Source organism: Streptomyces sp. NPDC030021 (genome assembly GCF_055574035.1).
In genome coordinates this window covers 346,418-438,534 of sequence record NZ_JBVIAH010000002.1, presented here as the reverse complement: position 1 = coordinate 438,534, position 92,117 = coordinate 346,418, and the positions used below count along the sequence as shown (strand labels likewise).

Sequence of the window (92,117 nt, the reverse complement as noted above, 5' to 3'; positions counted from 1 at the left end):
CGGCAGCGGCCTCGGCGGCCGGGGCGGTCACGGCGCGGGTGGCACGACGACGGGCACGCGGAGCCGGAGCGGCCGGAGCCTCCTCCTCGACCACGGCGGCGGGAGCCTCGGCCACGGCGGCCGGAGCCTCGACCACGGCAGCGGCCTCGGCGGCCGGGGCGGTCACGGCGCGGGTGGCACGACGACGGGCACGCGGAGCCGGAGCGGCCGGAGCCTCCTCCTCGACCACGGGCGCGGCCTCAGCCACGGCGGCCGGAGCCTCCGGGGCGGCGACGGCACGGGTGGCGCGGCGGCGGGTCCGCGGAGCGGGAGCGGCGGGCTCCTCGGCGACGGGCGCGACGGCGGCGGCCACGGGCTCGGCGGCCGGGGTCTCGCCGACGACGGCCTCGGCGGCCGGGGCGGCCACGGCGCGGGTCGCGCGGCGGCGGGGACGGGCGGGGGCGGCGGCCGGAGTGGCCTCTTCGGCGGGGGCGGCCGGGGCGGCCTCGGTCACCGGGGCCGTCTCGGCGACGGCGCCACCGGGCGGGCCCGCGGGCCGGGAAGCGGCACGGCGGCGACGGCGCGGCGGCAGGTTGTCGCTGGGGCTGCCGCTGTCGGCGCTACCAGCAGAAGTGGTGTCGTTTTCGTTGTTGAGCATTGCGGGCGGTTCTCCCGTCACGCTCCCGGGCGCCGCGGCTGACTTCCGGTCCGGCACGGCTCCGCGTAATGAGCGCGGAACCGGCCTCCGGGGCGCGTTCGCCACACGGGAGCTGTAGTCCATGGCCGCCGGTTCCGTACGTGTTGTCCGTACGGCCTGGCGGAAGTCTTCAGGTCAGTGCGCGGCCCGACCCAGGTGGCTCCCGAGTACCAGGGCTGCGCGACGACGGCGTTCCTTACGCGGCGGGACCTTCCGGCGCCTTCGCGTCGGCTGCTACGGCGGCCGTGGGTGGGGCGGCCGTGTCAGCCTCGCGGTCGGGCGCGAGCGGGTCGGTCACCGTGCCGGACTCCTCGTCGAAGAGCCCCTGCGCCAGCCTGGTCACCGCTGAGGGGACCGGCGGCGCCAGGTCGGCCACAGCTCGGAGACCGGACAGGACGTCGTCGGGTCGCACGGCAGGTGTCAGATGCCGAACAACCAGCCGCAGTATCGCACAGGCATTGTCCAGCGGCCTATCAGCCGGGGCGGGAAGCGCTTCCAGACTGACGACCGCGCCGCGCGTGTCGAAGGTCCGCATTCCGTTCTTGGTCCTGCGCTGCACCTCCACGTTCTCGGCGGCGAGGAAGGCCGTCACGGCCCGCTCGGCCTCGGCGAGCTCCACGCCGTCCAGGCGCAGCTCCCACACGGAGGCGGTCAGCCGGTCCGCGAGGCCCGAGGTGCGGGCCTCGACGGCGTCGATGATGTCGAGTCCGGTGGGCATCGACTCGTCGAGCAGCTCACGGAGCTTCTCGGGGTCGCGGGGCTCGGCGAGTGCGATCTCCAGGTACTCGGCCTCGCTGCCGGTGCCGGTCGGGGCGGCGTTCGCGTACGAGACGCGCGGGTGCGGGGTGAAGCCGGCCGAGTACGCCATCGGCACCTCGGCGCGGCGCAGGGCCCGCTCGAAGGCACGTTGGAAGTCACGGTGACTGGTGAACCGGAGGCGGCCGCGCTTGGTGTAGCGCAGTCGGATGCGCTGCACCACCGGTGCGGGAGGCGGGCCTTCGGGCTGTCGCTTGCCCAGTGGTTCTTCTCCTTGTGCGGGGCTCCGCGGCTCGCACGTCGCCCTGAGGTCTGTCGACCCGCTCCGGCTCACCCCTGCCGTCGGGGCAGGGAGATCTCGTCTGCGGGTGCCGCGTCGGCGGCTGTCGTACTACCCAGAGTACGCGCCCGTGACCTCGCCGGTTCCACGGGAGGAGTACCGAACAGCGCACGGCGTACGGTGGCCGGCGCCTCGCGGACCGCGGCGCGGCCGGTCCGCCAGACCTCGCGGACGGCGTGCCCGACGGGGGTGAGAACGTGCCGGTACACCTGGGACGCGGGCCACCCGATCAGCACCCAGCCGATCCGTTTGAGTCCGCGCCACAGCGCGGCGGTGATCAGCCCGGCCACGTGCCAGGCCCGTACGAGGACCCGTCCGGCCGGAGCGAGCAGGTACCGGTACAGGCCGATGGCCAGCCAGACGAAGCCGAGCCCGACGGGCCGCAGCAGATACCGGTACACGGCGACCGCCAGCCATACGAGGCCCAGCCCGACGGGCCGCAGCACGTACCGGTGGACCACCGCGGCCAGCCATGCGATCCCGCGGCCGACGGGCGCGAGCACGTACCGCCACAGCCCGACCCACGGCCACACGAACAGCGTCATGCCGAGGGCCCACACGATCCGGCCGACGCCCTTGGCGAGGGGTGCGAGCAGGTAGCGCATGCCGCCCCGGCCCAGCCAGGCGAGCGCCTCGCCGAGCGGACGCAGCACGTAGGCGCCCAGGATCCGCCCGGCCGGCGCGAGCAGGTGGTCGTACGCGCCGCGGCCCAGCCACGCCAGGCCCCGCCCGACCGGGGTGAGCACGTACCGCCAGAGCCCGGCCCACGGCCAGACGAGGACCAGCTTGAGCAGGACGGTCAGCAGCCATCCGAGCCCACGGAGCGCCGGAGCGATGACATGGACGTACAGCGGCCCGAGGACGTGCCGGTGCACGGCCCGGCCCCCGGCGGCCAGCAGTTCCCAAACCACTCGTACGGGCAGTACGACGAGTACGGCGACGATCTTGACGGGGACCCTGATGACGCCCACCAGGCACCCGTCGCCGCCGCCGGCCGGAGGTCGCTTGTCCGTTTCCATGCAGGGAAGGACACACGAGAGGCCCCCACCCGTTGCGGGCGGGGGCCTCTCGTGACCCAAGGGTTACTTCACGACGGACAGCGGCAGCAGCTTCTTGCCGGTGGGTCCGATCTGAATTTCGGTCTGCATCTGAGGACACACGCCACAGTCGAAGCACGGGGTCCAGCGGCAGTCGTCGACCTCGGTCTCGTCGAGGGCGTCCTGCCAGTCCTCCCAGAGCCAGTCCTTGTCGAGACCGGAGTCCAGGTGGTCCCAGGGCAGGACCTCCTCGTAGGTGCGCTCGCGGGTCGTGTACCAGGCCACGTCCACGCCGTAGGCGGGGAGGGTCTTCTCCGCCGCCTCCATCCAGCGGTCGTAGCTGAAGTGCTCGCGCCAGCCGTCGAAGCGGCCGCCCGACTCGTACACGGCGCGGATGACGTCGCCGATGCGGCGGTCACCGCGCGAGAGGAGGCCCTCGACGATGCCCGGCTTGCCGTCGTGGTAGCGGAAGCCGATGGAGCGGCCGTACTTCTTGTCGCCGCGGATCTTGTCGCGGAGCTTGCCCAGGCGGGCGTCCGTCTCCTCGGCCGACAGCTGCGGCGCCCACTGGAAGGGGGTGTGCGGCTTGGGCACGAATCCGCCGATGGACACCGTGCAGCGGATGTCGTTCTGGCCGGAGACCTCGCGCCCCTTGGCGATGACGTTGACCGCCATGTCGCCGATCTGGAGCACGTCCTCGTCGGTCTCGGTGGGCAGGCCGCACATGAAGTACAGCTTCACCTGGCGCCAGCCGTTGCCGTACGCGGTGGAGACGGTCCGGATCAGGTCCTCTTCCGAGACCATCTTGTTGATGACCTTGCGCATGCGCTCGGAGCCGCCCTCGGGGGCGAAGGTCAGTCCGGAGCGGCGACCGTTGCGGGTCAGCTCGTTGGCCAGGTCCACGTTGAACGCGTCCACGCGGGTCGACGGCAGGGACAGACCCACCTTGTCGTCCGTGTAGCGGTCGGCGAGGCCCTTGGCGATGTCGGCGATCTCCGTGTGGTCCGCGGAGGACAGGGAGAGGAGGCCGACCTCCTCGAAGCCGGTGGCCTTCAGGCCCTTCTCCACCATTTCGCCGATGCCGGTGATGCTTCGCTCCCGCACGGGGCGCGTGATCATGCCGGCCTGGCAGAAACGGCAGCCGCGGGTGCAGCCGCGGAAGATCTCCACGGACATGCGCTCGTGGACGGTCTCGGCGAGCGGGACCAGGGGCTGCTTGGGGTAGGGCCACTCGTCGAGGTCCATGACCGTGTGCTTGGACACGCGCCACGGCACGCCGGAGCGGTTGGGCACGACACGGCCGATGCGGCCGTCCGGCAGGTACTCGACGTCGTAGAAGCCGGGGACGTAGACGTTGCCGGTCTTGGCGAGACGGAGGAGGACCTCTTCGCGCCCGCCCGGCCGCCCCTCGGCCTTCCAGGTGCGGATGATCTCGGTCATGTCGAGGACGGCCTGCTCGCCGTCGCCGATGACCGCGCAGTCGATGAACTCCGCGATCGGCTCGGGGTTGAAGGCCGCGTGGCCGCCCGCGAGGACGATCGGGTGGTCGACGGTGCGGTTGCGGGCCTCCAGCGGGATGCCGGCGAGGTCCAGGGCCGTGAGCATGTTGGTGTAGCCCAGCTCCGTGGAGAAGGACAGGCCGAACACGTCGAAGGCGGAGACCGGGCGGTGGCTGTCCACGGTGAACTGCGGCACTTTGTGCTCGCGCATCAGTTCTTCGAGGTCGGGCCACACGCTGTAGGTGCGCTCGGCGAGGACGCCCTCGCGCTCGTTGAGCACCTCGTAAAGGATCATGACGCCCTGGTTGGGCAACCCGACTTCGTACGCGTCCGGGTACATGAGCGCCCAGCGGACGTCACAGCTCTCCCACTCCTTGACCGTGGAGTTGAGTTCACCGCCGACGTACTGGATGGGCTTCTGCACATGCGGAAGCAGGGCCTCAAGCTGAGGGAAGACCGACTCGGTCATCACGCGACTTTCGTGAAGCGGGCAGGGGGCAGCTCTCAAGCGTACCCCGAGGCTCAGCCGCCCCCACCCACATGATCATTCCAATGGGGCCCGCAGCGCGGGGTCGGAGGCCTCGGACCAGATGTCCGGAAGTTCGCGTTCGCGCCGCCCGGCCAGGGCCTCCTCGCGGGCGTAGAGCACGCCCCAGGTGAAGGCGGACTCCCCCGCGCCCGTCGCCTGGGCGGCGAGGCCGCGCAGGGCCTCGCGGGCCACCACGCTGTCCTGGTGGTCGCCGAGCAGGTTCTGCACGGACTTCCCGGCCTTGGCCAGGTGCTTCGCCGGCCTGCCGAGGACGGGCTCGGCCGATTCGGCCGCGTAGCGGAAGCGTTTGGCCGCCTTGCGGGCGTCGTGCAGGGCCAGGTCCCGCTCGTGACCCTCGTCGAGGGAGAGCGCGGTGTCGACCCGGCCGGCGAGGCGCGCGTAGTCGTGGAGGACCGCCTTCGGGAGGACCTCCTCCGGGGGCCGGTCGGCGGCCTTCTTCAGCGGCGGGGCGTCCAGCACGGCGTCGAGGGAGTCCAGCAGGGCCACGTAGCGCGCACTGTCGAGCGCGGCGAGGGCCCGGCGCCTCGATCCGGAGCGGCGGGCGGTGTTCCACACGCGCAGCCTGCTGCGGACCGGGCCGGTCATGAGGGTACGGGGCAGCTCGCCGAGGCGGGTCTGGATCCGCTCCAGCAGGACCTCCTGGTCGCGGTCGACGCCGAGCTCGGCGGCGAGCCAGCGCAGCTCCTCGCCGATCGGGTCGGTGGCCGCCCGGTCGATCACCTTGCGGTACGACTTGAAGGCGCTGCGGATCCGGCGGCTCGCGACCCGCATCTGGTGCACGGAGTCCGGCAGCCCGCGCCGCACGGCGGGGTCCTGGGCGACGAGCGCGTCGCGCTGTTCGCGCAGATACGCGAGCACGTGCGCGCCCGCCGTGCCCTCGGGGCCACCGTTCTCGGGCCGGGCCGGGGGCTCGGCCGCGGTCTCGGCGAGGGCCCGGGCGAGCTTCGAGGGGGCGTCGGAGACCCGGAGTCCGGCCTTGCGGAAGGTCTTCTCCACGGCGTCGAGCAGTTCGGGGTCGACGCCGTCGGCGAGTTCCACCTCGACCTCGGTCCAGGTGGCGGTGGCCTCGCCGCGCTCGGCCAGGACGGCGTCGGTGCTCAGTTCCGCGAGCAGGCCCCCGTCGGCGTCGAGCAGATGGCTGACGCGGCGTGAGGAGACCAGCCTGACCTGCGGCTGGAGCCCGGAGCCGCGGACGCGGGAGCGGACGAGGGCGGCGAGGGTGGGCGGGACCGTGTCGCTGAGCGCGGCCCCGATCTCGTCGCGCACTCCCGGGGAGACGGGCAGTTTGAGGTGCCAGCCCTCGTCCGCGCCGCCCGTTCTGCGCCGCAGGGTGAGACCGTCGGCGGCGAGCCTCTGGTCGGGGGTGTCGTAGTAGACGGCGTCGAGGTCGACGGTGCCCTGGTCGGAGACGGCCGCGATGGCGGCCGTGCCCGTCAGGTCCGGCACTCCGCGCCGGGCAGATTTGGCCTTGGAGAACTCGAATTTCCGCTCGATTTCGCGCTTGGTGTCCGCCATAGACCGAACTTAGTCCTGAACGGATCACGTCGACAGGGTGAACGGCACATCAGGCCGACAATGGCCGTTGCACCTTGATCGACTGCAGTAGTCCGATCGCCACCCACACCGCGAACATCGATGACCCTCCGTACGAGACGAACGGCAGCGGGAGCCCGGCCACGGGCATGATCCCGAGGGTCATCCCGATGTTCTCGAAGGACTGGAAGGCGAACCAGGCGATGATCCCGGCGCACACGATCGTCCCGTACAGCTCGGTGGTCTCCCGGGCGATCATGCAGGACCGCCACAGGATGACGCCGATCAGCACCAGGATCAGCCCGGCCCCGATGAAGCCCAGTTCCTCCCCCGCCACCGTGAAGACGAAGTCGGTCTGCTGCTCGGGCACGAACTGGCCGGTGGTCTGCGAGCCCTTGAACAGCCCGGAGCCGGTCAGGCCGCCGGAGCCGATCGCGATGCGCGCCTGGTTGGTGTTGTAGCCGACGCCCGCCGGGTCGAGCTCGGGGTTGGCGAAGGCCGCGAAGCGGTTGATCTGGTACTCGTCGAGGACGCCGAGCTGCCATATCAGGATGGCGCCGCTGGCGCCGGCGCCGAGCAGGCCCACCACCCAGCGGTTGGAGGCGCCGGAGGCCAGCAGCACGCCGAGCACGATCACGATCATGACCATCACGGAGCCGAGGTCGGGCATCAGCATGACGATGCCCATCGGGGCCGCCGCCAGGCAGAGCGCCTTGACGACCGTGCGGTGGTCCGGGTGGGCGAGATCGCCCGCGTCCACCCGGGTGGCCAGCAGCATCGCCATCACCAGGATGATCGTGATCTTCACGAACTCGGACGGCTGGAGGGAGAATCCGCCGCCGATGACGATCCACGCGTGGGCGCCGTTGATGGTGGCGCCGAGCGGGGTCAGCACGGCGAGGATCAGCACGAGGGAGAGCCCGTAGAGGATCGGCACGGCGCCGCGCAGGGTGCGGTGGCCGAGCCAGACCGTGCCGATCATCAGCACGAGGCCGATGCCGGTGTTCAGGGCGTGCCGGGCCAGGAAGTAGTACGGGTCCCCCTGGTTCAGGGTGGTCCTGTTGCGGGTCGCCGACCACACCAGCAGGGCGCCGATGAAGGAGAGGGCGAGCGCGGAGAGGAGTATCGGCCAGTCGAGCCGGCGCACCACCGAGTCGCGGGCGGTGAGCTTGGCCATCGCCCCGCGCTCGGGCGCGTACCGGGAGACGGAGAACTTGTTGGCGGTCTGCATGTCTTCCCTTAGGGGGTGTCTTGTCGATCAGGGCGGATCAGGGAGCGGTGGCCGGTGCCGTGGATCGCAAGGCGGACGAGAGAGGCGACGCGGAGCGTCGCCGACCGAGGACAACGCGGCGAGGCGCGGTGCCGGCCACCGCGAGCCCGCCCTGATCGGCAAGACACCCCCTAATCCTGGCGTGCCGCGGGCGGTGCGGGCGGTGCGGGCGGCCCTGCGAGCACGGCCGGCTCGAGATCCTCCGGGGACGGCGGCACGTACGGCCGGATCTCCGGGGAAGTGATGGAGCCGTCGGGCCCGATCCGGGGCAGCTTCGCCTCGGGGCCCAGCAGCAGGGCCCGCTTCGGGTCCTGCTTGCCGTCCATGGTCAGACCGTAGATGGCGTTGTAGAGGTTGCGTACGGCGGGGCCCGAGGCTCCGGAGCCGGTGCCGCCCTGGGAGATCGTCATGACGATCGTGAAGTCCTTGGTGTAGGTCGCCAGCCAGGAGGTGGTCTGCTTGCCGTAGACCTGGGCGGTGCCGGTCTTGGCGTGCATCGGGATCTTGTCCATCGGCCAGCCGCCGAACCGCCAGGCGGCGGTGCCGCCGGGCTCGACGACCGAGCGCAGGCCCCCGTCGAGGTCGCTGATGGTCTTGGCGTCGATCGGCAGCCGGCCGTGCGACTGGGGCTTGATCATCTCGATGTGCTTGCCGTCGGGGCTGATCACGGCCTTGCCGACCGTGGGGTTGTAGAGGGTGCCCCCGTTGCTGATGGCGGAGTAGGCGGTGGCCATCTGGATGGGGGTGACGAGGACGTCGCCCTGGCCGATGGCGAAGTTGATGCTGTCGTAGGCCTTCAGCTGGTTGCCTTCGAGGCAGCTCTCGTAGGCGATCTGCTCGACGTAGGTGCCGCCCCGCTTGCCCTGCTTGCACCAGGCGTTCTTGTTGGCCTTCCAGAAATTCTGCTTCCACTTCCGGTCGGGGATGCGTCCGGTGACCTCGTTCGGCAGGTCGATCCCGGTCTCGGAGCCGAGTCCGAACTCCCGGGCGGTCCGGTAGAACCAGTCGTGGGCGTCCTTCTTGGGGCTGAGGCCGCCGTCGCGCTGCCACTCCTTGTGGCCCAGGGCGTAGAAGACGGTGTTGCAGGAGAACTTGAGGGCGTCCCCGAGGGTGATGGGACCGTGCCCCTTGGACTCGAAGTTCGCGAAGCTGCGGCCGCCCAGGCTGTAGGAGCTGCTGCAGTTGTACTTGTCGTCGAACTTGTAGCCGGCCCGCACCGCGGCGCTCGCGGAGACCACCTTGAAGATGGAGCCCGCGGGGGCCATGCCCTGGATGCCCCGGTTGAGCAGCGGGTAGTTGGAGTTCTTGCTGGTGAGCCTGGCGTAGTCCTTGCCGGAGATGCCGCCGACCCAGGTGTTGGGGTCGTAGTCGGGCTGGGAGGCCATGGCGACGATGCGGCCGGTCTTGGCCTCCATGACCACGACGGCACCCGAGTCGGCCTCGTACTTGCGGCCGGTGATGTTGTCGGTCTCGTTGCGGACGACCTTCATCGCGTCCTGGAGCTCGTACTCGGCGACGGCCTGGACCCGGGCGTCGATGCTGGTGACGAGGGTGGATCCGGCCACGCCCGGGTCGGACTTGGTCTGGTCCATGACCCGGCCGAGGTTGTCGACCTCGTACGAGGTGACCTCCGCCTTGCCGCGCAGCTGCCTGTCGTAGGTGCGTTCGATGCCGGAGCGCCCGACCTGGTCGGAACGCAGGTGCGGCGAGTCGGAGTCCTTGGCCTTCTGGATCTCCTCGTCGGTGACCGGCGAGAGGTAGCCGAGCACCTGTGCCGTACGGGCCCCGCCGGGGGCCGGGTAGCGGCGGACCGCGGTCGGCTCGGCGGTGATGCCGGGGAAGTCCTCGGGGCGTTCGCGCAGCTGCAGCGCCTGCTGCGTGGTGGCTTCGAGGGTGACCGGGATCGGCTGGTACGGGGAGCCGTTCCAGCAGGGCGCGGGCGTCTGCGAGTCGCAGAGCCGGACCTTGTCCATGACCTCCCTGGGGGTCATGTCCAGGACGTCGGCGAGGCGGGTCATGACGCCCTTGCCCTTGTCCTTCATCTTCATCAGCGCGGTGCGGCTGGCGGAGACGACGAGGCGGGTCTCGTTGTCGGCGAGCGGGACCCCGCGGGCGTCGAGGATCGAGCCGCGCACGGCGGGCTGGACGACCCGCTGGACGTGGTTGCTCTTCGCCTCGTGGTAGTACTCGTCGCCGTTGCGGATCTGGAGGTACCAGAGCCGCCCGCCGAGGGTGAGCAGCATCGAGAAGACGAGCACCTGGATCATGACGAGCCTGATCTCCACCCGGGAGGTACGTCCGGTCTCCGGAGCGTTGGTCACGACTGGTCCTCCCTCACAGCTTTTTGACGCTCTTCACACCCTTGACCGCCTTGACCCCCTTTATACGGACAGCTTTGTTGGCCCGCGAGCGCGCGGTCTTCAGGCGCAGGCCGCCGCGCTGGCTGCCGATGCGCAGGCCCGTGCCGCCGGCCAGCCAGCCGGCGGAGACGTCGGCGGCCTTGTTGGCGGGGCCGCCGCCGGCCTCGACTGCCATCGGGTCGTTCTCGGCGCGCCGGGCCAGGGCCATGATGAACGGCACGGTGAACGGCGCGAGCAGCAGGTCGTAGAGGGTCGCGGTGAACAGCAGTCCGGTCAGACCCACGTGGCGGGCGGCGGTGTCGCCGACGAGGGCGCCCACACCCGCGTAGAGCAGGGTGGAGCCGATCGCGGCGGCGACGACGGTGAGCATCGGGCCCCAGGCGGAACGGAACCGGCCGCCGTCGGGGCGGGTCAGCCCGCAGACGTAGCCGATGACGCACAGCACGAGCGCGTACCGCCCGGCGGCATGGTCGGCGGGCGGGGCCAGGTCGGCGAGGAGACCGGCGGCGAAGCCGATGAGCGCGCCACTGACGTGCCCGTACACGAGTGCGAGCGAGACGACCGTGAGGAGCAGCAGGTCGGGCACGGCGCCGGGCAGTTGGAGCCGGCCCAGGACGGTGACCTGGATGACGAGGGCGACCACGACGAGGGTGGCCGAGAGCAGGATCCGGTTGAAGCGCATGCGTGGTCTGCTCCTAGTCGTCGGCCGGCTTGGCGGGCACGCCGGCGGACCCGGACGGGGTGACCGTGACGGTGACCGTCGGGGTGGGCTTGGGCGCCTCGGGCTTGGGCGGCAGGACCGCGTCGCGGGGGTCCTCGCGCGGCGGCATCACCACGACGCCGACGATGTCCAGGCGCGAGAAGCCGACGAACGGACGCACCCAGACGGTGCGGGTCAGGTCGCCGCGCGAGGGGTCGACCTTGACCACCTCGCCGATCGGCACACCGGGCACGAAGGGCTTGTTGCCGCGCGAGCCGAAGGTGACGAGCCGGTCGCCGGGGCTGACCTTGGCCTTGCCGTTGAGCATCTGGACGGACAGGGCGCGGTCGCCCTGGCCGGTGGCGAAGCCCAGTTCACCGGTCTTCTCCAGCCGGGTGCCGACGGTGAAGTCGGGGTCGTTGGCGAGGACTACGGTGGCGGTGTCGGGGCCGACGGTGCTGACCCGGCCGACGAGCCCGTCCCCGTTGAGGACGGTCATGTCGCGTTCGATGCCGTCCTTGGTGCCGGCGTCGATGGTGACGGTCCAGGAGAAGCCCTGGGCCGCTCCTATGGCGATGACCTCGGCGCCCTTGATGCCGTACTGTCCGGCGCCGGCCCGCTTGAGCATCTCGTCGAGCTCGTGGATGCGGCTGCGGGTCTGGTCCTCGCTGCCCAGCTTGGCCTTCAGCGCCGCGTTCTCGCGCTCCAGCGTGGCGATGCGGTTGTGGCGCTCGCCGGAGTCCCTTACCGCCCCTATGGCGTTGGCGACCGGATCGACCGCGGTCGCCACACCTTCCTCGACCGGGCCGAAGACCGCTGCGGCGGCCTGCCGGGCACCGTCGACCGGCGACTCCTCGCCTGCCCTGATGTCCACCGTGATCAACGCGAACGCGATGGCGATCAGAAGCACCAGGAGCAGCCGGCTTTCTCGTGTGTCCCTCACGTGCGGCGGCCGTGCCTTCCTCGTCGGATTTCTCTTTTGCCTGTATATCAACGATCCGCCGCACGGGCCCGGTAGCACCCGTACGGCGGATCCTTGTGTTCCGCATGGCCCCTCCGGCAGGGAGGGGCATCTGTCAGCGACGGGGCTGGGCGTCCAGGACCTGCTGGAGGGCCTCGAACTCCTCGACGCACTTGCCGGAGCCGAGCGCGACGGAGTCGAGGGGGTCCTCCGCGATGTGGATCGGCATGCCGGTCTCCCGGCGCAGCCGCTCGTCGAGGCCGCGCAGCAGGGCGCCGCCGCCGGTCAGGACGATGCCGCGGTCCATGATGTCGCCGGAGAGCTCCGGCGGGCACTTGTCGAGCGTGGTCTTGACCGCGTCGACGATGGCGTTGACCGGCTCCTCGATGGCCTTGCGCACCTCGGCGGCCGAGATGACGACCGTCTTGGGCAGGCCGGAGACCAGGTCGCGACCGCGGATCTCGGTGTGCTCGTCCTTGTCGAGGTCGTAGGCCGACCCGATGGTGATCTTGATCTGCTCGGCCGTGCGCTCACCCAGGAGGAGCGAGTACTCCTTCTTGATGTGCTGGATGATCGCGTTGTCGAGCTCGTCGCCGGCCACCCGGATGGACTGTGCCGTGACGATTCCGCCGAGGGAGATGACGGCGACCTCGGTGGTGCCGCCGCCGATGTCCACGACCATGTTGCCGGTGGCCTCGTGGACGGGCAGGCCCGAGCCGATGGCGGCGGCCATGGGCTCTTCGATGATGTGCACCTGGCGGGCGCCGGCCTGCGTGGACGCCTCGATGACGGCGCGTCGCTCCACTCCCGTGATGCCGGAGGGAACGCAGACCACCACGCGCGGGCGAGCCAGGTAGCGGCGCTTGTGGATCTTGAGGATGAAGTACCGGAGCATGCGCTCGGTGATCTCGAAGTCGGCGATCACGCCGTCCTTGAGGGGCCGTACGGCGACGATGTTGCCGGGCGTGCGCCCGATCATCTTCTTCGCCTCCGAGCCGACCGCCAGGATGCCACCGGTGTTCGTGTTGATGGCGACCACGGACGGCTCGTTCAGGACGATCCCCCGGCCCCTCACGTACACCAGCGTGTTGGCGGTCCCGAGGTCGATCGCCATGTCACGGCCGATGAACGACATTTTGTTCCCCTTGTTCCCCATGAGGAGCGTCTGGCCTTCCAGTTGATAGCGGCTGCTGTCAGGTCGGCGAGGTGGGTGTGTGGGTGGAGGCCCCATCGTAGTGCCGCAAGTACGAAGACCGCGCGACGGGACTCCGGCAATCCCGCCGGAATGGATACCCGCCCCCTCAGTGGTGACGACGTGTCCTGCCCAGGCGTTCCCGCTTCTGCCCGGAAATACCGGAGGGCGACCGAAATTACTTCGGTCGCCCCAGGTCATGAGCGCTATTCGGCTGATGTTCCGTCAGGAAAGCGTGCTCAGAGCGCCGGGAAGAACAGCTTCAGCTCACGCTCGGCGGACTCCTCGGAGTCCGAGGCGTGGATCAGGTTCTCACGCGTGATCGTGCCGAAATCACCCCGAATGGAGCCCGGCGCTGCGGCGATCGGGTCAGTGGGGCCGGCCAGCTGGCGGACACCCTCGATCACCCGCTCACCTTCGACCACCAGGGCGACGATCGGGCCGCTCGCCATGAAGCCCATGAGGGGCTCGTAGAACGGCTTGCCCTTGTGCTCGCCGTAGTGCGCCTCCAGGGTCTCCTGGTCCAGCGTACGCAGCTCCAGTGCGGGGATGGTCCAGCCGGCCTTCCGCTCGATGCGGCCGATGATCTCGCCGACCAGACCACGACGGACGGCGTCGGGCTTGAGCAGGACGAGGGTGCGCTGGGTCATGTTGCGGCTCCTTGCGGCAAACGGGTGCGGTAGGGCGAATCTACAGGGCCGATCCGGTGACCCGTCACGCAGCGTCAGGCGCCGCGGGCGCCCCCTGCGCCTCCTGGGCGGCCGCCCAGCGCGCCTTGATCGTGTCGATCTTGCGTCCGTAGTGCACGGAGCACCACCACAGTCCGGCGAACACCGCGCCAAGGAAGAACATCGTCGGCACGACGAACCCGCTGAGGACCAGGCCGATCTGCAGGGCCCAGCCCAGCTGCACGGCCCCGGGACGCGCCAGCATCCCGCACAGCAGCACCGACAGCAGCATGGTGACCCCGCACACCGTCCAGACCGCGGCCTGGGTCAGATCGGGGTCCTTCATCGCCACCAGCCCCGCGAAGCCGATCACGAAGAACTCGCCGATCAGCGTGCTCGCACACAGCGTGCGCATCCCTCAGCCCCTCTTCAGCAGCAGGCGGGCCTCGCCCACCGTGATCACGGAACCAGTCACCAGGACCCCGGCCCCACCGTATTCGGCCTCTTCCTCCGCCAGGGTGATCGCCGCCTCCAGGGCGTCGTCCAGCCGCGGCTCCACCTGCACCCGGTCCGCGCCGAAGACCTCGACCGCGACGGCCGCCAGCTCGTCCGCGCCCAGCGCCCGGTGGCTGGAGTTCTCCGTCACCACCACCTCCGCGAAGATCGGCTCGAAGGCCTCCAGCACCCCGCGGACGTCCTTGCCCTCGCTCGCGGCCATGACCCCGATCAGCCGGCTGAAGCCGAAGGACTCGGTGACCGCCTCCGCGGTGGCCACCGCGCCCGCCGGGTTGTGCGCCGCGTCCAGGACCACCGTCGGGCTGCGCCGCACGACCTCCATGCGGCCCGGCGAGGACACCGAGGCGAAGGCCTTGCGCACGGTGTCCACGTCCAGGACCCGGGCGTGCTCCTGGCCGATCCCGAAGAAGGCCTCGACGGCGGCCAGCGCCACCGCCGCGTTGTGCGCCATGTGCGCGCCGTACAGCGGCAGGAAGATGCCGTCGTACTCGCCGCCCACACCGCGCAGCGTCAGCTGCTGGCCGCCGACCGCGACCTCGCGCGAGACGACGCCGAACTCCATGCCCTCGCGGGCCACCGTGGCGTCCACCTCGACGGCCTTCTTCAGCAGCACCTGCGCCGCGTCCACCGGCTGCTGGGCCAGGATCACGGTCGCGTCCTGCTTGACGATGCCGCCCTTCTCCACGGCGATCTCACCGGGCGTGGAGCCGAGCCGGTCGGTGTGGTCCAGGCTGATCGGGGTGACCACGGCGACGGACGCGTCGATGACGTTGGTCGCGTCCCAGCTGCCGCCCATGCCGACCTCGACCACGGCCACGTCCACCGGGGCGTCCGCGAAGGCCGCGTAGGCCATTCCGGTGAGCACCTCGAAGAAGGACAGCCGGTACTCCTCGGAGGCGTCGACCATCTCCACGTACGGCTTGATGTCGTGGTACGTCTCGACGAACCGCTCGGCGGTGATCGGCGCCCCGTCGAGGCTGATCCGCTCGGTGATCGACTGCACGTGCGGGCTGGTGTAGCGCCCGGTGCGCAGCTCGAAGGCGTTCAGCAGGGCCTCGATCATGCGGGCCGTGCTCGTCTTGCCGTTGGTGCCGGTGACGTGGATGGACGGGTACGCGCGCTGCGGCTCGCCCAGCACGTCCATCAGCGCCGCGATCCGCGACACCGAGGGCTCCAGCTTGGTCTCGCCCCAGCGGGTGGCGAGCTCCTGCTCCACCCCCAGCAGCGCCTTGGCGACCTCCGGGTCGACGGGCCTGGCGGGTACCGGGTCGCCCTGCGGCGATCCGGCCTGGGCGCGCAGGGTGCGGCTACCGGCCTCGATCACCGCCAGGTCGGGGTCGCGGTCGGACTCTTCCGCCACGATCTGGTCGAACTCGTCGAAGGTACCGGCGAGGTCGTCGTTGTCGTCGCGGTCGTGGCTCTCGGGCTGCTGGTCACTCACAGGGCCAGTCTACGGACGGGGACCCGGGGGACTTTCGGCCCGGCCGTTTCGGGACCTCCGGCGGCCGGAGCGACCGGATCGTTATGCAAGCCTTGCGGCGGGAGATAGGGGAATAAATGCCGCAGGCCAGCAGCAACAAGACAGCATCCAGTCGCGACATAGGGATCGACCTGGGCACCGCCAACACCCTCGTCTACGCACGGGGGCACGGAATCGTCCTCAATGAGCCGTCCGTGGTCGCCGTGAAGGCGGGCACCACCACCGCCCTGGCCGTCGGTACGGACGCCAAGGAGACCATCGGCCGCACCCCCGGCTCCATCACCGCGATCCGCCCGCTCAGAGGCGGCGTGATCTGCGACTACGAGGCCGCGGAGGAGATGATCCGGCACTTCGTCCGCAAGGCCGTACCGGGCCGGCGGCCCCGCACCCGGATGGTGATCTGCGTCCCCTCCGGCGTCACCCCGGTCGAGCGGCGGGCGATCGTCCAGGCGTCCACCCGGGCCGGAGCCAAGGTCGTACACCTGATCGAGGAGCCGATGGCCGCGGCCATCGGCGCCGGGCTGCCCGTGGCCGAACCCCGCGGCTCCATGGTCGTGGACATCGGCGGCGGCACCTCCGAGGTCGCCGTCATCTCCCTGGGCGGCATCGTCACGTCCAGGTCGCTGCGCGTCGGCGGGGACCGGCTCGACGCGGCCGTCATGGACCACGTACGCAAGGAACACGGACTGCTCATCGGGGAGCGCACCGCCGAGGACGTCAAGCTCGGCATCGGATCGGCCTGGCCGGTCCCGGACCGGCCGGAGCTGGAGACGCGCACCTTCACCGTGCGCGGCCGCGAGAAGGTCGGCGGCATGCCGAAGACGCTCGTGCTGAGCGCCAAGGGCGTGCGGGCCGCCCTCGACGAGCCCGTCGAGGCGATCATCGGCGCCGTGCGCACCACCCTGGAGGAGTGCCCGCCGGAGCTGTCCGGTGACGTGATGGAGCACGGCATCGTGCTGACCGGCGGCGGCGCGCTGCTGCCCGGCCTGGACCTGCGGATGGCTTCCGCCACGGGCATCCCGGTCTTCGTCGCGGACAACCCGCTGGACTGCGTGGCGCTGGGCTCCGGCCGGTGCGTGGAGGACCTGGACACCCTGGGCGGCCTGCCGGCCCCGGCGCGGGGCTGAGGACGTGTCCGCAAAGTCCCGCCTGCCCCGCCCGCCCTTCGGGCGGCCGGCGCTACTTTGCGGACACGTCCTCAGCCCCGCGGGAGGGTGGCGACGACCTCGTACGAGTCCCGCGTGCGCGTCGCCGTCAGGGTCCCGCCCAGGCTGCGTACGCGCTCGGACATGCTCGCCGTGCCCGAGCCCGCCGAGACGGGGGCCCGGCCCGGGGTCCGGGCCGGCAGCGCGTTGCTGACCGCTATCCGCAGCCGGGGGCCGTCCGCCGTGATCGACACGTCGATGGTCTCCCCGTGCGCGTGCTTGGCGGCATTGGTCAGGCACTCCTGCACCACCCGGTAGACCGCCGCCTGCCGCAGCGGGGAGAGCCCGTGCACGTCCTGGTCCATGGCGAGCCGGACGGGCGAACCGGCCCGCCCGCTCTCTTCGGCGAGCGCCGGCAGCCCGTCCACGCCCGGGGTCGAGGCCCGCTCCCCGCGCTGCACGATGATCTCGTTGAGCACCCGATGGGCCCGGCGCGCGGTGTCGGCGAGCTCCTCGAAGTCCGGCCCGTACGCCGTCTCGCGCGCCCGCATCGACAGCACCTCGGAGCGGACCGTGAGCAGGGTCAGCTCGCGCCCGACGAAGTCGTGGACGTCGCGGGCCACGGAGGTGCGCTCCTGCTGGACGGCGTGGAGCACGGCGGACTCGGCCCGCCGGGCCGTCAGCTCCCCCACCAGGTCGTGCCGGTAGGCGGCGATGCCCACCGCGGAGGCGAGCACCCCGATGGGCACGACCACGCTGAGGAACCCGCTGAGGGTCTGCCCCGCGGGCTCGGGCCAGCCCGGCAGGACGAACATGACCAGCGCGAAGGCGACGTAGCCGAGCGTGGCGAGGATCCCGGCCCGGCGCCCGCGGTAGCGGCCGACCGAGTAGAGGGCGAACTGGATCAGGGTGAGCTCGTGCAGCCACCCGATGAAGAGCAGCGCGGCCAGGTACGAGATCCAGGGCTGCCGGCGGCGCACCAGCAGGGTGGTGCAGCCGAGGGCGAGGACGACGACGGCGGTGGGCCCGGTCAGCGAGTTGTCGGCGGCGGCGAGACCCGGGAGGTCGAGGGCCATCAGGCCGAGGCAGCCGAGCGCGGTGAGCACGTCCACGGCCCGCGGCGACCCGGCCCAGCTCTCGGTGAGCCGGCGGCCGGAAGCCACCAGCCGGTCGAAGGCCGGGACGACGGGCTTGACGCGCATGCCCTCCATCATCCGTGGTCAGCGCTTCGGTTCGGATCACCCAGAACCGAAAAGTGAGTGATTTAGGGCACTTCGGACAGCCGTCCGCCGTGACACCGACCCGCGCACGGGGAAGGGATACGGCGAAGGCCCCCGCGTCGACCGACGGCGCGGGGGCCTTCTCCTGTGCGTGCGTACCGGCTGCTAGGCGGCCGGCAGGCCGTCCAGCTGCGCCTGGAGCCGGGCGATGTCCGCCTCGGCCTTGGCGAGCCGGCCCTTGATCTTGTCCACGACGTTGTCCGGGGCCTTGGCGATGAACGCCTCGTTCCCGAGCTTCGCCTCGGCCTGCTGCTTCTCCTTCTCCGCGGCGCCCAGGTCCTTCGTCAGGCGCTTGCGCTCGGCCGCCACGTCGATGGTGCCCGACAGGTCGAGCGCGACGGTGCCGCCGGCGACCGGGAGGGTCGCGGTGGCGCTGAAGGAGTCACCCTCCGGCTGGAGGCGCAGCAGCTGCCGGATGGCCGCCTCGTGCGCGCCCAGCGCGGTGGCGCCCAGCTCCAGACGGGCCGGAACCTTCTGGCCGTCCTGCAGCCCCTGCTCCTTGCGGAACCGGCGGACCTCGGTGATCACCGACTGGACGGAAGCGATCTCCGCCTCGGCGGCCTCGTCGCGGAAGCCGCTGTCCTTCGGCCAGTCGGCGATGACGAGGGACTCACCGCCGGTCAGCGTGGTCCACAGCGTCTCGGTGACGAAGGGGACGACCGGGTGCAGCAGCCGCAGCATGACGTCGACGACCTCGCCGAGGACGCGGCCGGAGACCTTGGCCTGCTCGCCGCCCGCGAAGAAGGTGGTCTTGGACAGCTCGACGTACCAGTCGAAGACCTCGTCCCACGCGAAGTGGTAGAGCGCCTCGCTGAGCTTCGAGAACTGGTAGTCCTCGTAGTACGCATCGACCTGCGCGACCGTCTTGTTCAGCCGGGACAGGATCCAGCGGTCGGTGGCCGACAGCCGCTCGACGGGCGGCAGCTCGCCCTCGATCGTGGCGCCGTTCATCATCGCGAAACGCGTGGCGTTCCAGATCTTGTTGGCGAACTTGCTGGAAGCCTGGACCCAGTCCTCGCCGATCGGGACGTCGATACCCGGGTTGGCGCCGCGGGCCAGGGTGAAGCGGACCGCGTCGGAACCGTACTTGTCCATCCAGTCCAGCGGGTTGACCACGTTGCCGAAGGACTTCGACATCTTCTTGCCGCGCTCGTCACGGACCATGCCGTGCAGGGCGATGGTGTGGAACGGCGGAGTGCCGTCCATCGCGTACAGGCCGAACATCATCATCCGGGCGACCCAGAAGAAGAGGATGTCGTAGCCGGTGACCAGGACGGCGTTCGGGTAGAACTTCGCCAGGCTGTCGGTCTGCTGCGGCCAGCCGAGCGTGGAGAACGGCCACAGGCCCGAGGAGAACCAGGTGTCCAGGACGTCGGTGTCCTGGGTCCAGCCCTCGCCGGTGGGCGGCTGCTCGTCCGGTCCGACGCAGACGACCTCGCCGTTCGGGCCGTACCAGACCGGGATGCGGTGACCCCACCACAGCTGGCGCGAGATGCACCAGTCGTGGAGGTTGTCGACCCAGTCGAAGTACCGCTTCTCCATCTCCTGCGGGTGGATCTTGACCTCGCCGTTGCGGACCGCGTCACCGGCGGCCTTGGCGAGCGGGCCGACCTTGACCCACCACTGCATCGACAGACGCGGCTCGATGGTGGTCTTGCAGCGCGAGCAGTGGCCGACGGAGTGCGTGTACGGGCGCTTCTCGGCGACGATCCGGCCCTCGGCGCGCAGCGCGCCGACGATGGCGGAGCGGGCCTCCAGCCGGTCCAGGCCCTGGAAGGGGCCGTGGACGGTGATGATCGCGTGCTCGTCCATGACGGCGAGGTTGGGCAGGTTGTGGCGCTGGCCGATCTCGAAGTCGTTCGGGTCGTGCGCCGGGGTCACCTTGACGGCGCCGGTGCCGAACTCCGGGTCGACGTGCTCGTCCGCAACGACCGGGATGCGGCGGCCGGTGAGCGGCAGCTCGATCTCGGTGCCGACGAGGTGCTTGTAGCGCTCGTCCTCGGGGTGGACGGCGACGGCCGTGTCACCCAGCATCGTCTCGGCGCGGGTGGTCGCGACGACGATGGACGCGTCGCCCTCGCCGTAGCGGATCGAGACGAGCTCGCCCTCGTCGTCCTGGTACTCGACCTCGATGTCGGAGATCGCGGTCAGGCAGCGGGGGCACCAGTTGATGATGCGCTCGGCGCGGTAGATCAGCTCGTCGTCGTAGAGCTTCTTGAAGATGGTCTGGACGGCCTCGGAGAGGCCCTCGTCCATGGTGAAGCGCTCACGGGACCAGGCGACGCCGTCGCCGAGGCGGCGCATCTGGCCCGAGATCTGACCGCCGGACTCGCCCTTCCACTGCCAGACGCGCTCGACGAAGGCCTCCCGGCCGAGGTCGTGGCGGGACTTGCCCTCCTTGGCGAGCTCGCGCTCGACGACGTTCTGGGTGGCGATGCCGGCGTGGTCCATGCCGGGCTGCCACAGCGTCTCGTAGCCCTGCATGCGCTTGCGGCGGGTGAGGGCGTCGATCAGCGTGTGCTCGAAGGCGTGGCCCAGGTGCAGGCTGCCGGTGACGTTGGGCGGCGGAATGACGATCGCGTACGGAGGCTTCTCGCTCTTGGCGTCCGCCTCGAAGTAACCGCGCTCTACCCAGCGCTCGTAGAGCTTCCCTTCTACCTCGGCCGGCGCGTACGTGGTCGGCAGTTCGGAGGTGGGGCTGCTGGGTGTCTGCGTGTTCTCGGTCACGGAGCACAGTTTAGAGCGGTAACAGTCCAGTCATGAAACCGGTATTCCCGGGGCCCGGCGCCCTTCCCGCGCCTGGCTTCCGTCAGGATGTGTGAAACGTATAAGCAACCTCATTGGGGGACGCGGGATGAGCTACAACCAGCCAGGGCCGTACGAGCAGCAGCCCCAGCAGCCGGGACCGTACGGCCAGCAGCCCCCACCGCCGCCGGGTCCGTACGGTCAGCCCGCCCCCCAGCCCAACCCGTACGGCCAGCCCGCGGCCCCGCAGCCGGGCTACGGCTACCCGCAGCAGCCGGGCGTCCCCCCGCAGGGCTACCCCCAGCAGCCCCCGACGCCGGCGTACGGCTACCCGCAGCAGCAGGCCCCGTACGGCGGCCAGCCCCCGAAGAAGTCCAAGGCCGGGGTGATCATCGCCGTGGTCGTCGCGGTCGCGGTCGTCGCGGGCGCCGGCTGGTACTTCACGAAGGGCGGCGGCGCGGGCGGCGCCATCGCGGCCGACACCAAGGGCTACAAGCTGGTCGCCCCGGAGTCGGTGGACGACTTCAAGAAGGACCCGAAGTACAAGGAGAAGCCCTTCACCGACAAGGACAAGAAGGAAGCCGAGGCGGTCGGCGTCAAGAACGCGACCCAGGTGGGCATGACCTACCAGTCCGGCGACCCGAGCAACCCGCTGGCCGGGAAGCTCCTCAACTTCTCGGGCGTCTACGGCGAGATCGCGGACCCGGAGAAGGCGGTGGACGCGTACTTCGCCCTGGCCAAGCTGCAGAGCGCCAAGGACGACAAGAGCACGGTCGACCTCATCGGGAGCCCCAAGACGATGAGCCCGGCCAACTTCAAGGGCGCCGTGCTGAAGTGCCAGGAAGCCAAGCTCACCTCGAAGGACACGACGACGAAGGGGCCGAAGGAGTTCACGATCCCGATCTGCATCTGGGGTGACTACAGCACCCTGAGCTCGGTCACCTCCATGGAGCTGGCCTCGATGCTCTCCGGCAAGTCGGGTTACACCCAGGAGCAGACCGCGGAGCTCGCCGCGAAGCTCTACAACACCGCCCGCGTCAAGAAGTAGCGGCACAGCAGGACATGCAGAAGGGGCGCCCCCGGCCGGGGGCGCCCTTCTGCTTGCTGCTCTGCGGGCTACGCGGACTTCTCGTGCGGGCCCTGGTCCTTCGGGACGATCCGGGGGACCAGCGTCGGGTTGACGTTGGAGCGGACCACGTCCGAGGTGATGACCACGCGGGCCACGTCCTTGCGGGACGGGACCTCGTACATCACCGACATCAGGACCTCTTCCATGATGGCGCGCAGGCCGCGCGCGCCCGTCTGGCGGAGGATCGCCTGGTCCGCGATGGCCTCCAGCGCCTCGCGCTCGAAGTCCAGCTCGACACCGTCGAGTTCGAACAGCCGCTGGTACTGCTTCACCAGCGCGTTACGCGGCTCGATCAGGATCTGGAGCAGGGCCTCACGGTCCAGGTTGTGCACGGAGGTCAGCACGGGGAGGCGGCCGATGAACTCGGGGATCATCCCGAACTTCACCAGGTCCTCCGGCATGACCTCCTGGAACTGGTCACTGGCCTCGATCTCGCGCTTCGAGCGGATCGTCGCCCCGAAGCCGATGCCCTTGGCACCCGCACGCGACTCGATGATCTTCTCCAGGCCGGCGAAGGCGCCGCCCACGATGAAGAGCACGTTCGTCGTGTCGATCTGGATGAACTCCTGGTGCGGGTGCTTCCGGCCGCCCTGCGGCGGTACGGAGGCGGTCGTGCCTTCCAGGATCTTCAGGAGGGCCTGCTGCACGCCCTCGCCGCTCACGTCGCGCGTGATCGACGGGTTCTCGCTCTTGCGGGCCACCTTGTCGATCTCGTCGATGTAGATGATCCCGGTCTCGGCCTTCTTGACGTCGTAGTCGGCGGCCTGGATCAGCTTCAGCAGGATGTTCTCGACGTCCTCGCCGACGTACCCGGCCTCCGTCAGCGCCGTCGCGTCGGCGATGGCGAAGGGGACGTTCAGCATGCGGGCGAGGGTCTGCGCGAGCAGCGTCTTGCCCGAGCCCGTGGGGCCCAGCAGCAGGATGTTGGACTTGGCGAGCTCGATCGCGTCGTCCCGGCCCTGCGCGCCGCCGTTCTCGCCGGCCTGCACCCGCTTGTAGTGGTTGTAGACCGCTACCGAGAGCGCCTTCTTCGCCGGCTCCTGGCCGACGACGTAGCTCTCCAGGAACTCGTAGATCTCACGGGGCTTGGGGAGTTCCTCCCACCGGACCTCGGAGGTCTCCGCGAGCTCCTCTTCGATGATCTCGTTGCAGAGGTCGATGCACTCGTCGCAGATGTACACACCGGGTCCTGCGATGAGCTTCTTCACCTGCTTCTGGCTCTTTCCGCAGAACGAGCACTTGAGCAGATCGCCGCCGTCACCGATGCGTGCCACGAGGTGCTTCCCCTTCGCCTGGGAGACGCCTGGTTCAGCGCTCCTGGTGCCTCATATCCGACGGTACCTTGCCGGGGGCCCCGTGCGGGGCCCCCTTGACGTGGTTCACATCGCCGAATCCGACGACGTGCTCACGCCAACTGGTGGCAAGGATCAGGCCTTGCTGCTCTTACGGGTGGAGACGATCTGGTCGATCAGCCCGTATGCGAGCGCGTCCTCGGCCGTGAGGATCTTGTCGCGCTCGATGTCGTCGCGGATCTTCTCGATCGGCGTCGTCGAGTGCTTGGCCAGCATGGTCTCCAGCTGGTCACGCATGCGCAGGATCTCGTTGGCCGCGATCTCCAGGTCGGAGAGCTGCTCGCGGCCGGTGCCACCGGAGGGCTGGTGGATCAGCACGCGGGCGTTCGGCAGGGCCATGCGCTTGCCGGGGGTACCGGCGGCCAGCAGGACCGCGGCGGCGGACGCCGCCTGGCCCATGCAGACCGTCTGGATGTCCGGCTTCACGAACTGCATCGTGTCGTAGATCGCCGTCAGCGCGGTGAAGGAGCCACCGGGGCTGTTGATGTAGATGGAGATGTCGCGGTCCGGGTCCATCGACTCCAGGCACAGCAGCTGCGCCATGACGTCGTTGGCGGACGCGTCGTCGATCTGCACGCCGAGGAAGATCACGCGCTCCTCGAAGAGCTTCGCGTACGGGTCGTACTCGCGCACGCCCTGCGAGGTGCGCTCGACGAAGCGCGGGATGACGTAGCGGTTGTCCACCTGCGGGCCGGTGTAGAGGCCGCTCGCGGAGAGGTTGTTCTGCATCTGGGTGTTCACCATCCTGGTGGCGTTCTGCGGGCTGTCGGCTGACGGGTACTGACGGTGGGGCCTGGATCAGGCCCCGGTGCCGCCGCCGCCCGGCGCGTTGGACGCGGCCGAGATGATCTCGTCGATGAGGCCGTAGTCCTTGGCCTCCTCGGCCGTGAACCAGCGGTCACGGTCACCGTCGCGGATGATCGCCTCGACGGTCTGGCCCGAGTGGAACGCGGTGATCTCGGCCATCCGCTGCTTGGTGCGCAGCAGGTACTGGGCCTGGATCTTGATGTCCGACGCGGTGCCACCGATACCGGCGGAGCCCTGGTGCATCAGGATGTCGGTGTTCGGCAGGGCGAAGCGCTTGCCCTTGGCGCCACCGGTGAGCAGGAACTGCCCCATCGAGGCCGCCATGCCCATACCGATGGTGACGACGTCGTTCGGGATGAACTGCATGGTGTCGTAGACGGCCATACCGGCCGTCACGGAGCCACCGGGGCTGTTGATGTAGAGGTAGATGTCCTTCTCCGGCTCGGCGGCCAGGAGCAGGAGCTGCGCGGTGATCTTGTTGGCGATGTCGTCGTCGACCTGCTGGCCGAGGAAGATGATGCGCTCGCCGAGCAGCCGGTTGTAGACATGGTCGCCGAGGCCGCCACCGATGGACGGCTCACCCGCGGCGTAAGGCTTCAGATTCGTCACGTATCCACCTGCTCGTCTCCGACGGCCATGTGCCGTCTCAGCGTCTCGTTCTGGGGTCCGGTCCGGCCGGAGCGGACGGGTCCGCCGGCGCCCGGGTACTCACGTGCCCTCGTATTCATGGACCCTAACGCGCAGGTAGGACAACGCCATCCCGCTTCCCGAACTGTTCGCTCGGAGCGCAAGCTCCCGGGGCCTTCCGGGCACCATGCCGAAGGGCCCGGACACGGCTGTGTCCGGGCCCTTCGGGGCACTGCTCAGTGGGCTTCGCCCGGGGTGTTACTTGGCCTCGTCGGCCTTGACCTCGTCGTCACCGTCGACGGCGGCCTCGACGGTCTCGGCGGCCGTCTCGACCTCGTCCTCGTCGTCGGACAGGTCCACGACGTCACCGTTGGTGTCGACGACCTTGGCGGCCTCGACGACGACCGCGAGGGCCTTGCCGCGGGCGACCTCGCCGACCAGCATCGGAACCTGGCCACCCTCGACGACCGCCTGGGCGAACTGGTCGGGGGACATGCCGGAGGACTGGGCACGGCGCATGAGGTGCTCGGTGAGCTCCTCCTGGTTGACGCCCAGCTTCTCCTTGTTGACCAGCGCGTCGAGGACGAACTGGGTCTTGATGCCCTTGATCGCCTGCTCGGAGGTCTCGGCGTCGAACTCCTCGACCGTCTTGCCCTGGAACTCCAGGTACTTCTCGATGGTCAGACCCATCTGGCCGAGCTGGTGGTGCTCCAGGTTGTGCTTGCGGGTCTGGACCTCGTCCGCGAGGAGCTTCTCGGGGATCGGGACCTCGACGAGCTCCAGCAGCTTCTCCAGGACGCGCTCCTGGGCCTGCGTGGCCTGGTCGTACTGCTTCATGTTCTCGAGGCGCTTGCGGCTGTCCGCCTTGAGGTCCTCGATGGTGTCGAACTCGCTCGCCAGCTGCGCGAACTCGTCGTCCAGCGCCGGGAGCTCCTTGGCGGAGACCTTGGTGACCTTGACGGTGACCTCGGCATCCTTGCCCTCGGCGGAGCCGCCCTTCAGCTGCGAGGTGAAGGTGGCCTCGCCGCCGGCCTCCAGGCCGGTGACGGCCTCGTCGATGCCCTCGAGGAGCTCGCCCGAGCCGATGGTGTAGGAGACGTCGGAGGCGACGCCGTCGGGCAGCACCTCGCCGTCGACCTTGGCCTCGAGGTCGATGGTGACGACGTCACCCTCGGCGGCGGCGCGCTCGACGTCCGTGGTGGACGCGAAGCGGCCGCGCAGCTGCTCGACGGACTTCTCGACGTCCTCGTCCGAGACCTCGATGGCGTCGACCTCGACCTCGATGCCGGAGAAGTCCGGGATCTCGATCTCGGGACGGACGTCGACCTCGGCGGTGAAGGCGAGGACCTCGCCGTCCTTCAGCTCGGTGATGTCCACGTCGGGCTGGCCCAGCGGGTTCAGGTCGGCCTCGTTGACGGCCTCGGTGTAGAACTTCGGGAGCGCGTCGTTGACGGCCTCCTCCAGCACCGCACCGCGGCCGAAGCGCTGGTCGATGACGCGGGCCGGGATCTTGCCCTTGCGGAAGCCCTTCACCGTGACCTGCTGGTTGATCTTCTTGTACGCCGCGTCGAGGCTGTCCTTGAGCTCCTCGAAGGGCACCTCAACAGTGAGCCGAACCCGAGTCGGGTTCAGGGTCTCCACGGCGCTCTTCACGGTTCGGTCTCCTTGTGGCTGACTGCTGGGGATTCTGCCGTCGCGCTGTGATTCAGCGGTTCAGCGGACTTCGGCCCGGTACATCAGACACACGGGCACGCAGCTTGCATAGTAACCGCAAGCGGCAATCAGCCCACAACGCGATCTTGTGGAGACACTGCTGATGGTCGGGGTGGCCGGATTCGAACCGACGACCTTCCGCTCCCAAAGCGGACGCGCTACCAAGCTGCGCCACACCCCGTCGGTGCGACACGTAGGGTACATGCCTGGAGACACTCTGATGCGCGGGGTTTCCCGAGGCATTTCGGGCGGACCTCCGCCACGGCGCCGAATGTGGTGTGCACCCACCGGGAGCGACCCGCTAGGATGCTGTCCGTGCCAAGGTCTCCGGACCTGCGGCGCGCGCGTTGCGGGTGTAGCTCAATGGTAGAGCACTAGTCTTCCAAACTAGCTACGCGGGTTCGATTCCCGTCACCCGCTCAGAAGTACGAAGGGCCAGGTCAGAGGAGGTTTCCTCGACCTGGCCCTTCGTCATTCCCAGGGCCGTGATCAGCTCCGCGTGCCCCCTGCGTGCCCCTTGGGCGGTGGATTTTCCTTCGTGCCCTTGGTGGCCTTTCGGCCCTTCTTCACCAGCCCGCTCAGCGCGTCGGCGATCAGCCGGTCCCGATCGGCGCTCGCGTGCTGGTAGATCAGTGCGGCACGGGCGGTGCTGTGGCCCATACGCGTCATCAACTCCCGTGTGCTGGCGCCCGTTGACGCGGCGAGCGTGTTGCCCGTGTGCCGAAGATCATGAAAGTGCAGCCCCTTGATCCCCGCCTCGCGGCACGCCTTGTGCCAGATCAGATTGAAGTGGTTCCGGCGCGGGGTCGCCCCTTTGGCCCCGACGAAGACACGCCCATCGGCGCCGACCTCGGCGTACCGCTTCAGGTGCTCGTGGAGGTCCGGGAGGATCACGCCAGGAATGGAGACCGTCCTCTTGCCCGCGGCACTCTTCGGCGCCTTGATCTCTCGCTGCCCGTTGCTCAGCTCGGCGACGGCCCGCCGGACGCGTACGGTCCTGTCCTCCAGGTCCACGTCCCGCCGGTGCAGGCCGATCAGCTCGCCCCAGCGCAGCCCGAGGAATCCGGCCATCAGTACGAGGGTGCGGTAGCGCGGCTGGATCGCCTCGGCCAGCGCGTAGACCTCCTTGACCGTGGCGGTCGGACGTTCCGGGGTGTGCACGGAGCTCGCGCCCTTGACCTGGCAGGGGTTCCGCCGGATCAGCTCGTCGGACACGGCCGTCCCCAGGATGGCGCGCAGCAGGGCGTAGGCCTTGGCGACAGTCGTGGGCCCGGTGCCGGCGGCGAGCTTGTCGGCACGCCAGCTACGTACGAGGGGCGGCGAGATCTCCGCCAGGTTGACGGCGCCGAGGACCGGCTCCAGGTGGTGCTTGAGGAGCGAGCTGTAGAGCTGCCGCGTGGTGCTGGTCAGCTCGCGCTCTTTGATCCAGGCGACGGCGTACAGGCCGAAGGCGACCTTCCCTGCGTCCGGGTCGTGCCAATCACCTTTACGCATCTCGGTCTGTTTGTCGGCGAGCCAGTCGTCCGCGTCCCGCTTCGTACGGAACGTCTCGGGCGCGGGGCGGAGCTGCCCGTCCGGGCCGAGGTATCGGGCCTGATACCGGCCGGACGGCAGCTTGCGGACCCGGCCGAACGGGCGGCGCTTCCCGGCCATCAGGCAGCCACCCCCAGACGGCGACGGCGCGGCTCGACGGTGTGGGCGTCGATGTAGGCCCGGACAGCACTCTCGGGGATGCGCACGTGTCGGCCCACCTTCACGTAGGTGATCCGCCGTTCCTCGACGAGCCGTCGGGGGAACCGCACGGTGGTGCCGAGCAGTTCGGCGACCTGGACGACGCTGAGGTAGCGCTCATTCATGCTGCTCTCCTTGCAGGGCTTCGCGGGCGGTCTGGCGGTTCAGCTGAATGTCGCGGGCGATGGTGGCGGTGAGTACCGACTCCCCCGGGCTGTGTCCGTGGCCGGCGTACTGCCAGGAGGCGAGGACGAGCACGGTGTCCGGCTCGACGTCGTCCAGGCCGCGGGCTTCGCGTTCCTGGGCGGCGCGGTAGTCGGCGCGTGTCTGACGCAGGGCGGTGAGGGTGGTCGAGTACTGACGGGACTTGGTGGAGAAGTGGCCCCGGAAGCCGAGCATGTGCGACCAGGCGGCGAGGCGCCGGTCCGGGTAGACCGGATCGAGATCAAGGCAGGCCCCGATCAGGCGGGCGGTGTGGTCTGGGACGTCGAGGAGGACCAGGGCCTCGCGGTTGCCGATGCGCCGATCGAGGGTGCCGGTGTTCTCGGCGGCCTTGGTCGCGTACTTGGCCACATACGAGGCGACGGCCTGTTCGGTGATGTCGGAGCGGTCCCCGAAAGCCTTGATCGGCCTTACGTCGAGCTGCCTCCCCCATCGGAAGGTGCGGGCGGGCTGGTCGGCGGCGGACGGGACGGACACCGAGGTGTAGGCGTGGGCGACGGCCGCGCGGATCGAGCGGTCGAGGAGTTCGGTGCTGGCCCATGAGGGTGGCGGGGAGGCAGGGCCGGCGGGACCGTCGATGCGGATGACCGCGTGAAGGTGGATGGCGCCGCGCTTCTGGAACTCGGCGACCTTGCCGTAGGAGATACGGGCTTCCTCCCTCAGTTCGCATTGGGTCAGTCCGGCATACGCGGCGATCTCGCGGCGGAGCCGGGTGGTGAAGCGCTGCCAGAGCTGTCCGGCGTGGTTGTTGAACAGGACGGCGGCGACGTAGTCGTACGTGGCCGGGTCGAGGGCGGTACCCAGTTCGGCCGCGTCCTCCTGATGGTGCTGGCCGCAGCGGCACGAACGGCCGGCCGGCCGGTTATGCACCGGACCGAAGGAGGGAGCGGTGAGGGTCGCGAAGACGCGGGGGTGTTCGCGGACGGTGGCGGGGATGGCGCGGCGGTCGTCTCCGGCGAGCCCGGCCCGGATCAGGTGGTACGTGTCTCCGGAGTATGTCCAGGCGCAGGCGGGGCAGCGGGAGGCGCGGCGGTTGCCGCAGGCGATGCGGAGACGGGCGCCGGGTTCGTTCTCGGTGGAGTAGCGGTGCAGGACCTCACCCGAGGTCTTGTCCTTGGCGACCGTCCAGCCGGTGATGTGGATCGGGTCGGAGCAGCCACCGGTACGGCGGATCTGGTCTTCCCAGCGGGCGTAACCGGGAGCCCCGGCCACCTTCAGCATGTCGCCGATGAGGCGGGCGTCCAGCTCCGCGAGGGACGCGGGGTTGGTCACGCAGCCACCGCCCCTGAGCCCGGGGTGAACACCGTGAAGACCGTCAGAGTGATCCGACCGAGTGGTGCCGTGAAGTGCAGTTTCCTGTCGCCTTTGAGTTCGACGAACCGCACGTCGTCGGCATCGGTGTGCGTCGCCATCCGCCAGGCTTCGAGATCGGCCGGGCCGTCGAGGAGGACGCTTGCCTCGGTCGGACTGATCTGGCTGGTGGTGATGTAGGCGCCGGGCAGGTTCGGGTGGAGTTCGGCCAGCTGGGCGAGGGCCGCGAACACGGTGGCCTGCGCGGTCAGCGGGTTGGTCATGTCGATGTCGGTCAGCATGGTGGTCACCGCCCGGCCGAGATGATGACGATCCGGCGGCTGTGGCGCTTGCCGGTGCCGTGGCAGGCCGGGCAGTGGGCGGTGATGGTGCGCAGGGCGCCGGTGCGGTTACGGCCGCCGAGGGTGACGGCGACAGAGGCATAGCCGTCACAGCTCGCGCAGAACTGTCCCGACTCGTTCTGAGTCATGCTGGTGGTTCCTTCCGGATGTGTTGGTTCGGGCAGGAGCAAGGCACCGGGACGGCGGAAACTTGGCGGTTGAGGCCGTCCCGGGGCCGGTCAACGGCTCTTGAACTCCTGGCGCAGGGCGCGGACGAGGAAGAGCAGGACGACGCTGCTGACAGACAGCGCGACCGCAGTGACGGCGACGGCCAGGAGCAGCGAGACGGCAATGGAGGCCAGGGCGAGCACTCCGGCGACTCCGCCCGCGGCGAGGGCGAGCGCGGTGCCGGGCGAGTTCTGGACGAGGCCACCGAGGGCGGTCGGTGCCTTGGCCGGGACCGGGGCGGAAAGGGACTGTTCGGCGGGGGCTGCCGGGATCGGGCGGATGGTCGCCGGCGTGTAGGTGTCGGGGCGGGGGTACTGGGGCTTGAACACGGCCGTTCTCCTTCCGGTGCGGGCTACTTGTTGATGGCGGTGTCGATGGCGGGGGCGAGGAAGCTGTCGGCGAGGAGGAAGCCGCCGAGGAGGATCACGGCGACGAGCCACCAGGGCGGGCGGATGAGCTTGATGCCGAGGGCGCCGACGACGATGAGGGCGAGCCAGAGCGGGACGTCCATGGCGTTGGCCTTTCGGGTCAGCTGACGCGGCAGCGGTGGGTGCGGGCGGCGAGCTGGGCGGCGGTCGAGGTGCCGTAGTCGGAGGACCAGCCGCAGTCGGCGGTGGTGCAGACGGCGGCGTCCTTGGTGCGGCCGTGGCGGTCGCGGTAGGTGCCGATCTGGACGGGGCCGATCTTCATGAGCGAGCGGAAGTTGATCCGGGCGGGCATGGCGGTCTCCTGTCAGGTGAGCTGGGCAGCAATGGCCTCGGCCAGTGGGGGCGGGACGCCGAGCCGGGCGCGCAGGGTCTCGGTGTCGATCTCCGAGCCGGTGCGGGTGCGGTGGTCGATGGCGATCTTCTGGGCGTGTGCGACGAGGGCGGGCGGTGCCGTGACGGTCGGCGCGGGTGCGGGGGCGGGCAGGGCGGGGAGCGAGGCGGCCTGTACGCCGGGTTCTGTCTCCCGCTCGACGACCGGGAGCGACTCCGCGACGGGCTCAGGTGCGGGATCCGGCGTGCTGGGCGACGTAGGGCGGTGGACCAGAAGGGTTCCGCCGAGGAAGGCGAGCGCGGGCCATCCGGCGACGAGGATGCGGAGCCAGTCCGGCACGTCGCCCAGGTCGAGAAGGCCGGCGGTGGCGACGTTCGCGCCGAGCGAGGCCGCGAGGGCGACGGCGAACCACGACCAGGCCGAACGCGAAGGTTCGCCCGCGTCCCGCAGGGTGCGTAGGCGGTGCCAGGCGGCGACGAGGAGCAGGTCCACGCTGACCGGGTAGGCCCAGGCCTTCCAGCCGTCCTGTCCGGCGGCTTCCGCGAGGTCGTGCAGGTGGGCGAAGGAGAGGGCTCCGGCGATGACGGCCTGGACGAGGACGGCGTCCGGGCGGACCAGGCGGGTCATGGCCTTCACCTCCTTTCAGGCATGGGGTGGGTAGGGACCTGGCGCGATGAGGTCGCGCCGACCGGGTTGGGCCAAGTGCTTAGAAGGCACCTGCTGCAGCGGCCGTGGGCTGGACCTTGCCGATGAGGACGCGGACCGGGAGCGGGGGCCGGAAGGGGTCCAGCTCCGGGATGCTCGGGGTGCGGTGCGCGTGGGCGTTACAGGTGTCTGCGGCCTGACGGAGCGTGGTGTGCGGGGCCCGGATGCGGGACCAGCCGCCGGAGGAGTCACCAGCCACGGCGGTGCCGGGGCGTTCCTTGTTGATCTGGACGGCGGCGAGGACGGCGTCCGGGGAGATGTCCCCGAAGGCCATGTTCGCCGAGGTCTCGTCGTTGACGCGGTGGGCGGTACGGCCGGTGAGCTGGGCGCGGAGCATGGTGATGCCCTTGCCTAGTTCGGAGCCGAAGCGCTGTCCGCAGATTTCCAGGTGGATGCCGGCGGCACGGCCGAGCTGTGCGAGGCGCACCAGGTCGGTGATGATCTGGTCCCGCCGGGCCTCCTCGGCCTTATTGGCGGCGAGGGCCAGCTCCGCGACCTCGTCCACCAGGAGCACGACGGGTACGGGGCGAAGGTGCGCGGGAAGGTCCCAGATGTCGGCGGTGATCTCGGCATCTGGCAGGGAGCCGCTGATGCGCTGCTCGGCCCGGATCACCTGGTAGACGCGCCCCATGTACTGGACGAGCGCGGCCAGCAGGTCAGCTGCGGCGGCCGGGTTGTCCGCCAGGGCGGTGAACCGTGCTGCCAGCGGCAAGAGTTCCACGCCGTTCTTGCAATCGATGCCGACGAGCGCCACGTTCTGCGAGGCCAACTCGGCGACAAGCGTGCGCTGATAGACGGACTTCCCTGACTTGGTGGCGCCGACATTCAGGGCGTGCGGGACCTGCCGGTAGTCCCGGTGATGGACTTCCCCGTCCTCACGCAGGGCCACTGGGACTCGGAGCACCTCAGCGGGCCCGGGCACCGGCATGCGCACGCGCTTGAGTACGTCGTATCCGGTCATCCGCAGCTCGACGACCCCGGACCGGACCTCGCGGGAGACGACGTTGTGCAGGGCAAAGGAGTGCCGTAGCCGGTCCGAGGAGGCGGAGAAGTCGAACGCATCCTGTCCGGGCCGGAGTTTCAGCCTCAGGACCAAGCCGGTTGTGGTGGGCCGCAGTCGAAGGATGCGCGGCGAGCGGGCCTCGGGGACGGGGCGGTTGGTGACCCGGGCGATTGCCAGACGCCAGCGGGCGGGCGGGACGGTGAGCCCGCAGGCATCCATCACCGAGCGGTAGCGGATCAGGACGCGGATCGTCGCGAAGGTGACCCCGAAGGTCATCCAGTACCAGGTGGGCCTCAGCCAGCGCAGAACGAGCGCGATGACCAGGACCGCGAGCAGCGTGACCCATAAGGCGGTCATGCTCAGCCTGCCTTGGCCAGCGAGGTGACGGCCACCGCGCGGAAGCTGATCCCGTGGCGCTTCTGGCCGTTGAACTCGTTCTCCCACGGCCGGGCCACGAGACCGGTCAGCGCGACCGGGGTACCCGTGGCCAGCTCACCGGAGATGCCGGGCTCGGCCACCGTCACCGGGATGACCTCGGCGTTGCCGTTCATCACGAACAGGACGTCCACCGTCATGAGGTTGTCGCCGGTGTCGCCGTCCATGGCGATCTGACCGGTCTTCTTGTCCCGCATCTTCAGCTGCGGGGGCTGGGCGACCATCACGGTCGCGCCGGTGGTATCGACGGGGATCTGGCGCACAGAAAATCACTCCTCTATAGAGGTCCAACTCCGTCACTCATGTATAGGAGTGACATGAAGAAGAGTGCCTCACTCCTATACATGAGTCAACCCGCCGCGAAGAGAAACTCGCAGCGGGCTGTGGGGAGTTGAGCGGGCGTCAGTCGCGCGCAGGGATCCGGTACTCGAAGACGAACTGGTCAGCGGCCATGAGGGTGTCGCAGACCTCCACCACGCGACCTTCTTCGGTGACAGCGTTGCGCAGCAGGTGCACCACCGGGGCGCCGGGGGTCAGCGACAGCTCGGTGGCTTCGGCCTTGGCGGCCGGCCGGGCCTGGAGCGTCTCCACGTACTCGGCAAAGACGTGACCGTGATCCTCCAGCCGGGCGTAGATGCCGCCAGGGCCGGGGTTCTCAGAGAACAGCTCAGGGATGTCCTTCACCACGTCCCACGGCAGGTACGAGCTGGCCGTCTCCACAGGCGTCCCGTCTCGGAAGTAGAGCCGCCGCCGGGCCAGCACCTGAGTCCCCACGGTGACACCGAGCCGCTGCGCGATCTCCTCCGGCGCCTCCATGGGCCCGATGAACAGCACGCTCACCTTGGCCTCGGCTCCGGACTGCGCGGACTCGGCGAGGTACGCCGCCCGTCCTTCCTGCCGATGCGTACGCCGGAAGCGGTCCGAGGACCGGTGCCGTACAGGCGGCCGGGCCTTCACCATCGACCCCTTGCCGTGGCGGGTCTCCACAAGCCCGCTGGCCCGCACCTCCACCATGGCCTTACGGATCGTTCCGCCGGCAACGCCGTAGCGCTCAACCAACTCGGACTCACTCGGCACCATGTCGCCGGCCTTCAATGCGCCGGCCCGGATCTGCTGAACGATGTCGTCAGCGATCTGCACGTAGCGCGGCACAGCCCCTCGGCCACCTCCTACTGCGGTTCCCATAGTCCTTCTCTTCCTCCTATGCTCCTGTACATGAGTACGGGTTCCCCGCAGGCCAAGTCAACGCCACTGCACTCCGTGTCCGTCGCCGGGGCAGTACTGCGCGAGGACGGCCGACTTCTGGCTATCCGCCGGGCGGACAATGGCACTTGGGAGCTCCCGGGCGGAGTCCTCGAACTCGCCGAATCCCCGGAGGCCGGCGTCCGCCGCGAGGTCCTGGAGGAGACAGGCATCCAGGTCGAGGTGGACGAGCTCACCGGGGTCTACAAGAACACCACGCGCGGCATCGTCGCCCTGGTCTTCCGCTGCACCCCGAAGGGCGGCACCGAGCGCACCTCGGAGGAATCGACCGCGGTCGCCTGGCTCACCCCGGAAGAGGTGTCCGCCCAAATGTCCGAGGTCTTCGCGATCCGCCTCCTGGACGCCCTGGACGACGCGGGCCCCCACGTCCGCAGCCACGACGGCCGCCAGCTCCTCACGGCGTAAACCGAGCGGCGCGGTAAGAGTTTCCCTACTTCATCAAGGCACCCGCCGCGCACAGCGCGGCGCGCGCGGCCCGTCGCCCGGGCCTGCGCTCCTGTCTGCGCCCCGCTCCAGCCCGGCCGCCGTCCGCACGCCTGCGGCTCGGGTTGATTTGGTTGAACGCTGGGGTCAGTGAGCGTTCAGGCACGGCAACCGTCACATGGCATGCGTGGCCGGGAGCGCTGCCGACTACGGCCGGGATGGGGTTCCAAAAGACGGCCAGCGGCGAGGGAGGGGTGGCCTCTTGCGCAAGGCCGGCCGACTGCCGGGCCTGAGTTGGGCCGGGCGCCGTACCCCCGCCGTCACGGATGACGGGAGCGTGAGGCGACCGCACCACCGGAAATGGGCTGGCGGGGAGCAGCTGCTGCCGCGATGTGGTGCTGGCCGGTGTGGTCGCTCCGCGTCGGTACCGGTCTCGTTGTGGCTGATGAGCGTGTCGTTCAGCCGCCTTGTTCGATCCAACCCAGGCGGAACACGCCCAAAGCCGCGTCGCTCGTCTATACGACGGGGGAGTCGATTTCTTCGATTCCAAGATCCTTACGAGCCTCCGCCCAGAATGCAGCCCTCATCCGCAGGACGCTTGAGGCAGAGGCATCTCGCCTTCGGGCATTAGACCAGCCATCTGCCGCCTCGTTGACATTCCGCGGCGCCAGCAAAAACATCTTATATTGTTCGTCGATAAGTTGCTCGAATAGACGAGCCTGGGAGTCTCGGGCTGAACTCAGTCTGTTGATGAGTTCTAGCCTCTCGGAGTCGTCACCCCCCTCAGGTGCTTGGGGAAGGGTTTCGGCGCGAGATCCGATCTTAGAGATCTCGGCTTGCACCTCGGCCAGGTCGTCCATGACCCGCAGGAAGCCCGCATAGGCGGCCCTCTTGTCGTCAACAAGTTTCATCGTCAAATCATGAGAGCGAACTTCATCTCGGGCTTTCGCATCCTCCCTCACTAGATGCTCCCGAGTGGCCTGAGCCTCTCTATTCTGCTCCCTCAGCTGCTTCATTCCATTTCTCGCTTGCCAGAGCGCACCCAGCCCCGAACCGAGCAGGGTTCCCGCCACAGGAACGGCCACCTCCCACCACACCGCATCGCCAGCCATCGCATCCTCCATCGCTCTGCAGTTGAGGAAAGGTAGCGCGAACGAGAGGACGGCGAAATTCCCCGTAGAGGTGATTCCATTCGACAGGTTGGACGATACCGCAATCGACACCAACGAGGGTGGCCACCAGCAATGCCGAGCCGACATGCAGGGGCCATGGCGTGAGAGCGGGGTCGGCGCCTGCGCCCCCCAAAGCTGGGTGTCAAACGCGAGCGCCATCTCGGACTGTTGCAGGGCGCGGGATGGGGCTCAGCGGTGAGCAATGATGTCGACTGGCGACAGCTCAGCCGCTGGCCAGTGCCATGCGGGGGCAGTCAGTTCGCCGTGCGGCTGGGGCCAGTCGGCTCCATGGCTTCACCCGGCTCCGCGTGGACCCCGTCAAGCAATACCGGGGGACAATCGATCACATTGCGGCCCAGTACCTGAGCGCGTCGCCAACCAGCGCGCGCAGCTCAACCTCCGCCCGGATGGGATGCCGGCCAAATCCGCCGCCCCTCCTCCTCCGGATCTAAAGAATGAAAATTCACCTAAATGATTGAGTCGTCGACTTTCTCATACTCACCGGTTCGAGGAAGTAGCGGTTGCGGCGGCGCCCACCTAAGCGGAGCATTGAATCAGGGGCAGAAAGCGGGCATATAGCATGGAGCTCAATTATGACCACTAAGAAGAATAAGTCCGTATGGCTTCGTTTCTTGTTGCCAGGGGCACTAATCGTCGGCGCGCTTCTTGTTGTTCTCGTGCACCTCGCTTTTCATTCGAAAGATGAATGGCACGGGGAGCTTCTAGGTTCCCTCGGAGAAGCGTTGTTCATAGCTGGCCTACTCGGATATTGCGTGGATGGCGTACTCAAGACAGCCCTTGTGAAAGACGTAGCGGGACTGGTCATGAAGACACTGTGGGGCACCAATGCCCCGCAGGAATACGTAGAAAAGCTGCGCGACTCGATCGGATCCATCGATCGAATGAGCTCAAAGGTGGAGATTGGCATAGAACTCTCCTGGTATGACCCGGGAGAAATCCTGAAGGCTAGATGCACCACGCGGAGCATTAAGCACAACATCTCCAGAGACAGCTGGGGCGCCTCCGCCCCCTGGCTGGGACATACCATCGACGGGGTGCCGAGCAGCGAAATTGAGGACTTCGAGATCACCGTCACCGAACCTGCAATCGAAGATCGGGTAGCGGTGGACCATAGGGAGAGTTGGAACGCCGAGCAGCTCCGGCCGTTCGTGCAGATTAAAGAAGATGGCAGCGCCACGATCCGAGAGGATCTCATCTCAGCTAGCAGCCTTCCAGAGGTCCCGCCCGCCGGAACGTGCGAATCCAGATTGGTTGGCACAACATATCATCGCGCTATTGGAGATCAGCCTCTCATCTTGAGCGTCCCCGCACTCTCAGTTGCGATTAAAATAGGCGGCCCGGCTCTCAAAGATCTGGATTTTCGTGCACGCATAGGAGCAGACGAACTCTCATTGGTGCCCGCAGGAGAATCCCTGAAGGGCAAGCACGGGTTCGCGCACGCAGGAATCGCCGTATGGCTGGAGTGGTGCCCGATGAGTGAATCCGCCCGGGCGCCTACCAATGGTGGGGTGCCCCAGGCCCGCATGGAACACCCCGAGGCGACAACAGGGCATCAGTAATCCGGACATCGACGTCTGACATCAACGGCGATGGATGTCGGCACCCCGCCGATCACACCCGTGGCACCACTGTTCACGCCCCAGACTGGAGCAATAGGAAGCCGAGCGAGCGTACAAAGCAGTTGTCGCCGACCGCATGACAGAACGGCAGGGTCGCGGCCTACTTGTGGACCGGCGAGACGTGACAGTCCGCTCCTAGGCTCTCAACCTGCTGTCACACCTGAGACGCACGGGGCCTCCGGAGCCGTGTGCCGCCAGAGCGGCCCCTGACTGAGTCTGGGGCCGCTCCGTTGTTTCGCGCGAGCTGTTGCTAGCTGAGGCCTGCTGGCTGTCCTTCGTGGACGGAGTGGGCTGGGCGTGTGAGGCGGTGGCCGCGGCTGGTGGCTACGCGGACTGCGTTCCGGAGAGCGCCGGTCAGGTCCGTTGCCAGTAGGCGGAGTTCCTCCGAATCCGAGTCCGCGTCGGCGAGCACTTCTACGGCGTGGGCCAGGAGCTCGGATCCCAATCCGAGCTGGATCTCTTCGGTGTTGTCGGCCAGGCGGGACAGGTAGCTGGTGGGGGTGTCGGCGCTCAGGTAGCAGGGCTTGTCGTCGGGGCCCGACCATGGGAGGAGGCGGAGTTCGTTGCTCTCGGTCATGCCTTCGAGCTCCTCTCCTCGGTCACGAAGCGGGTGGTGAAGAGTGCGTCTGCTCTGTCGCCGGGGAGGACCAGGAGGGCTGCCTCGACCACGCGGCCGGCGGCGTCGGTCGCCACGCGGGTGAGTGAGAGGACCGCCAGGGAGGGGCTGATTCGGAGGGTCGTTGCCTCCTCCTGGGTCGGGAGGCGGGCGCTGACGCGCTCCTGGACCTCAGCCAGCGGTGGGCGGAGGTCTGCCAGGCGCACTGCTATCTGCTCGGGCAAGGGCGGGGCGGCTGGCGAGGAGACCGGCGCGAGGTCGAGGGGGACGTAGATGTGGGCCAGGCTGTACGGCGTCTTCCCCTCGTGAGCTGTGAAGAGGACTTCGGTCAGGGTGCTGCCGGGTGGCACGTTCAGCACGGCGGTCAGATGGCTGGGTGCCTCGATGTTCGTGGTGCGGGCAGTCATACGTAAGGGCACGGAGAAGGTGGTCCAGGTCGGTGCCCCACCGGTGTACGTGATCCTGCGGAGGGGGCGGCAGACGAAGTTGCCGTTGCCGTGGATCTTCTCGACCAGGCCTTCACTCTGGAGGAGTGCGAGGGCGCTTCGCAGGGTGGACGTGCTAACCGTGTAGCGGGTGGCGAGTTGGGTCTCCGAGGGGAGGCGTTCGCCGGGTTTGAAGTGGCCCGATGAGATCTGGTGGCGTAGGTCGTCGGCGATGGTGTGACGGCGGGAAGGCACGGGGCGGGTCACCACTTCCTCATCATCCGGAGGGCGATGAGGCGGCTTCGAGCGTGCATCGTCAGCACCTCACCCGACTCGAAGAACAGCCGTTTGGCGCCGGCGGGCAGTTGGACGAGGTCGGCCACGCGGCACGGTTGGCCGCCGATCTGGATGACGTCGCCGCGGCGCACGCTGACCGAAGTGATCTCGATGTTGGCGGCGAGGGCGCCGCTGGGAGCCCAGCCGCTCATTGGTTCACCTGCCGCGGGGCCGGTGCAGGGCCCGGGGTGTGGCAGGGGCAGTCGCAGGCCTCGTAAATCACGGGGACGCCTACGGGTGCGGCAGCAGGGGACGACTGGGCGCACTCGGGGTGCGTGCCGATCGCGCACGAGCTCGATCGGTAGGTGGTCCTCGTTGGCGTCGCGGGTGGGGGTGCGGGGAGGTGTCGCCCACTGGTGCGGGCGGTGGTTGGGCCCATACGGTTGTGCACGCTGATCAGCTCCTATCGCTGATGGCCGGGTCCCCGGACGTCGCCCGTCGCGGGGACCGCTTCGTTTACGGCGGCCCAGAGGGTGCGGCCGGTCAAGCTGCTGGCGAGGAGCCCGAATCGGTCGGCCTCCGCCACGACTTCCAGGACCTCCCGCCACGATTCGGCGGGCAGCGCTTCCGGTACCTCCGCCTCGATCGACGTGTACGTGGTGTGCAGCTCCACACGCGTGGCCAGCCCGAGGGCCGACAACCGGGCGGCGAGGTCCTCGGCCCTTGCTTCCGAAGCGGGCACAGAGGGCCTCCGTCGCCGATTGAACACGTTGAGTGAAGCTAGTTAACTAGATTAGAGCTAGTGGACTAGATTTTCCACATGCCTGAGCAGCCGCCTTATCTCCGCATCGCCGACGTCCTGCGGCAGCGGATCGCGGAGCATGTGTGGACGGCCGGCGATCGGCTCCCCTCTCGCACCCAGATCGCCGAGGAGTGTGGCGTCGGCGAGAACGTGGTTCGCCGGGCGCAGGAGCTTCTGATCTCCCAGGGAGTACTGGAGGGTCGCGCGGGGTCGGGCACGTACGTCGCCGAGCCTCGTCGGCGTGTGCGGGTCGTTCGGTCCTCGGCTCGTGAGCAGCCCGGTGGTTCTCCGTTCCGGGCGGACATGCAGGCCCTGGGCAAGCAGGGCAACTGGGAGAGCCGGACGGAAGCGAAGGTGCCCGCTCCGGCCGAGATCGCGGCGCGGCTCGGAGTCGCCGAGGGCGACCCGTGTGTGCGTACGGTTTATGAGTTCCTCGCCGATGGGCGGCCGGTGCAGCTGTCTACGAGTTGGGAGCCGTACGAGCTCACCGCGGGCACGCTCGTCGTCCTGCCGGAAGGTGGACCGCACGCCGGCGTTGGCGTCGTGAACCGGATGGCCGAGGTCGGGATCACCGTCAGCCATGCTGTGGAGCAGCCGGAGCCTCGGCAGGCCAGCGCCGAGGAGGCGTCGCTCCTCGGGATCCAGAAGGCCTCTCTGGTCACCCACATCCGGCGGACGTACTACAGCGACCAAGGACGGCCCGTGGAGACGGCGGACATCGTCATCCCCACCTCGCTATGCGAGATCGTGTACGAGGTCCCGATCAGTCGCTAGCCCGGCTGCGCGGCGTGGCGAGCGGGACCCAACGCCCCAGACCCCGACCAAGGCAGAGGGTCGCTCGGTCGCCGCACACTAGCGTGACGCCATGTGAGGAACCCCGGATCATGGCGCTGAGTCAGCGGGGCCAAGCGCGGCCCCACGTACCCAGCCGAAAGGCCGCGGGCGGGGAGCACGGATGAGAGTGCGGGAACCGGTAGGTTCGCGACCGGTCAGGGTGGATCCACGTACGCGATCTTCCGTGCTCTAGTCGTGCGAGAGCCTCGTACGGCCCCTGGTCATGCTCGACCCAGCCCGGCCAGGTCACCGACCAAGGCTGTTCCGCCGCCCGTACGGCTCGCCCAGGGTGCACGGCAGAGCTGCGAATGCCACGCTCTCCGTGAACTGATCGATGCCGCAGCGCCAGGAGCTGAGGGACTCATGAACGACAACGTTACGACGCTCGTGGTGGCGTTCATCGGAATCGTAGGCTCAATGTCCGTGGCGGTGCTGGGTATGAGGCAGTCGAAGGCGACAGCCGACGCGGCGGTGCAACAGGCCCGAGAGTCTGCTGGTGGACCTGTCTTCGAGTCGGCTAGCCAGCGCAATGCCGAGTTTCAGAATGCCAGGCGCCAGCTGTACGGGGCAGTCTGGGAGGCGCTGATCGCCTACTCGCGCGCCGAGGAGGGCGATCAGGGTCAGGCTCGCGCTGTCTTGCTTAATGCCGTACGAAAGGCGCAAATCGTCGCACACGATCCCTTGCGCAAGAAGCTCAACAACCTCGCCAATACCAATGACCCCAAGGCCTTCGCCGACAACGATGGCAACGACCTAGTGCAAGCAATGAACGAAGACTCGCGGAAAAACTGACACATCCCCCGAACGGGCGGCGGCGTCACGGCCGCTGACGGCCATCGCGTGTCTTCCGCGTGCCCGGTCGGGCAGCGAGGGACGGGGAGCGGCGGGGAACAGCAGCGAGAAGGCCGGGAACGTGCAGGTCAGCGAGTCAGCTGGTCGGGGTGGGTGCGCGTACGCGATCTTCCAAACTAGCTACGCGGGTTCGATTCCCGTCACCCGCTCTGAAGGCGAAAGGGCCAGGTCAGAGGATGTTTCCTCGACCTGGCCCTTCGTCATTCCCGGGGCCCGATCAGGCCACTGCGCGCGGCAGCACGCGCTTCGGCGCGCCCGGAGAAGGTCAGAGTTTGATGTTCGCGATCATCGTCGCGAGGGAGTTCAGGAAGCGGTTCACGTCGTCCGCGATCGAGCTGGACGCGAGGAAGAAACCGAAGAGCGCCGCGACGATGGCGGGGCCCGTCTTGATGTGGTTGCCACGGATCAGCACCACCAGGATGACCGCCAACAGAACCACCACTGACAGCGAAATGGCCACTACTGATCACACCTTCGGTCGTCCCCTGGTCGGCCCGGGGCGCACGGCCTGGCACACCCCCACATGGACCATCCTCCCACCAACGGGCCCCGGCTATACGCCCCGTGACGAATAGCCGTGGTTCCGTTTCCGCCAACCACACGTGCGACAGGAATATTTCGGGCGCGGGGCACGAGTCACGGGGTGGCGAGGCCGAGGAGGGAACGGATATTCGCATACTTTGCGGACAGCCTCTCGCGCGTGGGACCGTCCAGCACGGAGAGGCGTACGGGGTCCGCGTTGTGCGCGAGGTCGGCTTCCTTGATCAGCAGGGCGCCCGGGGTGGCCAGGATGCGGGCCGCGTACTGCTCGACCGGTTCGTCCGGGCGTTTGGTGACCGCGAGGACCATGTCCTTCACCGTCTGCGGGAGGGCCGCCGAATCCAGCCAGGTGAGGCTGAGGGCCTCGTCCTCGATGGCGTCGTGGAGCCAGGCCGCCGCCTGCTGTTCGGCGCTGCCGCCGCGCAGCCGCACGCCCTCGGCCACGGCCGCGAGGTGTTCGGCGTACGGCCGGCCGGCCTTGTCGGTCTGGCCCTCGTGCGCGCTGCGCGCCAGGGACTCGACCTCGATCAGAGTCAGGGGGCTGTTCGTCATGCGATCTCCCTTGCTGCCGCGCCGAGGGCCTCCGCTGCCCGGCGTACGTCCGCCTGCGTGGTACGCCAGTTGGAGAACGCGGCGCGCAGGGCGGCGGTTCCCTCGTAGACGGTGGGAGTGACGAACACCTCGGCGGCCACCGCCTCCCGCAGGGCGGCGAGGCGCTCCGGGGCGGGGGCGTCGGCGAGGGTGAAGCAGACGACGTTCAGGCGGACCGGGGCGAGGAGGGTGAAGGCGGGGTCCTCCTCCAGGGCGGCGCCCAGCGCGCGGGCGCAGGCGATGTCGCGTTCGACGATCTCCCGGTGGCCCTGGCGGCCGTACGCGCGGAGCGTGAACCAGGCGGCGAGGGCGCGCAGCCGGTGGGAGTTCTCGGGGGTGAGGTGGACGAGGTCGGGGTGGTCGCCGAGGGGGCCGAGGTAGGCGGCGGAGTTCTGGAAGACGCGGGCCTGCAGGTCGCGCCGGCGGGTGAACTGGACGGCGCTGTCGTAGGGGACGTTGAGCCATTTGTGCAGGTCGACGCAGACGGAGTCGGAGGCGTCGAGGCCGTCGGCGAGGTGCGCGTGCTCCGGGGAGAGGGCGGCGAAGGCTCCGAACGCGGCGTCGGTGTGGAGCCAGAAGTCGTGGCGCTCGCGCAGGGCTTCGATCGCCCGGAGGTCGTCGAAGTCGACGGTGTTGACGGTGCCCGCGTTGGCGACGACCACGGCCGGTCCGGGCGTGTCGACCAGTGCCCGCTCCAGGGCGGCGGGGTCGACGGCCTCGCGGCCGGGCAGAGTGGGCACCCGGACCAGGGAGTTGCGGCCGAGGCCCAGGACCGAGAGGGCCTTGGCGATCGAGGAGTGCGGGGCGCTGGAGAGCACGCGGACCGGGCCGAGGGCCGCCGCGCCGTCCTCGGCCGGGGAGACGCCGAGGCGTTCGCCGAGCCATTCGCGGGCGATGGCGAGGCCGGTGGTGTTGGACATGGTGGCGCCGGAGACGAAGGTGCCGGAGTGGGCGGCGGTCAGGCCGAAGAGGTCGCGGAGCCAGCCGACGGTCTCGCGTTCGAGGTCCTGGCCACCGCCGTCGAGGACGGAGTTGGAGTTCTGGTCGTGGACGGCGGTGAGCCAGTCCCCGGCGAGGGCGGCGGGGGTGGCGCCTCCCGTGACGAAGCCGAGGTAGCGCGGTCCCGCAGAGGCCGACAACCGGGGCTCCCAGCGGTCGCGGAAGGCGGCGAGCGCGGCGTCCGTGCCGGTGGCGTGCTCCGGGAGGGGCTCGGGGTCGTGCGGCCTTCCGGCGGGCGGTACGACGGGACGCGCGTCCAGGGTGGCGAGCGCGTCGGCGGCGGCGCCGCGGGTGGCGTCGAGGAGTTCGGGGAGCCGGGCCAGGTCGGCGGCGAGCGTGCGGTCCATGGGGGCACGTTAGGCGCGGCGGGGGCCGAGGGGGCGGGCCAATCCGGGCCGAGTGGCCCGCCCCGGCCCCGCCCCGGCCCCGCCCCGGCCCCGCGGCCGGCCGTCGTAGGCTCGACGGATGATCGCGAAGCGGTGGGTGCGGGGCGTCGTCGGGGGCGCGGTGGCGGCGGGGGTGCTGGCCGGGGCTGCGGGGTGTGAGACGCCGCCGGCGCCGAAGGCCGCGCCGGGGCCGACGGCGCCGACCGGGGCGCCGAGGAAGACCCCGAGCCGGAGCCCGACTCCGCCGAGCCCGACTCCGACTCCCACTGCGGCTGCGCCCGCGAGTCCGGGAGCGCCCGAACCGGCCCCGGAGCCGTGCCCCGAGGGCGGGGTCCGGCTCGTCGAGGGGTCCGGGGACGCCGTGATGGGGCTGCGGCTGGAGGGCTACCGGCTGGTCAACTGCGGTACGGACGAGTACGTGCTGGAGGGCTATCCGCAGGTGCGGCTGCTCGACAAGCAGGACCAGCTGCTGGAGGTGGCGATCGGGCACGGCTCGGCACCCATCACCTCCGAGGTGCCGGCCGTGGACGCCCCACCGGAGCGGGTGACGCTGGCGCCGGGGCAGACCGCGTCGATGGCGCTGCTGTGGCGCGACCGGATCACCGACGTGACCGTGCCGCCGGTGGAGGGCTGGGCGCTGGAGGTGACGCCGAAGCCGGGCGCGCCGCGGCTGGGCCTGCGCCTGACCCGGCCCGTTGACCTCGGGAACACCGGGCAGCTGGGGGTCGGCCCCTGGAAGCGGTGACCCTGCGACCCGGCGACCGTCGCGGATCAGCGGATCGGTTGATCAGGCGGCTGCTCCCGTGTACGCCCGGGCCGGGGCGGTGAGTGCGGTCATCCGGGCCGCGACGGCCGCCGCGGAGCTGCGCGGCAGCCGGTCCGCGATCAGGCCGTCGGCGAGGAAGAGCACCTGGTCGGCGTGGGCGGCGGCGGCCGGGTCGTGGGTGACCATGACGACGGTGGCGCGCAGGGAGTCGACGGCGTCCCGGAGCAGCCCGAGGACCTCCGCCGCGGTGGTGGTGTCGAGCGCGCCGGTGGGTTCGTCGGCGAAGACCACGTCGGGCCGGGTGACGAGGGCCCGGGCGATGGCCACGCGCTGCTGCTGGCCGCCGGAGAGCTCGGCCGGGCGGCGGCCGCCCTTGCCCTCCAGGCCGACACGGGCGAGCAGCTCGGCGGCGTAGGGCCGGCCCTCGTGCGCGGAGCGGCCGCCGGCGAGCCGCATCGGGAGCAGTACGTTCTGCTCGACGGTGAGGGACGGCAGCAGGTTGAAGGCCTGGAAGACGAAGCCGAGGCGGCTGCGGCGGAGTTCGGTGAGCTCGTTCTCGTTCATCGCGGTGATCTCGGTTCCGCCGAGCCGGACGGATCCCTCGGTGGGCAGGTCGAGTCCGGCGGCGCACTGCAGGAAGGTCGACTTGCCGGAGCCGGAGGGTCCCATGACGGCGGTGAAGCTGCCGCGCGGCAGGCTGAGGTCGATCCCGCGCAGCGCGTGCACGGTGGAGCCCCCGCGTCCGTAGGCCCGCCGTACGCCGCGCAGCTCGACGGCGGCCGTGGTGTCGTACCCGTCCTGCGAGGTCTGCCCGTGCTGCCGGTGCTGCCCGTGCTGCCGCTCGCTCCGTCGGAGCCTCATTGTGTGCCGCCTCTCGCCGTCCTGATCGTGGCTCCGACGCTACGGATCATGGCGGGCCGGCGGCCATGACGCCGCCCGGCGGACCGGTGGTGGGGCAAACCCCACCCCGTGGTCAGGCGGAGCGGCGGATGAGCAGCAGCGCGCGGTCGTCGTTGACGTCCTTGGCGACCTTCTCGATCAGGTGCCAGGCCGCGCCGTCCCAGCCGGCGGCGACGTAGCGGTCGGCCTCGCCGGTGAGGCGGTCGATGCCCTCGCTGATCTCCCGGTCGGAGGTCTCGACGAGGCCGTCGGTGAAGAGCATCAGGACGTCGCCGGGGCGCAGGTTGCCGCGGGCGGGGGTGAATTCGGCGCCGTCGTAGACGCCGAGGAGCGGGCCCTCGCCGGACTTCTCCTGCCAGCGGCCGGTGCCCGCCGAGAGCTGCAGGGCGGGGAGGTGGCCGGCCGAGAGGAGCTCGTAGTCGCCGGTCTCCAGGTCCAGGACGAGGTGGATGGAGGTGGCGAAGCCCTCGTCCCAGTCCTGGCGGAGCAGGTAGCCGTTGGCGGCGGGCAGGAAGCCGTGGGCGGGCAGCGCGCCGAGCAGGCCGCCGAAGGCGCCGGAGAGCAGCAGGGCCCGGGAGCCGGCCTCCATGCCCTTGCCGGAGACGTCGGTCAGGACGATCTCCAGGGTCCGGCCGCCGTTGGTGCGGGCCGCGACCACGAAGTCGCCGGAGAAGGACTGGCCGCCGGCCGGGCGCAGGGCCATCTCGCGGTGCCAGCCGCGCGGCAGGGCGGGCAGTTTGCTCTGCACGCGGATGCGTTCGCGCAGGTCGAAGAGCATGGTGCCGCCGCGCCGCCAGGGCACGCCGACGCGGCTGCGGAACTGGGCGATGACCAGGCCGAAGAACCCGCAGGCCGCGACCACCAGCACGGTGCCGGGGGTGACGCGGGCCGGGCCCTGGGTGTAGGGGCCGAGTACGAGGGCCTCGACGATGAGTGCGGCCGCGGAGGCGGCGTACAGGGCGAGGAGGCTGGCGGGGCGCAGCAGCAGGCCGCCGGCCACGATCGGCAGGACGAGCGCCGACGGCGAGAACCAGACGGGCAGCATCAGCGTGCCGCAGGCGATGGCGGGAATGGTGAGCAGGAGGCCGCCGAAGGCGAGCCAGTCGGAGGCGTCGCCGCGGAAGTAGTCGACGGCTGATTTGCGCAGGGCTGTGCGGCCCCGGTGCGACAGCATGCGCATCCGGGCCATGAGGGATTCCACGCGTGCTCCGGCCATTGCTTCGGGACCTTATCCATCCTGGCTGTGGATGCGCAGGGGTACCCCCGGACCGGGGGGCCGCAGGCGCCCGAAAACAGGTCGACTGGGCCGTAATGCCCTGCTAGGGATGGCCACATGACTCTGGAGATGCGCGCATTGAAGGCTGATGAGTGGGATGTCTGGTACGACCACCTGGAACTGGCATTCGGGGGTGTGCCCGAATCCCCCGAGGAGCGGGAGCTCTACAGGTCGCTGACGGAGGCCGACCGCTCGCTGGGCGTCTGGGACGGCGACACCTGCGTCGGAGCGGCCGGTTCGTACACCTTCCGGCTCTCCGTGCCGGGCGGGGCGGCCGTCCCGGCGGCCGGCGTCACGATGGTGGGGGTCTCCCCCACTCACCGCCGGCGCGGGGTGCTCACCTCGTTGATGCGGCGCCAGCTCGACGACATCCGGGCGGGTGACGAACCGCTCGCCGTGCTGACGGCCTCGGATCCGGCGATCTACGGGCGCTTCGGCTACGGCACGGCGACGTACGCCCTGGCGGTGGACATCGACACGACCCGCGTACGGCTGTCCGTGCCGCCGGGCACGGACGGGGTGCGGCTGCGCCTCGTGGACCCGCGGCGGGCGCTGGCCGACTGCGAGCGGGTCTACGCGGCGCTGGTCCCCACCCGGCCGGGCATGCCGGCGCGGCAGCCCGGCTGGGAGCGGCTGCCGCTGCTGGACCCGGATTCGATGCGCGGCGGCGGGTCACCGCTGAAGTGCGTGGTCGCCGAGCGGGAGGACGGAGAGGTGGTCGGGTACGCCCGCTACCGGGTCAAGCCCGACTGGGACCCGACGGGTTCGGACGGCAAGGTCGAGGTGCGCGATCTCGACGCACTGGACCCGGCGGCGTGCGCGGCGCTGTGGCGCTACTTGTTCTCGATCGACCTGACCTGGACGGTGCGGGCGCAGCGGCGGCCGGTGGACGATCCGGTGCTGCACCTGGTCAGCGACGTCCGGCGGTCGCGGCCGCGGACGCGGGACTCGCTGCACGTACGGCTGGTGGACCTGGCGGCGGCGCTGGAGGCGCGGACGTACGGGGCGCCGGCGGACGTGGTCCTGGAGGTCCGGGACGCGTTCTGTCCCTGGAACGAGGGGCGGTGGCGGCTGGTCGTGGACGCCGAGGGCGCCGCGCGCTGTACGCGGACCGCGGAGCCGGCGGACCTGGAGCTGTCGGTCCGGGAGCTGGGATCGGCGTACCTGGGCGGGATCACCCTCACCTCGCTGGCCGGGGCCGGACTGGTGCGCGAGCTGCGCCCGGGGGCGCTGACACAGGCCTCGCGCGCCTTCGCCGGGGACGTGGCGCCCTGGCTGCCGCACGGCTTCTAGAAGCGGGGCGGCGGAACGGGGCGGCGGAAGGGGGCGGCGGAAGGGGCGCCCGCGTCAGCGGGACTGGCAGCCGGGGCACCAGAAGAGGTTGCGGGCAGCGAGGCCGGCGGTGCGGATCTCGCCGCCGCAGATGTGGCAGGGCATGTTCGCCCGCCGGTAGACGTACACCTCGCCGCCGTGGTCGTCGACGCGCGGCGGCCGGCCCATGGCCTCGGGCAGGTGCTCGTCGCGGACGGTGTCGATGCGGTTGTTGCGCACGCCCTCACGCATCAGGGCGGCCAGGTCGGCCCACATGGCGTCCCACTCGCCGCGGGTGAGGTCCCGGCCCAGGCGGTACGGGTCGATGCCGTGCCGGAAGAGGACCTCGGCGCGGTAGACGTTGCCGACGCCCGCGACGATCTTCTGGTCCATGAGCAGGGCGGCGACGGTGGTGCGGGAGCGGGAGATCCGGGCCCAGGCCCGGTCGGGGTCGTCGTCGGCGCGCAGCGGGTCCGGGCCGAGCCGGTCGTGTATCGCCTTCTTCTCGCCCTCGCCGATCAGTGCGCAGGCGGTGGGGCCGCGCAGGTCGGCGTAGTGGTCCTCGTTCAGCAGGCGCAGCCGGACCGTGTCCGTGGCGGGCGGGGCGGGGGCGGGGCCGAAGCCGAGCTTGCCGAACAGGCCGAGGTGGATGTGGATCCAGGCGTCGCCGAGTTCCAGGAAGAGGTGCTTGCCGTGCGCCTCGGCGCCGTCCAGCTCCCGCCCGTCGAGCACGGCCGCGCTCTGCGCGAAGCGGCCCTGGGGGCTGCTGACGCGGACCGGCCGGCCCGCGAACCGCTCGGCGTGGTCCTGGGCGAGGCGGTGGATCGTATGCCCCTCGGGCACGGCGGAGCTCCTCGGAAAGAGAAACCGGCCGTACCACCCCCGGGAGGGGGCGGCACGGCCGGAAGCGGGATCAGCCCTGCGGGTGGTGGGCCGGGATCGGGGGGATTTCGCCGGTGGTCTCGTACGCGGAGAGCATGTCGATGCGGCGGGTGTGGCGCTCCTCGTCGGAGTACGGGGTCGCCAGGAAGGCCTCGATGAAGCTGACGGCCTCGTCCTGCGTGTGCATCCGGCCACCGACGGAGATGACGTTGGCGTTGTTGTGCTCACGGCCGAGCTGGGCGGTCTGGACGCTCCAGGCCAGGATGGCGCGGACGCCCTTGACCTTGTTCGCGGCGATCTGCTCGCCGTTGCCGGAGCCGCCGATCACGATGCCGAGGCTGTCGGCGTCGGCGGCGGTCTTCTCCGCGGCGCGCAGGCAGAACGGCGGGTAGTCGTCCACCGCGTCGTAGATGTGGGGCCCACAGTCGACGGGCTCGTGGCCGTTGTTCTTGAGCCAGTCCACCAGGTGGTTCTTGAGCTCAAAGCCGGCATGGTCGGATCCGAGGTACACGCGCATGGGACGAGTGTGGCACGAGGAGGCCCGACAGCCCGCAGCGGGTGTCGCGTAAGTCACTTCTAAAGCTCAAGTAAACCCAAAGAACGCAGATGGGACGGGGCGGGGCCGCGCCCTGGACGTTCACACCAAGGCAACGATCCGGATTGAGGTCTTCCGTCCTGCGTTCATCTCAGGTTTGAATGCCGGGGCTCGCAACCCGAGAACCTAAGGATCCGTCCATGAGCTCCACGACGACCCTTCAGAAGGAAGGCGGCCCCACCGGCAACACCGGTGACGGCCAGCCCTCCGACGGTCTGAAGGCCGGTCTCAAGAACCGCCACCTGTCCATGATCGCCATCGGCGGCGTCATCGGCGCCGGCCTCTTCGTCGGTTCCGGTGGCGGCATCGCCAAGGCCGGCCCCGCCATCCTGATCTCCTACGCGCTGGTCGGCGCGATGGTGGTCTTCGTGATGCGCATGCTGGGCGAGATGGCCGCCGCCAGCCCGAACTCGGGCTCCTTCTCGGCCTACGCCGACCGCGCGCTCGGCCGCTGGGCGGGCTTCTCCATCGGCTGGCTCTACTGGTTCTTCTGGGTCGTCGTACTCGCGGTGGAGGCCACCGCCGGTGCCGCCATCCTGGAGAGCTGGATCCCGGCCGTCCCGCAGTGGGCCTGGGCCCTGATCGTGATGGCGGTGCTGACCGCCACCAACCTCGGCTCGGTCGCCTCCTACGGTGAGTTCGAGTTCTGGTTCGCGGGCATCAAGGTCGTCGCCATCGGCGCGTTCGTGATCGTCGGCATGCTGGCCGTCTTCGGCGTGCTGCCGGGCTCGGACAACCCGGGCGCGGGCTTCGCGCACCTCACCGACGCCGGCGGGTTCTTCCCCAACGGCTACGGCGCCGTCCTCACCGGTGTGCTGATGGTCGTCTTCTCCTTCATGGGCAGCGAGATCGTCACCCTGGCGGCCGGCGAGTCGGAGGACCCCCGCAAGGCGGTCACCCGTGCCACCAACTCCGTCATCTGGCGGATCGGCGTCTTCTACCTCGGCTCGATCTTCATCGTGCTGACCCTGCTCCCGTGGAACGACAAGTCGATCACCGAGAAGGGCTCGTACGTCGCCGCCCTGGACTCGATCGGCATCGCGCACGCCGGCACGATCATGGAGGTCATCGTCCTGACCGCCGTGCTGTCCTGCCTGAACTCGGGCCTCTACACCGCCTCCCGCATGGCCTTCTCGCTCGGTGAGCGCGGCGACGCCCCCAAGGCGTTCGCCAAGGTCAACAAGAACGGTGTGCCGGTCGCCGCGATCCTGGGCTCCACGGTCTTCGGCTTCGTCGCCGTCTACTTCAACTACGCCTTCAAGGACACGGTCTTCAACTTCCTCCTCAACTCCTCGGGTGCCATCGCGCTCTTCGTCTGGCTGGTGATCTGCTTCACCCAGCTGAGGATGCGCGGGATCCTGGTCCGCGAGGCCCCGGAGAAGCTGACCGTGAAGATGTGGCTGTTCCCGTGGCTGACCTGGGCCACCGCCGCTCTGATCATGTTCGTGATCGGCTACATGTTCGTGGACGACGCCAACCGTGAGGTCGTCACCCTGTCCACCCTGGTCGCCGGCGTGGTCGTGCTCGTCGGTGTGGTCCTGGACTTCCGCCGCAAGCGGGCCCTGCAGGGCTGATCGCACGTGCACGTACGCCGGAGCCCGGCCCGCCTTCGGAAGGCGGGCCGGGCTCCGGTGCGTATCGGGGGCCGCTCAGCCGCGGCGGCCGGCCAGCTTCCAGGCGGCCGGCAGGGCGCCCATGGCCAGCGCGGCCTTGACGGCGTCGCCGAACAGGAAGGGGACCAGGCCCGCCGCGACGGCAGCACCGAGGGACATCCCGGTGGCGGCCATCAGGTACGGCACGCCCACCGCGTAGATCACGGCCGAGCCCAGCACCATCAGGCCGGCCGTGCGCAGGACCGAGCGGTCGCCGCCGCGCCGCGCGAGGGCGCCGACGACGGTGGCGGCGAGCAGCATGCCGAGCACGTAGCCGAAGGAAGCACCGCCCGCGCCGGAGGTCCCGCCCGCGAACCACGGCACGCCGGCCATGCCGACGAGGGCGTACAGCGCCAGCGAGAGGAAGCCGCGGCGGGCACCGAACGCGGTACCGACGAGCAGCGCGGCGAAGGTCTGGCCGGTGACGGGGACCGGGGAGCCGGGAACGGGAACCGCGATCTGGGCGGCCAGCCCGGTGAGCGCGGCGCCGCCGACGACGAGCGCGATGTCGCGGACGCGGCTCGCGGGCAGCAGATCGGCGAGGACGGCGCCGGGCCGGAGGGAGACGGAGGCAGTGCTCATCGGGAGGCTCCACGGGGTGGGGGTGGCAGGACGATCACCGACGCTAGTGCGCGCTCCCCCGCCGCCCCACCGCCGCCCGGGACAAAGCCGCACTCCCCGCTTTGGTGGGGAGTGCACAAACCCGATGCCCCACACCCGAGTCGGCGTGATCCTCATCACGAGGAACATCGGACACCACGTCCGTTTTGCACGAAAGACCGCCGCTCAGCGAGACTGTAGGATCCCGCCAATTCTGATGCGGGGCTCCCACCGCCACTGGGCCCGAACGAGAGTACGAGCACCCTTCATGCGTGAGCGCCTGGAAGAAGCACCTCCCTCCACGGGCGACCTGCCCGCGGAACCCCTCAGCCACAGCCTCAAGCAGCGCCACCTGACCATGCTGGGCCTCGGCGGCGTCATCGGCGCCGGGCTCTTCGTCGGCTCCGGCGCCGGTATCGGCATCGCCGGTCCCGCGATCATCTGCTCCTATCTGCTCGCGGGCGTGCTCGCGATGCTGGTGATGCGGGCGCTGGGCGAGATGTCGGCCGCGATGCCCGCCTCGGGCTCGTTCTCCGTCTACGCGGAGCGGGCGCTCGGGCGCTGGGCCGGCTTCTCGGCGGGCTGGCTGTACTGGTTCCTGCTGGTCGTGGTGCTGGCCGTGGAGGCCACCGGCGCGGCGAAGATCGCGAACGGCTGGGTGCCCTCGGTCGACCAGTGGGTCTGGGTGCTGCTCTTCATGGTGGTCTTCACCGTGAGCAACCTGGCCGCCGTGAAGAACTTCGGCGAGTTCGAGTTCTGGTTCGCGGCGCTCAAGGTCGGCGCGATCGTGCTGTTCCTGATCCTCGGCACCCTCGCGGTCTTCGGTCTGCTCCCGGACACGGAACCGGTCGGCATGGCCAACCTCACGGGCCAGGGGGGCTTCTTCCCCGAGGGCTTCGGCGGAGTGGTCGCGGGCATGCTCGCCGTCATCTTCGCCTTCGGCGGCCTGGAGGTCGTCACCATCGCCGCCGCCGAGTCGGACGACCCGGCGCGGTCGGTGTCCCGGGCGGTGCGCAGCGCGGTGTGGCGCATCCTCTTCTTCTACGTCGGCTCGATGGTGGTCATCGTGACCCTGCTGCCGTGGGGCTCGCTGAAGCCGGGCGAGAGCCCCTACGTCGCGGTGCTCGACTCGATCGGCATCCCGGCGGCCGGCCAGATCATGAACATCGTGGTGTTCGTGGCCCTGCTGTCGGCGCTGAACGCGAACCTGTACGGGTCCTCGCGCATGGTGTTCTCGCTGGCCGAGCGCCGTGAGGCGCCGCAGGCGCTGCTGAAGGTATCGGGCGGCGGGGTGCCGCGCCGGGCGGTGTTCGCGTCGGTGGCCTTCGGCTTCGTGTCGGTGGTGCTCAACCTGCTGTGGCCGGACACGATCTTCCTGTACATGCTCAACGCGGTCGGCGCGGTGCTGCTGTTCGTGTGGGCGCTGATCGCCGTCTCGCAGCTGAAGCTGCGCCGCCGGATCGAGCGGGACATGCCCGAGCGGCTGACCCTGCCGATGTGGCTGTTCCCGTACGCGACCTGGGCGGCGCTGCTCGGGATGGCGGCGGTGCTGGTCCTGATGCTGTTCGACGATTCCGCGCGGCCCCAGCTGCTGTGGTCCTCGGGCGCGGCCGCGCTGGTCCTCGCCGTGGCGGGGATCCGCGAGCTGAGGGCCCGCAAGGCCTGACGAGGGAGCCGGGGGAAGGGGCCCTCCGTGCCGCGGCACGGAGGGTCCGCTCTTCTCAGGTGCGCAGGTAGGAGGCCCCGTTGACATCGAGGACCGTGCCCGAGCTCCAGACCGCCTCGGGGGAGGCCAGGTAGAGCACGGCGGAGGCGATCTCGTCCGGGTCCGCGACGCGGCCGAAGGGGCTCTGCGCCCGGATGCCGGCGCCCTCGGGCCCCTCCAGCCGGCCGGCGACCCGCTCGGTGGCGACGAAACCGGGTGCGACGGAGGCGACGGCGATGCCGTGCGGGGCGAGGGACACGGCGAGGGACTGGCCCAGGGCGTGGACCGCGGCCTTGGTCGCGCCGTAGGCGGGGTGGTCGGGCTCGCCCCGGAAGGCACCGCGCGAGCCGATGTTGACGATGCGTCCCTCGCGTCCCGCTTCGATCATGCGGCTTGCGACGCAGTAGCTCAGATTGGCGGAGCCGAAGAGGTTCACGTCGGCGGTTCGCCGCCAGGCCTCCTGCCAGCCCTCGTACGAGGTGTCCGGCAGCGGGTGGGCGACCATGACGGCGGCGTTGTTGACCAGGACGTCCACACCGCCGAGCGCCTCCTCCGCCTCGGCCGCCAGGGCCTCGACGCGGGCCGGGTCACCGAGGTCCGCGGCGACCAGTACGTGCCCCTCCCCCTCCAGGGAGGCGAGGGTCTCCTCCGCGTCCGCCCGCCGGGCGGAGCAGTGGACGGCGACCCGGTCGCCCTGCCGGGCGAAGGCGGCCGCGATCGCCCGGCCGATCCCGCGGGAGGCGCCGGTGACGAGTACGCCCCGGCCGGTGCTGCGAAGTCCTGTCACGGTCCGGCCCATCAACTGCCCCCTCGATCCGGTACGTCCGCCGCATCCGGTGCATCCGGTGGCTGCGACGTCGCCGCGAGCGTACGGGGATGATCACGAACCGTGAAGCCGTCGTCCGAATATCGGACATCGAATGTCCGGCGATCGGACACTCGGCAGACTGGCGCAAATGAGCCAGAGCACCCTGACACCCCCTGAAGCACCGCAGACCGGCGCCGGATCACCCCTCGGCAACGGACTCAAGCAGCGCCACCTCTCGATGATCGCCCTCGGCGGTGTCATCGGCGCCGGACTGTTCGTCGGCTCCGGCGCCGGCATCGCCGCCGCAGGTCCCTCGATCGTGCTCGCGTATGCCGCGTCCGGGCTGCTCGTGATGTTCGTGATGCGGATGCTCGGCGAGATGTCCGCCGCCAATCCCGCCTCGGGCTCCTTCTCCGTGCACGCGGAGCGGGCGATCGGCCCCTGGGCCGGATTCACCGCCGGCTGGATGTTCTGGACCCTGCTCTGCGTGGGCGTGGCCATCGAGGCCATCGGCGCGGCGCACATCATGACCGGCTGGTTCCCGGGCACCCCCTCCTGGATGTGGGTGCTGGTCTTCATGGCGGTGTTCTGCGGCTCCAACCTCGCCGCCGTCTCGAACTTCGGCGAGTTCGAGTTCTGGTTCGCCGCCCTCAAGATCGGCGCGATCGCGCTCTTCCTGGGCCTGGGCGTGCTGGCCGTGCTCGGTCTGCTGCCCGGCACCGACTCCCCCGGCTCCGCCAACCTGCTGCACGACGGCGGCTTCCTGCCCCACGGTGTGGACGGCCTGCTGGTCGGACTGCTGGCCTCCGTCGTCGCGTACGGCGGACTGGAGACGGTGACCATCGCGGCCGCCGAGTCCGAGGACCCGGTCAGGGGCGTGGCCAAGGCCGTGCGGACCACCATGTGGCGGATCGCGATCGTCTACGTGGGCTCCATGCTGGTCATCGTCACCCTCCTGCCGTGGAACGACCCGGCCGTCACGGCGGACGGCCCGTACGCCGCGACCCTTGACCGCCTGGGCATCCCGGCCGCCGGCGAGATCATGAACGTGGTCATCCTGATCGCCCTGATGTCCGCGATGAACGCCAACATCTACGGCTCCTCGCGCATGGCCTACTCCCTCGTCTCCCGCGGCCAGGGCCCCAAGGCGCTGGGCAAGGCCGGCGGCGGGGTGCCGCGCCGGGCGGTCCTCGTCTCCTGCGGCTTCGGCTTCGTCACCGTGCTGCTGTCCTACTGGTACCCGGACACCCTGTTCGCCTGGCTGCTGAACATGGTGGGCGGGGTCATCCTGATCGTCTGGGGCTTCATCGCCGTCTCGCAGTTCGTGCTGCGCCGCCGGCTGGAGCGCGAGGCCCCCGGGAAGCTGGTCGTGAAGATGTGGGGCTTCCCCTATCTGACCTGGGTGGCGCTGGCCGGGGTGGCCGGGGTCCTGGTGCTGATGGCCCTGGGCGAGGACACGCGGGTCCAGGTGGTCTTCACCGGCGGGCTGACCGTCGCCCTCGCGGCGGCCGGCTACGTCATGCAGCGCCGGGCCGCGGCGGCGTAACACCCGCACCGGACGGCACGTCAGGGGCCGGGCCCATGCGATCGCATGGGCCCGGCCTCCGGCGTTCCGGAGGTCCGGGCAGGAGAGGCAGCCCTTACGTGAGGAGAGGAATAGATACTGCTAGCGTGCAGTTGCGCATTAATTGCAATAAGCGATTGGCACGCTGAGGGGACCGGATAACACGCATGGCCATCTACACGCTTCCTGAGCTTCCGTACGACTACGCGGCGCTGGAGCCGGTGATCAACCCGCAGATCATCGAGCTGCACCACGACAAGCACCACGCGGCCTACGTCACGGGCGCCAACAACACGCTGGAGCAGCTGGCGGAGGCTCGCGACAAGGAGAACTGGGGCGCCCTCAACGGCCTTGAGAAGAACCTCGCGTTTCACCTCTCCGGCCACATCCTGCACAGCATCTACTGGCACAACATGGCCAGCCCGAAGACCGGCGAGGGCGGCGGCGAGCCCACCGCGGCCGACGGTCTGGGCGACCTGGCCGACGCGATCACCGAGTCCTTCGGCTCCTTCGCGAAGTTCAAGAAGCAGCTGACCTACGCGTCCTCCGCCACCCAGGGCTCCGGCTGGGGTGTGCTCGCGTACGAGCCCGTCAGCGGCCGCCTGGTCGTCGAGCAGGTCTACGACCACCAGGGCAACGTGGGCGTCGCCAGCACGCCGATCCTGGTCTTCGACGCCTGGGAGCACGCCTTCTACCTTCAGTACAAGAACCAGAAGGTGGACTTCATCGAGGCGATGTGGAACGTCGTCAACTGGCAGGACGTGTCCAAGCGCTACGCCGACGCCAAGGCGAACACCCCGCTGCTGATCCCCGCCAAGGGCTGATCGCAGCCCCACAAGCCCGTCCGCCTCGTGATCGTCTTCTCAGCCTTCACCGGCGGGCGTGTCGAACGGAAGACCCCCGTGAGGACGTGACTCACGGGGGTCTTCCATGTGGTGCGCCGGCCGGTCCTACTCGAAGGACGGGCCCTTGGTGCGGGTGCGCTTGATCTCGTAGAAGCCCGGGGTCGAGGCGACGAGCAGGGTGCCGTCCCAGAGCCGGGCGGCCGCGTCGCCGCGGGGGGTCGGGGTGACGACCGGACCGAAGAAGGCCACATCGCCCTCGGCGCCCGGAACGGAGATCACCGGGGTGCCGACCTCCTGGCCCACCCGGTCTATCCCGTCGTTGTGCGAGGCCCGCAGCACCTCGTCGTACTCGTCCGAGTCGGCGTACGCGAGCAGCTCTTCCGGCAGGCCGACCTCGGCCAGCGCCTCGGCGATCACCTCGCGGGTCGGGCCCTTCTCGTCGTTGTGGATGCGGGTGCCGAGCGCGGTGTAGAGCTTGCCGGTGACTTCCTCACCGTGCTTCTGCTGGGCCGCTGTCACCACGCGCACGGGGGCCCAGCCCTTGGGGCCGAGCAGCTCTCGGTAGGTCTCGGGCAGCTCGTCGAGCTTGTTCTCGTTGAGCACCGCGAGGCTCATCACGTGCCAGCGGACCTCGACGTCGCGGACCTTCTCGACCTCGACCATCCAGCGGGACGTCATCCAGGCCCAAGGGCAGAGCGGGTCGAACCAGAAGTCGACCGGGGTCTTCTCGCGCACCTGGGTGTCGGTCATGTCTCTCCTCAGTCTCGGCATGGGTCGCAAAAGGGCATCACTGGGCTCACGTTCCCCGTCACCAACCAGTACCGGGTGGCGCGCATTCCCTCGTGCGAGGATTCGACACAAGAACGCGATCACGCACGAAGGAGTGCACGTGCCCGGAGAGAATCTGTCCCGCGACGAGGCCCGCGAGCGGGCCGAGCTGCTGTCCGTCGACGGGTACGAGGTGGTCCTCGACATCCGGTCCGCGGCGGACGAGGCCGAACCGGCCGAGGGTCCGCGGACCTTCCGCTCGGTGACGACGATCCGCTTCCGGGCGGCGGGTGCCGGCGCTTCCACCTTCGCGGACCTGATCGCGCCCTCGGTGAACGCCGTGACCCTGAACGGGCGCGCGCTGGACGTGGCCGCCGTCTTCGACGGCGCCCGGATCTCCCTCGACGGCCTGGCCGCCGAGAACGTCCTCGTGGTGGACGCGAACTGCGCGTACAGCCGGACCGGCGAGGGCCTGCACCGCTTCGTGGACCCGGAGGACGGCGAGGTCTACCTCTACACCCAGTACGAGCCGGCCGACGCACGGCGGGTGTACGCGAACTTCGAACAGCCCGATCTGAAGGCCCCCTACCGCTTCGAGGTGACGGCTCCCGAGGGCTGGCAGGTGTGGAGCAACGGCGCGGAGGAGTCCCGTGAGGCCGGCGTCTGGAAGTTCGCGGAGACCGCGCCGATCTCCACGTACATCACATGCGTGGTCGCGGGTCCCTACCACTACGTGACGGACTCCTACACGCGCGGGGACCTGACCATCCCGCTGGGCGCGATGTGCCGCAAGGGGCTGGCGAAGCACTTCGACGCGGATGACGTCTTCCTCGTCACCAAGCAGGGCTTCGACCTCTTCCACGAGCTCTTCGACTACCCGTACCCCTTCGGCAAGTACGACCAGGCCTTCGTGCCGGAGTACAACCTGGGCGCGATGGAGAACCCGGGGATGGTGACCTTCCGCGAGGAGTACATCTTCCGCGGCAAGGTCACGAAGGCCTCCTACGAGCGGCGCTCGAACACGATCCTGCACGAGATGGCGCACATGTGGTTCGGCGACCTGGTCACCATGAAGTGGTGGGACGACCTGTGGCTGAAGGAGTCCTTCGCCGACTTCATGGGCTCCTTCGCCCTGGTGGAGGCCACCCGCTTCGACCAGGCATGGGTCACCTTCGCCAACAACCGCAAGGCATGGGCCTACCGGGCCGACCAGCTGCCGTCCACCCACCCGATCACGGCCGACATCCGTGACCTGGAGGACGCCAAGCTGAACTTCGACGGCATCACCTATGCCAAGGGCGCGGCGGTGCTCAAGCAGCTGGTCGCCTACGTGGGCCGGGAGGCCTTCCTGGAGGGCGCGCGGCGCTACTTCAAGGCCAACGCCTACGGGAACACCACGCTCGACGACCTGCTGTCGGTGCTCGCCGAGGTCTCCGGGCGGGACATGGCGACCTGGTCGCGGGCCTGGCTGCAGACCGCCGGGGTGAACGTGCTGACCCCGGTGATCACCTACGACGCGGGCGGCCGGGTGACCGAACTGGCGGTCGTGCAGGAGGGCGACGAGCTGCGCCCCCACCGGGTCGCGGTGGGCCTGTACCGGCTGGAGTCCGACGGGACGCTGGTCCGCTACGCGCGGGCCGACGCGGACGTGTCGGGTGTTCGGACGGTGGTCCCGGAGCTCGCGGGCACGGAGCGGCCCGACCTGGTCCTGGTCAACGACGAGGACCTCACCTACTGCAAGATCCGCTTCGACGAGGGCTCCCTGGAGACCCTGCGGGCCCACCTCGGCGACCTGACGGACCCGCTCGCGCGGGCGCTGAGCTGGTCGGCGCTGTGGAACCTGACGCGGGACGGCCTGATGCCGGCGCGCGACTTCGTCCAGCTGGTCCTGGCGCACGCGGGCCGGGAGACGGACGTCGGCGTCCTGCAGCAGTTGCACGCGCAGGCCCTGACCTCGGTCACGCACTACGCGGCACCGGACTGGCGCGAGCAGGGCGGCCGGGACCTGGCGGCGGGCGCGCTGCACGAGTTGCGGCTGGCGGCGCCGGGGTCGGAGCACCAGCTGACCTGGGCCCGCTTCTTCGCGGCGAGTGCGGCCACGGAGGGCGACTTCCAGCTGCTGCTGGGGCTGCTGGAGGGGTCGGCGCGGATCGACGGGCTGGAGGTGGACCAGGAGCTGCGCTGGGACTTCCTGCTGCCGCTGGCCGCGCACGGGGCGGTGGACGAGGCCGCGCTCGCCGCCGAACTGGCGCGCGACGACACGGCGTCGGGCAAGCGGCACCAGGTGCGGTGCCTGGCGGCGCGGCCGTCGGAGGCAGTGAAGGACCAGGCGTGGGCGGCGGTCGTCGAATCGGACGCACTGTCCAACGCGCTGGTGGAGGCGACGATCGCGGGCATGCAGCAGTCCTCGCAGCGGGACCTGCTGGCGGCCTACGCGGGGCGCTACTTCGAGGTGATCGAACGGGTGTGGGCGGACCGGTCGATCCAGATCGCGATGGACGTGGTGAAGGGGCTGTACCCGTCGCTGCAGAGTGACTCCGTCACGCTGGAGGCCACCGACGCGTGGCTGTCGGCGCACGCGGATGCGGCTCCGGCGCTACGCCGACTGGTGCTGGAGTCCCGGGACGACCTCGCCCGGGCCCTGCGCGCCCAGGCCTGCGACGCGACGGCCGCCAACTAGCTGCGGCACCCCTGCTGGGGCTCCGCCCAGACCCCGCGCCTCAATCGCCGGCGGGGCTGGAGTTGCCCTCCGGGCACCCAGCCTCGCAGAGCGGAATGCGCCGCGCGAGATCCAGCCCCGCCGGCGTCTGAGGCGCGGGGGCCCGGGGGCAGCGCCCCCGCAACGGCGCCGCGCCCAGGCACCCGCAGCCGGCCCGCACTGGCCCCCCTGACCGGCGCACCCCATCGGCAGTCGAACGTCCGTACTTTAGCCCTAGCTTGTCCGGATTTGTCGACGAGCGTGTAACAGGGGTTAGCAGGGCCGCGGCCTGAGGGAATCACCGCGTCATGAACCACAACGCACCCCTCCCCCTCGCCCACCTCACCGGCAGCCGCCCCCGCGTGCTGACCCTCGCCCAGCTGCGCGAGCACGGCGTCACCGCCTCCGACGCGGCCGAGCGGCCCTGGCAGCAGATCCTGCCCGGGGTGTTCCTGCTCCACCCGGGTCCCGCGACGAGCGAGGAGCGGCTGCACGCGGCGCTGCTGTACGCGGGGCGGCGCGGCGGCGAGGCCATGATCACCGGGCTGGCGGCGCTCGCCCTGTACCGGTTCAGCTCCGCGCCCCCGCTGCCCGCCCTCTCGCACATCGACGTCCTCGTGCCCGGCACCCGGCGGCTGCGCTCCACCGGGGACGTGCGGATCGTACGGACACACACCCCGCCGAGGCCCCAGGAGGTGACCGGACTGCCGGTGGCGCCCGTCGCGCGGGCCGTCGCCGACGCCGTCACCCAGCTCTCCGACGCCGGCACCGTACGCCGCCTGCTGAGCGAGGCCGTCCGCGGCGGGCACTGCGAACCGGCCGCCGTCGTACGGGAGCTGACGGTGGCCCGGCTGCTGAACCGGCCGCACGTGGTCGACGCGGTCGAGTCGCTGCTCGCGGAGGGGCGGGCCCTCGCCGAGGACCGGCTGTACCGCGTCGTACGCGGCTACGAGCTCCCCGACCCGGTGTGGAACGTCGACCTGCGGCTGCCCGGCGGCCCGCACCTCGGCGGGGTCGACGCGTACTGGCCCGAGCAGGCCGTCGCCGTGGAGATCGACACCCGCGCCCCGCGCCAGGGCGAGGACGAGCAGTGGTCCGAGTCCGTGCGCAAGCGCGAGACGCTGGAGCGGCTCGGGGTGACCGTCATCCACATCACCCCGCGCAAGCTCCGCGACTGGCCCGAGCAGCAGGCCGCGGTCATCCGGACCGCCCTGACGGCCTCCGACGACGGGGAACCCGCGGCCTACCTGGTGGTACTGCCCAGGTGAGGCGAGTACTCCGGGGTGCTCCAGAGCAGCCGCCCCGGATGCACGCTCTCCACCACCGACTCCACCCGGAAGCGGGTGCGGCGACTTCCCTCGGCCCCGAACTCCGTCCGGGCCCGGCCGCTGAGCTGAAGGACCGCCCCGCTCTCCCAGTCCGGGAAGAGCAGCCCGGCCCGCGGGTCGGCCGTCAGGTTCCCCAGCGTCAGGAACATCGCGTTGCCCGCGTAGTCCGGCCAGGCCAGCTCGACCGGCGAGAGCACCTCCACGAAGCCCGGCAGCCCGCCCCGGTGACTGGCGTCGGCCCCGTCCGCCTCCGCCGTGGTGGCGACGAAGAAGGTGTCGGCGCCGCGCACGGTCCGCTGCTGGCCGGGGGTCAGCGCCTCCCCGCGCCGCACCACGCCCTCCCCCTGCCGGGCGAGCTCCAGCGGCTGCCGCTTCTGCAGGTACTTCGGGCAGTTGGCGAAGACCTGCTCGGCCTCGACGGCGAAGCCTCCCCGCGTCACCTCCAGGGTCCCGTTCAGCCGCATCCGGCGCCGGGTGCGCGGGTCGAGCGCGATGGTCCCGACCCGGGTCCCGGCCGTGGCCAGCGCCTCGGCGAGCGGGTCGCCCGCCGGCGGACCGCCGGCGACCGCGATCCGGTCCGGCCCGGTGGCCCGTACGAAACCGGGCGCGCCGGTGAGCAGGGTGGCCCACATCCGCCCCGCGCCGTCGGCGGCGCCGACGACCAGGTGCGGCTGCAGCCCGAGGAAGGCCGCGGCGACGTCCCGGATGCCCGTGCCGATCGAGCGGCCGACGTGCTCGGCGAGGTCGCGTACGCCGACCCGCTCCTGCACGGCCAGCGCGCCCCAGTGGTATGCCCCGGACATCGGAGGAACCTTCCCACGATCGGATCTAACCTTTAAAGTCAAGATTAAAGGTTAGGCGAGCGCGCGTCAACCGCTCACGTACCATTGAAGGGTTAGCCACCCGGCGAGAGGGACGAGACGGACATGACCGCGGCGGACCCACGCCCCCTGACCGGGGAGCCGATCGCCCTCGACCTGCTCAACACCCGCTGGGCCGTCGACGGCGAACCGCTGGACCTGTTCGCCGGTGCCGCCGGGCTCACCCGGGTGCAAGGCCTCGCGGTCTGGCTGGAGAGCACCGGCCTGGCCGGCCGATTCCGCGCGGACGCGGCCACCCTCGTCCACCTGCTCACCGCCCGCGAGGCCCTGGCCCGCGCGGTCGCGGACCCGGCCGACGAGAGCGCCCGCACCCTGGTCGACGCCGTGCTGGAGCACGGCCGCATCCGTGCCACCCTGACCGCCGAAGGCCCGGGCGAGCGCGCCGAGTTCGCCGATCCGGCCTGGGGGCCCGCCTGGACGGCGGCGCGCGGCTACCTCGACCTGCTGGGCTCCGCGCCCGAGCGGATCCGCACGTGCGCGTCCGAGACCTGCGTCCTGCGCTTCTTCGACGTCTCGCGCAACGGCACGCGGCGCTGGTGCTCGATGGCCGCATGTGGAAACCGGGCGAAAGCCTCGCGCCATTACGCGCGCACGCGCGAGCGCTGAGCGCGCAAAATCTGTCACACCCGCACCGGGGCGCGATCGCGTCCCGGTGCTGACGTAGGGCCGCCAAGTCGATAAATCGACCGACCAGCCCCTACGGTTCGCACCACTACGCCCCGGTAAGGCCGCACTGGCGCATTCTTCGCACTGGCGAGAGTCCGCCATGACAGGTCTCGGTCAATGACAACTCTCCCCAAAGAGCTGTCGCTTAGACCAAGCTGACCGGTCATCCGGCACCGAAATCCGGACCGTATCTTTCACTTACCAGGGATGCTGATGACCCTCGAATCCCCCAGCTCCATACCCGGGGCCAGACGCGTCGCGCGCGTCGCGGCCGCGGCCGGTCTGGTCGCCGCTCTCGCGGCCACCGGCGCCGGGCCCGTGTTCGCGGCGACCGGCGCGGACACCCCGGGCACCTCGCCCGCGGTCAAGTCCGCCGACCAGAAGCTCGGTTCGGCCGACGCCGAACTCCTGCAGCAGGCCAAGGCCAAGGGTGACGCGAACGTCACCGTCATGGTCGCTACCGCCCCCGGCCAGACCAAGCAGGTGGCGGACCAGCTCGGATCGGTCCAGGGCGCCTCGGTGGGCCAGACGTACGACAACCTCGGTTACGTGCGTGCCACCCTGCCCACCGGCAAGGCCGAGGCCGCGCTGAAGGCGGCCACCAAGCTGTCCTCGGTGCACGGCATCGACCTGCGGCACGAGATCCAGCTGCCGGACCCCCGTCCCGACGCCAAGGGTGACTCGGGCGCGGTCAAGAAGACCGCCGCCGAGACGTACCCGGCGCCGGACAAGAACACCCCGGCGAAGAACCCGTACAACCCGTCCTTCGAGACGGGTGCCGTTGACTTCGTGAAGCAGAACCCGCAGGCCGACGGCCGTGGCGTGACCATCGGCATCATGGACTCGGGCGTCGACCTCGGCCACCCGGCCCTGCAGAAGACCACCACCGGCGAACGCAAGATCGTCGACTGGGTGACGGCCACCGACCCGATCACCGACAACGACGCCACCTGGCGCGCCCAGATCACCCCGGTCACCTCCGCGGGCGGCACCTTCACCGCGGGCGGCCAGAGCTGGAAGGCCCCCGAGGGCAACTTCCAGTGGAGCCGGTTCACCGAGTCGATCACGGCCACCGGCGACATGAAGGGCGACGTCAACCGGGACGGGGACACCACCGACCGGTTCGGCCTGCTCTACGACGCCGCCGCCGGCACCGTCCGCGTCGACACCGACCAGGACGGCGACTTCACGAACAACGAGCCGATGAAGCCGTACAAGGACGGCTACCAGATCGGCTACTTCGGCACGGACAACCCGGCGACCGACGTCGCCGAGCGCATCCCGTTCGTGATCGAGATCCGCAAGGACGTCCCGATGGACCCGCTGGGCGGTGACTGGGTCGGCAAGAAGGCCGACTTCGTCAACGTCGGCATCATCGAGTCCGAGCACGGCACGCACGTCGCCGGCATCACCTCCGCCAACGGCCTCTTCGGCGGCGCGATGAACGGCGAGGCGCCCGGCGCCAAGCTCGTCTCCTCGCGCGCCTGCTCCTGGTCCGGCGGCTGCACCAACATCGCGCTGACCGAGGGCATGATCGACCTGGTCGTCAACCGCGGCGTGGACATCGTCAACATGTCCATCGGCGGTCTGCCGGCGCTGAACGACGGCAACAACGCCCGCTCGGAGCTCTACAAGAACCTCATCGACACCTACGGTGTCCAGCTCGTCATCTCGGCGGGCAACGAGGGCCCCGGTGTCAACACCATCGGCGACCCCGGTCTCGCGGACAAGGTCATCTCCGTGGGTGCCGCGGTCTCCAAGGAGACCTGGGCCGCCAACTACGGCTCCGGCGTGACCAAGAAGTACAACATGTTCCCCTTCTCCTCGCGCGGTCCGCGTGAGGACGGCGGCTTCACGCCGACCATCACCGCCCCCGGCGCGGCCATCAACACCATCCAGACCTGGCTGCCCGGCGCGCCCGTGAAGGAGGCCGGCTACACCCTGCCGGCCGGTTACGGCATGCTCCAGGGCACCTCGATGTCCTCGCCGCAGGCGGCGGGCGCCAGCGCCCTGCTGATCTCGGCCGCCAAGCAGCAGAACATCAAGCTGACGCCGGCGAGCCTGCGCGTGGCGCTCACCAGCACCGCGAAGAAGATCGACGACGTCCCGGCGCACGCCCAGGGTTCCGGCCTGATCAACATCCCCGGCGCGTGGGAGTCCATCCAGCGCGACGCGAAGGCCAACGAGTTCACCGTCAAGGCGCCGGTCGACACCGCGATCGACCAGTTCCTGAAGACCCCGGGCTTCGGCACCGGCCTCTACGACCGCGAGGGCGGCCTCAAGGTCGGCCAGAAGAAGGTCTACGACGTCGTCGTCACCCGCACCACGGGCGTCAAGTACGGCACCCGGCACGACCTGAGCTGGCGCAACAACGACGGCAGCTTCAAGGTGGTCGGCGGCTACGACTACGTCACCCTGCCGCTGAACAAGCCCGTCACCATCAAGGTCGAGGCCAACGTCAAGTCGGCCGGCGTCCACAGCGGCATCCTGCAGCTGGACGACGAGACCACCGAGGGCATCGACAAGCAGATCCTGACGACCGTCGTCGCCTCCGCCCCGCTGGCGAAGCCGTCGTTCACGTTCTCGGACTCCTCCTCGGTGCAGCGCAACAGCCACAAGTCGTACTTCGTCACCGTGCCGCAGGGCGCGAAGACGCTGGAGGTCGCCCTCGGCGGTCTCAAGCCGGGCAGCCAGACGCGCTTCATCTCGATCCACCCCTTCGGTGTGGGCGTCGAGGACAGCGCGACCACCATGTGCTACCCGAACTACGACAACCCGGCCAACACCTGCCGCCCCGACCTGCGCTCGTACGCCGAACCGCAGCCCGGCGTCTGGGAGATCGAGGTCGAGTCGCGCCGTACCTCGCCGCTGCTCGACAACCCGTTCAAGCTGGACGTCTCCGTCCTCGGCGCGGGCTTCGACCCGGCGGTCAAGGTCCTCCCCGAGGTCAAGCAGGGCACCCCGGCTCCGGTCCAGTGGACCGTCAAGAACGACGCCGCGGCCATCTCCGGCGGCAAGCTCAAGGGCGGCCCGCTCGGCTCCGCGAAGGTCGCCAAGCCGACCATCGCGAACGGTGAGACCCAGACCTCCGAGGTCACGATCGGCGAGGGCGTCTCCCGCCTCGACGTCGCCATCGGCAAGGTCTCCGACACCGGTGCGGACCTCGACCTTGAGGTCTACAAGGACGGCGTCAAGGTCGGCTCCTCCGCCGACGGCGACTCCGAAGAGGCCGTGAGCCTGGTCAACCCGGCCGCGGGCACCTACAGCGTCAAGGTCATCGGCTACGCGATCCCGGCCGGCACCACCACGTACGACTACCGCGACGTGTTCTTCTCGGCCGCCCTGGGCTCCGTCCAGGTCGACGAGGCCGCCGCGGTGAACCTCGCCAACGGCGCCTCGGCATCCGTCTCGGCGAACGTCCTGGTCAACAGCGCGGCCCCCGAGGGCCGGCAGTTCTTCGGCCAGGTCCAGCTGCTCAACGCCCGCGGCACCGCCGCCGGCACCGGCAGCGTGCAGATCGAGAAGGTCCTCCCGTAGGACCCGGTATTGAAGAAACCCGAGGGGGCGGCGCTCTGACGAGCACCGCCCCCTCGGGCCGTTCCCCCGGGTCGTTCCTCCGCGCCTACTGCTTGCCGAGCGAGCGCAGCGACTCGGCGTAGGTGCCGACCGCGTGCGCGATCACGTCCAGGTTGGTGTCGAAGACCCCTAGGTCCAGGTTCTTCAGGTTGTCCCCCGCCCCGTGGTAGTTCGGGTCGTACGGGGCCCCGGCCGTGCCGCCGTAGCGCCCCGCCTGCTCGGCGGTCTTGATGCCCTCGGCGCCGGTGAAGGTGCCGCCCGCCGGGATGCCGTTCGCGATGAACGGGCCGTAGTCGGAGCGGCCGTCGAAGTCACTGCCCTCGTGCGGCTTGCGCTTCTTGTCGAGGAAGCCGTTGATCAGCGCCTCGATCTCGGCCGAGCCCGCCGGTCCCGCGCCCGCGCCCGTCCTGTCCGAGTCATCGCCGTCGTAGACGAACTGCACCGGGTTCGGCGAGGCGATCATGTCGAAGTTCAGGTAGAGCGCGATGTCCTTCTTCTGCTTCTCGGACAGCTGCGCGACGTAGTGCTCCGAGCCCAGCAGACCCAGCTCCTCCGCCGACCACCAGCCGAAGCGCACCTTGTTGGCGGGCCCCTTGCCCTTCTTGTTGGCGCCCTCGTCCGCGAGCTTCAGGGCCACCTCCAGCAGTCCGGCCGAACCGGAGCCGTTGTCGTTGATGCCCGGGCCCTCGGGCACGGAGTCCAGGTGGGCGCCCAGGGTCACCACGCGGTCGGAGCGGCCGCCGCGGGTCTCGGCGATCACATTGCGGGTGGTCTTCTTCACGTGCTCCTGGTCCAGCTCCAGCCGCACGCTCACCTCGCCCTTCGCGGCGGCCGCGGTCAGCGCCTCGCCGTCGGCCAGCGTGATGCCGGCGCTCGGGATGATCCCTTCGGCGGGTGAGGAGAACCCGCCGCGCACCGGGGTGGTTCCGCTGTGGTTGTAGACGATCACGCCGAGCGCGCCGGCCGCGGCGGCGGCCCGCTGCTTCTCCACGAAGGTGCACGCACCCCGCTTGACCAGCGCGATCTTCCCGGCGAAAGCGCCGGCCGGGTAGTCGTCGGCCGTGCAGCCGGGGGTCTCGTCGACCCGGGCCAGGGCGAGCGGCGCGGCCAGGCCGCCGGCCGGGGTGGGCTTGGTGAAGGTGAAGGCCGCGGTGGCCAGCTCGCGGGAGTCCTGGCCGAGGACCGTGGTCTTCTCCGTCCTGGTGTGCGCCTCGTAGATGTCGAAGTCCTGGTACGAGACCTGGTACCCGGCCTTCTTCAGCGTGTCGTACACGTAGGCGGCGGAGGCCGCGTGGCCCGGCGTACCGGCGGCGCGGTTGCCGCCGTTGGCGTCGGCGATCTGCTGGAACTTCTTCAGGTGGCGGTAGGCGCCCTTGGCGGTGACCTCCTCCACCAGCTCCTTGGCCAGCCTGCCCTCGCGCGGGTGGGCGGCCGCCGGCGTGGCGGCCAGCAGGACGGGTGCGGCGACGGCGGCGGCCGCGAGGGCGGCGAGCGCCGGTATGGACCGGCGGCGGTGGCGGATGGCGCGCACGGTGGATCTCCCCGATTCGGTGGTTCGTTCTGCGGTCGGTCATGTCCGGATAACGGTCACGACAGACCGGACGTTAACCGGCTCCGACCAGGCAAAACGGGTGTTCAGGGGCCCCGCAACACGCCCGCCACGAACTCGCCACAGGGGTTCACATCCAGGACACCGTCCGTACCTCGGACAATGGATTGGACAAGGCTCGTGGGGTCGAACGCATGATGGCTCCACGCGCGCCCGCGTCGTACGTACCAAAGGGAGTCACCGTGAGGGTCGGAATCGTCGGAGCCACCGGACAGGTCGGCGGAGTCATGCGCGGCATCCTCGCCGAGCGGAAGTTCCCGGTGGACGAGCTGCGGCTGTTCGCCTCGGCCCGTTCCGCGGGCTCCACCCTCGAATGGGAGGGCCAGGAGATCACCATCGAGGACGCCTCCACGGCCGACTACGCGGGCCTGGACATCGTGCTCTTCTCCGCGGGCGGCGCGACCTCCCGCGCGCTGGCCGAGAAGGTCGCCTCCCAGGGTGCCGTCGTGATCGACAACTCCTCGGCCTGGCGCAGCCACCCGGAGGTCCCCCTCGTGGTCTCCGAGGTCAACCCGCACGCGATCAAGAACCGGCCCAAGGGCATCATCGCGAACCCGAACTGCACCACCATGGCCGCGATGCCGGTGCTGCGCCCGCTGCACGACGAGGCCGGTCTGACCGCGCTGATCGCCACCACCTACCAGGCCGTCTCCGGCTCGGGCCTGGCCGGTGTGGCCGAGCTCAAGGGCCAGGCCTGCGCGGTCTCCGAGACCGCCGACCAGCTGACCTTCGACGGTGGCGCGGTGGACTTCCCCGAGCCCGCCGTCTACAAGCGCCCGATCGCCTACAACGTGGTCCCGCTCGCGGGCAACCTGGTCGACGACGGCTCCTTCGAGACCGACGAGGAGCAGAAGCTCCGCAACGAGTCCCGCAAGATCCTGGAGATCCCGGAGCTCAAGGTCTCCGGCACCTGCGTGCGCGTGCCGGTCTTCTCCGGCCACTCCCTGCAGGTCAACGCCCGCTTCGCGAACCCGATCAGCGTCGAGCGCGCCTACGAGCTGCTGAAGGACGCCCCGGGCGTCGAGCTCTCGGAGATCCCGACCCCCCTGCAGGCGGCGGGCAAGGACGCCTCGTACGTGGGCCGCATCCGCTCCGACGAGACGGTGGAGAACGGCCTCGCGCTGTTCCTCTCCAACGACAACCTGCGCAAGGGCGCGGCCCTGAACGCGGTGCAGATCGCCGAGCTCGTGGCCGAGGAGCTGCGCGGCTGATCCCGCTCACCCGACGCGAGGGCGGCACCGTCACGGTGCCGCCCTCGCGCGCGTTTCTTCGCCCATGGATTAGTCCGAGGCGGTGGCGCTGTCCGGATGGCAGGATGGCCGGGCAACGTCACCATCGAAGGAGATGAACGCGTGCCAGGCACGAATCTCACCCGTGAAGAGGCTCAGCAGCGGGCCAAGCTGCTGACCGTCGACTCCTACGAGATCGAACTCGATCTCAGCGGCGCACAGGAGGGTGGCACCTACCCGTCCGTGACCACCGTGCGCTTCCAGTCGGCCGAGGCCGGGGGCGAGACTTTCATCGACCTGGTCGCTCCGGCCGTGCACGAGGTCGTCCTCAACGGCAGGTCCCTGGACGTGGCGGCGGTCTTCCACGACTCCCGGATCGCCCTGAGCCAGCTGGCGGCCGGGGCCAACGAGCTCCGTGTCGTCGCGGACTGCGCGTACACGAACACCGGTGAGGGCCTCCACCGCTTCGTCGACCCGGTCGACCAGCAGGCTTATCTCTACACCCAGTTCGAGGTACCGGATGCGCGGCGGGTCTTCGCCAGCTTCGAGCAGCCCGACCTGAAGGCCACGTTCCAGTTCACCGTGACGGCCCCCGAGGGCTGGACGGTCATCTCGAACTCCCCACGGGACATTCCTGAGGGGGCCGAGGCCGCGGACGTCAAGGACAACGTCTGGCGCTTCGAGCCGACCCCGCGCATCTCCTCGTACATCACCGCGCTGATCGTCGGCCCGTACCACTCGGTGCACAGCTCCTACGAGGGCCCGGACGGCCAGTCCGTACCGCTCGGCATCTACTGCCGCCCCTCGCTCGCCGAGTTCCTCGACGCGGACGCGATCTTCGACGTCACCCGGCAGGGCTTCGACTGGTTCCAGGAGAAGTTCGCCTACGACTACCCCTTCGCCAAGTACGACCAGCTCTTCGTCCCGGAGTTCAACGCGGGCGCCATGGAGAACGCGGGCGCGGTCACCATCCGCGACCAGTACGTCTTCCGCTCCAAGGTGACGGACGCGTCGTACGAGGTGCGCGCGGAGACGATCCTCCACGAGCTCGCGCACATGTGGTTCGGCGACCTGGTCACCATGGAGTGGTGGAACGACCTGTGGCTGAACGAGTCCTTCGCGACGTACACGTCGATCGCCTGCCAGGCGTACGCCGAGGGCTCGAAGTGGCCGCACGCGTGGACCACCTTCGCCAACTCCATGAAGACCTGGGCCTACCGGCAGGACCAGCTGCCGTCCACGCACCCGATCATGGCCGACATCCGTGACCTCGACGACGTCATGGTCAACTTCGACGGCATCACGTACGCCAAGGGCGCCTCGGTGCTCAAGCAGCTCGTCGCCTACGTCGGCACGGACGCCTTCTTCAAGGGCGTGCAGGCGTACTTCAAGGCGCACGCGTTCGGGAACACGCGCCTGTCCGACCTGCTGGGCGCCCTGGAGGAGACCTCGGGCCGTGACCTGGCCGCCTGGTCGAAGGCGTGGCTGGAGACGGCCGGCATCAACATCCTGCGCCCGGAGGTCACCACCGACGAGAACGGTGTGATCACCGCCTTCGGCATCCGCCAGGAGGCGCCCGCGCTGCCCGCCGGCGCCAAGGGCGAGTCCACCCTGCGCCCGCACCGCATCGCGGTCGGCCTGTACGAGCTCCAGGACGGCGCCCTCGTGCGCACCGACCGGATCGAGCTGGACATCGACGGCGCGCTGACCACGGTGCCGGAGCTGGTCGGCCGGACCCGTCCGGCGGTCTTCCTGCTGAACGACGACGACCTGTCCTACGCGAAGGTCCGCCTGGACGAGCAGTCCCTCGCCACCGTCACCGCGCACATCGGCGACTTCACCGAGTCCCTGCCGCGCGCCCTGTGCTGGGCCTCGGCCTGGGACATGACGCGTGACGGCGAGCTCGCCACCCGCGACTACCTCGCGCTGGTCCTCTCGGGCATCGGCAAGGAGTCCGACATCGGCGTGGTCCAGTCGCTGCACCGCCAGGTGAAGCTGGCCATCGACCTGTACGCCGACCCGGCGTGGCGGGAGCAGGGCCTGGCGGCCTGGACCGAGGCCACCCTGGAGCACCTGCGCGGCGCCGAGCCGGCGGGCGACCACCAGCTGGCGTGGGCGCGGGCCTTCGCGGCCAGTGCCCGCACCGAAGGGCAGCTGACCTACCTGTCGGCGCTGCTGGACGGCGCGGCGGAGATCGAGGGCCTGGCCGTCGACACCGAGCTGCGCTGGACGTTCCTGGAGCGGCTCGCCGCGACGGGCGTCGCCGGTGAGCCGGCCATCGCCGCGGAGCTGGAGCGGGACGCCACGGCGGCCGGCGAGCGCCACGCGGCGACCGCCCGGGCGGCGCGCCCGACGGCGGAGGCCAAGGCCGAGGCGTGGGCCTCGGTGGTGGAGTCCGGCGACCTGCCGAACGCGGTGCAGGAGGCGGTGATCGGCGGCTTCGTCCAGACCGACCAGCGCGAGCTGCTGGCCCCGTACACGGAGAAGTTCTTCTCGGCGGTCAAGGAGGTCTGGGAGACCCGCAGCCACGAGATCGCCCAGCAGATCGCGGTGGGCCTCTACCCGACGCTGCAGGTCTCGCAGGGGACGCTGGACGCGACGGACGCGTGGCTGGCCTCGGCCGAGCCGAGCGCGGCCCTGCGCCGCCTGATCTCGGAATCCCGCGCGGGCGTCGAGCGCGCCCTGAAGGCCCAGGCCGCGGACGCCGCTGCCGCTGCCGCTCAGGTCTGACGGCTCGCGCCGTAGCCGGGGCTCCGCCCCGGACCCCGCGCCTCAAACGCCGGCGGGGCTGAACTTCAGCCCGCCCGGCGTTTGAGGGCGCGGGCGCGGAGCGCACGTACGGGGTCCGGGGCGAGGCCCCGGGAAACGGTGAAAGGGCGGGGCGGGGAGACGGCTCCGCGCAGCGGCGACCCGCACCCGGCGGTCAGCGTCCAGCAGCGACGGCGCGCAACGCCGCCAGGACGTGGGACAGCGCGGGCGCGGATTCGGCGCCGCGGCGTACCGCGGCGAGCACGTGCCGCGTCGGGCGGTCCCACGACAGCACGCGGACGGCCACGCCCGAGGCGCGGCTCGACACCATCCGGGGCACCAGCGCCACCCCCATGCCCGCCTCCACCATCGCCAGGATCGCGGTCCAGCCGGACGCCGAGTGCGCCTGTTCCGGGACGAAGCCCGCCGCCTCGCACGCGGACCGGGCGATCTCCGACCAGGGGCCGCTGCCCCCGTAGATCCACGGGTCGCCGGACAGGTCCGCCAGCCGCAGGCCGGGCGCGGCCGCCAGCGGGTGGCCCGGCGGGAGCGCCACGTCCAGCGGGTCCTCCAGGAGCGCCACCCGGGTGAACCGGGGATCGCGCGCGGTCGGTGCGTGGGCCGTGAGGGACAGCGCCAGGTCCACGCCCCCGGCCGACAGGAGTTCGTAGGCCTCCGCGGCCTCCGTCTCCCGGACCCGGACCTCCACCCCGGGGTGGGTCCGCCGCAGCGCGGCCACCGCCGGGACCACGAGCGCCGGTACGGCGGTGGAGAAGGCGCCCACCCGCACCTCGCCCGTGTCCCCGGCGAGGTATCCGGCCAGTTCCGCGTCGGCCCGCTCCAGCTGCGCGAAGACCGCCTCCGTGTGCCGCAGGACGAGGTGGGCCGCGTCCGTGAGCCGCACCCGGCGGCCCTCGGCCTCCAGCAGTACCACGCCCAGTTGCCGGGCGAGGTTGGTCAGTTGCTGCGAGACGGCCGAGGGCGTCATGTGGAGCGCCTCGGCCGCCCTGGTCACGGTCCCCTGTTCGGCGAGGGTCCGCAGGATCCGCAGCTTCTTGATGTCCCACTCGGTCATGGGCCCGAACCTACCGCCGGGCACTCCCCAGCCCGACTCCGCCGAGGATGAGCGCCATGCAGAGCAGCTGCGCCGGTCCGGTGTGCTCGCCCAGCAGCAGGAAGCCGAGCCCGGCCACGCACACCGGCTGGAGGTAGTAGACGACTCCGGCGCGGGCCGCCCCGATCACCGAGACGGCCTTGTTCCAGGCGAAGAAGGCGACGGCCGAGGAGAACACCCCGACGTAGAGCAGCGGTCCGACCGTCCCGGTGGTGACCTCGAAGCCGCCCTGGACGGAGACGGAGACGGCGTAGGCGGGTGCCAGCATCAGCGCGCCGAGCACGAAGGTGGTGATCAGGAAGGCCAGTCCGCCGAGTTCGGCGGGCTTGCGCCGCAGCAGGGCGCTGTACGTGGCGAAGGAGAGGGCTGCGGCGAACATCCACAGGTCTCCGGCGCCGAAGTCGAAGCCGATCGAGCCGTCCCCGACGAGCAGCAGCACCCCGAAGGCGGCGAGCAGGATGCCGAGGGTCCGCCGCTTGCCGAGCCGTTCGCCGCCGAGGCGGGCGTAGAGCGCCATGATGACGGGCGAGGCGGCCATGATCATGCCCATGTTGGAGGCGGAGGTGGTCAGTCCGGCCTGGTGCACGAGCGTGTTGTAGAGGGTGACGCCGAACAGCGAGGCGAGAACGATGAAGCCGAGGTGGCACCGGATCAGGGCCCGCTGCTGCCAGGCCTGGCGGGCGGCGAAGGGGGCGACGGCGAGCAGGGCGATGATCCAGCGCCAGAAGACCGCCTGGACGGGCGGGACGGTCTCGGCCATGCCCCGGGTGGCGACGAAGCTGCCGGACCAGACGACCGTCGCGAGCAGGGCGAGGAGCACGCCGAGCCCGGCGGCACCTTTCTTCCCCGTGCTGCCGGGCCTGGCTTGCGAGACGGTACGGACGCGGTCCATGACGGCCACTGTGGGTCTGCTCCTCGGGGTGGGCTGATGGTGTGTGTGGACTACCGTCGCACCGCCTCATCCGTCAGGTCCATCGAAATGTTCTGATCGTTCTTTTCAGCAGAACTGAACGATTGAGGCTTACGGGCGGCCGCCAGCTGGCCGGCGACGGTGGCCCCGAAGGCGATCGCCATCCCGACGAGCTGGACGGGCGACAGCGCCTGCCCGAGGGCGGCCCAGCCGATGACGGCGGCGGTGAGCGGGGAGAGCGGGCCGAGCAGGGTGACCGAGGTGGCGCTGAGGGCTCCGATGCCGCGGAACCAGAGCCAGTACGCGATCCCGGTGTTGATCAGCATCATGTAGCCGTAGCCGAGGAAGGCCCTGCCGTCGAGCGCGGGCGGGGCACCCTCGACGAGGGCGGCGACGGGAATGATGAACAGTCCGCCCGCGGTGAGCTGCCAGCCGGTCATCGCCAGCGGGCCCACGCCCTCGGGGCGGCCCCAGCGCTTGGTCATCACGGTGCCGGCGCCCATGGAGGCGGAGGAGATCACACCGGCGATGACGCCGACCGCGTCGAGCCGGGCCTCGGCGGTCAGGACGACCATGCTCACGCCGAACGCCCCGACGACGGCGGCGAGCACGGTGCGCAGGCTGGCCCGCTCCCCGAGGACCAGCGCGGCCAGCCCTACGACGAACAGCGGGCCGGCGGCGCCCAGTACGGCCGCGACCCCGCCGGGGAGCCGGTAGGCGGAGAGGAACAGCAGCGGGAAGAAGGCGCCGATGTTGAGGATGCCGAGGACGGCGGACTTCCACCACCACTGCCCCTTGGGCAGGGTGCGGGCCAGCGCGGTCAGCAGCAGTCCGGCGGGCAGGGCCCGCATGACCCCGGTGAACAGCGGCCGGTCGGGCGGCAGCAGCTCGGTGGCCACGGCGTAGGTGGAGCCCCAGGAGACGGGGGCGAGTGCGGTCAGGGCGACGGTGGCCAAACGCTTCATGGCGGGTGACTCCTGGATCGGACGGGGGAAGCGGGCGGGAGGACCGGCGGGGCTCAGCCGGCGGCGGTCACGGGGACCGGCGCGGCGGCGGATGCCTTGAGGGGCACCGGGGGCTCGGCGTGTACGGCCTCGGCCGGCAGGTGCCGCTCCAGCCGGAGCAGCGCGAGGGCGGCGCCGAGGGCGGCGACGGCCAGGACCGCCCAGGGCAGGCGGCCGTCGACGGCGAGCAGGGCGGTGAAGAGGGAGGGGGCGAGCGCGCCGGCCAGCGAGTAGGACAGCTGGTAGGTGGCCAGGTAGCGGCCACGGACGGCCTCGGGGGCGGCGGAGACCGACAGGGCGCCGCCGGAGGGGCTGTGGACGAGCTCGCCGAGGGTGTAGACGACGACGATGACCAGCAGGGCGATCAGGGTGGCGGTCCCGCCGGGCCGCAAGGTGCCGAGCACGATCTGCCCGACGAAGGCGGCGGCGAAGAGCAGGGCGCCGAGGGCGGCCGAGCGGGTGCGGCGGGCGCCGGAGCGGCGGACCCGGCCCGCGATCAGTACGCCGATCCCGGCGCACAGCACGGTGTTGACGGTGAAGGCGGCTCCGGTGAGGGAGTCGGGGGCCGTCAGCCAGGTCGAGAGGTAGAGGGGGAAGAGGACGGAGAGGGCGGAGTAGCCCAGCGCGGTGAGGAAGTTGGCGGCGGTGAGCCCGAGGAAGGGGCGGTCGCGCAGGACCGTCCGGTACCCGGCGTCCGGCGGCCCGGCGGTGGTGGCGGCGGCCTCCCCGGCCCGGACCGCCCGGACCCGGCCGACGAGCAGTCCGGCGAGGGCGAAGGCCAGCGAGTTGCCCCAGGCGGTGTACGTGAACCCGCCGGTGCCCCACAGGGCCAGCACCCCGGAGACGAGCAGGGCTCCCGCGCCCATCCCGGCGTTCTGCAGGGCCCGGGTGGACGCCTGGAGCCGGTCGCGGGCGGCGCCCCGCGCCACCTCGCCGATCAGGGACTGCTGGACGACGGAGAACGAGCGGTCGGCGAGCGCGGTGACGAGGGCGACGGCCGCGAAGGCGGGCAGGGAGCTCGCGAAGGGGTAGAGGGCGAAGCCGAGTGCCCGTATCCCGTAGAGCACCAGGTTGACCCGCTTGGCGCCGAACCGGTCCACGGCCGTGCCGGCCAGCGGCATGAATGCCAGCCCGGCCAGCCCGGTGACGGTCATGACCAGGCCGACGACGGTGAGGGAGAGCCCGGTGACGTGGTGGAAGAAGACCAGCGAGAAGGGGATGTACATACCGATCCCGACCGAGCTGATACCGATTCCGAGGAGCAGCGACCGCTCCCCCGCGACCTTCGCTTCCCCTGACGCGGCTGCCTTCCTCACTAACACGGCCATGACCTCTCCCCCGGACTCGGTTGCTGATAAGTAGCTTACCGCTAAGTTACTTACCGTCAAGCAACTTTCTTGCGAACGATCTCGGGGAAGCCGGATACTGCGCACATGAGTGACGACAAGGACGCCGTGGACGCGATCACGGCCCAGTGGTTCGCCGTGCGCCCCGACCTGGAAACGGCTCCCATGGCCGTCTTCGGACGCATCTACCGGATCGCCAAGGGCATGGGCGACGCGATGGAGCAGTGCTACGCGCGCTTCGGCATCTCGCGCGGCGAGTTCGACGTCGTGGCCACGCTGCGCCGGTCGGGCGACCCGTACACGCTCTCGCCCCGGCAGCTCTCGGCCACCCTCATGCTCACCACGGGCGGCATGACCGGGCGTCTGGACAAGCTGGAGAAGGCCGGGCTGCTCTGCCGCAAGCCCGATCCGCACGACCGGCGGGGGCTCCAGGTGACGATCACCGACCGTGGCCTCGCACTCATCGACGAGGCCGTCAGCGCCGGTCTGGAAGTACAGCGCGCCGCGCTCACCGGGCTGACCGACGACGAGATCGCCGTGCTCACCGGCCTGCTCCGCCGGCTCCTGGCCGCCGTCTGAGGGCTCCGAGGGCACGACAAGGCGCCGGGGGTCGTCGCACGGCCGGATCCAATCGGCGGTGCGGACCCCCGGCGCCCGGGAAAGTCTGCTGGTCCCGGCCCCGCGGGGCCGGACCGGCTCAGGCCTGCTTCGGCTTCCGGTCCGACGACTTGTCGAGGACCATCACGAGACCGATGATGCCCAGGAAAATCGCGATGGGCAGGGCCACGTACAGGCCGACCGTCTCGCCGACGCTCAGGCCCGGACCCGGGTCGTCACCGTCGTCGCGGGTGAGCGCGAGGGCGGGAGACGTCATCAGCAGCATCATCAGCGCGGTTCCGGCCGTGACGGCGCCGGCGCGCAGAGCGTTCTTCTTGTCCACGGTGCAAACGTAGCGAACACCTAAACGGGGCGCGCGCCCGGGGGTGCCGTACGAGGCCCTGCGCCCTCCCCCACCGCGCTCAGCAGGGCGTTCGCCCGAGGCGAGGACACCAGCTCCTCCAGGGTCAGCGGCCGCCCCGCGGCATCGGCGACCGGCAGCCGCCAATTGGGGTACTGGTCCCAGGTGCCCGGCAGGTTCTGCGGCCGCCGGTCCCCCACCGCGTCCGGCAGCCATACGCCGACCAGCCGCGCGGGGGTGCGCAGAAGGAAGGCGTACAGGGCCCGTACGGCGGCCTCCTCGCCCTTGGTGTCCAGCCCCAGCCCGTCCAGCAGCTCCAGCCACTCGGCGGTGTCGGCGGCGTCCTGGGCGCGCTCCAGCTCTGCCGGACGGGTCAGCAGGCCGAGCCGGTCACGCAGTTCCACATGGCCCCCGGCGAGTTTGGCGGCCGTGGGCGGCAGGTCGTGCGTGGTGACGGTGGCCAGGCAGTCGGCCCGCCAGGCCTGCGGGGCCAGCGGGTCCCCGGCGCCGTCCCAGTCCCGCTCGAACCAGAGCACCGAGGTGCCGAGCACCCCGCGCCGGGCCAGTTCCTGACGGACCCGCGGCTCCACCGTCCCGAGGTCCTCGCCGATGACCAGCGCGCCCGCCCGGTGGGCCTCCAGGACCAGGATCGCGAGCATGGCCTCGCCGTCGTAGCTGACGTACGCGCCCTCCGCGGGCGGGGTCCCCTCCGGGATCCACCAGAGCCGGAACAGACCCATCACGTGGTCGATCCGCAGGGCGCCCGCGTAGCGGAACACCCCGCGCAGCAGGGACCGGAAGGGGGCGTAGCGGGTGGCGGCCAGCACGTCCGGGCGCCACGGCGGCAGCCCCCAGTCCTGGCCGCGCGCGTTGAAGGCGTCCGGCGGGGCCCCGACCGAGATGTGCCGGGCGTAGCAGGGTGACCCGAAGACGTCGGAACCCTGCGGGTGCACCCCGACGGCGAGGTCGTGGACGATGCCGACCGTCATGCCGGCCTCGCGGGCGGCCCGCTGCGCGGCGGCGAGCTGGCCGTCCGTCAGCCAGACCAGCCAGCGGTGGAAGTCGGCCCGCTCCTTCGGGTCCTCCGCTCCCGCGTGCCCGGCGCACCAGGTGGCGTGCACGTCCAGTGGGACTCCCTGTTCGGCGCAGAACGCCCGGTAGGCTGCTTCGCGCTCGGGGGTGCGGGGAACGGCGTACAGCAGTTCCAGGGCGGACCGCTTGAGTTCCCAGACGGCGTCCCGGTCGATCAGCGCGCCCTTCTCCAGGACCTGGCGGCGCAGTTCCCCGCCGCGGGCGGCGAGGTCGTCGAGGGCCCTGCGGTCGGGGCAGTCGGCGTATTCGGGGACGTCCTCGATCCGCAGGTGGACCGGGTCCGGGAAGCGCCGCGAGGACGGCCGGTACGGGGAGGGGTCGGTCGGAGCCCCGGGCACGGCCGCGTGCAGCGGGTTGACCTGGATGAACCCGGCGCCATGGGTACGGCCCGCCCAGCGGGCGAGCTCCGCCAGGTCGCCGAGGTCGCCCATGCCCCAGGAGCGCTCGGAGAGCAGGGAGTAGAGCTGGACGAGCAGCCCGTGGGCCCGCTCGGGCGCGGCCGGGGCCCGCTCCGGGGCCACGACCAGGGTGGCCTCGGCGCTGCGTCCGTCGGGTGCCTCGGCGATGAGCCGGTGGATGCCCAGCGGCAGCGCGGGGCCCCACGCGAGCACCTCCCCCGTCTCCTCCGCCACCACCCGCACCCGGGTGCCCGGGGGCAGCCCGGCGGGCTCCGGAGCCACCCGTGCCCCCTGCCAGAGCACCACCGTGGGCGGCAGCAGCCGCCCGGCCGCCTCCCGTGCGGCGGACTCGGCGAACACCCGGATGCTCGCCGCGTCGTCGGTGACCACCCCCAGCAGTGCGAGGACCGCCTTGACGGTGGCCTCCGGTACCGGGACGGTGACGTCCGCGGCGGGCCGGTAGTCGGTGGCGACTCCGTACTGGGCAGCGAGCCGGGCCAGGTCGTCCATCTGCGGGCGCTCCTTCGTGCGTGCGGGCATCAGGGCATGAGGATGAGTCAGATGATGGGGGCACAAGGGTGGTTCACAAGGGTGGGACGCCGCCGGGGAACACCGCGTCCATACCCACTCGGAGGCACCGCATTCCTGCCGCATCCGGGGCAGATCACCCACTCACATTGACACTCCAGCCGCACGGATGGTGGGCTCAGGCTCATTCGTACGAGTGGGGGACGTTTCGGGACGAGGAGGCTCCGTGCAGCTCAGGGGTAGGAGGCGGAACACCGCCGCCGCTGTGGCGGTGATCGGCACGCTGCTGGGCGGTGCCGTTTCCTCCGCGCCACCCGGGACCTTCGCGGCGCCCACCACACCGGACAGACCGGCGCCCGGAGCGGGCCCCGGAGCGACCCCCGCGTCCAACGCGGCCGGGCCGATGCTCGACCCGGGAGCCGACACCCCCCGGGCGGCCTCCGAAGGGCCCGCCGTGTGGCCCCGGCCGCAGTCCATGGCCGCCGACCCCGCGCGCGAGCTGCCGCTGGGCACCGAGGCCGTACTGGTCGCGGCGGCCGACGCCGATCCGTACGCCGTCCGGGTGGTGCGGGACGCCCTGCGCGCGGCGGGCGTGAAGACCGTCCACGAGCCGGCCCCCGGCGCCCCGCTGCCCGCACGGGGCACCGTCGTACGGCTCCAGGACACGGACGCGGAGCAAGCACTGCGGGCGCTGGGCGCGGCCGCGCCGAAGGACCTGCCGGCCGGGGGCTACCGGCTGGCCGCGGGCCGCCACGCCGGCCGGGACACGATCGCGCTGGCGGGCATAGGCGCGGAAGGACTCTTCCACGCGGCGCAGACGCTGCGCCAACTCCTCGCCGCGGGCGGCGGGAAGATGCCCGGAGTGCTGGTGCGGGACTGGCCGGCCGCACCGGTGCGCGGGATCACCGAGGGCTTCTACGGGCAGCCGTGGACCCAGGAACAGCGCCTCGCGCAGCTGGACTTCATGGGGCGCACCAAGCAGAACCGGCTGCTCGTCGCACCCGGCGACGACCCGTTCCGCACGACGGGCTGGCGCCAGGACTACCCGCAGGAGCAGCAGGCGGAATTCCGCGCGCTGGCCGAACGGGCCCGCGCCAACCAGGTCGTCCTGGCCTGGGCGGTGACCCCCGGACAGTCGATGTGCCTGTCCTCGGAGGCCGACCGGGCGGCGCTCGCGCGCAAGCTGGACGCGATGTGGGACCTCGGCTTCCGCGCCTTCCAGGTGCAGTTCCAGGACGTCAGCTACACCGAGTGGGGCTGCAAGGCCGACCGGGAGCGGTACGGGAAGGGCCCGGCGGCGGCCGCGAAGGCGCACGCGGAGGTCGCGGGCGGACTGGCCGCGCACCTGGCCGCCCGGTATCCGGGAGCGCCCGCGCTGTCGCTGCTGCCGACGGAGTACTACCAGGAAGGCTCCACCACCTACCGGACGGCCCTGGCGGGCGCGCTGGACCCGCGGGTGGAGGTGGCCTGGACGGGCGTGGGCGTGGTGCCGCGCACGATCACGGGCACGGAGCTGGCCGGCGCGCGCGCCGCCCTCGGGCATCCGCTGATCACCATGGACAACTACCCGGTGAACGACTGGGATCCGGGCCGGATCTTCCTCGGCCCGTACGCGGGCCGCGAACCGGCGGTCGCGGGCGGTTCGGCGGCGCTGCTGGCCAACGCGATGCCCCAGGGCACCCTGTCGCGGATCCCGCTGTTCACGGCGGCGGACTTCGCGTGGAACCCGCGCGGCTACCGGGCCGGCGAGTCCTGGGCGGCGGCGGTACGGGAGCTGACGGGCGCCGACCCGCGCACACGCCAGGCGGTGGCGGCGCTCGCCGGGAACACCGCGTCGTCCGGGCTCAAGCAGGAGGAGTCGGCGTATCTGAAGCCGCTCGTCGAGCAGTTCTGGAAGGCCCGCGCCGCGGGCGATCCGGCGGCCGGGACCGAGCTGCGCAAGGCGTTCACGGTCCTGCGCGAGGCCAAGGACCGGCTGCCGGCCCTGTCGGGCGAGGCGGGTCCCTGGCTGGATCGCCTGGCGCGCTACGGGGCGGCGGGCGAGCTGGCGGTGGACGTCCTGCAGGCGCAGGCCCGCGGGGACGGGACGGCCGCATGGCAGGCCTCCCGGGCCCTGACCGAGATCCGGGCGGCGCTGGCGCAGCCGGGATCGGCCCGGGTGGACAAGGCCGTCCTGGACCCCTTCCTGACGAAGGCGGTGGCCGAGGCCGACGCCTGGACCGGCGCCACCCGCGAGACCGGCACGGTGACGAAGGAGGCCGAGGCCTGGACCGTACGGCTGGACGCCCCGCGCCCGGTGTCGGCGGTGACCGTGATGACCGACCCGCTCCCCGCCGGGGCGCGGGGCGCCGTGGTGGAGGCGCACGTACCCGGCGAGGGGTGGCGCAAGGTCGCCGACGCCGCGGCCTCGGGCTGGACCCAGGTGGAGACGGCGGGGCTGAGCGCGGACGCGGTGCGCCTGTCCTGGGCCGGGGCCGGGTCCGCGCCCGCGGTGCACCAGGTGGTGCCGTGGTTCGGGGACGGCCCGCGGGCCCGCTTCGAGCTGGCGGACGGGGCGGCGGCCGACGCCGAGATCGGCGGCGCCGCGCAGCGGGTCTCGGCGCAGTTGTCCGCGCTGGGTCCGGGCGAGGTCCGCGGACCGCTGTCGGCGCGGCCGCCGGCGGGCATCGAGGTCCGCCTTCCGCAGACGGCGGTGGCCCCGCGGGGCGGCCAGGTGTCGATCCCGCTGGAGGTCAGCGTCGCCGCGGGCACCCCGGCGGGCAGCTACCAGGTGCCGGTGACCTTCGACGGGGAGTCACGCACCCTGACGGTGCGTGCGGTGGCCCGTACCGGTGGTCCCGATCTGCTGCGGTCCGCGCGGGCGACCTCCTCGGCGAACGAGACCCCCGGCTTCCCGGCCTCGGCGGCCGTGGACGGCTCCGCGGCCACCCGCTGGTCGTCACCGGCGGTGGACGGCGCGTGGTGGCGGGCGGAACTGCCCGCCCCGGCGCGGGTGGGCCGGCTGGAACTGCACTGGCAGGACGCGTACCCGTCGGCGTACCGGGTGGAGACCTCCGCGGACGGGGTGACCTGGCGCCCGGCGGCTGCCGTGACGGCTTCCCGGGGCGGCCACGAGTCGCTCCGGATGGACGCCCCGGACACCCGTTTCCTGCGGATCACGTGCGAGACGCGCGCGACGCGGTACGGCTGCTCCCTCTGGTCGGCGGAGGCCTACGCGGTCACCCCGTAGGCCCCACCGTCCCAGCCCCGCCCCTCCAGCCCCGCCGGCGTTTGAGGCGCGGGGTCCGGGGCGAAGCCCGCTCTTCCAGCCCCGCCGGCGTTTGAGGCGCGGGGTCCGGGGCGAAGCCCGCTCTTCCAGCCCCGCCGGCGTTTGAGGCGCGGGGTCCGGGGCGGAGCCCCGGGAGGCCGGGCCGCAGGTCCCCGGCGGGCGCAGCCCCACACGGAACCGGCAACCCGGCGGGAGCTAACTGGCCGCGACCCCGATCCGGTCCAGCGCATCCTCGGCCCCGTACGGCTGGAGGTACGGCATCCACCGCGGATCCCGGTGCCCCGTGCCGATGATCCGCCACGCCAGCCCGGACGGCGGAGCCGGCTGGTGGCGCAGCCGCCAGCCGAGCTCCAGCAGGTGCCGGTCGGCCTTGACGTGGTTGCACCGGCGGCACGCGGCGACGACGTTGTCCCAGGCGTGCTGGCCGCCCCGGCTGCGCGGAATGACGTGGTCGACGCTGGTGGCGACGGCGCCGCAGTACATGCAGCGACCGCCGTCCCGCGCGAACAGGGCGCGCCGGGTGAGTGGAACGGGCCCCCGGTAGGGGACCCGCACGAAGCGCTTGAGCCGTACCACGCTGGGCGCGGGGACGACCCTTGTCGCGCTGTGCAGAAAGGCGCCGGATTCCTCCAGGGAGACTGCTTTGTTCTCCAGGACGAGGACGAGCGCGCGGCGGAGCGGTACGACGCCGAGGGGCTCGTACGACGCGTTGAGGACCAGGACGTGCGGCACGGACTGCCTCCTTGTACGTCGGCGGCGCGTGGCTCGCGCCGGGACGATCTGCTCTCCAGTCTCTCCTTAGGGCTGGTCGAAACGCCACCACTCGCCCGTAACGGGTCCGAGGTGTTTTCAACCACAGTCAGTCATCCCCAGGTGAGTCTGGTCTCTCCCTCGAACACGGCACCAAGGTGAAGGGATTGCCCCGTTAGTGTGGTTGGTCTGTCCCGCATATCCCCGGATCCGTCCGGGGGTCGCCCCGTTCCGCGGGCAGACCGCTACACCTGGAGGTTCCCGTCGTGCCCTGGCCCGCCGCCCTGCTGCCGCTGGCAGCCGACGTTCCGGACGCGCCCGCATCGGTCAAGGAGGCGCAGGAGAGCGTCACCGAGGCCGCCAGCTTCATCGAGCAGAACTGGGCCACCTGGCTGAGCATCGGCCTGCGGATCCTGCTGATCGTCGTGATAGCAGCGGTGATCCGCTCGGCGGTCCGCAAGGCGCTGACCAAGCTCATAACCCGGATGAACACCAGCGCCGAGGCGGTGGAGGGCACCGCTCTGGGCGGACTGCTGGTCAATGCGGAGCGGCGGCGCCAGCGTTCGGAGGCGATCGGCTCGGTGCTCCGGTCGGTGGCTTCGTTCCTGATCCTCGGTACGGCCGCGCTGATGGTCCTGGCCGCGCTCAAGATCGACCTGGCCCCGCTGCTGGCGAGTGCCGGTGTGGCCGGTGTGGCGATCGGTTTCGGCGCCCGGAACCTGGTGACGGACTTCCTGTCCGGCGTCTTCATGATCATGGAGGACCAGTACGGCGTCGGCGACAAGATCGACGCGGGTGTGGCCTCGGGCGAGGTCATCGAGGTCGGACTGCGCGTGACCAAGCTCCGCGGGGACAACGGCGAGATCTGGTACGTGCGCAACGGCGAGATCAAGCGGATCGGCAACCTCAGCCAGGGCTGGGCGACCGCGGGCGTGGACGTCCAGGTCAAGCCCTCCGAGGGCCTGTCCCGGATCCGCGAGGTGGTCAAGGAGGTCGCCGACGCCATGGCCAAGGAGTCCCCGTGGGACGAGCGCCTGTGGGGTCCGGTGGAGGTCCTGGGCCTGGACGAGGTGCTGCTCGCCTCGATGACCGTGAAGGTGTCCGCCAAGACCATGCCCGGCCAGCAGTTCGCGGTGGAGCGGGAGCTGCGCTGGCGGATCAAGGAGGCCTTCGACGCCGCGGGCATCCGGATCATCGGCGGTATGCCGGCTCCCGACGAGGGCGAGGAGGCCCCGGCGGATCCGTCGGCCTCGGTCGCTCCGCCGTCCGCCCTCGCGAACCCGGCCTCCCCGCAGTCGCTGGCCACTGCCCCGATCCCGCCGCCGGCCGGCCCGCGGATCACGAAGTAACCGCGTAGCCGGGTAAGTCGCGCAGTCGGGTACCCGTACGTCGCACGAGCCCCGCTCGCCCCACTGCCCCGCAGGTCATCCGCGAAATGACACAGCCTGCGGGGCAGCGGCATTGACACACTTCAACAGGTGATAGGAAACTTACCTAACAGATCACCTCGGTGAGGGAGAGCCGCTCGATGCCCGCCGCCACGCCCGGAACGCCCAGCCTGTTGCGCGCCATGAACGACCGGGCCGCACTCGAACTCCTGCTGACGCACGGCCCGCTGTCCCGGACCCGCATCGGGCATCTGACCGGGCTGTCCAAGCCCACCGCGTCCCAACTGCTCGCCCGCCTCGAAGCGGTCGGGCTCGTCGTGGCCACCGGCACGGACGGGGGACGCCCCGGCCCCAGCGCCCAGCTCTACGCGATCAACCCGCGGGCCGCCTACGTCGGCGGTCTCGACGTCACCCCGGAGCGGGTACTGGCGGCCGTCGCCGACCTCACCGGCACGGTGGTCGCCACCCACGAGGTCCCCTACACCGAGGGCGCGGAGGCCGTCCACCAGGTGACCGAGGCCCTCGGCGGGGCCGTGAAGGCCGCCGGACTGCACCGCACCGACCTGCGCCGGGTCGTCATCGGCACACCGGGCGCCTTCGACCCCCAGACGGGCCGCCTGCGCTACGCCAGCCACCTCCCCGGCTGGCACTCCCCCACCCTCCTGGAGGAGCTGGCGGCGGCCCTGCCGATGCCCGTCGAGTACGAGAACGACGTCAACCTCGCCGCCGTCGCCGAACAGCGGCTCGGCGCCGCCCGCGGCCACGAGGACTTCGTCCTGCTGTGGAACGAGGAGGGCCTGGGCGCCGCACTGATCCTGGGCGGCCGGCTGCACCGCGGCTGGACCGGCGGCGCGGGCGAGGTGGGCTTCCTGCCCGTGCCGGGCCGGCCCCTGGTCCGGGAGGTCACCCGGGCCAACTCCGGCGGGTACCAGGAGCTGGCCGGTGTGGAGGGGCTGCCCCGGCTCGCCGCGGAACTGGGCGTGGAGCCGGCGGACGCCCCCGGTGCGCCCGAGGCCCCCGGAGCACCGCACGGACCGGAGGTCGCCGCCGCCGTCGCCCTGCTCACGCGGGCCGCCGCCGCCCCCGAGGGAGCGCACCTGCGGTTCCTCCAGTCGTACGCCACCGCGCTGGCCACCGGTCTCGCCTCGGTCGTCGCCGTGCTGGACCCGGAGATCGTGGTCCTGTCCGGAGCGGCGATCAGTGCGGGCGGCGAGCCGCTGCGCGCGCTGCTGGAGGCCGAGCTCGCCGAACTGGCCCCCTCCCGGCCCCGGCTGGTCCCCGGCGAGGTGCAGGAACGGCCCGTCCTGCACGGCGCGCTGGAGAGCGCGCTGGCCGCCACCCGGGACGAAGTGTTCGACACCTCGGGCTGAACCGCCCTGCGCCGCCGCCCCGCCCTCCCCCTGCACCCCGTATCGGCACACCCACGCAGACCCCACCGCCATCCCCACCGGCATCCCCCACGGAAGTTCCTCCCCCAGAGAGCGAGCCCCGCCATGCCCAGAACCGGACGCCTGACCACCGCGACCGCCGTCCTCGCGGCGATATCCGCCCTCGCCACGGCCTGTACGGGCCAGGGCGCGGACACCGCCTCCGACGACCCCAAGGCGGACGTCACCCTCAACTTCTGGCACGGCTGGTCCGCGCCGAGCGAGGCCAAGGCGATCGAGGAGAACATCGCCCGGTTCGAGAAGGCGCACCCGAACATCAAGGTCCAGGTCACCGGCAACATGACCGACGACAAGATCAACCAGGCGCTGCGGGCGGGCGGGGACAAGGCCCCCGACGTGGTCTCCTCCTTCACCACCGACAGCGTGGGCAAGTTCTGCAACTCCCGAGCCTTCGCCGACCTGAACCCCTTCCTCGCGAAGTCCGGGGTGGACAAGACGAAGGTCTTCCCCAAGACCCTGCTGGAGTACACGCAGTTCGACGGCAACCAGTGCACGCTGCCGCTGCTGCACGACGCGTACGGCCTCGTCTACAACAAGACCGCCTTCGCGGCCGCCGGCATCACCGAACCCCCTCAGACCTGGAGCCAGTTCACAGAGGTCGCGCAGAAGCTCACCAAGCTCAAGGGCGACTCGTACGAGCAGGTCGGCCTGATGCCCACCTTCCACGGCTACGAGACGAAGCCGACGCGGCTCGCGGCGCAGTGGGGCGCCACGTACTTCGGCGCCGACGGCAAGTCCAACCTGGCCGGGGACCCGGCCTTCGCCAAGATGCTGACCGCGCAGAAGGACCTGGTGGACAAGCTCGGCGGCTACGAGAAGCTGGAGCGGTTCCGCAACACCTTCGGTGACGAGTGGAGCGCCGAGCACCCCTTCCACACCGGCCAGGTGGCCATGCAGATCGACGGCGAGTGGCGGGCCTCGATGGCGAAGGAGGCCGGCGTCGCCTTCGAGATCGGCACCGCCCCGCTGCCCGTCCCCGACGAGCAGAAAGCCGACTACGGCAAGGGCTACCTCTCCGGGACGATCATGGGCATCGCCGCGGGCAGCAAGAAGCAGAACGCCGCCTGGGAGCTGGTCAAGTACATGACGACCGACACCGAGGCGGTGGTGGCCTTCGCCAACGCCATCCACAACATCCCGTCCACCCTTGCCGCGCTGGACTCCCCGAACCTCCAGGTGACCCCGGAGTTCAAGACCTTCCTCGACATCGCCCGGCACCCGGAGTCCAGCACCACCCCGGCCCAGGCCGACGGCGGCACCTACCAGCTGACCTTCGAGGACTTCGCGTACGGGGTCGAGAAGGGCGACGTGGCCGACATCCCGGCCGGTCTCGCCAAGACCGGCCAGCAGATCGACACGGACATCGCGAAGGCGAAGTAGCCCGATGACCGGCGCCCACCCCTTGCGGTCGAAGCGGCGGCGCTCCGCCCTGCGGACCGCGGCCTTCCTGTCCCCCTGGCTCATCGGCTTCGCCGTCTTCTTCGTCTACCCGCTGCTGTCCACCCTGTACTTCTCCTTCACCCGGTACGACGGCTTCCGGCAGCCCGCCTTCAACGGCCTGGACAACTGGAGCTACGTCTTCACGGACTATCCGCTCTTCTGGCCGGCCATGCGCAACACGCTGTGGCTGGTCCTGGTGATGGTCACCTGCCGGGTCGCCTTCGGCCTCGGCATCGGCCTGCTCATCACGAAGATCAAGACGGGGACCGGGATCTTCCGGACCCTGTTCTACCTGCCCTACCTGGCCCCGCCGGTCGCCGCGACCCTGGCCTTCGTCTTCCTGCTCAACCCCGGCACCGGACCCGTCAACACCCTGCTGGACGCGGTGGGACTGCCCACCCCCGGCTGGTTCACCGACGCCGACTGGTCCAAGCCGGCCCTGACCGCCCTCGCCCTGTGGGGGGTCGGCGACCTGATGGTCATCTTCATGGCGGCGCTGCTCGACGTACCGAAGGAGCAGTACGAGGCCGCGGAGCTGGACGGGGCCGGCGCCTGGGCGCGGTTCCGGCACATCACCCTGCCCAACATCTCGCCGATCATCATGTTCGCCGTCGTCACCGGGGTCATCCAGGCCATGCAGTACTACGCCCAGCCGCTGGTGGCGGGGAAGGTCGCGGCCGGGGTGATCGGCGGCTCGGGCCAGCAGTTCGAGCCGGGATATCCCGACAAGTCCACCCTGACGCTGCCCCAGCTCGTCTACAACCTCGGGTTCCAGCGCTTCGACTACGGCACCGCGTGTGTCGTCGCGCTCGTCCTGTTCGCCCTCTCCATGGCCTTCACCGCGCTCCTGATGCGGCGCCGTGGCGGTCTGATCGGAGCAGAATGAGCAGCGCGCACACCGGCCGGAGATCCTCCAGGGCGGTACTGCACTGGGTCGGGGTGCACTCGCTCGGCGTGGCCGCCGCCCTCTTCTTCGTCCTCCCCTTCGTCTTCCTCCTCCTCACCTCCCTGATGGGCGACCGGCAGGCGCTGACCCGCGACCTGTGGCCCGACACCTGGGAATGGGGGAACTACGCGAAGGTGTGGCACACCCCGGGCTTCCTGACCTGGTGGCGCAACACGCTCCTGTACGCCGGACTCGGCACCCTGTTGACCGTGGTCTCCTCCGTACCCGTCGCGTACGCGCTCGCCAAGTTCCGCTTCCGCGGGCGACGGCTCGCGCTGCTCCTCGTGATCGCCATGATGATGCTGCCGCCGCAGGTGGTGGTCATCCCCATGTACCTCTTCTGGGCCAAGCAGCTCGACCTGTCGGGCACCCTGTGGCCGCTGATCGTCCCGATGGCGTTCGGCGACGCCTTCTCCATCTTCCTGCTCCGCCAGTTCCTGCTGACCATCCCCGACGAGTACCTGGACGCGGCCCGCGTCGACGGCTGCGGCGAGGTGCGCACCCTGCTGCGCGTGGTCCTGCCGATGGCCCGGCCCGGGATCGCCGCCGTCGCGCTCTTCCAGTTCTTCTGTGCCTGGAACGACTACTTCGGCCCGCAGATCTACGCCTCCGACAACCCGGCCGCCTGGACCCTCAGTTACGGACTGGAGTCCTTCAAGGGGGCGCACCACACCAACTGGAACCTGACCATGGCCGCGACCGTACTGGTCATGGCACCGGTGATCGTCCTCTTCTTCTTCGCTCAGAAGGCGTTCGTCGAGGGAGTCACCCTGACCGGCGTGAAAGGCTGACGACGATGAAACTCGCAGTGGTGGGCGGCGGTTCCACCTACACCCCCGAACTGATCGACGGGTTCGCACGGCTGCGCGACACCCTGCCCGTCAGCGAGCTCGTGCTGATCGACCCGGCCACCGAACGGCTGGAGCTGATCGGCGGCCTGGCCCGGCGGATCTTCGCCCGGCAGGGCCACCCGGGCCGCGTCACCACCACCACCGACCTCGATGCGGGCATCGCCGGGGCCGACGCGGTCCTGCTCCAGCTGCGCGTCGGCGGACAGGCCGCCCGGCTGCAGGACGAGACCTGGCCGCTGGAGTGCGGCTGCGTCGGCCAGGAGACCACGGGCGCGGGCGGGCTCGCCAAGGCGCTGCGCACGGTCCCGGTGGTCCTCGACATCGCCGAGCGGGTCCGGCGGACCAGCCCGGACGCGTGGATCATCGACTTCACCAACCCGGTCGGCATCGTCACCCGGGCCCTCCTGCAGGCCGGGCACAAGGCCGTCGGGCTGTGCAACGTCGCCATCGGCCTCCAGCGGAAGTTCGCGGCCCTGCTGGACCTGGCGCCGGCCGACATCCACCTGGACCACGTGGGCCTCAACCACCTCACCTGGGAGCTCGGCGTGCGCCGGGGCGGCCCGGACGGCGAGGACGTGCTGGGGACCCTGCTCGCCACGCACGGCGAGGCCGTCGCCGGGGACCTGCGGCTGCCGCGGGCGGTGCTGGACCGGCTCGGCGTCGTGCCCTCGTACTACCTGCGCTACTTCTACGCCCACGACGAGGTCGTCCGGGAGCTCGGGACCAAACCCTCGCGGGCCGCCGAGGTCGCGGCGATGGAACGCGAACTGCTCGCCCTGTACGGGGATCCCGCGCTCGACGAGAAGCCGGCGCTGCTGGCGAAACGGGGCGGCGCCTTCTACTCCGAGGCCGCCGTGGACCTGGCCGCCTCCCTGCTGGGCGACGGCGGGCCGGCCGTGCAGGTGGTCAACACGTACAACAACGGCACGCTGCCCTTCCTGCCGGACGACGCGGTGATCGAGGTGCAGGCCCGTGTCGACGGATCCGGGCCCGTTCCGCTCGCGGTGCCCAGGCTGGACCCGCTGTTCTCCGGGCTGATCGCGCACGTGAGCGCCTACGAGGACCTCGCGCTGGACGCGGCCCTGCGCGGCGGGCGCGAGCGGGTCTTCAAGGCACTGCTGGCGCACCCGCTCATCGGGCAGTTCGACCTGGCCGAAGGGCTGACCGACCGGCTCCTCGCGCACAACAAGGAGCACCTGCCATGGGCGTGACCCTCCCCTCGGTGCTGGCCGTCGACGCGGGCAACAGCAAGACGGACGTGGCGCTCCTCGCCCCGGACGGCTCGGTGCTGTGCTCCGGCCAGGCCGGGGGCTTCCAGCCGCCGCGCACGGGGGTGGCCGCGGCCGTCGACGTGCTGGCCGAGGCGATGGCCGACGCCGGACTGCGCGCGGACCCGGCGGCCGGGCCGTTGGCCGAGCGGGTGTCGGCGTGCCTGGCCAACGCCGACTTCGCGGTGGAGGAGCGGGAGCTGGCGCGGGAGATCGAGCGCCGCGGCTGGGGCCGTGCGACGGCGGTGCACAACGACACCTTCGCGCTGCTGCGCTCCGGGCTGCCGACGGGCGCCGGCCCGTGCGGGGTCGCGGTGGTGTGCGGGGCGGGCATCAACTGTGTCGGAATGACCCCGGACGGGCGGACCGCGCGGTTCCCCGCGGTCGGGCGGATCTCCGGCGACTGGGGCGGCGGGGGCGGACTGGCCGAGGAGGCCCTGTGGTTCGCGGCCAGGGCCGAGGACGGGCGGGGCGGACCGACGGAGCTGGCCCGCGCGCTGCCCGCGTACCTCGGCCACGCGTCGATGGCCTCGCTGATCGAGGCGATGCACCTGGGCCGGGTGCCGCACGCGCGGCGCCACGAGCTGACACCGGTGCTGTTCGCGGTGGCGGCCGCCGGGGACCCGGTGGCGCTGTCGCTGGTGCACCGGCAGGCGGACGAGGTGGTGGCCATGGCGTCGGTGGCGCTGGGTCGCCTGGGTCTGCTGGAGCAGGAGGTACCGGTGGTGCTGGGCGGCAGTGTGCTGGCCGCCGGACACCCGCAGCTCAACGACCGGATCGCGGCGGGCCTCGCCGAACGGGCCCCGCGCGCCCGGATCTCCGTGATCACGGCACCGCCCGTGCTCGGTGCCGGACTGCTGGGCCTGGACGCGCTCGGGTCCCCGCCCGAGGCCTACGAAAAACTCCGTACCCATTTCGGTTGAACCCGCCCCGGAAGTCCTCCGGTCTGGAACCGTGGCGCCCGTACGGACGTATTGACGGTGAAGGGGCGACGAAGGGGGCCCCCAGGGACGGATCGCCCTGGATCCAGCACCGGGTGCTGTGGTCGACCGGCACTACGGCCATACTGCTGCGCAGGGGGTACCTCCCAGCGTCGGCTGGAGGACGACAGGACCGAGGGGGAGGTCACGGT

Annotated in this window: 82 protein-coding genes, 2 tRNA genes and 1 pseudogene (1 of these 85 cut by a window edge); 29 read left to right on the top strand and 56 right to left on the bottom strand. The window is 70.7% G+C overall.

What is annotated here, in order from left to right; all coding sequences use genetic code 11:
• From ACZ4YL_RS05080 to folC, 13 genes and pseudogenes are all read right to left on the bottom strand, one after another.
• Window positions 1-637 (bottom strand): annotated as a pseudogene (locus tag ACZ4YL_RS05080) (hypothetical protein); the annotation flags it as partial.
• A 235-nt stretch (window positions 638-872) separates the two neighbouring features.
• Window positions 873-1,652 (bottom strand): TIGR03936 family radical SAM-associated protein, encoded by a 780-nt coding sequence (locus tag ACZ4YL_RS05075; RefSeq protein WP_301371181.1) that lies wholly within the window; start codon window positions 1,650-1,652, stop codon window positions 873-875.
• Between the two features lie 110 nt (window positions 1,653-1,762).
• Window positions 1,763-2,791 carry a hypothetical protein gene (locus tag ACZ4YL_RS05070; protein ID WP_468113825.1) on the bottom strand — a complete coding sequence of 343 codons (1,029 nt, stop codon included), beginning with the start codon at window positions 2,789-2,791 and terminating at the stop codon, window positions 1,763-1,765.
• 63 nt (window positions 2,792-2,854) lie between these two features.
• Complete coding sequence (locus tag ACZ4YL_RS05065; RefSeq protein ID WP_301371177.1) at window positions 2,855-4,780, bottom strand: TIGR03960 family B12-binding radical SAM protein; 1,926 nt, start codon at window positions 4,778-4,780, stop codon at window positions 2,855-2,857.
• 72 nt (window positions 4,781-4,852) lie between these two features.
• Window positions 4,853-6,373 (bottom strand): CYTH and CHAD domain-containing protein, encoded by a 1,521-nt coding sequence (locus tag ACZ4YL_RS05060; RefSeq protein WP_468113823.1) that lies wholly within the window; start codon window positions 6,371-6,373, stop codon window positions 4,853-4,855.
• A gap of 49 nt (window positions 6,374-6,422) precedes the next feature.
• Entirely contained in the window at window positions 6,423-7,622 is a 1,200-nt protein-coding gene (gene rodA, locus ACZ4YL_RS05055) for a rod shape-determining protein RodA (RefSeq protein ID WP_468113821.1), read from the bottom strand.
• 170 nt (window positions 7,623-7,792) lie between these two features.
• On the bottom strand, window positions 7,793-9,982 hold the full coding sequence (gene mrdA / locus ACZ4YL_RS05050) for a penicillin-binding protein 2 (RefSeq protein ID WP_468113819.1): 2,190 nt from the start codon (window positions 9,980-9,982) through the stop codon (window positions 7,793-7,795).
• 13 nt (window positions 9,983-9,995) lie between these two features.
• Complete coding sequence (gene mreD, locus ACZ4YL_RS05045) at window positions 9,996-10,703, bottom strand: rod shape-determining protein MreD (RefSeq protein ID WP_468113818.1); 708 nt, start codon at window positions 10,701-10,703, stop codon at window positions 9,996-9,998.
• 13 nt (window positions 10,704-10,716) lie between these two features.
• Window positions 10,717-11,664 carry a rod shape-determining protein MreC gene (mreC, locus tag ACZ4YL_RS05040; protein ID WP_301371167.1) on the bottom strand — a complete coding sequence of 316 codons (948 nt, stop codon included), beginning with the start codon at window positions 11,662-11,664 and terminating at the stop codon, window positions 10,717-10,719.
• A gap of 133 nt (window positions 11,665-11,797) precedes the next feature.
• Window positions 11,798-12,817 carry a rod shape-determining protein gene (locus ACZ4YL_RS05035; RefSeq protein ID WP_008738981.1) on the bottom strand — a complete coding sequence of 340 codons (1,020 nt, stop codon included), beginning with the start codon at window positions 12,815-12,817 and terminating at the stop codon, window positions 11,798-11,800.
• A 296-nt stretch (window positions 12,818-13,113) separates the two neighbouring features.
• A complete protein-coding gene (gene ndk / locus ACZ4YL_RS05030) occupies window positions 13,114-13,524 on the bottom strand; it encodes a nucleoside-diphosphate kinase (RefSeq protein WP_030008577.1) in 411 nt (136 codons plus the stop codon).
• A gap of 64 nt (window positions 13,525-13,588) precedes the next feature.
• Window positions 13,589-13,957 (bottom strand): DUF4233 domain-containing protein, encoded by a 369-nt coding sequence (locus ACZ4YL_RS05025; RefSeq protein ID WP_468113816.1) that lies wholly within the window; start codon window positions 13,955-13,957, stop codon window positions 13,589-13,591.
• A 3-nt stretch (window positions 13,958-13,960) separates the two neighbouring features.
• A complete protein-coding gene (folC, locus tag ACZ4YL_RS05020) occupies window positions 13,961-15,499 on the bottom strand; it encodes a bifunctional tetrahydrofolate synthase/dihydrofolate synthase (protein ID WP_468113814.1) in 1,539 nt (512 codons plus the stop codon).
• 116 nt (window positions 15,500-15,615) lie between these two features.
• On the opposite strand from folC, the gene ACZ4YL_RS05015 reads away from it, so the two are divergent.
• Complete coding sequence (locus tag ACZ4YL_RS05015) at window positions 15,616-16,665, top strand: rod shape-determining protein (protein ID WP_468113813.1); 1,050 nt, start codon at window positions 15,616-15,618, stop codon at window positions 16,663-16,665.
• A gap of 71 nt (window positions 16,666-16,736) precedes the next feature.
• Here ACZ4YL_RS05015 and ACZ4YL_RS05010 read toward each other — a convergent pair whose 3' ends face one another.
• Both ACZ4YL_RS05010 and ACZ4YL_RS05005 read right to left on the bottom strand, forming a co-directional pair.
• Window positions 16,737-17,885: a sensor histidine kinase gene (locus tag ACZ4YL_RS05010; RefSeq protein WP_468113811.1), complete on the bottom strand. Its 1,149-nt coding sequence runs from the start codon at window positions 17,883-17,885 to the stop codon at window positions 16,737-16,739.
• Window positions 17,886-18,068: 183 nt separating this feature from the next.
• Complete coding sequence (locus tag ACZ4YL_RS05005; RefSeq protein ID WP_468113809.1) at window positions 18,069-20,690, bottom strand: valine--tRNA ligase; 2,622 nt, start codon at window positions 20,688-20,690, stop codon at window positions 18,069-18,071.
• A 127-nt stretch (window positions 20,691-20,817) separates the two neighbouring features.
• On the opposite strand from ACZ4YL_RS05005, the gene ACZ4YL_RS05000 reads away from it, so the two are divergent.
• Complete coding sequence (locus ACZ4YL_RS05000; protein WP_468113807.1) at window positions 20,818-21,756, top strand: hypothetical protein; 939 nt, start codon at window positions 20,818-20,820, stop codon at window positions 21,754-21,756.
• A 68-nt stretch (window positions 21,757-21,824) separates the two neighbouring features.
• Here ACZ4YL_RS05000 and clpX read toward each other — a convergent pair whose 3' ends face one another.
• From clpX to ACZ4YL_RS04975, 5 genes are all read right to left on the bottom strand, one after another.
• The gene (gene clpX, locus ACZ4YL_RS04995; protein ID WP_301371147.1) at window positions 21,825-23,111 is read right to left on the bottom strand and encodes an ATP-dependent Clp protease ATP-binding subunit ClpX; all 1,287 of its coding nucleotides are present in this window, start codon (window positions 23,109-23,111) and stop codon (window positions 21,825-21,827) included.
• Window positions 23,112-23,264: 153 nt separating this feature from the next.
• Window positions 23,265-23,933, bottom strand: coding sequence for an ATP-dependent Clp protease proteolytic subunit (locus tag ACZ4YL_RS04990; protein ID WP_468113805.1), 669 nt, complete (start codon window positions 23,931-23,933; stop codon window positions 23,265-23,267).
• Window positions 23,934-23,987: 54 nt separating this feature from the next.
• Window positions 23,988-24,605 (bottom strand): ATP-dependent Clp protease proteolytic subunit, encoded by a 618-nt coding sequence (locus ACZ4YL_RS04985; protein WP_030008567.1) that lies wholly within the window; start codon window positions 24,603-24,605, stop codon window positions 23,988-23,990.
• A 276-nt stretch (window positions 24,606-24,881) separates the two neighbouring features.
• The gene (tig, locus tag ACZ4YL_RS04980) at window positions 24,882-26,276 is read right to left on the bottom strand and encodes a trigger factor (protein WP_468113803.1); all 1,395 of its coding nucleotides are present in this window, start codon (window positions 26,274-26,276) and stop codon (window positions 24,882-24,884) included.
• Window positions 26,277-26,440: 164 nt separating this feature from the next.
• A tRNA-Pro gene (locus ACZ4YL_RS04975) sits at window positions 26,441-26,517 on the bottom strand.
• 168 nt (window positions 26,518-26,685) lie between these two features.
• Here ACZ4YL_RS04975 and ACZ4YL_RS04970 point away from each other — a divergent pair.
• Window positions 26,686-26,756: transfer RNA gene (locus tag ACZ4YL_RS04970), tRNA-Gly, on the top strand.
• Window positions 26,757-26,825: 69 nt separating this feature from the next.
• Here ACZ4YL_RS04970 and ACZ4YL_RS04965 read toward each other — a convergent pair.
• The 12 genes from ACZ4YL_RS04965 to ACZ4YL_RS04910 all read right to left on the bottom strand — a co-directional run bounded on the left by ACZ4YL_RS04965 (window position 26,826) and on the right by ACZ4YL_RS04910 (window position 34,235).
• Entirely contained in the window at window positions 26,826-27,989 is a 1,164-nt protein-coding gene (locus tag ACZ4YL_RS04965; RefSeq protein ID WP_468113802.1) for a tyrosine-type recombinase/integrase, read from the bottom strand.
• A complete protein-coding gene (locus tag ACZ4YL_RS04960; RefSeq protein WP_352042817.1) occupies window positions 27,989-28,192 on the bottom strand; it encodes an excisionase family DNA-binding protein in 204 nt (67 codons plus the stop codon). Before ACZ4YL_RS04960 ends, ACZ4YL_RS04965 begins: the two co-directional genes overlap by 1 nt.
• Complete coding sequence (gene repSA, locus ACZ4YL_RS04955; protein WP_468113800.1) at window positions 28,185-29,561, bottom strand: replication initiator protein RepSA; 1,377 nt, start codon at window positions 29,559-29,561, stop codon at window positions 28,185-28,187. The genes ACZ4YL_RS04960 and repSA overlap by 8 nt, the downstream gene beginning before the upstream one ends.
• Window positions 29,558-29,890 carry a hypothetical protein gene (locus ACZ4YL_RS04950; protein WP_468113798.1) on the bottom strand — a complete coding sequence of 111 codons (333 nt, stop codon included), beginning with the start codon at window positions 29,888-29,890 and terminating at the stop codon, window positions 29,558-29,560. The genes repSA and ACZ4YL_RS04950 overlap by 4 nt, the downstream gene beginning before the upstream one ends.
• Complete coding sequence (locus tag ACZ4YL_RS04945) at window positions 29,887-30,069, bottom strand: hypothetical protein (RefSeq protein ID WP_468113796.1); 183 nt, start codon at window positions 30,067-30,069, stop codon at window positions 29,887-29,889. Before ACZ4YL_RS04945 ends, ACZ4YL_RS04950 begins: the two co-directional genes overlap by 4 nt.
• Window positions 30,070-30,159: 90 nt before the next feature.
• Window positions 30,160-30,477 (bottom strand): SpdD protein, encoded by a 318-nt coding sequence (locus ACZ4YL_RS04940; RefSeq protein ID WP_468113795.1) that lies wholly within the window; start codon window positions 30,475-30,477, stop codon window positions 30,160-30,162.
• A gap of 23 nt (window positions 30,478-30,500) precedes the next feature.
• A complete protein-coding gene (locus tag ACZ4YL_RS04935) occupies window positions 30,501-30,659 on the bottom strand; it encodes a hypothetical protein (protein ID WP_107087187.1) in 159 nt (52 codons plus the stop codon).
• A 17-nt stretch (window positions 30,660-30,676) separates the two neighbouring features.
• Window positions 30,677-30,868 carry a mobile element transfer protein gene (locus tag ACZ4YL_RS04930; protein WP_468113794.1) on the bottom strand — a complete coding sequence of 64 codons (192 nt, stop codon included), beginning with the start codon at window positions 30,866-30,868 and terminating at the stop codon, window positions 30,677-30,679.
• Window positions 30,869-30,880: 12 nt separating this feature from the next.
• On the bottom strand, window positions 30,881-31,534 hold the full coding sequence (locus tag ACZ4YL_RS04925; RefSeq protein ID WP_468113793.1) for a DUF2637 domain-containing protein: 654 nt from the start codon (window positions 31,532-31,534) through the stop codon (window positions 30,881-30,883).
• 79 nt (window positions 31,535-31,613) lie between these two features.
• Window positions 31,614-32,972, bottom strand: coding sequence for an FtsK/SpoIIIE domain-containing protein (locus ACZ4YL_RS04920; protein WP_468113791.1), 1,359 nt, complete (start codon window positions 32,970-32,972; stop codon window positions 31,614-31,616).
• Between the two features lie 2 nt (window positions 32,973-32,974).
• Entirely contained in the window at window positions 32,975-33,313 is a 339-nt protein-coding gene (locus ACZ4YL_RS04915; protein ID WP_468113789.1) for an SCO3933 family regulatory protein, read from the bottom strand.
• Between the two features lie 139 nt (window positions 33,314-33,452).
• The gene (locus ACZ4YL_RS04910; protein WP_468113787.1) at window positions 33,453-34,235 is read right to left on the bottom strand and encodes a GntR family transcriptional regulator; all 783 of its coding nucleotides are present in this window, start codon (window positions 34,233-34,235) and stop codon (window positions 33,453-33,455) included.
• Between the two features lie 18 nt (window positions 34,236-34,253).
• Here ACZ4YL_RS04910 and ACZ4YL_RS04905 point away from each other — a divergent pair, with 18 nt between their 5' ends.
• On the top strand, window positions 34,254-34,718 hold the full coding sequence (locus ACZ4YL_RS04905) for an NUDIX hydrolase (protein WP_468113785.1): 465 nt from the start codon (window positions 34,254-34,256) through the stop codon (window positions 34,716-34,718).
• Window positions 34,719-35,251: 533 nt separating this feature from the next.
• Here the strand turns inward: ACZ4YL_RS04905 and ACZ4YL_RS04900 are convergent.
• Window positions 35,252-35,860 carry a hypothetical protein gene (locus ACZ4YL_RS04900; RefSeq protein WP_468113783.1) on the bottom strand — a complete coding sequence of 203 codons (609 nt, stop codon included), beginning with the start codon at window positions 35,858-35,860 and terminating at the stop codon, window positions 35,252-35,254.
• Window positions 35,861-36,501: 641 nt separating this feature from the next.
• Between ACZ4YL_RS04900 and ACZ4YL_RS04895 the strand changes: the two genes are divergently transcribed.
• On the top strand, window positions 36,502-37,488 hold the full coding sequence (locus tag ACZ4YL_RS04895; RefSeq protein ID WP_468113782.1) for a hypothetical protein: 987 nt from the start codon (window positions 36,502-36,504) through the stop codon (window positions 37,486-37,488).
• Between the two features lie 310 nt (window positions 37,489-37,798).
• Here ACZ4YL_RS04895 and ACZ4YL_RS04890 read toward each other — a convergent pair whose 3' ends face one another.
• From ACZ4YL_RS04890 to ACZ4YL_RS04875, 4 genes are all read right to left on the bottom strand, one after another.
• Window positions 37,799-38,125, bottom strand: coding sequence for a hypothetical protein (locus tag ACZ4YL_RS04890; protein ID WP_468113780.1), 327 nt, complete (start codon window positions 38,123-38,125; stop codon window positions 37,799-37,801).
• Window positions 38,122-38,844 carry a GntR family transcriptional regulator gene (locus tag ACZ4YL_RS04885; protein WP_468113778.1) on the bottom strand — a complete coding sequence of 241 codons (723 nt, stop codon included), beginning with the start codon at window positions 38,842-38,844 and terminating at the stop codon, window positions 38,122-38,124. The genes ACZ4YL_RS04890 and ACZ4YL_RS04885 overlap by 4 nt, the downstream gene beginning before the upstream one ends.
• A gap of 8 nt (window positions 38,845-38,852) precedes the next feature.
• Window positions 38,853-39,077, bottom strand: a complete 225-nt coding sequence (locus ACZ4YL_RS04880) for a hypothetical protein (RefSeq protein WP_468113776.1) — start codon at window positions 39,075-39,077, stop codon at window positions 38,853-38,855.
• Window positions 39,078-39,328: 251 nt separating this feature from the next.
• Window positions 39,329-39,607: a hypothetical protein gene (locus tag ACZ4YL_RS04875; protein ID WP_468113774.1), complete on the bottom strand. Its 279-nt coding sequence runs from the start codon at window positions 39,605-39,607 to the stop codon at window positions 39,329-39,331.
• Window positions 39,608-39,685: 78 nt separating this feature from the next.
• Between ACZ4YL_RS04875 and ACZ4YL_RS04870 the strand changes: the two genes are divergently transcribed.
• Both ACZ4YL_RS04870 and ACZ4YL_RS04865 read left to right on the top strand, forming a co-directional pair.
• Window positions 39,686-40,441, top strand: a complete 756-nt coding sequence (locus ACZ4YL_RS04870) for a GntR family transcriptional regulator (RefSeq protein ID WP_468113772.1) — start codon at window positions 39,686-39,688, stop codon at window positions 40,439-40,441.
• 423 nt (window positions 40,442-40,864) lie between these two features.
• On the top strand, window positions 40,865-41,293 hold the full coding sequence (locus tag ACZ4YL_RS04865; protein WP_468113770.1) for a hypothetical protein: 429 nt from the start codon (window positions 40,865-40,867) through the stop codon (window positions 41,291-41,293).
• A 325-nt stretch (window positions 41,294-41,618) separates the two neighbouring features.
• On the opposite strand, the gene ACZ4YL_RS04860 is transcribed toward ACZ4YL_RS04865, so the two are convergent.
• From ACZ4YL_RS04860 to ACZ4YL_RS04850, 3 genes are all read right to left on the bottom strand, one after another.
• Window positions 41,619-41,813, bottom strand: coding sequence for a membrane protein (locus tag ACZ4YL_RS04860; protein WP_030008564.1), 195 nt, complete (start codon window positions 41,811-41,813; stop codon window positions 41,619-41,621).
• 176 nt (window positions 41,814-41,989) lie between these two features.
• Window positions 41,990-42,445: an HD domain-containing protein gene (locus ACZ4YL_RS04855; protein ID WP_468113768.1), complete on the bottom strand. Its 456-nt coding sequence runs from the start codon at window positions 42,443-42,445 to the stop codon at window positions 41,990-41,992.
• Entirely contained in the window at window positions 42,442-43,830 is a 1,389-nt protein-coding gene (locus ACZ4YL_RS04850) for a pyridoxal phosphate-dependent decarboxylase family protein (RefSeq protein ID WP_468113766.1), read from the bottom strand. Before ACZ4YL_RS04850 ends, ACZ4YL_RS04855 begins: the two co-directional genes overlap by 4 nt.
• A 118-nt stretch (window positions 43,831-43,948) precedes the next feature.
• Between ACZ4YL_RS04850 and ACZ4YL_RS04845 the strand changes: the two genes are divergently transcribed.
• Window positions 43,949-44,614 carry a DUF4232 domain-containing protein gene (locus ACZ4YL_RS04845; RefSeq protein ID WP_468113764.1) on the top strand — a complete coding sequence of 222 codons (666 nt, stop codon included), beginning with the start codon at window positions 43,949-43,951 and terminating at the stop codon, window positions 44,612-44,614.
• A 42-nt stretch (window positions 44,615-44,656) separates the two neighbouring features.
• Here ACZ4YL_RS04845 and ACZ4YL_RS04840 read toward each other — a convergent pair whose 3' ends face one another.
• Both ACZ4YL_RS04840 and ACZ4YL_RS04835 read right to left on the bottom strand, forming a co-directional pair.
• On the bottom strand, window positions 44,657-45,496 hold the full coding sequence (locus tag ACZ4YL_RS04840) for an ABC transporter ATP-binding protein (protein WP_468113762.1): 840 nt from the start codon (window positions 45,494-45,496) through the stop codon (window positions 44,657-44,659).
• Between the two features lie 112 nt (window positions 45,497-45,608).
• Window positions 45,609-46,751 (bottom strand): PP2C family protein-serine/threonine phosphatase, encoded by a 1,143-nt coding sequence (locus ACZ4YL_RS04835; protein ID WP_390799416.1) that lies wholly within the window; start codon window positions 46,749-46,751, stop codon window positions 45,609-45,611.
• Between the two features lie 117 nt (window positions 46,752-46,868).
• On the opposite strand from ACZ4YL_RS04835, the gene ACZ4YL_RS04830 reads away from it, so the two are divergent.
• Window positions 46,869-48,104: a GNAT family N-acetyltransferase gene (locus ACZ4YL_RS04830; protein WP_468113760.1), complete on the top strand. Its 1,236-nt coding sequence runs from the start codon at window positions 46,869-46,871 to the stop codon at window positions 48,102-48,104.
• 54 nt (window positions 48,105-48,158) lie between these two features.
• On the opposite strand, the gene ACZ4YL_RS04825 is transcribed toward ACZ4YL_RS04830, so the two are convergent.
• Entirely contained in the window at window positions 48,159-48,965 is an 807-nt protein-coding gene (locus ACZ4YL_RS04825) for an Fpg/Nei family DNA glycosylase (RefSeq protein ID WP_468113758.1), read from the bottom strand.
• A gap of 70 nt (window positions 48,966-49,035) precedes the next feature.
• Window positions 49,036-49,521 (bottom strand): ribose-5-phosphate isomerase, encoded by a 486-nt coding sequence (locus ACZ4YL_RS04820; RefSeq protein WP_468113756.1) that lies wholly within the window; start codon window positions 49,519-49,521, stop codon window positions 49,036-49,038.
• 218 nt (window positions 49,522-49,739) lie between these two features.
• On the opposite strand from ACZ4YL_RS04820, the gene ACZ4YL_RS04815 reads away from it, so the two are divergent.
• Complete coding sequence (locus ACZ4YL_RS04815; protein ID WP_468113754.1) at window positions 49,740-51,173, top strand: amino acid permease; 1,434 nt, start codon at window positions 49,740-49,742, stop codon at window positions 51,171-51,173.
• Between the two features lie 75 nt (window positions 51,174-51,248).
• On the opposite strand, the gene ACZ4YL_RS04810 is transcribed toward ACZ4YL_RS04815, so the two are convergent.
• Window positions 51,249-51,833 carry a biotin transporter BioY gene (locus ACZ4YL_RS04810; protein WP_468113752.1) on the bottom strand — a complete coding sequence of 195 codons (585 nt, stop codon included), beginning with the start codon at window positions 51,831-51,833 and terminating at the stop codon, window positions 51,249-51,251.
• 286 nt (window positions 51,834-52,119) lie between these two features.
• Between ACZ4YL_RS04810 and ACZ4YL_RS04805 the strand changes: the two genes are divergently transcribed.
• The gene (locus ACZ4YL_RS04805; protein WP_468113750.1) at window positions 52,120-53,517 is read left to right on the top strand and encodes an amino acid permease; all 1,398 of its coding nucleotides are present in this window, start codon (window positions 52,120-52,122) and stop codon (window positions 53,515-53,517) included.
• Window positions 53,518-53,572: 55 nt separating this feature from the next.
• On the opposite strand, the gene ACZ4YL_RS04800 is transcribed toward ACZ4YL_RS04805, so the two are convergent.
• Window positions 53,573-54,355: an SDR family NAD(P)-dependent oxidoreductase gene (locus tag ACZ4YL_RS04800; protein WP_468113748.1), complete on the bottom strand. Its 783-nt coding sequence runs from the start codon at window positions 54,353-54,355 to the stop codon at window positions 53,573-53,575.
• A 157-nt stretch (window positions 54,356-54,512) separates the two neighbouring features.
• Between ACZ4YL_RS04800 and ACZ4YL_RS04795 the strand changes: the two genes are divergently transcribed.
• Entirely contained in the window at window positions 54,513-55,910 is a 1,398-nt protein-coding gene (locus tag ACZ4YL_RS04795) for an amino acid permease (RefSeq protein ID WP_468113746.1), read from the top strand.
• A gap of 185 nt (window positions 55,911-56,095) precedes the next feature.
• On the top strand, window positions 56,096-56,752 hold the full coding sequence (locus ACZ4YL_RS04790) for a superoxide dismutase (protein WP_468113744.1): 657 nt from the start codon (window positions 56,096-56,098) through the stop codon (window positions 56,750-56,752).
• 126 nt (window positions 56,753-56,878) lie between these two features.
• Here the strand turns inward: ACZ4YL_RS04790 and ACZ4YL_RS04785 are convergent, their stop codons facing one another.
• On the bottom strand, window positions 56,879-57,523 hold the full coding sequence (locus ACZ4YL_RS04785; RefSeq protein WP_468113742.1) for a mycothiol-dependent nitroreductase Rv2466c family protein: 645 nt from the start codon (window positions 57,521-57,523) through the stop codon (window positions 56,879-56,881).
• Window positions 57,524-57,662: 139 nt separating this feature from the next.
• Here ACZ4YL_RS04785 and pepN (ACZ4YL_RS04780) point away from each other — a divergent pair, with 139 nt between their 5' ends.
• Both pepN (ACZ4YL_RS04780) and ACZ4YL_RS04775 read left to right on the top strand, forming a co-directional pair.
• Complete coding sequence (gene pepN, locus ACZ4YL_RS04780; protein WP_468113740.1) at window positions 57,663-60,221, top strand: aminopeptidase N; 2,559 nt, start codon at window positions 57,663-57,665, stop codon at window positions 60,219-60,221.
• Window positions 60,222-60,547: 326 nt separating this feature from the next.
• A complete protein-coding gene (locus tag ACZ4YL_RS04775; RefSeq protein WP_468113738.1) occupies window positions 60,548-61,507 on the top strand; it encodes a hypothetical protein in 960 nt (319 codons plus the stop codon).
• Here the strand turns inward: ACZ4YL_RS04775 and ACZ4YL_RS04770 are convergent.
• Window positions 61,483-62,370, bottom strand: a complete 888-nt coding sequence (locus ACZ4YL_RS04770; RefSeq protein ID WP_468113736.1) for a pyridoxamine 5'-phosphate oxidase family protein — start codon at window positions 62,368-62,370, stop codon at window positions 61,483-61,485. The two genes, ACZ4YL_RS04775 and ACZ4YL_RS04770, sit on opposite strands and share 25 nt — an antisense overlap.
• A 123-nt stretch (window positions 62,371-62,493) precedes the next feature.
• Between ACZ4YL_RS04770 and ACZ4YL_RS04765 the strand changes: the two genes are divergently transcribed.
• Together ACZ4YL_RS04765 and ACZ4YL_RS04760 are read left to right on the top strand one after the other, a co-directional pair.
• Window positions 62,494-63,054: a CGNR zinc finger domain-containing protein gene (locus ACZ4YL_RS04765; RefSeq protein ID WP_468113734.1), complete on the top strand. Its 561-nt coding sequence runs from the start codon at window positions 62,494-62,496 to the stop codon at window positions 63,052-63,054.
• A gap of 273 nt (window positions 63,055-63,327) precedes the next feature.
• The gene (locus ACZ4YL_RS04760; protein WP_468113732.1) at window positions 63,328-66,651 is read left to right on the top strand and encodes a S8 family serine peptidase; all 3,324 of its coding nucleotides are present in this window, start codon (window positions 63,328-63,330) and stop codon (window positions 66,649-66,651) included.
• 85 nt (window positions 66,652-66,736) lie between these two features.
• Here ACZ4YL_RS04760 and ACZ4YL_RS04755 read toward each other — a convergent pair whose 3' ends face one another.
• Entirely contained in the window at window positions 66,737-68,221 is a 1,485-nt protein-coding gene (locus ACZ4YL_RS04755; RefSeq protein ID WP_468113730.1) for a M28 family metallopeptidase, read from the bottom strand.
• A gap of 260 nt (window positions 68,222-68,481) precedes the next feature.
• On the opposite strand from ACZ4YL_RS04755, the gene ACZ4YL_RS04750 reads away from it, so the two are divergent.
• The gene (locus ACZ4YL_RS04750) at window positions 68,482-69,510 is read left to right on the top strand and encodes an aspartate-semialdehyde dehydrogenase (RefSeq protein ID WP_468113728.1); all 1,029 of its coding nucleotides are present in this window, start codon (window positions 68,482-68,484) and stop codon (window positions 69,508-69,510) included.
• A gap of 141 nt (window positions 69,511-69,651) precedes the next feature.
• Window positions 69,652-72,258 carry an aminopeptidase N gene (pepN, locus tag ACZ4YL_RS04745; RefSeq protein ID WP_468113726.1) on the top strand — a complete coding sequence of 869 codons (2,607 nt, stop codon included), beginning with the start codon at window positions 69,652-69,654 and terminating at the stop codon, window positions 72,256-72,258.
• A gap of 193 nt (window positions 72,259-72,451) precedes the next feature.
• On the opposite strand, the gene ACZ4YL_RS04740 is transcribed toward pepN (ACZ4YL_RS04745), so the two are convergent.
• Genes ACZ4YL_RS04740 through ACZ4YL_RS04725 form a run of 4 tightly spaced genes read right to left on the bottom strand, consistent with a single transcriptional unit; the run spans window position 72,452 to window position 76,632 of the window.
• On the bottom strand, window positions 72,452-73,351 hold the full coding sequence (locus tag ACZ4YL_RS04740; protein WP_468113724.1) for a LysR family transcriptional regulator: 900 nt from the start codon (window positions 73,349-73,351) through the stop codon (window positions 72,452-72,454).
• Window positions 73,352-73,361: 10 nt separating this feature from the next.
• Entirely contained in the window at window positions 73,362-74,282 is a 921-nt protein-coding gene (locus tag ACZ4YL_RS04735; RefSeq protein WP_468113722.1) for a DMT family transporter, read from the bottom strand.
• A 50-nt stretch (window positions 74,283-74,332) separates the two neighbouring features.
• Window positions 74,333-75,265 (bottom strand): EamA family transporter, encoded by a 933-nt coding sequence (locus tag ACZ4YL_RS04730; RefSeq protein WP_468113720.1) that lies wholly within the window; start codon window positions 75,263-75,265, stop codon window positions 74,333-74,335.
• Between the two features lie 53 nt (window positions 75,266-75,318).
• A complete protein-coding gene (locus tag ACZ4YL_RS04725) occupies window positions 75,319-76,632 on the bottom strand; it encodes an MFS transporter (RefSeq protein WP_468113719.1) in 1,314 nt (437 codons plus the stop codon).
• A gap of 105 nt (window positions 76,633-76,737) precedes the next feature.
• On the opposite strand from ACZ4YL_RS04725, the gene ACZ4YL_RS04720 reads away from it, so the two are divergent.
• Entirely contained in the window at window positions 76,738-77,229 is a 492-nt protein-coding gene (locus ACZ4YL_RS04720; protein WP_382544416.1) for a MarR family winged helix-turn-helix transcriptional regulator, read from the top strand.
• A 118-nt stretch (window positions 77,230-77,347) separates the two neighbouring features.
• Here ACZ4YL_RS04720 and ACZ4YL_RS04715 read toward each other — a convergent pair whose 3' ends face one another.
• A complete protein-coding gene (locus ACZ4YL_RS04715) occupies window positions 77,348-77,590 on the bottom strand; it encodes a hypothetical protein (protein WP_314244695.1) in 243 nt (80 codons plus the stop codon).
• 20 nt (window positions 77,591-77,610) lie between these two features.
• The gene (locus tag ACZ4YL_RS04710) at window positions 77,611-79,638 is read right to left on the bottom strand and encodes a 4-alpha-glucanotransferase (RefSeq protein ID WP_468113717.1); all 2,028 of its coding nucleotides are present in this window, start codon (window positions 79,636-79,638) and stop codon (window positions 77,611-77,613) included.
• Between the two features lie 214 nt (window positions 79,639-79,852).
• Here ACZ4YL_RS04710 and ACZ4YL_RS04705 point away from each other — a divergent pair, with 214 nt between their 5' ends.
• Window positions 79,853-82,855, top strand: a complete 3,003-nt coding sequence (locus ACZ4YL_RS04705; protein ID WP_468113715.1) for a beta-N-acetylglucosaminidase domain-containing protein — start codon at window positions 79,853-79,855, stop codon at window positions 82,853-82,855.
• Window positions 82,856-83,089: 234 nt separating this feature from the next.
• Here ACZ4YL_RS04705 and ACZ4YL_RS04700 read toward each other — a convergent pair whose 3' ends face one another.
• Window positions 83,090-83,626, bottom strand: coding sequence for an HNH endonuclease (locus ACZ4YL_RS04700; protein ID WP_373041730.1), 537 nt, complete (start codon window positions 83,624-83,626; stop codon window positions 83,090-83,092).
• A 284-nt stretch (window positions 83,627-83,910) separates the two neighbouring features.
• Between ACZ4YL_RS04700 and ACZ4YL_RS04695 the strand changes: the two genes are divergently transcribed.
• The 8 genes from ACZ4YL_RS04695 to ACZ4YL_RS04660 form a co-directional block, all read left to right on the top strand.
• Window positions 83,911-84,993, top strand: coding sequence for a mechanosensitive ion channel family protein (locus ACZ4YL_RS04695; protein ID WP_468113713.1), 1,083 nt, complete (start codon window positions 83,911-83,913; stop codon window positions 84,991-84,993).
• Between the two features lie 179 nt (window positions 84,994-85,172).
• Entirely contained in the window at window positions 85,173-86,402 is a 1,230-nt protein-coding gene (locus ACZ4YL_RS04690) for an ROK family transcriptional regulator (protein ID WP_468113711.1), read from the top strand.
• Between the two features lie 123 nt (window positions 86,403-86,525).
• Window positions 86,526-87,860 carry an ABC transporter substrate-binding protein gene (locus ACZ4YL_RS04685; protein ID WP_468113709.1) on the top strand — a complete coding sequence of 445 codons (1,335 nt, stop codon included), beginning with the start codon at window positions 86,526-86,528 and terminating at the stop codon, window positions 87,858-87,860.
• A 4-nt stretch (window positions 87,861-87,864) separates the two neighbouring features.
• Window positions 87,865-88,806, top strand: a complete 942-nt coding sequence (locus ACZ4YL_RS04680) for a carbohydrate ABC transporter permease (RefSeq protein ID WP_468113707.1) — start codon at window positions 87,865-87,867, stop codon at window positions 88,804-88,806.
• A complete protein-coding gene (locus ACZ4YL_RS04675) occupies window positions 88,803-89,657 on the top strand; it encodes a carbohydrate ABC transporter permease (RefSeq protein ID WP_189737023.1) in 855 nt (284 codons plus the stop codon). Before ACZ4YL_RS04680 ends, ACZ4YL_RS04675 begins: the two co-directional genes overlap by 4 nt.
• Before the next feature lie 5 nt (window positions 89,658-89,662).
• Window positions 89,663-90,928 (top strand): 6-phospho-beta-glucosidase, encoded by a 1,266-nt coding sequence (locus ACZ4YL_RS04670; RefSeq protein ID WP_468113706.1) that lies wholly within the window; start codon window positions 89,663-89,665, stop codon window positions 90,926-90,928.
• Entirely contained in the window at window positions 90,919-91,908 is a 990-nt protein-coding gene (locus ACZ4YL_RS04665) for an N-acetylglucosamine kinase (protein WP_468113705.1), read from the top strand. Before ACZ4YL_RS04670 ends, ACZ4YL_RS04665 begins: the two co-directional genes overlap by 10 nt.
• 207 nt (window positions 91,909-92,115) lie before the next feature.
• Window positions 92,116-92,117, top strand: a 2-nt sliver of a protein-coding gene (locus tag ACZ4YL_RS04660; RefSeq protein ID WP_468113704.1) for a hypothetical protein. The gene runs 1,408 nt beyond the window's last position; a 2-nt sliver of its 1,410-nt coding sequence is all that appears in the window; its start codon straddles the right edge of the window (only 2 of its three bases are visible, at window positions 92,116-92,117); its stop codon lies beyond the right edge, outside the window.

Excerpts from the sequence above, each read along its gene's own strand:
- ACZ4YL_RS04990 (WP_468113805.1), bottom strand. The coding sequence starts at position 23,933 with ATGGTGAACACCCAGATGCAGAACAACCTCTCCGCGAGCGGCCTCTAC.
- ACZ4YL_RS04800 (WP_468113748.1), bottom strand. The coding sequence starts at position 54,355 with ATGGGCCGGACCGTGACAGGACTTCGCAGCACCGGCCGGGGCGTACTC.
- ACZ4YL_RS04805 (WP_468113750.1), top strand. The coding sequence starts at position 52,120 with ATGCGTGAGCGCCTGGAAGAAGCACCTCCCTCCACGGGCGACCTGCCC.
- ACZ4YL_RS04840 (WP_468113762.1), bottom strand. The coding sequence starts at position 45,496 with ATGAGGCTCCGACGGAGCGAGCGGCAGCACGGGCAGCACCGGCAGCAC.
- ACZ4YL_RS04670 (WP_468113706.1), top strand. The coding sequence starts at position 89,663 with ATGAAACTCGCAGTGGTGGGCGGCGGTTCCACCTACACCCCCGAACTG.
- ACZ4YL_RS04725 (WP_468113719.1), bottom strand. The coding sequence starts at position 76,632 with ATGGCCGTGTTAGTGAGGAAGGCAGCCGCGTCAGGGGAAGCGAAGGTC.
- ACZ4YL_RS04835 (WP_390799416.1), bottom strand. The coding sequence starts at position 46,751 with ATGGCCGGAGCACGCGTGGAATCCCTCATGGCCCGGATGCGCATGCTG.
- ACZ4YL_RS04785 (WP_468113742.1), bottom strand. The coding sequence starts at position 57,523 with ATGACCGACACCCAGGTGCGCGAGAAGACCCCGGTCGACTTCTGGTTC.
- mreD (WP_468113818.1), bottom strand. The coding sequence starts at position 10,703 with ATGCGCTTCAACCGGATCCTGCTCTCGGCCACCCTCGTCGTGGTCGCC.
- ACZ4YL_RS05015 (WP_468113813.1), top strand. The coding sequence starts at position 15,616 with ATGCCGCAGGCCAGCAGCAACAAGACAGCATCCAGTCGCGACATAGGG.
- ACZ4YL_RS04870 (WP_468113772.1), top strand. The coding sequence starts at position 39,686 with ATGCCTGAGCAGCCGCCTTATCTCCGCATCGCCGACGTCCTGCGGCAG.
- ACZ4YL_RS04930 (WP_468113794.1), bottom strand. The coding sequence starts at position 30,868 with ATGCCCGCCCGGATCAACTTCCGCTCGCTCATGAAGATCGGCCCCGTC.
- ACZ4YL_RS04845 (WP_468113764.1), top strand. The coding sequence starts at position 43,949 with ATGATCGCGAAGCGGTGGGTGCGGGGCGTCGTCGGGGGCGCGGTGGCG.
- ACZ4YL_RS04675 (WP_189737023.1), top strand. The coding sequence starts at position 88,803 with ATGAGCAGCGCGCACACCGGCCGGAGATCCTCCAGGGCGGTACTGCAC.
- ACZ4YL_RS04830 (WP_468113760.1), top strand. The coding sequence starts at position 46,869 with ATGACTCTGGAGATGCGCGCATTGAAGGCTGATGAGTGGGATGTCTGG.
- ACZ4YL_RS04865 (WP_468113770.1), top strand. The coding sequence starts at position 40,865 with ATGAACGACAACGTTACGACGCTCGTGGTGGCGTTCATCGGAATCGTA.
- ACZ4YL_RS05035 (WP_008738981.1), bottom strand. The coding sequence starts at position 12,817 with ATGTCGTTCATCGGCCGTGACATGGCGATCGACCTCGGGACCGCCAAC.
- ACZ4YL_RS04815 (WP_468113754.1), top strand. The coding sequence starts at position 49,740 with ATGAGCTCCACGACGACCCTTCAGAAGGAAGGCGGCCCCACCGGCAAC.
- ACZ4YL_RS04810 (WP_468113752.1), bottom strand. The coding sequence starts at position 51,833 with ATGAGCACTGCCTCCGTCTCCCTCCGGCCCGGCGCCGTCCTCGCCGAT.
- ACZ4YL_RS04895 (WP_468113782.1), top strand. The coding sequence starts at position 36,502 with ATGACCACTAAGAAGAATAAGTCCGTATGGCTTCGTTTCTTGTTGCCA.
- ACZ4YL_RS04735 (WP_468113722.1), bottom strand. The coding sequence starts at position 74,282 with ATGGACCGCGTCCGTACCGTCTCGCAAGCCAGGCCCGGCAGCACGGGG.
- ACZ4YL_RS04935 (WP_107087187.1), bottom strand. The coding sequence starts at position 30,659 with ATGGACGTCCCGCTCTGGCTCGCCCTCATCGTCGTCGGCGCCCTCGGC.
- ACZ4YL_RS04965 (WP_468113802.1), bottom strand. The coding sequence starts at position 27,989 with ATGGCCGGGAAGCGCCGCCCGTTCGGCCGGGTCCGCAAGCTGCCGTCC.
- ACZ4YL_RS04770 (WP_468113736.1), bottom strand. The coding sequence starts at position 62,370 with ATGTCCGGGGCATACCACTGGGGCGCGCTGGCCGTGCAGGAGCGGGTC.
- ACZ4YL_RS04730 (WP_468113720.1), bottom strand. The coding sequence starts at position 75,265 with ATGAAGCGTTTGGCCACCGTCGCCCTGACCGCACTCGCCCCCGTCTCC.
- ACZ4YL_RS05025 (WP_468113816.1), bottom strand. The coding sequence starts at position 13,957 with ATGCGCACGCTGTGTGCGAGCACGCTGATCGGCGAGTTCTTCGTGATC.
- ACZ4YL_RS04905 (WP_468113785.1), top strand. The coding sequence starts at position 34,254 with ATGCTCCTGTACATGAGTACGGGTTCCCCGCAGGCCAAGTCAACGCCA.
- ACZ4YL_RS04880 (WP_468113776.1), bottom strand. The coding sequence starts at position 39,077 with ATGAGCGGCTGGGCTCCCAGCGGCGCCCTCGCCGCCAACATCGAGATC.
- ACZ4YL_RS04945 (WP_468113796.1), bottom strand. The coding sequence starts at position 30,069 with ATGACTCAGAACGAGTCGGGACAGTTCTGCGCGAGCTGTGACGGCTAT.
- ACZ4YL_RS04920 (WP_468113791.1), bottom strand. The coding sequence starts at position 32,972 with ATGACCGCCTTATGGGTCACGCTGCTCGCGGTCCTGGTCATCGCGCTC.
- ACZ4YL_RS05000 (WP_468113807.1), top strand. The coding sequence starts at position 20,818 with ATGAGCTACAACCAGCCAGGGCCGTACGAGCAGCAGCCCCAGCAGCCG.
- ACZ4YL_RS05010 (WP_468113811.1), bottom strand. The coding sequence starts at position 17,885 with ATGCGCGTCAAGCCCGTCGTCCCGGCCTTCGACCGGCTGGTGGCTTCC.
- ACZ4YL_RS04850 (WP_468113766.1), bottom strand. The coding sequence starts at position 43,830 with ATGGACCGCACGCTCGCCGCCGACCTGGCCCGGCTCCCCGAACTCCTC.
- ACZ4YL_RS04820 (WP_468113756.1), bottom strand. The coding sequence starts at position 49,521 with ATGCGCGTGTACCTCGGATCCGACCATGCCGGCTTTGAGCTCAAGAAC.
- ACZ4YL_RS04685 (WP_468113709.1), top strand. The coding sequence starts at position 86,526 with ATGCCCAGAACCGGACGCCTGACCACCGCGACCGCCGTCCTCGCGGCG.
- ACZ4YL_RS04795 (WP_468113746.1), top strand. The coding sequence starts at position 54,513 with ATGAGCCAGAGCACCCTGACACCCCCTGAAGCACCGCAGACCGGCGCC.
- ndk (WP_030008577.1), bottom strand. The coding sequence starts at position 13,524 with ATGACCCAGCGCACCCTCGTCCTGCTCAAGCCCGACGCCGTCCGTCGT.
- ACZ4YL_RS04720 (WP_382544416.1), top strand. The coding sequence starts at position 76,738 with ATGAGTGACGACAAGGACGCCGTGGACGCGATCACGGCCCAGTGGTTC.
- ACZ4YL_RS04890 (WP_468113780.1), bottom strand. The coding sequence starts at position 38,125 with ATGACCGAGAGCAACGAACTCCGCCTCCTCCCATGGTCGGGCCCCGAC.
- ACZ4YL_RS04690 (WP_468113711.1), top strand. The coding sequence starts at position 85,173 with ATGCCCGCCGCCACGCCCGGAACGCCCAGCCTGTTGCGCGCCATGAAC.
- ACZ4YL_RS05070 (WP_468113825.1), bottom strand. The coding sequence starts at position 2,791 with ATGGAAACGGACAAGCGACCTCCGGCCGGCGGCGGCGACGGGTGCCTG.
- ACZ4YL_RS04765 (WP_468113734.1), top strand. The coding sequence starts at position 62,494 with ATGACCGCGGCGGACCCACGCCCCCTGACCGGGGAGCCGATCGCCCTC.
- ACZ4YL_RS04775 (WP_468113738.1), top strand. The coding sequence starts at position 60,548 with ATGAACCACAACGCACCCCTCCCCCTCGCCCACCTCACCGGCAGCCGC.
- ACZ4YL_RS04790 (WP_468113744.1), top strand. The coding sequence starts at position 56,096 with ATGGCCATCTACACGCTTCCTGAGCTTCCGTACGACTACGCGGCGCTG.
- ACZ4YL_RS04710 (WP_468113717.1), bottom strand. The coding sequence starts at position 79,638 with ATGCCCGCACGCACGAAGGAGCGCCCGCAGATGGACGACCTGGCCCGG.
- ACZ4YL_RS04855 (WP_468113768.1), bottom strand. The coding sequence starts at position 42,445 with ATGACGAACAGCCCCCTGACTCTGATCGAGGTCGAGTCCCTGGCGCGC.
- ACZ4YL_RS04760 (WP_468113732.1), top strand. The coding sequence starts at position 63,328 with ATGACCCTCGAATCCCCCAGCTCCATACCCGGGGCCAGACGCGTCGCG.
- rodA (WP_468113821.1), bottom strand. The coding sequence starts at position 7,622 with ATGCAGACCGCCAACAAGTTCTCCGTCTCCCGGTACGCGCCCGAGCGC.
- ACZ4YL_RS04910 (WP_468113787.1), bottom strand. The coding sequence starts at position 34,235 with ATGGGAACCGCAGTAGGAGGTGGCCGAGGGGCTGTGCCGCGCTACGTG.
- ACZ4YL_RS04925 (WP_468113793.1), bottom strand. The coding sequence starts at position 31,534 with ATGACCCGCCTGGTCCGCCCGGACGCCGTCCTCGTCCAGGCCGTCATC.
- ACZ4YL_RS04665 (WP_468113705.1), top strand. The coding sequence starts at position 90,919 with ATGGGCGTGACCCTCCCCTCGGTGCTGGCCGTCGACGCGGGCAACAGC.
- ACZ4YL_RS04680 (WP_468113707.1), top strand. The coding sequence starts at position 87,865 with ATGACCGGCGCCCACCCCTTGCGGTCGAAGCGGCGGCGCTCCGCCCTG.
- ACZ4YL_RS04960 (WP_352042817.1), bottom strand. The coding sequence starts at position 28,192 with ATGAATGAGCGCTACCTCAGCGTCGTCCAGGTCGCCGAACTGCTCGGC.
- ACZ4YL_RS05060 (WP_468113823.1), bottom strand. The coding sequence starts at position 6,373 with ATGGCGGACACCAAGCGCGAAATCGAGCGGAAATTCGAGTTCTCCAAG.
- ACZ4YL_RS04900 (WP_468113783.1), bottom strand. The coding sequence starts at position 35,860 with ATGGAGGATGCGATGGCTGGCGATGCGGTGTGGTGGGAGGTGGCCGTT.
- ACZ4YL_RS04740 (WP_468113724.1), bottom strand. The coding sequence starts at position 73,351 with ATGACCGAGTGGGACATCAAGAAGCTGCGGATCCTGCGGACCCTCGCC.